This is a genomic window from Methylocaldum sp. GT1BB (genome assembly GCF_051027545.1).
Lineage (GTDB): Bacteria > Pseudomonadota > Gammaproteobacteria > Methylococcales > Methylococcaceae > Methylocaldum.
Genome location: NZ_CP194902.1, coordinates 519,922 through 635,264, shown reverse-complemented (window position 1 = coordinate 635,264; position 115,343 = coordinate 519,922). Strand labels below are relative to the sequence as shown.

Here is a 115,343-nt window from a genome sequence, read left to right as displayed (position 1 = left end):
GGCTGGTGAAGATGTAGGCGGTGAATCCGCCCAGGGTGTTGACCGCCGCAAAGCCGAGGCCGATCGCCAGAATCGTGAACAGCGACCGGCGCCGATTGCGGAAGAGATTTCTTAAGGCGAGCTTGATCCAGGTCATCATAAGCCCACCGATCGGTCTAGCCGCATGGCCGGCTGCTCCGGCGACCTGTCATCGATGATCTCGCCGTCGCGCATCTGAATCTGACGCTCCACACGTTCCAGCAGGCGCTGGTCGTGCGTGGAGAACACGAAGGTCGTGCCGTTGTTGCTGTTGAGTCGTCGCATGAGCTCGGTAATCCTCAAGGCGTTTTCGGAATCCAGATTGGCCGTGGGCTCGTCGGCGATCACCAGTGCCGGATCGGTAACCAGGGCCCGCGCGATCGCGACGCGCTGCTGCTGTCCGCCGGAAAGCTTGGCGGGACGATGCGCCGCGTGGTCGTCCAGCCCCACTTCGGCCAGACGCTTGCGCGCCGCTCGCCTTGCCTGTGCCGTGGAAACTCCGGAGATCTGCAGCGGAAGCATGACGTTTTCCAGAGCCGAGAGTACCGGAATCAGATTGAAGCTCTGGAAGACGAATCCGATTCCGCGGTTTCGAAGCTCGCTGCGCTGGTCGTCCGACAGCGCGGCCACATCCTGGCCTTCGAAACGCACCGTACCCGAAGAGCATACGTCGAGCAGCCCGATAAGATTGCAGAGGGTAGACTTGCCGGAACCCGACGGACCCCAGACGGCCACGAATTCGCCCCTATGAATAGACAGATTCACTGTCTTGAGAGCCGTTATACGGCTTTCGCCGAGGTGATAAACCTTCCCGACCTGGCGAAGCTCTACCAGCAGCGGCGGACCAATCCTGCTCATTATTCAATCCTTTGTGTGTTGATGGCGTTTAGGCTTGCCCCGCTTCCGTCTCCGCAGTCGCGGCGCCGGCATAGGCAATGACGAACTCTTCCAGGCGTACCGTCCGTACCATAATCGTTCGGCCGCTGTCTCGATGGACGATGTGGATCAGACCGTCCTCGCCTATGGCCTGCGCCTCGTAGGCTTTCGGCGAGCCGTTCATGCCGAGACCCAGCAACTTGGCGGCGACCTCCTTGGCGCACCACAGGCGGGTGGCCCATTCGTCGGGGTCGCCGCTCGTGTCACGGAGAAGCGAGCGTTCCGATTCGCCGGCCATGGTCTCCACGAAGCTCGGCTGGCGCGGGCGGATCGGTTCGATATCCACGCCCACGGGTCCCGCATGGGCGATGGCGATAGCGCGATGTTCGCTATGGCTGATGCTGAGCTGCGGCAACCGGTTCGCCTCGGGGACCGGCGCCACCTCGGGCTGGCCCTGGTCGTTGTTGCGAATGATCAGGGCGGCCGGGTGCAGCATTTCTTCCGTCCCGGCTTGCCGCGCCAGCCAGTCGCGCACGGCATCCTTGGCTGCGATGCGCCCCAGCAGCCAATGCTGCAGGCCCGGAGCATGCGAGCGCATGTCGGAAAACGTCTCCATCTCGTCCAGATGAAGGCAGAAGCGAGCGAGGAGCGTACTGTCGAAGCCGGCGATGTCTTCGCCTGAGATCATGCGGCAGCTGGCGGAAGGCGGGAGTGCCGGCAGGTCGAGCGCATGGCTCAGCAAATAGCGGGTCGGCAGGCGGCGAAAATTAAGTAGCCGCTTCTCCCAGCGGAACTTCCAGTCCGTCCAGTCCCTGATCCGCATCCAAACGGCGCCCGCGCCGTCCTGAATCTCGATGTCGGCGGAAAGGAGCTTGCCTTCGTCGCGGGTGATTTCGATTCGCACCGGGCATCGTGTTCCCGGCGTCGGGGTAGGCCGGTATAGCTCGAGCTTGCCGATGCCGACGGGAAAGACGTAGCGCTCTTTTTCCATGGCCCAGATTCCGATCAATTGTCCGACCGCATCGAGCAACGCCGGCTCGGTCAGAAACTGGGGCTTGCGTATGGATCGGAACATGATCTCGGGCGCTTTGACCACCAACTCGCCGGCGGCGCCCCGATCGCCCAGCACGATCTCCCCGACCAGGCATTGATACACGGGTCCGTGGAATAAGTGGCGGCCCCGGTAAATTTCCTCGGCGCTTTTGGGATAGAGACGGGCATTGGCGAACTCCGTGAAGCTGAGCTCGAGATCGAGACGATAGTAGGGCGCGAACAGGACGCGAGCCTGGATCGCCGGAGTCGCTTGGTCTTCGATATGGATGGCGGCGGCGATATGGCAAGTGTTCCGTTCGGCATCCCATTGCTCGAAACGGGCCGAAATCCGGAGACACAGGCGGTCGGTGTCGGCCAGTTCGATCCAGCGCGTGGCCTTCACGTCCTCGAAGCCGATCAGCCCGTAGCCGGGTGCGAGGCAGGCAGCCGTTTCCGCCAGGATCTCCAGGCTTAGGGTCATGGGAACTACCGGCAGACAGGCGAATAGCGGTTTCACCCCGGGCGCATGGACGAAGGCGTGATCCGCGAGATGCAGATCCTCGTCCAGGGTCAACTCGCGCTCCACGGTAATCGACCGGCCGGGCACATGATCGAGAATGCGCCCGATGAAGGGCAAAACGGGCTCGTCGCCGCGTTCCGCATTTTGCCTGGTCCAGTCCTGTGCCGCCGATGCCGGGTCGAACGCATCCCTCGGCTCGTCGGTTGTCGCCGTCGATTCGGCTGGGGAAGGTTCTGGAGTTTCGAGCTCCCTCAGTGACTCCACCTCGTATACCCGCCCGATCAAGGGCGGAAGATCGCTTTCCGTTGCGCGGCTCGATAGTTCCTTCATGATCAGACCTTTTCCAAAACGAGACCCGTAATCGTGAGTCCCGGTCCAAAACCCAGGCAGACGACGCGTCTCCCGCGGGGAATCGACTTGTCGTCCAGGATCGTTTTCAGGATATGAGGCACGGTCGCCGAAGACATGTTGCCGTTCTCGCGGAACACCTCCTTGCTGACCTCCACCTGATCTTCCCGCAGACCCAGTTCGTCCTGAATGTGTTCCACGATCTTCGGCCCGCCCGGATGAATGGCAAAGGTCAGCTCATCCTTTTGCGCGTCGAAATCGATCTCTACCCGCCGCAATAACGACTGGACGAAAGACCGGATGTGCTTCTTGAGGACCACGGGCACCATGACCGACAGGGTCATGTGGAATTGATGAGACCCCGGCACCCAGGTCATGTCCTCGGCGGAATCGGGCAGGAGATGTTCGTTGAACGCCAGGACCTTGAGGCCGGGAATTTTTCTCTCACGCGCCACCGGTTCCGGATACATCGAGTAGCGGATGAATCCGTCCGCGAACAAGGTCATGGTGATGATGTTCTCGGCACGGAAGTCCTCGATGTTGTTGTGGATCGACAGCAGTTCGGTGTGGATGATGTCCACCCGCTCTTTGGGCGGAGTCACCAAGCATTGCGAGGACGACAGAAAACCGTGCGCCATCTTGATGGCGGGGAAGGCGCCGTAGCAGCCCATGTGATAGCTGTGTGTGACCGTGGTGTCGAACCATTCCTTCCGTGCGACCATGCGCTCGACGGGGCTCGGCGCCAGGTAACCGGAGCAGGTCACGTGAATGACGTCGTCCGGCGCTTTGGCCCCGTCGTCGTACATCTGGTTCAGACATCCGTCGACCACCTTGCCGTAGCTCTCGTGCCGGGCTTTGAGGTCCACGCCCTTCGGATCGTTCTTGTCCTTGAACAACTGCAAGTACTCATACTCGGGCTCCGCCAACGTGAACTCGCCGTCCGAGAAGCGGATATCGGTGAGGCGGGGAAAGAACACCAATTGCCGGCGCTTGATATGGGAAGGCGAGAGCGCGTACTTGTCCAGCTTCTCTTTCACTTCCCTGTGAACCCGGCGGAAGCCTTCCGTGTCGCAGATGTCATTGTTCAGGCAATAAGCCTTGGCGAAACCGAAGGCCGCCAGTTCGAGAGTGATGCGCTGCGGGACGGGTTTCGATACCCTCACCGGGGTGAAGTCCGCCAGTACCGCACTGTGTAGATTTGCCATATCCATATGCTCCGTTTACTCCTTGTCGGGTTCACTTAGGGGATTTGGTCGAGCGGTCGCGAGGCATCACGCCACCGCCGGTGTCAAAACGGTCGAATCGACCGCGCGCCGCGTGGTTTCATCGCGCGCCGAGGAGCGTCCGAGTCCGGCGGCGATCGCCTCGATGCTCGCTGCGATCACGAGTTCAGGCTCCTGCCGGTCGCGGCGTTCCAATACTTCCAGGCAATGCCGAACCCCGATTTCTACCGGGATCGGGCGGATGTTCCGGGAAGCATAGAGCTTGCGCAGTTCGTCGTTCACCATGCCGGAGTCCCAAGGACCCCAATTGATCGAGACGGTGTGGACGTTCGGCCACTCCACTGTCAGTCGGTCGGCCAGCTTGTTCAACACCTCGTTGGCCGCGCTGTAGTCGCATTGGCCTACGTTGCCGAACCGGCCGGCCACCGAGGAAAAGAGCACCAGGAACTTCAGCTTTGACGGGTCCAGCTTCCGGGCCATGGTCAGCGCCGGAATGACCTTGGTGTCATAAACCGCGTCGAAGGATTCCGGCGTCTTGGCGCGGATCAGCTTATCGTCGATGACGCCTGCGCCGTGGAGCACGCCGTCGATTCGTCCCCAGCGCGCATAGATGTCGTCGATCAATTGTCCGAAAGCAGCGCTATCGCGCACGTCCAAAGCATGGTAATCGACTTCTGAACCGGATTCCTTGAGGGCGGCCAGGTTGGCGCGGATCTGTCGTTCCTTGAGAACTCGTCTGAGTGCGGCCTCGACCTCGGCCGGTTTGACCTTACCGCTCTCGCGCCTCATCTCTCCGATCAGAAATTGCCGCAAGGCATCCGGATCGGCGATATTTCGGGTGGATGCCGATTCAGGCTCGGGCATCGGACTCCGTCCCACCAGCACCAGCCGCAGGCGCCGATTTCGCGTCAAGCCTTTGGCGATATCGGCGGTGATGCCATACGCTCCGCCCGTGACCAGAACCACGGCGCCGGAGTCCAGCTCCAGTTCCGGCCTGATGGTGCCATGGTCCGGGCGCTGTTGCAGATCGAGCCGCCAGCGTCCCTCCCTGGTGTGGCCTATTTCCAAGGTTTGATCGTCCGGGCGCAACTCCATCAAGACCCGTTCGATCGACTGGCTGGTCCCCAGGTTCGGATCAAGATCGATGCACTTTACCTTTAAATGCGGCCATTCGAGGGCGGCGCACTTGGCAACCCCGAGGGTGCCCGCTCGCTCTGCCTCGAACAGCCGAGACCGTTTCAGGCCGAATTGTCCGTCCAATGCGGTCAGATTGATCAGCCAGCCGCCCCCGGCCCGAACGTTCTCCTTGAAGTCCTGTTCCAGAGCTTTCAAGGTCAGGAACAGTGCCCGCGCCTCCGAGGGCCGATAGTCCTCGCTGCCTTCTGGCGTCTCCGCGCTCAATAGATTGATCAGCCCGCCCAGCGGTTTCCCGCCGGCTTTAAGGAAATCGCGCAAGCCGCCCAAGCCTTTGGGCGAGGACAAATCGACTTCCAAGCGATCACCGTCCAGGGCGCGGGTTTCGCGACCCGGGACAAGCTGCCGCGTGACATAGCCGATGCTGTTCAGCGCGTTACGAAGCGCCTCGCTGAGCTCGGAGGCATGCCCCAGCAACAGCATCATGGATGGCGTGCCCGGATTGATGACCGTTCCCCCTTCGAGCGGAGCGGGAGCGGGCTTCACGACGTAACAGGCCACGCAGTCCGGTTGTTTGGCACCAGCGGTAGACTCCACCATCTCAACCGGCGAGATCGATGGTGGAGTCTGCAATTTTTTTGGCGAATCGGCGCCTCCCTGCGCTGGTTTCGGTTCCCGCAGCCGGTCGTACCAGGCGATGATCTCGTTCAAGGTCTTGAGACCCGACAGCTCTTCGAGCACCGTTTCCTCGTCACGTCCTTCCAGCAGGTTATGGTGGTCTTTCAGGGCACTGAAAACTTCGATCCGTTTGATGGAGTCGATGCCGAGATCGGCTTCCATGTGGGCATTGAGATCGAGCATGTCTTCCGGATAACCGGTGCGCTCCGATACCGAGCGGAGCAGATCGGCCTTGAACTGCTCGGTGGGCGCGAGCCCGGTGCCGCCGGCTGCCGGCGCCTTCACCGCCACAAGCGGTGCGGTGTCGCCACCGCCGGTGGGTTTGGCGGAGACCGGTCCGCCGCTACGGACGGCGGGCGTCGGAATGACGGACAACGGCCGTTCCCCTGCCGCTTCGGCGGGACCCGCGGTACGAAGCTGAAGCGGCAAAACGGGTGCCGGCGGCACGCCGTTCAGAACCGCTCCGCCGGACGCGGCCGCTGTCGCGACCGGTTGCGCTTGTGCCATCGAGGAGATTTCGGGCGATGCGACCGTCCACTGCTGCGCCGACAACGATGCGCCCGCCAGGTTGGCGTGCAGAAAATCCAGGAAGGAGCACAAGGTTCTTTGTTGCTCGCGCTGCAGATCGATGAGCTGGGCGACGCAGTTCTGGATCAACGAGAATCTCGGATCTGATCCTGCCGGGATTCCCTCTGCTGGCGGCCCCATCGCCGGCTTCGCGGAGTTGGATGCTTCATGGTTCATCACGGAATACCTCCTTGTGTTGGTTGGAAGATCTTGCACCACGGCCAAGGATGGGCGCGCGCCCGCGGCCTGAGTTGGCGCCATGTCGGTGGAAGCCGCCGGGGACTTCAATCCTGTCGGCAACGGCACGACATTCTTGGATGTGTCCGCAGAATCGTGCCAGGGTACCGCCCGGCCGCCGTTGACCCGCCAAATCAGCGGTCCCGGATTGGCTTTCGCCCGAGCCTGGGCGAACAGCTCCGGCAGCGGACGGTCCGTCAGCCCGCGGTGTCTGAACCAGGTTTCGAAGCGTACCGGAACGCCCAGCGCGAACAGTTGAGTCAGAAGGTGGGAGAGCTGGAGCCAGCCGGGGCGCCCCGGGGCGTCGAGACCCAGGGCGGTGTGCGGCCGATCGGCCAGGATGCGGTCGACGAGTCCGCTCAGCACCAGACCGGGACCGATCTCCAGAAAAATCCGGGCTCCCGCGTCGTAGAGACGGTTCACCTCCTCGACGAAGCGCACCGGCTCGGCCAGATGGCGGGCAAGCAGTGCCCGGATTTCGGCAGGCTCGTCCGGATAACGGTCGGCCGTGGTATTGCTGAAGATCGGGAACTCGGGAGAGCGGAAGTCGATCTTGGCCAATTCGGCGGCGAGTACGGCGCTGGCATCGGCCATGGCGGCGCAATGGAACGCGCCTCTGACCGCCAGTTTGGTTACTCGTAGAGAGTTCTTGGCCAATACCGCCGCCGCCTCTTCGATGGCTTCAGCCGGGCCGGCGATGATGGTCTGGTCCGGAGCGTTCAAATTGGCGACGCTGACGGCAAGTCCGTGCTCGGCGATCAGCTTTTCGAGCCGAGCGCCATCCGCGTCCACGGCGGCCATTGCCCCTCGGGAACTTTGTCCCGCTTCGGCGGCGATGCGTCCGCGAACTTCCGAGAGCCGGATCAGGTCGTCGCGATCGAGAGCGCCGGCGGCGCACAGGGCGACGTATTCCCCGTAGCTGTGGCCAGCCGTGAAATCGGGATGGACGCCATAGTTCTTGAGCAGTTCGAACGCTGCCAGCTCGACCGCGCCAAGCGCGGGTTGCGCGATCTGCGTTGCATTCAATGCACTCTGTTGCCGTTCCCGTTCCTCGTCGCTGAACGCCGGTAGCGGATAAATGAATCGGGACAGCGGCCGAGGCAGGCGCTCGGCGAGGAGAGTATCTGCCCGCTCGAAGAAGCCGTGCAGTTCGGGCTGCGTTGCGACCAGATCGCGCAGCATGTTGATCTTCTGCGATCCCTGGCCCGGGAAGATAAAGCATAAGCCACCTGCGGCATCGGACTCCCGATAATAAATGCCTTGAGGATGCCTGATCTCCGCTTTGTCATTATCGCGCAACTCGCGAAGAGCTAAATCGAGCTTTTGCCTGAGATCCGCAACCGACGTGGCGACCATGGCCAGCCGGCAGGCGCGGACGCCCGCGCCGGTTCCCGTTTTGACTTGCTCCGATTGCAGCGAATACGCCAATTGGGCGAGATCGAGATGTTCGGGATACTCGAGTCCCTGCTGCAGGCGTTCCACCGCGTGAACGATGTGAGAACGATTCGGTCCAAAAAAAATGAAGGGTTCGGCATCGCGGGGATTTAAATCGATTGCATCGGTGTCCCGGTAGTCGCCGCCGTATTCTTCCAGTACGGCATGGAAGTTGGTACCTCCGAAACCGAAGGCGCTCACCCCGCAGCGCCGTGGATGTCCGTCAGGGTGAGCGAACCAAGGCCGAGTTTCGGTATTGATATAAAAAGGACTGTTTGTGAAATCCACGCGCGAATTGGGCGTTTCGACACCCAAAGTCGGTGGCAGAACGCGATGTTTCAGCGCCAAGGACGCCTTGATCAGCCCGGCAAGACCGGCGCTGACCTTGGTGTGGCCGATCATCGATTTCACCGAGCCGATGGCGCAGGACTGGGGCGCCGGATTGCATTCGCCGAAGGCAGTGTTGATGGATTCGATCTCCGACTTGTCGCCTACGGCGGTACCCGTGCCATGAGCCTCGATCAAACCGACCGTCGACGGATTCACCCCGGCGTCCTCGTAGGCGCGGCACAATGCACGCACCTGGCCTTGCGGATGAGGCGCGGTAAGGCTGCGATTGCGTCCATCGCTGGAAGCGCCGATCCCCTTGATGACGGAGTAGATTCGATCGCCGTCCCGTTCGGCGTCGCTCAGGCGCTTGAGCACCAGTGCCGCGACGCCCTCGCCGATAGCGATGCCGTCCGCACTGTCGTCGAACGGCCGGCATCGCCCGCGGGGCGAAAGGGCATGAGTTTGGGCGAACGCCATGAAAGCCACGGCATTATTGGTGCCGTCGATGGAACCCACCAGGGCCACGTCGGCGTCGCCATTTCGCAATTGCTTGATTGCCACGTCCAGCGCTGCGAGCGACGAGGCGCAGGCGGCGTCGACCGCGAAGTTGGTTCCTCCGAGATCCAAGCGGTTAGCCACCCGGCCGGCCACTACATTGCCGAGGAAGCCGGGGAACGAATCCTCGGTCCAGTTGGGAAGCTCGCGCTCGTAAAGAGTTTGCATGATGTGCTTCCGGGTCGCCTCGGGCAGCCCCGGAACCTTGGGCAGATAATGGGCCAGCAAGGTGCGGAAGATATAAATCGTGCCGAGGTCGTTCATTCCCCCGGAAGCGAATATGGCCGAGGTCCGCTCCTTGGGGAACGGGCGGCGGTCGAGCCCGGCGTCTTCCAGGGCGCGCTTCGCCACGTACAGAGCCAGGAGCTGCATCGGTTCGATGGAGCGCAGAGCGGCCGGGGGAATACCGAACACCGTGGGGTCGAATTGGACGTCGTCGAGGAAACCGCCCCATTTCGAGTAGCTCTTGTCCGGCGTTCCGCGCTTGGGGTCGAAGAAATCGGCCGGACGCCAGCGGTCGTCGCTGACCTCCCGGATGGTGTCCACCCGCCGGAGGATGTTCTGCCAGTACTGGCGCACGTCGCCCGCCTTGGGCAGCAGGCAGGCCATACCGATGATGGCGATATCATCCCGGTTCTGTCGCCGCGTCCAGCGTTTCGCCTCGGGCTCGTGCGCTGCGCCGGCAAGCAGTTCCTGGCTGCCCGTGGCGACCGCAGTGTGAAGCTCGGCGATCGTAAGGGTATTGTTCCTCAGCCGCGCGACTTCGCCCAGCATGTACATGCCCTCGCGCCGTTGCGTCTGGACATTTACCTTGACATACCGGTCGTCCGGGGCTGTTGCCGCGGACTGGCTCTTATGAGCGATACCCTTGGATGCGATGCGCAGTCGGCCGATGTTGAGCAGTTCGAGCACCTTCAGCGTGCGCTCTTCGGATTCCAAAGCCATTTGCAGTTCGCGCCGCGTCCGGTTGAACTCGTCGCAGAATTCCGTCTTGGCGCAACGGGTATAGATTCCGACGCCGGATTGGAGCAAGGCGGTTTCTCGGCAGGCGATCGCCTGGGCCTGAAACTCGTTCACGATCGCGCCGGTGTGGACGATTTCTTCGGTGAAGAGGTATGCCGTGCCCATGACGACCCCGATACTCATGCCGCGGGCGACGAGCGGCGCCGCCAGGACCGAAAGCATCGCAGCCGAAAGCTCGTCGTGGATTCCGCCGGCGAACAGCACCTGAACCGACTCGGGATCCTCCAGCTCTGCCGCAGTCAGGACTTCGATGGCCGATTCCCAGAGGATGAAGCTGGTGCGCGGACCGGTGTGTCCGCCGCATTCGCTGCCCTCGAAAATAAATTTGCGGGCGCCTTCCTTGATGAAGCTGTTAAGCAGCCCCGGCGAAGGTACGTGCAGATAGGTCATTATCGAGAGCGCTTCCAGTTCGCGCGCCTGACTCGGCCTTCCGCCGGCGACGATGGCGAAGGGGGGCTTGATTTCGCGGATGACATCGAGCTGTTCCTGACGCAGTTCCAGCGGCATGAAGCCGAGCAGCCCCACACCCCAGGGGAGATCGCCCATGAGTTTACGGGTGCTGCTCAACAATGTTTGGATTTGCGGTTTGCGCATGACGGACAGGGCGAGAAACGGAAGCCCTCCGGCGTCCGCCACCGCCTTCGCGAACTGGGCGGTATCGCTGACCCGCGTCATCGGACCCTGAACGATAGGAAACCGGGTGCCGTGTTTGCGCGCCAGAGGCGAGTCGGCGGACAAGGCCTGGTGCGAGCGCGCTTGCTCGATCAGCGAATCCATGCTTTCTTTCACAGCGGTGAGGATGCGGCCTACGGTGCCGTAGCGCTTGGCCAAAGGAGCTGCGAACGCGATATCCTGCCCGAGAGGCAGCAACGCGTCTTCGGTTTCTCCGAGGCGCTGTACCAGCTGGTCCCGCCAGGGTTCACCGCGAACCACCCGTTGCTCCAATTCCTGGAGCTTATCGCGGCCGGAGCGTGCGAACAGCCGAAACGGGGCTTCTTCCGGTGCGAGCAGAATCGTTTCGCTGCCGTCCAACTGGCTCCACATGCCGCGCAGATTTGAATGAGCGAGCGGGCTTTCGTCGGTCAGCCACAGTTGTTCGCACAATACGACGCCGTTCGCGCCGGCGAGCGCCGCCGCTGCAGCGCTGCGCAGCCCGATTCCGCCTTGAATCCAGTAGGGAATGTTCAGCCGTCCCTTGAGCTCCTGCAGCAGAATGAAAGTCGAGTGGCGACTAACCGATCCGCCCGCTTCATGGCCTTTGACGATCAGTCCGTCGCAGCCGGCGGCGATGGCGGCCTGGGCCGACGGGAAATCATGGACTTCGACGAAAACTCGGCGGGCGATGGATTTGACTCGCTTCCGCAGAGCAGTCAGTTCGGCCGGTGTCGAACCGGCGAGGACAAGGATGGGAACTTGGTATGGTAGGAGTTCGGAAAGTCGGTTGAGGTCTCGGGCTGCCAATCCGAGTACGTCCCAGCGGACCCCCCACTGCGCCGATTGGCTGGCGGCGGACGCCAGGCTGTCAAGCGCCGACGACAATGCATCTGGCATCTCCCGGTAGCCTAGATCCAAGATCCCGATTCCGTGGGCTCTTACGGCCGCGATGGCAATCTGCGGATCAAGACAGTGTGCCGGCGTGATAGCAATAAGCGTTTCCATCCGTTCACCTCCTATGTGATGGATACTTTCCCTAGCTGGAATTCAGATCCTGAAGCTTAGGCGAGCAGGATTTTCCTGAACCCCAGGCATTGCACGCAAAGATAACTTAGAAGAAGCGAGCTAAATCAGTTGCGTGAATTTATGTAAAAACAAGGGGCTAAAAGCCCAATTGTTTCTCAATCCAGTCATTGCGAGCTGATCATACCCAAATTCTCAAAAAAGCAAAAGTACATTTTGCCGTTGACAAGTGCGCCTTAAATTTGTGATTGTGGACTCCGCTAGAAACGGAGCGCGATTATGGACAATCGAATCTCGATTGAGAAACTCATGGAATATGTCGTTCCTGTGACCGAGTCCGGGTGCTGGATATGGATTGGGTCAATGCAGGAGGACAGTAGGCGCATGAACGCAGAGTGGGAAAACGTGCATCCGGACGAGTACTTCTGGGAAGTCCATTTCGGACACATCCCGACTGGACAGTGCGTTTGCCACAAATGCAACGTTCAATGTTGTGTCAACCCTAGCCACCTGTGTCTCAAGGCCACGGAAGGGGTATCCGGCGAGACAGCTTAATCCATTCGAGCCATCACCGACCCGGGCACCGCCCGGATCAGCGGCGGCTTGGCTTAATTCTACCTGGCGGCTTTTTGAATGAGCCCCCGTTCGTAATGCTGCTTGATATCTACGTTGTAGCTTCCGTTTTTCAGCATCGTCTTGACTCGATAGGGTTGCCCACAGGGATCCAGGTCGATTTTCGCCAGATCGACGATGCGATGGGGCTGCGGATTTTTTTCCGAATCGAGCAGCATGATGACTTTCGGTTTGAGTTTTTGCCGAGGGTTGACTTCGATAACGAGGGCTACTTCCTCGTTGCTCATTTCGACGAGGCTTCCGGCCGGGTAGATGCCGAGGCATTCGATGAATTTCGATGCTAGTTCGGCATCAAGATGCTTTCCGCTCTCTTTGTAGAGAATCGCGATCGCCTCCATGTGAGTACGCCCCGATTGATACACGCGATCGCTGGTGACGGCGTCGTAGGTATCGGCAACGGCGACGATCCGGGTAAAAGAGGGGATTTCGGTATCGGTGAGGCCGGTGGGATAACCGGTTCCGTCGAGGTTTTCGTGATGCTGGTAAGCGACCTCGATGGCACCGGGATAGATGCCGTGGGAGGACATGAGTATTTCTCGGCCGTGCACGGTATGCGCCTTTACCAGAGTCATTTCTTCATCGGAGAGCCGCCCCGGTTTGTTGAGGACCTCCAGGGGGACTCTCATCTTGCCCATGTCGTGCATGAGCCCGGACAAGCCGAGATTCCGTAGCTCGTCGACGGACATGCCCAAGTGGCGGCCGAGCACGATCGAGAAGATACAGACGTTCATGGAGTGTTGGGACGTGTACTCGTCCCGATTCTTGAGCTGGGTCAAAAGCAGCATAGCGTCGGGATTCTTGTAGACGCTGTCCACGCATTCGGAAACGGCCTCTTTTGCAAGCTGAATATCGAGGCCGCGACCGAAGCGGATTTCGTCCATGAATGTCTTGACCAGCTTGCTTGTCTGCTTATGCGTGTTTTCGGCGTTGTCGATCTCTTGTTCGACAGATAGGTGCTTTTCGGGCGGGGCGGCGGTCCACGATATGGACGAGGATTTGGCGGGCTGCTGCGTGTGCTCCGTTTCCGGATATTTTGTTTGGTAGGAATCGATGTAGACGTAATCGCAGACCTTCCGAACGGCTTCGATGTCCGCTTGTGTCGCGAGCATGAATCCTTGAAACAGAAACGGTGAATCCAGCCAAGGACGATCGAGTTCGCATACATACATCCCGATCTTCAGATCGCCGACGGGCACCTTGACCTTACCCAGGGTGGTTATTCCGTGAGAATCAAAAGACTTGTCCATAGGAGGCATTCCAAAAACAATCCGAAAGGCACGATTATTAATCAGGCCCGTAAATACCCTCCTGGTATTTCGGGCCGCCGCCCAGGCCGGTACACGCCCGGCCTGCGCTCACGCGGCTTGTCGCCGCGCCGGGGCATCCCTGCCCCGGATTAACCCGGCCTATATTTATAGGCCGGGTTAATAACAAGTATAGTTGGTGTGATTTTTGAGAATCGTGCTTAAGCCGGTTGGTGCCGATGTCGCTACTTGTTTTGGAGTATTGCGAATGATCTTGAATTTGTTTGGCCGGGCTTGCGGTTATTCAACAAAAAGGGCCTTGGGCGCCTCGCCCAAGGCCCTTTTTTGTTTTTCCGACAAAACCAGATCAACGAAACGCTGAACAACTTTGATGTCGTTCATTCTCTTCGTCCGGACCGAGGAGAATCTTCGACAGGCTCACCACGAATGGAATCAGAGCTTACGGTTCGTCGAAGGGCCTGAAGAGCTTTCCGAACATGGCCGACAGAATTGCGGCATATAGGACTTGGTGTAGCGCGCCGGGCTTTTTCGGCGCTATGGGCTCAGTTTTACCGTTCGCCCGTTAGCCGCGGACTCCAAAGCGGCGACGATGATCCGGCAATTGTCCTTTGCGTCGTCCAGCGAAAGCTGGGGCGCTTTTCCGGTCAGCGCGCATTCGCTGAAATGCTCGATTTCCAGTGTGAAATGGTTGGCCGCGGGCAGACGTTCTTCACACTGCCGCCCGTCTTCGGTCCACCACGAAAGCACCGGGATATCGCCCGGAAGCTGCCAGACGGTATGGCATTTCAAGCCGCCCTTGGTGCCTATGATTTCGTATTCCGAGCGCCGCGCCCGTTCGAAGCTGAAATCGAAATGGGCATGTTTGCCGTCTCCGAAATCGATGATGCCGCTGGTCGTGATATCCGCGCCGCTCTCGACGTATTTCGCAATGGCGGTGACGGCGACGGGCGGCTCGCCGAAAAACATGCGGGCCGAATGGATCGCATAGCAACCGATGTCCCACATGGCGCCGCCGCCGCGCTCGACACTTTCCGCGAGGCGATACAAGCGTGCCGGCCGCATCATGAACGAGTAGGTGGCGCGGACGGAGCGTATGTCTCCGACGAGGCCGGAGCGGATTAGCTCCCGCACGCGCGCATGCTGCGGGTGGAAGCGGTACATGAAGCCTTCCATCACGGTCACCTTGTGCTGGCGTGCCGCGGCTTCGATTGCTTCGATATCGGCGACGGTCAGCGCCATCGGTTTCTCGCACAGTACGTGCTTGCCGTGCTGTATGGCGCGCAACGCCCATTCGGCGTGTTCGTGGTTGGCGAGAGGCAGGTAAACGGCTTCCACTTGGGCATCGTCGAGCAGCGCGTCGAGCTTGTCATAAGTCCGGACTCCCTGTTGTTGCGGCGCGTATTTCGCCAGCGTCTCGGCGGCTGCTCCGGGACGGCGGCTGGCAATGGCGACCAGTTCGGCATTCGAGGCATCGACGATGGCGGGCATCAGGCGTTCGTTAACGCGCGCGGCACCAAGTATGCCCCAACGGAGTTTTCGGTCAGTCATGATTCATCCTTTTTGCGAATTAACGTGCACATCATAGTGTCGCAGGAATCGGTGATCGTCTCCACCGCAAGGGCTTTGACAGCATCGACCGATCCGCCCCGTCCGCCCGACTCTCGCACTTGACACCGGTTCAGCGCGAGCGCATGGTTGCTGAATGGAGAGCACATGGGGAGTGCTTTGAATTTCTTTACTAACGTTGCGCTTTTGTCTTGGCCGACAAGTCAAAAGAGCAATGTATTGGGTTTTAACACCCCGCAAGGAGTTCATCATGTCACTAAGATCTTTGATTTCCACCGGCACCAAACTCTGGCTCGATTCCATCGATCCCGAACTGGTCGAAAGAGACCGCGCTCTCGGGGCCACCGGCGCGACCTCCAATCCCATCATCATCGCCGACATCCTCAACACGGGCCGCTTCGACGATCATATGCGCGCCTTGCTCGATGAAGGCATGGACAATTCGGCCATCGCCTGGGAGATGACCGATTACCTGGTGCGCAACGCTCAGGAGGTGTTCTTGCCCGTTTGGGAAGAAACCCGCGGCAACGACGGCTACGTCAGTTTCGAACTCGATCCGCTCCTCGAAGACCGCGAGCTGAATCTGCCTCACGCCAAACGCGTCAAGGAGTACATCGAGCTCGGCAAGCATTGGGGCAGCGGGCACGTCAACCGCCTGATCAAGGTTCCCGCAACCCCGGCCGGGCTGGATTCGCTGGAGGAATTGGCCGCTGCCGGAATCAATCTCAACGTCACCCTCATTTTCTCCGAGCGCCAGTACAAGCTCGCCCGTGAGGCCGTTTGGCGCGGTGCGCAGCGGCGCTCGAGCCTCACTCATTTCAAGAGTGTGTACAGCATCTTCGTCTCGCGTGTGGACGTATACACGGAAAAGCAGATTCCGGAGCTCAGTCCCGACGCCCAGGGACAGGTCGGCATCGTTAACGTCAAGCGTCTCTGGCAGCTTAATCAGTCCTTCTGGAAGGACAAGAATCTGCCACTCCAGCAGGAAATCGTTTTCGCCAGCACCGGCACCAAGAGACCCGGCGATCCGCCCGACAAATACGTGGAAGCCTTGGCCGGCAGCGACATCCAGACTAATCCGCCCGCCACCAACGACGCTGTCGAGGGGCTCAACAAGCAATACACGCGCAAGGTCGATCAACTGCCGACCCAAGCCGTCCTAGACGAGATCGACGCCAAGGTGGACGTGGCGAAGATGGAGCAGGTCCTGATGGATGAAGGGACGGCAAAGTTCGCCGATCCGCACAAGGCGCTGTTGAAACTCATCGCGGAAAAGCACGAGGCCCTTGCGTCGACGTGATTTAGTTCGCCTATCCGTTCTAACTGCAACCACCTAAGGAGATGCCATGACCATCAAAGTTGGAGATCGCCTGCCCGAGGGCAAGCTGTACGAGTCTACCGAGTTCGACCCGGCTATCGGCTGTCCGATGAAGCCGCAACCGTTGAATGTCGGCGATCTCGTCAAGGGTAAAAAAATCGTGATTTTCGGCCTTCCGGGCGCGTATACGCCGACCTGCTCCGCGCAACATCTGCCCGGTTACGTCACGAACTTCGACAAGCTGAAAGCCAAGGATGTCGACGAAATCTGGTGCATGGCCGTCAACGATGCTTTCGTGATGGCTTCATGGGGCCGGGATCAGAAGGCCGGCGGCAAGGTGCGCATGATGGCCGACGGCAGCGCCGAATACACCCGGAAACTCGGACTCGAACTCGATTTGACCGAAAAAGGCATGGGTGTACGCTGCCAGCGCTTCGCGATGGTCGTCGACGATGGCGTCGTGAAGCATCTGGCCGTCGAGGCGCCTGGCAAATTCGAAGTCTCGAGCGCCGAGGCGATGCTCGCCCACTTATAAGAACGCCTTACTGTCTCCGGAGCCGCGGAAATCGTCACGCTGCGGCTCTTTCGCCGTCTGATGTAGAATGGCCGGCCTGTTTTCTTAACGGCACGGAACAATGCAATCAACCGATCCTTCGCTTACCGACATCCTTGGTGCCGCCGTCACGATCGCCCGTGGCGCAGGGGCCATTCTTCGAGAGGGATTCGAAACCCGTCGCGGCACTGCGGTGCAGTTCAAGACCAGCGATATCGACCCGGTCACCGAATACGACATCCGCAGCGAACAGTTCATCGTCGGCGAACTGCGCAAGCTTTTCCCTTCTCACCAAATTGTCGGCGAAGAGGGCGGAGCTTATCGCGCCGAGGAATCTCGCCCGCCTGCGCGGAATTACCTCTGGCACATCGATCCGCTCGACGGTACCGTGAACTTCGCGCACGGGTTTCCGATGTTCTGCGTATCGATGGGTTTGCTGATCGACGGCGTGCCTTCGCTCGGCGTGGTGTATAACCCCGCCACAGACGAGACATTCGCCGCCGCGCTCGGTTTGGGTGCCACGCGCAACGACCGGCCGATTCACGTGTCCGCGACGCTGGTGCTGAATCGTGCTCTGGTGATTACCGGTTTCTCTTACGATACCCATACCAGCGACAGCAATATGAAGAATTTCCTCGGCTTTCAGCGCAGCGCGCAAGCCACGCGGCGTATTGGTTCGGCCGCGCTCAACCTGTGCTATACGGCCACGGGACAGTTGGACGGACATTGGGAGATGAAGGTCAAGCCGCACGACATTGCGGCCGGCATCGTGCTGGTGCGCGAGGCGGGCGGTACCGTTACCGATTTCGACGGCGGCGACGAGATCTTGAGTACCGGCCGCATCGTTTCCAGCAACGGTCTGATTCATCGCGAGATGCTGGACGTCTTGAAAGCCGCCGACGATCGCGGTTGATGGAGGAGCTTCTCCCGCGGTTATACTTTTTCGCCCGCTGTCCCGGTGAAGGACGCGGGTGTCCGCCTACCTTAAATCAATAAGGAGTCATCATGAAAATCGGCATCGCTTCTGATCACGCGGGATTCGCCTACAAGGAAGAACTGCGTACTTGGCTAAGTTCTCTTGGCCATGAGGTCGTCGACTACGGCTGTTTCAGCGACGAACGAACCGATTATCCCACGTGGATTCGCCCGTGCGCCGTGGCTGTCGCCAACGGCGAAGTCGAGCGTGGCATCGTGCTGGGCGGCAGCGGGAACGGCGAGGCCATCGTTGCCAACCGAGTCAAGGGCTGCCGCTGCGGCTATTGCTTCAACGAGGAAACCGCCTATCTCACCCGGTTGCACAACGATGCCAACTGTATCGCCATGGGCCAGCGGATCATCAGTCTCGAAATGGCAAAGAAGATCGTCGAAACCTTCCTGTCCACCGAATTCGAAGGCGGCCGGCACGTGCCGAGGATCAAGGCGATCGATGAGTGATTCGGGATGCGGCGATGTCCCCGATAAGATGCCGCTAACCGAGAGCCGTAGGATGGGCAAAGGCCAACAGGCCGTGCCCATGTTTTCAGATGTTGGCAAAGGATTGCCGACCTCCGACTTTTTTCCGTCCCATTCGGTGGGTTACGGTGCGCGTCTAGCCATGCGGCCAAATCCGGTTTCTCGCTGGCGCACCTAACCCACCCTACCATCTGCGACAGCTCAGGGCGTAGGATGTGCTGAGGGACGAAGCGCCCTTCGACTAGGCTCAGGACAAGCATCAATCGCGAACCATGCGGTTCATGCCGGACCATCCCTGTCCGGCACCGTCCGGGCGATGCTGCCGCGCAAACCGGCCTTGCCACGCTACGCTTCGTTCAGCACGTCCTATGATCTGTTCGTAGGTCGGCAATCCTTTGCCGACAACGCCGCTAAAGCCACTGTCTGCGATTGGAAGGTCGCGACTAAAATGATTCTTCCGAACGGGCCAATCAGTCCTTTGTAATTACGGCTTGAGTGCCGAGGCTTCGCGAGCCAAGCGCGTGATTTCAGCCCAATTGCCGCTGGCGACCAAGTCTTTGGGGGTGAGCCAGGAGCCGCCCACGGCGACGACATTGGGAAGCTTGAAGAAATCCGGCGCGTTCTGCACGTTGATCCCGCCGGTCGGACAGAAACGCACGTTCGGAAACGGACCTCTGAACGAGTCGAGCATCTTGATGCCGCCCGCAGCCACGGCCGGGAAAAATTTCATGACGTCGAGGCCGGCTTCCAAGGCTTGCATCACTTCGGACATGGTGGCAACGCCCGGGAAAAACGGCAGCTTGCTGTCTACGATCGCCTTCAGCAGGGTGGGCGTCGTGCCCGGCGAAACGCCGAATTGCGCACCGGCGGAAATCGCGGCATCGAGCTGAGCCGGCGTGGCGATGGTGCCGACGCCGACGATCGCGTCCGGGATTTCTTGCTTGATCACCCGTACGGCGTCCAGGCCGGCGGCGGTACGCAAGGTGATTTCTAATACGCGAATGCCGCCTTCCACCAAGGCGCGGGACAGCGGTACCGCGTCTTCCACGCGGTCCACCACCATCACGGGCATGACACTGGTCGCGGCAATGATCTGGTCAAGGTTCATAACAGGAATCTCTTCGTCGGTTGCAAAAAAGGAGAGCCGTGTCAGTCGTCGAACTGGAAAGTGGCGCCGCCGCGTTCCGCGGTGTCGGCCAGTTGGCGCAAGCCGGTGAACAGCTCCCGTCCGCAGCCGAACTGGTTGCGCGACAGGTCGGCCGTGGCGAGCTCGCGGCTGTTCCATTCGGCGGCCGGGACCTCGGCCTCCAGGCGGCCTTCCACCGCATCGAGCACCAGCATGTCGCCATCGCGCACCTTGGCGAGCGGGCCGCCCATCACGCACTCGGGCGAAATGTGAATCGCGGCTGGAACTTTTCCTGAGGCGCCGGACATGCGGCCGTCCGTAACCAGGGCCACCTTGAATCCGCGCTCCTGGAGGACCGCGAGCGAGGGGGTGAGCTGATGCAGTTCCGGCATGCCGTTAGCGCGCGGCCCCTGGAAACGGACTACGGCGATGAAGTCCCGTTCCAGTTCGCCGCGTTTGAAGGCGGCAATCAAGTCTTCCTGGTCGTCGAATACGATGGCGGGGGCGCGCACCACCCGGTTTTCGGGTGCGACAGCCGAGACCTTAATCACCCCGCGGCCGAGATTGCCGGTAACCAGGCGCAATCCGCCGTCCGAGCTGAACGGTTCGCCGGCCGGTGCCAGTACCGCGGTATCGAGGCTCTTCTCGCTGGCGGGGCGAAAGGCCAGTTGACCATTGTCGAGCCAGGGTTCTTCCGCCCAGCGGCGCAGACCCAGCCCCAGGACGGTCTGGACGTCTTCATGCAGAAGCCCTGCATCCAGCAGTTCGCGAATCAAAAAGCCCATACCGCCGGCGGCGTGGAAATGGTTGACATCCGCTTTGCCGTTGGGATAGACGCGGGCCAGCAGCGGAACGACCGCCGACAGATCGTTGAAGTCGTCCCAGTTGATTTCTATCCCGGCGGCTCGCGCGATGGCGATCAGGTGAATCGTGTGGTTGGTCGAGCCGCCCGTCGCCAGCAGGCCGACGATTCCGTTGACCACGGCGCGTTCGTCCACGACGTCGCACAGGCTCGGGGAGGATTTGTCCTGGGCGAGTCGTACTGCTTGCCGTGTGGCGGCGCGGGTCAATGCTTCGCGAAGTTCGGTGCCCGGGCTCACGAAGGCCGACCCGGGCAATTGCAGGCCCATGATTTCCATCAGCATCTGGTTGCTGTTGGCGGTGCCGTAGAACGTGCAGGTTCCGGCGCTGTGATAGGACGCCATCTCGGATTCGAGCAGGGCTTCTCGGCCGACCTTGCCTTCGGCGAACAGCTGTCTGACTTTGGCTTTCTCGGCGTTCGACACCCCCGAGGCCATTGGACCGGCGGGCACGAAAATGGCGGGCAGATGCCCGAAACGCAGCGCTCCGATCAAAAGGCCCGGAACGATCTTGTCGCAGACGCCGAGGAACAGATTGGCATCGAACACGCGGTGGGCAAGCGCCACAGCGGTAGACATCGCGATCACGTCGCGCGAGAACAAGGAGAGTTCCATGCCGCTTTGGCCCTGAGTCACGCCGTCGCACATCGCCGGGACGCCGCCGGCAACCTGCGCGGTCGCCCCCGCTGCCCGCGCCTCGGCTTTAATCACCGCCGGGTATTGTTCGTACGGTTGATGCGCCGAGAGCATGTCGTTATACGCCGTCACGATGCCGATGTTCGGGACTGTGGCGGCTTTCAACACCAGTTTGTCATTGGTCGGCATCGCGGCGTAGGCATGCGCCACGTTGGTGCAGGCGATGCGATTGCGCTCGACGCCTTTCTGACGGGCGCGTTTCATGCGCTCCAGATAGGCCTGACGCTTGGTTTGGCTGCGGGCGCGAATGCGCTCGGTGACGGCGAGCAATGTGGGATGTAGGGACATATGTTTCCGGCTGAAGTGGCGTCTTGTTCGGGTTGCGTCGGCGATGGGCAAGAGCATGCCCTGCAACGGGGCGCAGGCGCCACATTTAATCCAAGCCGCAAAAGCGTGTCAAGAAACGTGGCCGTTCGGCCCAGGGGCGGCTGGACAGTGGGAGGGGCGGCGAGTAGTATTGCAAGGTTTTTTCATCCGGGTTTTCCGGGTCTGCCTTTATACAACATGAGCTCGGCCGAGCCATAATCGGCACGATCTTTAACAAGAGGTTTCTGCGGTGAGTCAGCTCCCATTTCCCCAATCGTTCAACCTGGTTTTTTTTGGCGGTGCCGGTGATCTGGTCACGCGCAAATTATTGCCGGCGATGTACCAGTGCCATAAGACCGGCCGGCTGGTGGAGTCGGGCCGCATCCTCTGTCTCGATCTGCTGGACCTGACGCAAGAGGCTTTCCTCGCCATGGTGGATGACAAGGTCAGGCAATTCGTGCCCAAGGCCGATTGGGACGATGCGGTGTGGGCGACGTTTCTCTCGCGCCTGACCTACCTGAAACTCGATGCCACCCAGCAGGAGCAATACGTGGCATTAAAAACCTTGCTGAAGCAGTCCCCTGCCGAGGTAACCGTATTCTATCTGTCCACCGCACCGTTCCTGTTTGCGACGATTTGCAGCAATCTCACCCGACAAGGCCTTAATGGTCCGAATAGCCGCGTCGTGCTGGAGAAGCCGCTGGGGCACGATCTGGCATCGAGCAATGCGATCACCGCGGATGTGGATCGGTTCTTCTACGAAAAACAAGTCTATCGAATCGATCATTACCTGGGTAAGGAGTCGGTACAGAACCTGATGGCGCTGCGCTTCGGCAACTCGTTGTTCGAACCGCTGTGGCGCCGAATGTGGATCAGCAACGTTCAGATCACGATTGCCGAAGATGTCGGAATCGGCAGCCGCGGAGGGTTCTACGACAAAACCGGCGCATTGCGCGACATGGTGCAAAACCATTTGCTGCAACTGTTGTGTTTTGTCGCGATGGAGCCGCCGGCCAGCCTCGATTCCGACGCGATCCGCAACGAAAAGCTCAAGGTGCTCGAGTGTCTGGTGCCGTTCACTCGGGAAGATGTTTTGACCAAGACCGTACGCGGGCAATACCGCGCGGGTGTTTCGGGCGGCCGTCAGGTGAAGGGATATTTGGAAGAGGACAATATCCCGGCCGGCAGCAAGACGGAAACCTTCGTGGCCATCAAGGCGGAGATCGCCAATTGGCGTTGGGCCGGAGTGCCGTTTTATCTGTTCACCGGTAAACGCTTGCCGACTCGGTTGGCTGAAATCGTTGTCCATTTCCATGATGTGCCGCATCATATCTTTCCTCTGCCGAGCAGCGGTTCGCGCGCGCCGTCCAAGCTGGTCATCCGCCTGCAGCCGGACGAATACATTCGTTTGTACCTCAACGCCAAGGCACCGGGCGATTCGATGGAGCTTCAGCCGGTGTCGCTCGATCTCGACTTCTCGGGAAAATTCAAGGGCCGCCGGGCCGAGGCATACGAACGCCTGCTGCTCGATACCATCCGTGGCAACCAGGCGCTGTTCGTGCGCCAGGACGAGCTGGAGCTGGCCTGGCGCTGGGTCGAGCCGATTCTGAACACGTGGGCCGCCGATCCGAGCGGTCCGAAACCTTATGCGGCAGGAACCTGGGGGCCGTCCGCATCTTCCGAGCTGCTGTCGCGCGACGGTTTTGGCTGGCATGACGAGGGTTAAGACATGGTAGACATTCGATGGTTTGACGATAACGCAAGCCTCGCACCGGCACTCGCCGCCGCGGTGGCTGCCGACTTGCGCGCGGTGTTGCAGACCGAGCCTCGGGCCGCGTTGGCCGTATCGGGCGGCCGGTCGCCGGTGCCCGTGTTCGAAGCTTTGCGCGACGAAGACTTGGACTGGGCACGCGTGGTCGTCACGCTAGTGGACGAGCGATGGGTGCCTGAAACCGATCCGGCCAGCAATGCCGCCCTGGTCAAGACTCATCTGCTGCAAGGTCGCGCGGCGGCGGCTCGTTTCGTGCCGCTCTATACCGGCAATGCGTCCGCCGAAGACGCCGAGGCGATCTTGGCGGCCACTTTCGAAAGCCTGCCCCTGCCATTCGCGGCGCTGATTCTCGGCATGGGAGACGACGGTCACACCGCCTCGCTATTCCCAGCCAGTCCCAATTTAGACGCCGGTTTGGCTCTGGGAGGTTCGGTCGCGGATACGCCGCCCTGTCTCGCTCAAGTGGGCGCAGTCGCGCCAACCGAACGCATGAGTATGACCTTGCCTTGGATTTTGCACGCCCGACGAGTCTATCTACAGTTCGGCGGCGCCAATAAGGCGGAGGTGTTCACTGCCGCGCTGGCTGAGCCGAACCGTCAATACCCCGTGAGCTTCGTGCTCACGCAAACGCAGACGCCCGTGGTGGTGTTCGCTGCAAGAAGCTGAGTCAAAAAACTACGGCGCATCGGCCGATCGTGCGGCGCGTCGTCTTTTAACGTGCACGAAGGTCATTGAAGGCTCGTTTCTACGGGGGATTCAAGCCCGAGGACGGAAAGGTCGACATATCTCTGAGGGGCGGATTAAAGCTCGAGGACGGAAATTCTCTCAGCGGCGGATTGAAACCGCTCGGCTGCGAGATCACGGTTACGGGCGATTCGGTCACGATTCTGACGACGGTGCCGGATTCTCCGCCGATCTGCAAGGGCACTCGGGCGACGGAATCGGGCGTTCCGGTCAGCGACAATAAGATCAAATCACCCGAGCTTACCTGTGCCTGCCCCCGGATTTCTCCTTCCGGAAATGCGGCCGAGCTGACATTCACGAAGATGTTGCCGTCTCTCATGGCCGCAGCCAAATCCGGAAGCGTGGCTATGTTTCTTCCGATCGTGGAAACGCAATCTACCCCTTGAATGATATTGGCTCCGGTTATGGTCGATTGTACTTGCAGTGTGCCGTCCCAGCTGCCCTGAATCGCATTCAGAAGCGGAACGATTGCGGGCCCGGGCGCGCCTACTGGACCGCAATGCAGCTGGATTCCGGTGACGTTTACCCCATTGGTGAGAGCCAAGATGAACGACATCACGGTTTCGTCCGGATTGAATTCGAAACCCGCTTGGCCCGACATCGAGGTGGTCACTGGTGCGGGTATTTCCTCGGAACCGCTGAGAACAGCGTCGAACCGAAGGGGCAAGGTGTTTCCGTTGCTTCCATGAGCCATGCCCGCGGCAATAATCGAACAGAGCAGTATCGGTACAGTGCGGCGGTTCACGTCTGATCTCCTTAGTCGTATCTATCCACCGGAAACATCGAGCGAACGCGAATCTCCCACGTTACCAGCGACGTCGATGACTTTTCCCGGCAATCCAAGTGCACTGTCGGTTTTCTCTAGGATAAGGCTTTAACCTGAGACAAATACTTTTCCGGAGATGTTCCGAGTGATGTCGGGGCGGGTCGCCCCAATCGAACGTTTGTAGTGTTGATCGTCGAAGGCCCGGAAGTGTAAACAGTCGTACCCGATGCGCTATAGTTGCTCCTTCGAATGTTTTCGCAGAATGGCCTTAAGAAGATGGAGACAAGGGCTGCCAGACGTGTCCGCTTATACGGGACGTTGCGGTTTCGCCGGACTCGTCAGGCCCGATACACGCTACCGGAGGGTTTAATGAAGAAATGCTTGTCCTTCGTTGTTCTGTGCTTTGTCGTCGCTTTCGGTTCCGCGAGTAAAGCCGAGGTATATAAGGTAACGGGTCCCGACGGAAAAGTGACGTACACCGATAGTCGTGCGGAAGGCGGCAACAGTGCCAAAGTCGAACTCGTCGAGATCGACTCTTACTCGGGCTCGCCCGAAGTTTCATCGGTTGAAGACGCCGCGGTATCCCAGAAAGTGACGATTTTTACCACCGAATGGTGCGGCGTGTGCCGGAAGGCGAAATCGTATATGGCAAGCCACGGTATTGCCTACGATGAATTCGATATCGAGAAATCTCGGTCCGCCAAGACTCGATTCGATCAGCTCGGTGGCAGGGCCGTTCCGGTCATCCTGGTCGGAAATGAAAAAATGACCGGATTTTCCCCGACCAAGCTTGAGACCATGCTGAAGGACGCTGGCATTTGATTTTCGAATCCGCCGTAGTATCCGATCGTGTAGAGATGCCGCAGGGACATCTACCGGGGAGAAGGTCGGCGTTTACGGAATCCAAGAGTTCATTTGACTTATGCAAGGGATGAGAAGATATGCAGCCGGAGAAGCAGAGAGTTTCGATTGTTCGATGGGCCCGGTGGGCCATAGTCATTGCTGTCGCGTTGGTCGTATTGATCGTGGCCGCCTTGTTTATCGTGGGCAGAAAACCGCCTACCGAAGAGGTTATCCCGCCGGTTCCGCCGGCGCCTCAGGAGCCCGGTAGAGCACCGATTCCGGAGCCGCAAGTAGAGGTTCCGGCTGCGGTCGAAATTTCCATCGCGGGACAGGGCGGGCCTGGTTGCGAAGCCGAGAAGAATGCACACGAAGTGATCGTCAAGGAAATGGGCGGGAAGGATATTTTCGACGCTTACGAAAAAGGCGTGTTGCTGACCGACGAGGAAGGCGTGACGAATAAGTATTACTTGGATGTCGATGGCGTGCCGGAAGACAAGAAGTCCCAACTGCCGGTCCTGTTCGCAACGGGAAACCATCTGAAAGTGCGATATGTGATTTGCGGGAGCGGAGGACTTCGGTTTCTGACGTCCGTACAGGCGCAGCCGAACGGTTGATGGAAGAAGGCTTGTTTCAGTTTGCGCTAACGGCTTTTCTGACTTTGGCCGTGGTCGTTGATCCGCCCGGCGCGGCACCGATGTTTATCGCTTTGACCCGCGGACTGGGAAAAAGCGAGCGGCGCAAGACCTTGAGCCGCGCTTTGCTCATCGCTTTCGGCGTAACGGTTTTTTTTCTGCTGGCCGGCAAATATCTGCTCGCGCATCTCGGGGTTACCGTGCACGCGTTCGCGATCAGCGGAGGCATTCTCCTTTTCGTGACCGCAATGCCCATGCTGTTCGGGCAGCGTGCCGGCCTTCAGGCGCCTAAAGTCGAGGAAAAGCGCACGGCAGGCGAAGACATCGCGATTTTCCCGCTCGCAATACCCTTGCTTTCCGGGCCCGGCACCATTACCGCCGTTCTGCTGCTAGCCAATAGAGCCGGTACGGATACCCGTCGCATGAGCGTGCTTGCCGGCGTCATCGCCGCAATTTATCTGATCACGTGGTTGCTGTTGTACGTCAGCGAAATCGTTACGGGATACCTCGGCGAAAGCAAGGTGCATATCATTACCCGCGTCCTTGGCATCGTGCTTGCGGCGCTTGCGGCGCAATTCGTTCTCAACGGCATCGCGGGTTTTTACCATTCTTTGATCCATCCTTTAAATCAACTGCAATAAAACCATGAAAGTACTGATAGTCGGCGGCGGCGGACGTGAGCACGCTTTAGCCTGGAAAGCAGCGCAGTCTCCCAAAGTGGAGACGGTTTTCGTCGCACCCGGCAATGCCGGAACGCTTGCCGAACCGAAAGTGGAGAATCGTCCGATTGCGGCCGAGGATATTCCGGGCTTGTTGGCATTCGCTAAGGAGCGGGCCATCGATCTTACGATCGTCGGTCCCGAAGCTCCGTTGGTGGCCGGCATCGTGGACGAATTCCGCGCGGCGGGGCTCAAGTGCTTCGGCCCCACTCGGCTTGCCGCGCAGCTTGAGGGCTCCAAGGCATTCTGTAAGGATTTTCTGGCTCGCCACGGTATTCCGACCGCCGAATACCAAACGTTTACGGCGGTCGACGAGGCGGTCGCCTATATCCGGCGAAAAGGTGCGCCGATCGTGATCAAGGCGGACGGATTGGCCGCCGGCAAGGGTGTGGTCATCGCTCAGTCGGAACACGAGGCGGTAGATGCCGTAACCGACATGTTGTCGGGCAATGCCTTCGGTTCTGCGGGCCATAGAGTCGTGGTCGAGGAATTCCTGAGGGGCGAGGAAGCCAGCTTCATCGTCATGGCCAACGGGCTGGACGTCCTGCCCATGGCGACGTCCCAGGATCACAAGGCGCGGGACGACGGAGACAAAGGCCCCAATACCGGCGGTATGGGCGCTTATTCGCCGGCCCCGGTGGTGACGCCGGAAATCCATGATCGCATCATGAAGGAAGTGATCGAGCCCACGCTGCGCGGAATGGCGGCGGACGGCATCCCTTACTCCGGCTTTCTTTATGCCGGGGTGATGATCACGCCGGACGGCACGCCCAAGGTGCTCGAGTTCAACTGCCGTTTCGGCGACCCCGAAACCCAGCCGATCATGATGCGGCTCAAGAGCAATCTGGTCGATCTGTGTCTTGGCGCAGTGGAAGGACGCTTGAGCCGGGTTAGTGCCGAATGGGACGAGCGCGCCTCGTTGGGCGTCGTATTGGCGGCGGGCGGATACCCCTTCGACTATGCCAAGGGCGACGAAATCCAAGGTTTGCCGGAGAAGGCGAGTGCGGATACCAAAGTCTTTCATGCCGGTACGGCGCGGTCGGACGGCAAGATCGTTACGGCCGGAGGACGCGTGCTCTGTGTGTGCGCCTTGGGCGAATCCGTTCTGGAAGCTCAGCGGAAAGCGTATGAACAGGTGCGAGAAATCCGCTGGGAAAACATGTATTACCGCACCGACATCGGCTACCGGGCTATAGGCCGCTGACCGGGCTGAAGATGGGCGATCAGCGCGGCGCGGTTTTTAGCGGCAGGTTCACGACCTGCGGATAACCGTCGAGTTCGAGCCCGATGCGCAGGATTTTGGCGCTTCGGGCTTCTTCTTTTCCGGGAAAAAACAGATAGCCGTAAGCCAGTTCCCCTGGTCGTAATCGCTGGTTGCGCAGCGATTTTCCGATCAAATCCCGGCGTATGCGGTCTTCCAGGTCTTGCGAGTCTTGTCCTCCGCCGACGATTGCTCCGACACCGGCGCCCGCGGCGGCGTGTTCGGGCAGATTGTTGCTGAGTCCGTCGCCAAACCCGCCGTACAAGATCATCCCGATAGCGAACGAGGTCAGCGCACCGGCACCGGCGCCCCATGCGGCGCCTCGCGCCGCATTGCCCATCAGGGTGCCGAACTGCATGGCACTCGCCACGCGGTTATGGGCTTGCTCGCCGGTCAGCAGCGGCCACGCCTGGGCATCCTGATCGATCAGAAACGTTTGCTGCGGGTTGACCCTGACGACGCTCGCGCTTTGATTATCGATGAGGAGACGTACCGGGAGTAGTCCGGCTTTGCGTATGTCGAATCCGAACGCTTGCTCTGCCTGTTCGGGATCAGCGTAAGCTTCTGCCGCCACACGAGCGCCCTCCACGTCCACGTGATCGCGGTTCGACGAGGGCAGCGGCACGGGAGGAATGCGGTTCTCATAGGTCATACAGGAAACCAGCAGGGCGCACATCAATAAAAGCGCGCGTCGGCCGGCCGGGAGGAAAATCGGTAGTGTCGGAGATTGTTTCATTTTCTGAGAGGCCGGATCGGAGCAATCCGCGCGCTGCGGGACGATGACTTCAATTATAATCCATCGTTTTGAAGCGCCTGCGAATCGACTCACTCAAGAGGGATATACGTTACTCATGTTTCAAGAGAACGAAATTTCCGAAAGGACTTTATCGCCCGCTCAACAGGATGTGCAACGGCTCTTCCAGTTTGTGGCGGCCCAGGTAATCGGACAGGATACTCTGATCGAGCGGATGCTGATCGCGCTGCTCGCGGATGGGCACATTCTCGTGGAAGGTGCGCCCGGCCTTGCCAAGACTCGGGCGATCAACGTGCTGAGCCGGGCCGTCGAGGGCGATTTTCACCGCATTCAATTTACCCCGGACTTGCTGCCGGCCGATCTGACCGGCACCGAGATCTATCGTCCTCAGGACGGTTCGTTCCATTTTCAGCCCGGACCGTTGTTCCATAATTTGGTGCTGGCCGACGAGATCAACCGTTCGCCGGCCAAGGTGCAGTCGTCCCTGCTCGAAGCGATGGCGGAACGCCAGATTACCGTCGGTCGCGTGACCTACAAGCTGCCGGATCTGTTCATGGTGATGGCGACACAAAATCCCATCGAACAGGAAGGAACGTATCCGCTGCCCGAGGCGCAGTTGGACCGTTTCATGCTGTATATCCGGATCGGTTATCCCGAAGCCCAGTACGAGCGCGCGATTCTGCGGCTGGTGCGGGAAGAATCCCGGCGCGGACGTGCCGCCTCGGAGGCGGAGTTCAAGTCCGTCAGCCAAGAGACCTTGTTTACGGCGCGGCAAGAAGTGCTCGATCTCTATATGGCCGATACCCTGGAGGAATATCTGCTGCAACTGGTGCTGAGTACCCGCAACCCCGGAGCTTACGGCAAGGAACTCGAACGCTGGCTGCAATACGGCGCGAGTCCCCGCGCCAGCATAGCCCTGGACCGGTGCGCCCGTGCCCGAGCCTGGCTGTACGGACGCGATTACGTGACGCCCGAGGACATTCAATCCATTGCTCCGGACGTGCTGCGCCATCGCTTGATCTTGAGCTATGAGGCGGAAGCGGAAGGCGTGTCGTCGGACCGCGTTGTCCAGGAGCTGCTTCGCCGGGTAGCCGTGCCTTAACCGGGCCGCTTGCGCCGATGTGCTAAAGTTCAATAAGCACATCAGACCCTTTTCGTCGGCGAAGCGGTGCGAAATCATCGTCGCTACTCGCTCGCCGGCGGCTTTAGAAAACGAGATTACAGAGATATAGCCCGATACATGCAGCCATTCCAAGCGGAATTTATCGAATACGCACTCCAATGCGGCGTCTTGCGCTTCGGTGATTTCACCCTGAAGTCCGGTCGGCACAGTCCGTATTTCTTCAATACCGGGCTCTTTGATACCGGAGCCCGTCTGGCAAAGCTCGGCGAGTTCTATGCTAAGACCATGTTGCACGAGGGCATCAAGGCCGATGTCTTGTACGGCCCGGCTTATAAAGGTATCCCCCTGGTTTGCGCCGCGGCCATGGCCCTGGCCCGGGAAACCGGGGAGGAAGTCCCGTTCGCCTTCAATCGCAAGGAGGCCAAGGATCACGGCGAGGGCGGTTCGCTCGTGGGAGCGCCGCTTACAGGTTCGGTGCTGATCGTCGACGACGTGATTACGGCTGGTACCTCGGTGAGGGAGTCGGTGGACATCATCCGGGCTGCCGGGGCGGTACCAAGCGGCGTTCTGATCACCCTGGATCGGCAGGAAAAGGGACGGGGCGAGCTTTCCGCGGTGCAGGAAGTCGCCAATCAGTTTCAGTTGCCGGTTTATTCCATCGTCACGCTGCGCAATATTCTCGAATTTCTTCAGAAGGCCAATCGTCGCACGGACGTTGAAGCGATTCGGGAATACCAGTCCCGATTCGGCGTGTTATGACACCTCTAACCGGTTTTCGCGTTGCCTGGATCACGTTTGCCGTCGCCGTTTATGGGGCGGGCAGCGATGCCGCGACTTACCGGTGGGTCGACGAAAAAGGCGCCGTGCATTACTCCGACCGGGTTCCGCCCGAGGAGGCCAAGCACCGCCGCTCCAAGCTCGATGCCCAAGGGCATGAGGTGGAAGTGCTCGAGGGGGCCAAGTCGCCGGAGCAAATCGAGGGCGAAAACCGACTCAAGCAGTTGCGTCTCGACCAGGAGCGGATTTTGGCCGGGCAACGCGATCGAGACTTGGCGCTGCTCAGAACCTACCGCAGCGAGGAAGAGATCAACCTGGCCTTGCAAGGAAAATTGAACATGCTGGATTCCTTGATCAAGGTGACCGAAGCCAATAAACAGCGCCAACAGGCGTTATTGGACGGACAGGAAAAGCGCGCCGCAGATCTGGAGAAAAAAGGTCAGGCGATTCCGAAAAATCTACGCGACACAATGGAAGCGGCACGACGACAGATCGCCGGTCACGAGGCGAAAATAAAGCGCATCGAAGCCGAAAAAGCCTCAATTTCGGATAGCTTTGCCAAGGACATCGCCCGCTTCAAAGCGATCAACGACCCGAAGCGCGGCTTGAGATGGCATCAAACCTGGATCGAGTCGCCGAATAGCGCGGATAAGTCCGATACCGGGAACATCATCGTCAGCGCTGTTTCCTGCTCAGCGGGAGCGATGTGCGACAAGGCGTGGAGCCTTGCGCGAGCTTACCTGCTCGAACATACCGATACGCCGTTATCCATCGATAACGACAAAATCCTGCAAACGGCGGCTCCCCGTGACGAGCGGGAGTTCACTACAACCGTTACCCGCATCACCCGCAAAACCGAGAACGTCATTTTTCTCGACATACGGTGCCGGCCGTCGACAGTCGGCGAAACGCTTTGCGCAAGCCCCGAAGTTCGCCAGATCCGTGCCGGTTTCAAGCCTTACGTAGAGGCCGGTTTGGCCGGTCCTGGGTGAGTTTCGTGAGCGGGCACCTCGAAAAACTTCGAGGTGCTCGTACGGGGCAGTGATGCCCCGTCGTTTTCGGCCGCGTAAGCGGCTGAAAACGTAAGCCAAGCCGAAACCGCGTTTGGGCTTGGCGAAGAGAAAAACCGCCGGGAAGGCGGTTTTTCGAGGTTTCAAGCGCCGGTTCCGTTAGCGACGCATCAGGAGCGTGCCGATCCCCTGATCGGTGAAAAGCTCCAACAGCACGGCGTGGTCGATCCGTCCGTCGATGATGTGAACGCTGGCGACGCCGCCTTTGAGAGCGTCCGTGGCGCAGCGCACCTTCGGGATCATGCCGGAGGTAATGGTGCCGTCCGAGATCAAATCATCCACTTCGGACAGGGATAGCCCGGTCAATAGACTTCCTTCCTTGTCCAGAATGCCCTTGGTGTTGGTTAAAAGTATCAGCTTTTCGGCTTTCAAGACCTCCGCCATTTTGCCCGCCACCAAGTCGGCATTGATGTTGTAGGAAAAACCGTCGGCACCGACGCCGATCGGTGCGATGACCGGGATGAAATCGCCCTGTACCAGCATGTCCACCACGGACGGGTCGATGCTCTCGACCTCGCCGACATGGCCCAGATCGATGATCTCGGGTTCCTCGGTTTCCTCGGTTTCCGGAGAACGTTGCTTGACCACGATCTTGCGGGCACGCACTAAGTCGCCGTCCTTGCCGCTCAGTCCGACCGCCGAACCGCCATGCCGGTTGATCAAATTGACGATTTCCTTGTTGACCAGGCCGCCGAGCACCATTTCGACTACATCCATGGTTTCGGCATCGGTCACCCGCATGCCTTGCACGAATTCGCTGGTCTTGCCCAAACGTTGCAGCAGATTGCCGATTTGGGGGCCGCCGCCGTGGACGACGACCGGATTGATGCCGACGAGCTTCAGCAACACGATGTCCCGGGCGAAGCTGTTCTTGAGCCGTTCCTCGGTCATGGCATTGCCGCCGTACTTGACGACTACGGTCTTGCCTTTGAAGTGCCGGATGTAAGGCAGCGCTTCGATCAGGACGTGCGCGATGTGGGTTGCGGAGTTGATTTCGATGGACTCTTGCTTTTTCACGGATGACTCCAGGAGAGTGGGGCGGAAGCACGCTGTTCCGCCGGATGTCTGAATCCTATTGATGCCCCGTATGTCCGAAGCCCCCAGCGCCTCTTCGGCTGGTTTCGAAGTCATCGACCCGTTCGAATTCCACCTGCACTACCGGCACGAACACCATCTGCGCAACACGGTCGCCGATCTGGATTTCGAAGGATTCGGTTCCCCGGTTCCAGCAGGAGACGAAAACCTGGCCCTGGTAATCGGAATCGATCAGGCCGACCAAATTGCCGAGCACGATGCCGTGCTTGTGTCCGAGTCCCGAGCGCGGCAACAGTACGGCGGCGAGATTGGGGTCTTCGATGTGGATGGCGAGCCCCGTCGGAATCAGTTTGGATTCGCCCGGTTCGAGCCGTAGCGGTTCGTCGAGGCAGGCCCTAAGATCCAGCCCGGCCGCGCCGGAGGTGGCGTAATGGGGCAGGGGAATCTCGCTCCCGAGGCGCTTATCGAGAATCTTTAACTGAATTTTGCGCATGATAACGTTCGGCAATGAGTCGTATGAGTTGTTCGGCAATGGTTTTCTTCGGAGCTAGCGGCAAATAGGTATGACCGCCGTTCCAGCAAACGAAGAGCGCGTTGTCGTCGTTTTCGAATCCGCCTTTGTCACGCCCGACCCAGTTGGCGGCCACCATGTCCAGCGATTTGGCCGCCAGCTTGTGCCGGGCATAGTCTTCGAGTTTATCGGTCTCGGCGGCGAAGCCCACGGTGAACGGGCGTTTCGGCGAGGCGCTGACGGCGCTCAGTATGTCCTGGGTCTTGCGCAGTGTCAGAACCATCTCCGACTGGTTTTTCTTGATTTTTTGGTTCGCTGTGGTTTCCGGGGAATAGTCAGCCACCGCCGCGGCGCCGATATAGATATTGGCGGACGGGACCTTGTCCATGACGCAGCGGTACATGTCCGCGGCGCTCTCGACCCATGAGACCTCGTGTACGTTCGGGACCTTCAGGGCCGTGGGGCCGGTCACCAGACTGACCTTCGCGCCAGCCCGCCCGGCGGCCTCCGCAAGCGCGTAGCCCATCTTGCCCGAGCTTCGGTTGCTGATGTAACGCACCGGATCAATCGGTTCGCGGGTAGGGCCAGCGCTGATCAGGACCGACAGTCCGGCCAGAACCCCGCCTCCGAAGAAGCTTTCCAACTCCTCCAAAATCCGTTGCGGTTCTAAGAGCCGGCCCATGCCGACCTCGCCGCAGGCCTGATCGCCTTCCGCCGGCCCGAGTATTCGAACGCCCCGGTCGGACAGGCGGCGGACGTTCTCTTGGGTCGCCGGGTTGTCCCACATGGCCTGGTTCATGGCGGGGGCGAAGGCGATCGGGGCGCGGGTTGCCAGGCACACCGTCGACAAAAGATCGTCGCCGAGTCCGATCCGGAGCTTGGCAATGAAATCGGCCGTGGCCGGCGCGATCAGCACCAGATCCGCCCACCGGGCCAGGCTGATATGCCCCATGGCCGATTCCTCGCCGGTATCGAGCAACTCGGTATGCACCGGATTGCCAGAAAGCGCCTGAAACGTCAGCGGAGAGACGAAAGCCGTCGCTGCATGGGTCATGACGACCCGTACCGAGGCGCCGGCATTACGCAAAAGTCTGGTCAGTTCGGCAGCTTTGTAGGCGGCGATACCGCCCGTAACACCCAAAACGATGTTTTTACCGGTGAGATAGGTCAATGTTGGCTGGTTTCGATAAGAGGTTGAGCCGCCGCATTATGGCAAGTTTGCGTTACGGCTTCTATGCTTTGCTGCGATTCGGTTTGAAACACTTTATTGGACGGGGGGAGCTATGCCCATCACGGATTGGCCCGACGACGAAAGACCGCGGGAAAAGCTGCTTCAAAAAGGACCGCTGGCGTTGTCGGATGCGGAGCTGCTGGCGATTTTCCTGCGCACGGGGGTCAAAGGCAAGACTGCGGTGGATCTGTCTCGCGAACTGCTCAACGAGTTCGGCTCGCTGAGGGCATTGCTGGAAAGCGACTTCGAACGGTTCAGCCGCAGCCGCGGGCTCGGGACGGCCAAATATGCCTTGCTTCAGGCCGTGCTCGAAATGGCCCGAAGACATCTCAAGGAGACGCTCCGGCGCGGAAGCGCGCTAACCAGTCCCGACCTGACCCGCCGCTATCTCGCCGCGCAGTTGCGCAGCCATCCTCACGAGGTATTCGCGGCTCTCTTTCTCGACAATCAGCACCGGATCATCGAATTTGAAGAACTGTTCCGGGGCACCATAGATGGAGCCAGCGTCTATCCTAGGGAAGTGGTTAAAAAGGCCTTGTCCTTCAATGCCGCGGCCGTGATATTCGCCCACAACCATCCTTCGGGCATCGCCGAACCCAGCGAGGCCGACAAGCACATCACGCACAGGCTCAAGCAAGCCTTGTCGCTCATCGATATACGCGTGCTCGATCATTTCATCGTTGGTGACGGGGAAGCCTATTCTTTCGCTGAGCACGGGTTGATATAGTGCGTTGCTAAGCGATCTTGTCGATGGAGCCGAACATGCAGCGTGTACCCGAGCCGGAATTGATGGACGAGGAAGATCAGGCCCGTGCCTATGCGGAAGCGGATTTTTCCGAGCCGCACGATCATTTCGTCTCCCTGTTTCGATCCGCGTTTCCGGACGACACGCTGGCCGGCGCAGTTCTCGACTTAGGCTGCGGTTCGGCCGACGTAACCGTGCGTTTCGCCCGCGCCTTTCCGAATTGCCGGATCGACGGCGTGGACGGCGCCGAAGCCATGCTCGAGTTCGGCCGTAAAGCCGTTCGCTCGGCAGGCTTGGAGCAGCGTATCCGGCTGATCAGAGCCTATCTTCCCGATGCCACCTTACCGCTGACGTCTTACGATGCGGTGATCTCGAATTCGCTGCTCCATCACCTGGCCGATCCCATGGTGTTATGGGCGTCCGTGAAGCGGTGGGGAAAATCCGGCGCGCCGATTTTTATTATGGACCTGCTGCGGCCCGAGAGCGAAGAGCAGCTAAACGAACTGGTCCGGCAGTATGCGGCCGACGCGCCGGAGGTGCTGAAACGGGATTTCTCGAACTCCCTTCGTGCGGCTTACCGGCCGGATGAAATCCGCGCGCAATTGGAGAAAGCCGGCCTAGCCGATTTTGCCGTCACTATCGTCAGCGATCGTCATCTCGTCGTGTCGGGCCGACTTTCTTTGCTGGAAACCCAGCGTTAAGCGGGTGACCGAGGCCGCTTTCATGGCCGAATAGAGTCAGTTCTTGCACGACGCATTTGTCGCGTTGACTCGAGGACCGCCGCCGATTCTGTCGTTGCTCCGGACTCCGGGCAAGACGCTCAGCACATTGTCGCCCGTGCCGCCTTAATGGCTCGGCGACACGGATCACCCTTATGCCGCATCTGTGTAAACATCTCAGACGCGGCGAATCGTCCCGGCGCATTGCTCGGCGTGTCACGGGAGGAGGCGCAGTAGAAAGGCTAAAGACAACATCGGACGCTGTGGAAAACAATCATCGTATCTGGCTGTCAATTCCAATATAGCCGTATGGTGCAAATACCCTTGGCGGTTAGCCTAAGCGCCTTGTACTGCAAGGGTAATTGTTCTAATGTAGGCTTTTTATTAGGACTTTAGAACGATAAAGGGCGGCCATGGCCATTCGGAATGCATTTTATGCCCAATCCGGCGGTGTAACCGCCGTCATTAACGCATCGGCATGCGGTGTGATCGAAACCGCGCGGCGGCACCGTAATCATATTGGTAGTGTTTATGCCGGGCGGAATGGCATTATCGGTGCGTTGACCGAAGATCTTATCGACACGGCTCAGGAATCCGATCAAGCCATTGCCGGGCTGCGGCACACGCCGGGCGGCGCTTTCGGCTCCTGCCGCTACAAGCTGAAGGGACTCGAGGAGAGCAAGGCGCAATACGAACGGCTGATTGAAGTCTTCAAGGCCCACGACATCGGCTATTTCTTCTACAACGGCGGCGGCGATTCGGCCGATACCTGTCTGAAAGTGTCTCAGCTTTCGGAGAAGATGGGTTATCCATTGTGCGCCATTCATATTCCCAAGACAGTCGATAACGACCTGCCCATTACCGACAACTGTCCCGGTTTCGGTTCCGTAGCCAAGTACATTGCGGTTTCCACCCGTGAAGCGAGCTTCGACGTGGCCTCGATGGCGGCCACTTCAACCAAGATATTCGTGATCGAGGTCATGGGGCGCCATGCTGGCTGGATCGCTGCCGCCGGAGGATTGGCGGCCGATGCGGAACACGATATCCCGCTGGTGATCCTGTTTCCCGAAATTCCCTTCGATCAAACCGAGTTTCTGGCCGCGGTCGACGAGAGGGTCAAGCGTTACGGCTATTGCTCGGTAGTGGTCTCGGAAGGCGTAAAGGGGGCGGACGGCAAGTTTCTCGCCGATGCCGGTATCAAAGACGTTTTCGGCCACACCCAGCTTGGCGGTGTCGCCCCGGTCATTGCCGCTCTGATCAAGAGCTCGCTGGGCCACAGGTATCACTGGGCCGTGGCCGATTATCTGCAGCGCGCCGCCCGGCACATTGCTTCCAGAACCGATGTCGAACAGGCTTACGGCCTCGGTAAGGCCGCCGTCGAACTGGCTTTGGATGGCCGGAATGCGGTCATGCCCACGATCGATCGTATTTCCGATTCGCCCTATCGGTGGAAGATCGGTCACGCCGACTTGTCGGACGTGGCCAATGTGGAAAAGAAGATGCCGCGGGAATTCATTTCTCCAGACGGCTTTGGCATTACCGATGCTTGTCGCGCCTATTTGCTCCCTTTGATAGAGGGCGAAGATTACCCGCCGTACAAAGATGGCTTGCCGAATTACGTCGTGTTGAAAAATGCGTCGGTTCCCAAGAAGCTGACCAGCCAATTTGCAGTTTGATTTCCGAGTTCATGCCCCATGTGACGTAAAAACAAGAAAGCAAAAAAGAGGAGGAGAAAATGGCTTATTTACTCGTCGCCCGCGCGCAAGAGGGCGTCCGGTTAGTGCTGAATGACCGTCGCTGTAAAATGATCGCCGGTTTGGGACTCATCGAGTTCCTATACATCGGTTTCACAATCGGCTGGGGAGTGGCTTTCGCGTTCACGGCTGCGGTTGCCGCCCTGATCTACGGAATCCTTTCCATTGCCTGGATTAATATTCAATCGCCGGGCAATGAGCGCATGGTGGAAATTGCCTCCGCCATTCAGCAAGGCGCCAAAGCTTATCTGAACCGCCAGTACAAGACGATCGGTCTGGTCGGCGGGGTTCTCTTCCTCGTTATCGGTGTCGCCCTCGGGTGGGCTGTCGCCATCGGCTTTGCCGTCGGTGCGGTGCTGTCCGGCGTTGCCGGTTACATCGGCATGAACATCTCGGTGCGCTCCAATTCCCGCACTGCACAGGCCGCATATCAAGGCATGAATGCCGCTTTCACCGTGGCTTTCCGGGGCGGTGCCATCACCGGCCTGTTGGTGGTCGGATTGGGCCTTTTGGGTGTCGCCGGTTACTATGTGATCCTGAAAGCCTCCGGCGTCGACGATCCGTTGCACGCACTGGTGGGACTCGCCTTCGGTGGTTCTTTGATTTCCATCTTCGCCCGTTTGGGCGGCGGCATCTTTACCAAGGGCGCCGACGTGGGCGCCGATTTGGTGGGCAAGGTCGAGGCCGGGATTCCCGAGGACGATCCCCGAAATCCTGCGGTCATCGCCGACAACGTGGGCGACAACGTGGGCGATTGTGCCGGCATGGCCGCCGACTTGTTCGAGACCTACGCGGTGACGATCGTCGCCACCATGCTGCTGGCCAGCCTGCTCACCGCCGGGTCGGAGAACGCCATCGCTTATCCCTTGGTGCTCGGCGGAATTTCCATCATTGCATCCATTATCGGCACTTCTTTCGTGGAGGTTGCCGAGGGACGCAAGATCATGAGCGGCCTCTACAAAGGCGTCATCGTCTCCGGCGGCTTGTCCGCCCTGGCGTTCTATCCGGTCACTCTGGCATTGTTCGGTGGCGATGTTTCGTTTGCGGGCGAATCGATTTCGGCCCACAGCATCTATTTCTCCGCCCTCATCGGTCTTGTTCTTACAGGGGTGATGGTCGCCATCACCGAATACTACACGGCAACCGAATTCAAGCCGGTTCAGCATATCGCATCGGCGTCGACCACCGGGCACGCTACCAACATCATCGCGGGGCTTGGCATCTCCATGAAGTCGACGGCGGGCCCCGTTGTTGCCGTATGTGCCAGCATCTGGGGAGCCTACGAGCTGGCCGGTTTGTTCGGAATCGCCGTGGCGGCCACGGCAATGCTGTCCATGACCGGCATGATCGTGGCGCTGGACGCCTACGGTCCCATTACGGACAACGCCGGGGGCATCGCTGAGATGGCCGATTTGCCCGCCGAAATCCGTAACATCACCGATCCTCTCGATGCCGTCGGCAATACCACCAAAGCGGTAACCAAGGGGTACGCCATCGGCTCCGCAGGGCTTGCCGCGCTCGTGCTGTTCGCCGACTACACCCATAATTTGGGCGGCGGCATTACCTTCGACTTGTCGAACCACATGGTGGTCATCGGGCTTTTCATCGGCGGCTTGGTGCCTTATCTGTTCGGTGCTTTGGCCATGGAGGCCGTGGGCCGTGCCGCAGGCGGAATCGTTAACGAGGTTCGGCGGCAGTTCCGCGAGATTCCCGGCATCATGGACTATACAGCCAAGCCCGATTATTCGAAGGCGGTGGACATGCTGACCGTGGCCGCGATCAAGGAGATGATCGTGCCATCCCTGTTGCCCGTGGCGATACCCATTCTGGTGGGGTTGCTGCTCGGTAAGGAGGCATTGGGCGGCGTACTCATCGGTTCGATCATTACCGGGCTGTTCGTGGCCATTTCCATGACCACCGGAGGCGGTGCCTGGGATAACGCGAAAAAATATATAGAGGACGGCCATCACGGCGGCAAGGGGTCCGAAGCCCATAAGGCGGCGGTGACCGGCGATACCGTCGGCGACCCGTACAAGGACACGGCGGGCCCGGCCGTCAATCCGATGATCAAGATCATCAATATCGTGGCTCTTTTGATCATTCCGTTACTGTAAGTGACGCGACGATCCAGTTAAAGAGGCCGGCTTTGCCGGCCTCTTTGTTTCATGCATTTTTGATTCCTTTGTCTAGTCGGAATAGGCGAGCGATTAGGTCTAACCGAATATTCATTCGTTAATATCAGGTTTGAACCCATGGTGCGCAAAACAATCTTGAATGAGATCCACCGGCAGGCCGGCGGACGCATGGTGGAGTTCGCGGGTTGGGAGTTGCCGCTTCATTATGGTTCGCAACTGGAGGAGCATCACGCCGTGCGCCGGGATGCCGGTGTTTTCGATGTGTCGCACATGACCGTCATAGATCTCGACGGCGCGGATTGCGGGCGGTTTCTGAGAATGCTCCTGGCGAACGATGTCGATCGATTGAGCGGTCCCGGCAAGGCTCTGTATAGCTGCGTGCTTAACGAGAGCGGCGGGATACTGGATGACTTGACCGTTTTCCGCAGGGCAGGGGATCGGTTTCGGATTGTGAGCAATGCCGCTACTCGCGACAAGGTCATCTCTTGGATACAGCGGCAGGTCTCTGGATTCTCCGTGGGCGTCCTGCCCAGGCAGGATCTCGCGATTATCGCGGCGCAAGGGCCGGAAACGAGGCGCAAAGCGCGTGATGGCCTGCCTTCCGAATTGCATGTGGCCGTTATGTCCTTGGCGCCGTTCGAATTTGCCGAGGCTGGCGATTGGTTCATATCTTGCAGCGGATATACCGGCGAAGACGGTTTGGAAATCATCTTGCCTCAGGCCGATGCTGCTGCCCTGTGGGCAGTACTGATCGCTAACGGTTTTAGACCCTGCGGGCTTGGGGCGAGGGATACCTTGCGTCTTGAAGCCGGAATGCGGCTTTATGGATTGGACATGGACGAGACCGTAAGCCCTTTGGAATCCGGACTGGGTTGGACCGTGGCCTGGGAGCCGGTCGAGCGGCAGTTTATCGGTCGCAAGGCCTTGGAGGAGCAGCGGAAAATCGGGCAACTGCGCCGTTTTGTGGGACTCGTGTTGAACGATAAAGGCGTGCTGCGCCATGGGCAGAAGGTCGTCGTTCCGCCGTTTGGTGAAGGTGTTGTCACGAGCGGGATTTTCTCGCCTACACTGAATCGCTCGGTCGGCTTTGCTCGTCTGCCTCCCGGCAGCTATGAGCGTGCCTGGGTAGAGATTCGCGGCCAATCGAAAGAGGCGTGGATTACGCCGCCACGTTTTGTCAGGCAGGGGCACGCGGCTTTCGGCTTGGATCGAATTTAGCAGCTATTAAGCTAGTATTTATAGGGTGGTTAGCATGGGCTCGCCGAGTTGTATGTGAGGCGTGTCACATAAACGAAAATAATATTCCGCCTTGGAGTGTGAGCGGCTATAGATGAATACCCTCGTATTGGCAATCGGTATCCTCAGTCTCGGTGTGGCGGGCTGGCTCGGCTTCAAGTTGGTCGCCGCTAAAAGGACCGCTGCTCGTTCCGATATTCAGGATCCTTCGGATTCGTTTCTGTTGGACTCGCCCAGTGTCGAGCCCACGCTCATCCGAACCGAGCCGGTTCCTCCCGAAATTCTTAAGCGTTTGGCGCCGCTGGCAACACTGAGCGAGGAGGAACTGATCGCCTTCGCTTCCGGGCGCCTAATGGAGTTCTATCCGGCAGGTTCGACCGTGCTTCGTGGCTCTGAAATGCCCGAGACGGCAGTGTTTCTGCTTAAAGGCACGGTTATGGTCGGGCCGGAACGTGGCGGCAAGACGAAGGTGGATTCGGATAGCGATGCCGCACGCTTCCCGCTGAATCGCGACGGGCTGAGTTCGATTGCGGCGAATGCCTGGACGGACGTTTGGGTGCTGCGCGTGCCCGCAGTGATCTTGCGACAGTATGCGGAGAGATCGAGCGCCCGGACGATAGTTCCGCCCGATTTGACTCGATCGCCGCTTCCTCGTGAACTGGGTGGGAGCAATTTGTTTTATGTCTTCTGCCGTACCTTTCATAAAGGCAAGCTCGACTTGCCGGCTTTTCCGTCCGTGGCCTTCAAATTAAGGCAGGCCATGCGCGAGGAGATCGACTTCGTAAAGGCGACAAAAATCGTGCAGATGGATCCCGTACTTGCGACTAAGTTGGTGCAAGTGGCCAATTCTCCTCTCTATCTCACGGCCGAGCCGGTCAAGACGTGTCAGAGCGCCATTGCTCGGCTAGGTCTGGTGGCGACCCGCAACCTCATTTTCACCATGAGTATGAAAGGTCTCTTCAACGCGGGTAGTCCGCAGATCAGAAAACTCATGTTGGACGTGTGGAAGAGCAGCCTTCAACTGTCGGTGATTTCTTCCGTGCTGGCGGCGAGAACCGGTCAGGTCGATCCCGATAAAGCGCTGTTGGGCGGATTGATCGTTCGCATCGGCGCCATTCCTTTTCTGTCTTTTGCCGAAAAATTTCGGTCTGAGTATCACGGCTCGGCGGAACTCGAGGCAGCCCTGCCGATTATTCAAGGGCCGGTCGGCCAATATTTGCTCGCTAAGTGGGAGTTTGCCGACGAATATCTCGATCTTCCGATCATTGCCGAGCAATGGAACTACTCGTCGGGTACGGATCGGCTGGGTTTGGCCGATATCGTCCGGCTAGCGGCCTGGCACAGTTATGTCGGAACGCCCAAGATGGGAGATTTGCCCCCGATCACCGAATTACCCGCATACGCTAAGCTCAAAGATGCCACGCTGACTCCGGAGCAGTCGCTCAAGGTATTGTACGATGCCAAGGAGCAGATTGCCGAAACCTTGAGGGTATTCGGTCAGTAATGTATGTAACAGTTTTCGACAGTGTCCTGTGATAGAGTTGAGAAATGAGCTTGCTGACACGAATTTTCGGTTCTAGGAGGCAAACAGCCAGCCTCAAGACGCAAACACCGGTCGAGGACGGGGCGGACGCTTATCCGCAAGCTGCGAAAATCGTTCCTTCGTCACGGGAGGGGATGTCCATCAACTTGGACATCCTGAAAGAATTGTTTCCGATCCGCACCCTCAGCGAAGACGAATTGGACGCATTCGTTTTGGAGAGAAAGGCCGAGGTTTATGGACCCGGCACGATTCTGTTCAAGGCCGGGGAACCGATCGAATCGATTCATTACCTCTTGGGAGGGACGGTTCTGATGGATCTCGGTGACGGGAAAACTTACGAGATCAGTGCAAATACTGCCAAAGCGAGGTTTCCCTTGTGCTGCGGCAAGCAGTACAGCGCCACGGCGTACGCGCAGACCGAAATTCAGATATTGCGCGTCGCCAGCAAGATCATGAGTCGAGGCGTGGTCAGGTACGAATCGGCGCAAACTCTAATAGACTCCAACGATGAGCGGATTCCGGAAGCTGTTCGGGGAGGCCGGCTGTTTCAGGCTTTCGCCCAGTCTTACGGCGAGGAAGAACTGCGAATCCCCTCTTTGCCGGACGTGGCTTTCAAGCTAAGGCAGGCCATACAACACGATGTCGACATCCGTGAAGTCGTCAACATCGTTCAACTCGATCCCGCCGTTGCCGCCAAACTCGTTCACGTCGCCAATAGCCCTCTGTACTTGCCTGTTCGTCCGATCAATAATTGCCACGATGCAGTTTTGCGTTTGGGGCTGGCGGCGACCCGGAACCTGGTGACCAGCTTTTGTCTGAGGCAGGTTTTCCGTGGTCAAGACCCTTACATCAATCAAGCCCTTCACAGGCAGTGGGAAACGAGCATCAAGCTATCCAGCCTCTGTTATGTTTTAGCCGCCGAGAACGAAGGAGTGAGTGAAGAGGAAGCCTTGTTAGCCGGATTGGTTGCCGATATCGGCGTAGTGCCGTTTCTCTATTTTGCCGAAAAGTTTCCTCGCGAGTACTGGAGTCCGGACGAGATCGAGTCGGCGATGCCTCATATTCGGGGTCCGGTAGGGGCTTTCTTGCTGAAAAAGTGGGATTTTCCGGCCGATTTGATCGAAATCCCGATGCTGGCTGAAGAATGGTATCACGACAGCGGCAATGCCCTTGCTCTCAGCGATATCGTGATCTTATCCAGGCTGCATAGCTATATCGGTACGCGTCGCATGGCGGAGCTGCCGGCAATCAATTCCATTCCGGCATGCGCCAAACTCAAGGATAGTCGGTTGTCGCCGACCCATACCCTTAACGTCCTGCATGAAGCCAAGGAGAGGATCGATCGGACTATGAAGTTTTTCAAAACCTGACGTGGCCGTATTCCGTCCAACGTATATTTCCATTTGGTTTTTTTGAGTTTATGAGCAACCCATTACTTGATATGGATGGTCTTCCGCCGTTTTCGCGTATCAAAGCGGAGCATGTCGTGCCGGCTGTCGAACGGATATTGGAAGAAAACCGTGCTGCTATCGCGAAATTGCTTGAACATGGAAAAACAGATACCTGGGAACACCTGGTAGAGCCGTTGGAAGACTTGGATGACCGGCTAAACAAAGCCTGGTCTCCGGTAAGCCACATGAATGCCGTGGTGAACAGCGACGAGCTTAGAGAGGCCTACAACGCGTGTCTGCCGCTGTTGAGCGAATACGGGACGGAAATCGGCCAAAACGAGGAATTGTACGCGGCTTACCGCGGGCTTGCCGAAAGCCCGGGTGCAACCGAATTGGATACCGCGCAAAAGAAGATCCTTGAAAATGCGCTCAGGGATTTTCGTCTGTCCGGCGTTGAATTGACTCCGGAGAAAAAGTCCCGCTTCAAGGCCATTGCCCAAGAACTCTCCAAACTCGCCAGTCAATTTCAGGATAACGTGCTCGACGCGACGCATGCCTGGAGCAAGCACATCGAGGATGAAAAGCTGCTGAGCGGATTACCCGAGTCGGCGGTTGCGATGGCGCGCCAAGCAGCTGCGGCGCAGGGTAAGAGAGGTTGGCTGTTCAGTCTGGAATTCCCGTCTTATATTGCCGTGATGACTTATGCGGACGATCGGGATTTGCGCCGCGAGTTCTACACCGCCTACAACACTCGCGCGTCCGATCAAGGTCCTGATGCCGGACGCTGGGACAACTCCGAAGTCATGGAGAGGATTCTCGCCTTGCGCCATGAAGAGGCGCGGCTTCTCGGATTCTCGAACTATGCGGAATTGTCGCTTGCCACCAAAATGGCGCCCTCGACCGATGAGGTGATGCATTTTCTGAACGATCTGGCGCGCCGCAGCTTGCCTCAGGCGAGACGAGATCTCGAAGAGCTGAAAAACTTCGCAAGCCAAGAGCATGGTCAAGAAACGCTGGAATCTTGGGATCTGACTTATTATTCAGAGAAGCTTAGGCAGCATAAATTCGCCTTGTCCGAAGAAGAGATTCGAACCTATTTCCCCGTCAATCGGGTTGTTCCCGGGATGTTCGGCGTGGTCGAACGCTTGTACGGGCTTCAAATCCGGGAAAAATCCGGGGTGGATGTTTGGCATCCGGACGTCAGGTTTTATGAAATCCTTGGCCGCTCGGGCGATTTGTTGGGCGGTTTCTATCTGGATCTTTATGCGCGGCCGAAGAAACGTGGCGGAGCCTGGATGGACGAATGCGTCACCCGGCGCAGAATCGGCCAAAAGATACAGCACCCGATCGCGTATCTGACTTGTAATTTCACGCCTCCGACCAATGGCGAGCCGTCCTTGTTGCGGCATGACGAGGTGTTGACCTTATTCCATGAATTCGGTCATGGCTTGCACCATATGCTGACCAAGGTCGATTACCTGGGTGTTTCCGGCATCCACGGCGTGGAATGGGACGCCGTGGAACTGCCGAGCCAGTTCATGGAAAACTTTTGCTGGGAACCCGATGCGCTGGGACTCATATCGGGCCACTATCGGACCGGCGAGCCTTTGCCGGAAGATTTGCTTGACAAGATGATCGCAGCCCGCAATTTCCAGTCGGGCATGCAGATGGTCCGCCAGCTCGAATTCAGTGTGTTCGATTTCCGCATTCATTTGGAATACGATCCGAGCCGGGGTGGCCGGATTTATCCGATACTCGACGACGTCAGAAAGCAGGTGGCGGTATTTGTCCCGCCGCCTTTCAACCGGTTCCCGCACAGTTTCTCGCACATCTTCGGTGGGGGCTATGCGGCGGGCTATTACAGCTACAAATGGGCGGAAGTCTTGTCCAGCGACGCTTTCTCGCTGTTCGAGGAAGAAGGCATTTTTGCGCCGGACGTAGGCCGCTCGTTCTTGGAAAATATCCTCGAGCAAGGCGGCAGCCGCAAGGCCATGGAGCTTTTCACCGCCTTCCGCGGCCGCGAGCCGACGATCGATGCCCTGCTAAGGCACAACGGCATCGTTGAAGCGGCTTAGCGAATATACAAATCCTTATAATGAAGGCAGGGCGAGGGCGACGTAAGTTGCCCCGCTCGTTGTTTTGTCTTTTAACCGATATCCGCAGCTTGCCGTAGAGTAGGATGAACAGGCTCAGGCGCCGGTGCTTTGGGGGCGCCGGTTTTTCGTAACGAAAGTGAATCCATAACAACGACGTCTATGCCATACCGGCCGTTTGCCAGGGATTACGTCCTTCTCTGGTGCGTTCTCGTTTTCTCTGGCCTTGCCTTTAGGCCTCTTATACCCGTCGATGAAACCCGCGCCGTATCGGTAGCCTGGGAGATGTGGCTGCGAGGCGATTTCCTCGTACCTTCCCTGAACGGCGAACCGTACAGTCACAAGCCGCCTCTTTTCCAATGGATCATCCATTTGAGCTGGCTCATCTTCGGCGTCAACGACTGGACGCCGCGGTTGGTAGGTCCCTTGTTCGGCTTGGCCAATCTGATTCTGACCGAGCGTTTGGCGCGCCGGCTGTGGCCCGAGTTGGAGTCGGTATCCCGCCTGGCTCCTTTGATTTTGCTCGGTCTTGCGGTCTGGTCCATGTGGACCACCTTGACCCTCTACGACATGCTGGTGGCCTTTTTTGCCTTGCTGGGCGTGTTGGGTATTCTGCGCGCGGCTCAAGAACCTTCCTATCTCGGCTGGTTGATGACGGCTGTCGGGATCGGTGGAGGGGTACTGTCCAAAGGGCCCATCATCTTGCTGCTCATACTGCCGGTCGGTCTGCTGGCACCTTGGTGGATGGGGCGCGTTCCGCGTTCGGGCTGGGGCGGATGGTACGCCGGTATTCTGGCGGCTACCGTCTTGGGCGCGGCCATTGCCTTGGCATGGGCTATTCCCGCCGGCATGTCCGGGGGCGAAGAGTACGCCCAAGCCATCTTTTGGGGGCAGTCGGCTGGCCGCATCGCCAATTCCTTCGCTCATAAGCGATCATGGTGGTGGTATGCGGCCATATTGCCGATTTTTTTGTTTCCATGGATTCTTTGGCCGGGTCTTTGGCGCAAGCTGATCGAGCTAAAGGCGGATCTGAAATTGCGCTTCTGCATTCTTCACGTTGCAGCCGTATTGATACTGTTATCGGCTGTCAGCGCCAAACAGATTCATTATCTGCTTCCTTCTCTGCCCATCTGGGCACTGATCTTCGCCCGGGTATTCGGCGATCCGTCGATTCAGGTCGGGCGCTTTGGTCAACGGGCATTCGGAACGGTCGTATTGGGCTTGGGGCTGGCGTTGGCTTTGCTTCCGGGTATCGCCGGTGTTCTCGGCTTTCCGAAAGCCGATAGCACAGTCGTGGCCGTCGCCGAAGCATCGCCCTTGATCGCGAGAGCGCTGATCATCGGACTGGGTGCTTTTCTACTGCTATGGCGGCCCGGTGACTCGGCAACGATGGTGCGGGCAGTCGTGGGAGCGATGATCGGCGTGGTGCTGGCCGCGCATCTCATTTATATCGAGGCAGGGCGATCTCACCACGACATGCGGCCTATGGGAACTCGTCTTGCCCAGTTGCAAGCGCTGGGAGCATCGATTGCGCATTGGGAAAAATACAGCGGGGATTTTCAATTCGTCGGGAGGCTGAAAGAACCGCTCAAGGTGCTCCACACGCGTAAGGCGCTGTCCGAATGGTTGGCCGCACACCCCGATGGTTATGTTGTCATCGTGTATCGCGGTAGCAAGAAGGCATTTGAGGAGAGTGCCGAATTTTCCCAGCCTTATCGGGGCAATCGCCGTATCGGATTATGGAAAGCGTCTGCTCTACTTGCGCGGCCGGATGTGGTTGCCCGACTGACAGGCTGAGCGGGCTAAACCTTGGCCATCTTTCCGAGCGCAGGCTGTGGCTTAACGAGTCCCATAGACGACGATCGTCTTGCCTTTGGCCGAAAGGAGTCCCTGTTCTTCGAGGTTTTTCAGAACCCTTCCCGCAACCTCCCTGGAGCAGCCTACGATGCGGCCCAGTTCCTGCCGGGTGATGCGGATTTGCATGCCGTCGGGGTGCGTCAGTGCTTCAGGCTGCTTGCATAGCTCTATGAGGGTGTGCGCGATACGACCGGAAACATCGAGGAATGCGAGGTTGCCGACCTTGCGGCTGGTGTGTAAAAGCCGCCGGGACAGCTGACGCCCTAGGAGATTCAAAATGCCTACGGCATGTTCGGCGAGTTCGCCGTTGAGCAATTGAGAAAATCGAGCATAACCTATCTCGGCAAGTTGGCTCGGTTCACGGGTCGTGACCGTCACATCCCGAAGCATGGAGCCCATGAATACTCCGATTTCGCCGATAAACTCTCCCTTGTTCAGATAAGCGAGTACGATATCGTCACCGCTCGGCTTGTGCGCCAGACTGACCGTAACCGCGCCTTCGATGATGTAATAGAGCGTGTCTCCTGCATCTCCGGGCCGAATAATGTGCGTTTTGTTGGGATAACGACGGCGATGGCAATACGGCAGGAGATTTGCCAGAGCCTCGTCCGGTTTCGAGAGAGAATGCATAGGCGTTGCGGGTCTCGTGAATGGAAAGCGATCTATCAAGTTTAGCAGCGATTAATTTCGCTTGGCCCGGCGGGGAATTGTGATAAAGTATGCGGCTATTTTTACTCGGGGGTCTTCGATGAAGGCGCGCGTCAAGTGGGTAGAAAATGCGCTGTTCCTGGCTGAATCCGGCAGCGGTCACACGGTAGTCATGGATGGGCCGCCGGAATCGGGCGGCCGGAATCTCGGTGTGCGTCCGATGGAAACCTTGCTGATAGGGATGGGGGGATGTACGGCGTTCGACGTAGTACATATTCTCCGCAAAGGGCGGCACGATGTGCGGGATTGCGAGCTACAGCTCGAAGCTGAACGGGCGGAAACCGATCCCAAGGTTTTTACTCGGATCCACGTGCATTTCGTCGTTAAAGGCAAAGGACTGAGCGACGCAGTGGTCAACCGAGCGGTTCAACTCTCCGCGGAGAAATATTGTTCCGCATCGATTATGCTCGGGAAAACGGCCCAGATTACGCACGACTATGAAATCATCGAAGTCGAGTGAACGATGGACAGGTTTCTCGGTCTCATGAACTTTTGGCACCGGCCCTGCACTTTATTCGTGAGCGCGTGCGGTCAAGGGGCAGTTACAACCGACTACGGGGGTAATCGTTAGATCGATGGAAAAATTGCAGTTACACGGTTTCAATAACCTCACCAAATCGTTGAGCTTCAATATTTACGACATCTGCTATGCCAAATCGGGCCAGCAGCAGCGTCGTTACATCGAGTACATCGACGAGATGTACAACGCCAAACGCTTGACGCAGATATTGACCGATGTGAATGCGATCATCGGCGCCGAAATTTTGAACATAGCGCGTCAGGATTACGAGCCTCAGGGCGCCAGCGTGACCATGCTCATCTCGGAAGGGCACGTGCCGGATACCATCACCAATATCGAGGCGCCGGGTCCCGCGCCGGAATCCGTGGTGGCGCATCTGAACAAAAGCCACATCACGGTGCACACTTATCCGGAAAGTCACCCCTATGGCGGCATTAGCACCTTTCGGGCCGATATCGACGTATCCACCTGCGGCCGGATTTCGCCGCTAAAGGCGCTCAATTATCTGATCCACAGCTTCGAGTCCGATATCGTGATCATGGATTACCGCGTGCGCGGCTTCACGCGCGATATCAGCGGCCAGAAGCATTATAACGATCACGAGATCACGTCCATTCAGAACTACATTTCGGATGCGATGGCGGAGCGGTATCAGATGATCGACGTGAACGTCTATCAGGAGAAAATTTTCCACACCAAGATGATCCTGAAAGACTTCCATCTCGACAATTATCTGTTCGAGACCGACAAAGATGCGCTGACCGACGAGGAGCGTATCGCCATCCAGAAGCAGCTCAAGCAGGAAATGGCGGAAATCTTCTACGGCCGAAATTACAAACTGCGGCGATGAGGATCACGGTCTCTAGCACGACTCCGTAAACCCCATAACTCTAAAAAGCCGGCGCTGAGCCGGCTTTTTTTATCGAACGAGCTGCCGCGCGAGTAGCGTGACCGGATGCAGTACTTCGATATGGCCCAGCCCTCTCTGCTTAAAGCCGGCTCTTAAATGCACTGCGCAACCCGGATTGGATGTCGCCAGGAAATCAGGTTTGATAGCCGTCACCGATTCGAGTACATCGTCCCGCAGGTCTTTAGCCATTTCAGGGTGTTCCAGCATATAACTGCCCGCGGCACCGCAGCAGCGCTGGGAGTTGGGTAGGGATGCTACGTCGAGGGACGGTATGCGGTGGAGCAGGTCGGCGCCGTGACGTTCCGCCCGCAACACGTTCTTCAGGGTGCACGGGGTATGCACGCAAACCTTGGCGGCCAGGGGTTTGAACTCGATGTTGTCGGGCCAGGAGAGTTCTGCAAGGAACTGGCTGATGTCCTTGACGCGCTTGGCAAGATCGGCTGTGGCTTCCAATTGCCGATAGTCGCGCAGCATCGCACCGCAGCCGCTCGCGATGGTGATGATGGTGTCCGCGTCGGACAAATTAAAAGCGGCCAGATTGCGATCCATGAGCTTTCGCGCTGAAGCCTGATCGCCGGCATGATGATGCAGCGCCCCGCAACATACCTGCGTGTCCGGCACCCGAACGCCGACGCCGAGCCGGTTCAGTACAAGCAGAGTTGAAGAGACGGTCTCGGCATCCAGAAGGTTTGCCGTACAGCCGAGAAACAGGGCGACCCGGCCACGCTCGTTCTGGCCTTGTGCGGGATAAAAGTCGTTCCAGCGTACCGAAGTGGATATATCCGGAAGTCCCGCGTCGAATTGGGACAGTCCCAGTGCTTTCAGCAAGCCCGTCTTTTGTAGCAGTCCTTTGCTCTCGCGTCCCGATTTTTCTACCAGGCGTTCCACCCAGCGGGAAGCGCGCTTATTGGTCAGCGCAATCTTGATCCCGGCGGACTTGATGCGAGCCGATGTGGTTTTTCCCACCTCGCCGGTTTCGCCGCGAAACCGATCGACGAGGCTGCCGTACGGAACATAGGCCGGACAGACCGCCTCGCAGGATCGGCACAAGAGGCAATTATCGATGTGACTTACCAATTCCGGCGTCGCAGCGAGTGATCCTTGTGCCCAGCCCTGGATCAGGGCGATGCGTCCGCGCGGGGATTCGTTCTCGTCCAGAGTTTTGTTGTAGGTAGGGCAATGGGGCAGGCACAGCCCGCATTTGACGCAGAGGTCGGTGTCGGAAAACCGTTCGGATCGATTCAAAGAAGTTCGAGAAAAACTGTAACTGGTTAGTGGCGAAAATGCCGCGTGCCGGTAAAGACCATGGCCATGCCGTGTTCGTCGGCGGCCGCGATCACTTCCGGGTCGCGTATCGAGCCGCCCGGCTGAATGACGGCGGTGATCCCGGCCGCGGCGGCCGAATCCACCCCGTCGCGGAACGGGAAGTAAGCGTCCGAAGCCATAACCGAGCCTTGAACGGCAAGTCCTTCGTCCGCGGCCTTGATCGCCGCGATGCGCGCCGAATAGACGCGGCTCATTTGTCCCGCACCTATGCCGATGGTTTGGCGGTTCTTGCAATACACGATGGCGTTGGACTTGACGTACTTGACCACTTTCCAAGCAAACAAGAGATCGGCCATTTCGTCTTCGGTTGGGGCGCGCTGGGTGACGATACGCAAATCTTCCCGAGCAACAACGCCCAGGTCGCGGTCTTGTACCAGGAGACCACCGGATACGCGTTTGAAATCCCATTCCGGCGCGGGAGCGCTAGCCCAAGGACCGGATTCCAAAACCCGTACGTTGGCTTTTCCGCTGAGCACTTGAAGCGTACCCTCGCCCAGCCGGGGAGCGATGATCACTTCCACGAACTGTCTTTCGATGATGGCGCGGGCGGTTTGCACATCCAGCGCTTGATTAAAGGCGATGATGCCGCCGAACGCGGAGGTTGGGTCGGTGGCGTAGGCGCGGTCGTAAGCCTCCATCAGTGTCTTGCCCTGCGCGACGCCGCATGGATTGGCATGCTTGACGATGACGCAGGCAGGCGAGTCGTCGAAAGTCTTGACGCATTCGAGCGCCGCATCCGCGTCGGCGATATTGTTGTAGGACAGTTCCTTGCCCTGAAGCTGTTTCGCCGCAGCGACGGTGCCGCTGGGCACGCCGGGTACAACGTAGAATGCCGCTTTTTGGTGCGGATTTTCCCCGTAGCGCATCGCTTGGGCTTTGCGGAAACGCATCACGAGCGGGTCCGGGAATGTGTCCGAGTCTTCGGCCTTACCGAGATAAGCCGCAATGGCGCTATCATAGGCAGCGGTATGCCGGAAACTTTTGATCGCCAGCTTGAATCGCATGTCATCGGACAGACAGCCGGCTTGCGCTTGAAGTTCCCCGAGAACCTCGGGGTAATCGGTCGGGTCGACGATTACGCCCACCGATTCATGATTCTTGGCGGCCGCACGAATCATGGCGGGACCGCCGATGTCGATGTTTTCGATGGCGTCGGCGAGTTCGCAGCCCGGTTTGGCAATGGTTTGCTCAAAGGGATAAAGATTGACGACCACCAAATCGATGGCGGAAACGCCGTGTTGCGCCATCACATTCTCGTCGATCCCGCGGCGCCCGAGAATACCGCCATGGATCTTGGGGTGCAGGGTCTTGATTCGTCCTCCCATCATTTCGGGAAAGCCGGTGTAATCGGATACTTCCACTGCCGCGATGCCGTTTTCGCGCAAAAGCGCGGCTGTCCCGCCCGATGACAGGATCTCGATTCCAAGGTCAGCCAGTCCTCGGCAGAATTCCACAAGTCCGGATTTGTCTGACACGCTAACGAGTGCTCGGGAGACTTTGATTTTCATGAAAAGATGACGCGGGCAGCTGAAAATTAAAAAAGATTACTCGATGCCGTACTGAAGCATCTTCTTGCGTAAGGTGCTGCGGCTAACGCCGAGTACCAGCGCCGCCTTACTCTGGTTATGACCGCATTGCTCCAATACGGTTTCGATCAAGGGCTTTTCCACTTCGCTGATGACCATGGCGTAGAGATCCGTTGCCTCATGCCCGTCGAGCTGAGCAAAGTAGCGCGTCAGGGTCATGCGTACGTGGTCGCTCAAGAGCAATGTGGCATCGGTTTTGAACTCGACGGCATTGGGCATTGCCTCGATATTCCTTGCTTGTGCTTTCATGCAGCCAATTTCCGACTTTCTTCGTTAAACAATTGGTTTATTAAATCCAGTTGCTGATTGGCACCGTCTTGAATGTTGAACAGCGGGCCGAAATCCGGCGGGCAGGAAAGATGGCTCAGGTACCAACCGACGTGCTTGCGCGCGATCCGCACTCCGAGATGTTCGCCGTAGAATGCATAAAGTCCGTTCAGATGTTCCAAAATGACATCCCGCGTTTCCTCCGCTCCGGGCAGTCCGGACTCGACGCTTCCGCTAAGAAAATGGTCGATGCGACGAAACAGCCAAGGGTTTCCGAGGGCGGCTCGACCGATCATGACAGCATCGGCACCGGTGAGTTCGAGGACGGCCGCTGCTTTTTCCGGCGAATCGACGTCGCCGTTGGCGATCACCGGGATGCCTACAGTTTGCTTGACCTGGTGAATTGTAAGGTATTCGGCTTGCCCGGAAAAGCCGCAGGCTCGGGTGCGACCATGAATCGTGATGGCGCGAATGCCCGCATTCTCGGCGATTTTCGCAACGGTGACCGCGTTGCGGTGGTTGGGGTCCCAGCCGGTGCGTATTTTTAGCGTGACCGGTACCTCCACCGCTCCGACAACCGCTTCCAAAATCCGCGCGACCAGGCGTTCGTCTCTGAGAAGCGCCGATCCGGCGGCTTTGTGGCACACTTTCTTGGCGGGACAGCCCATGTTGATATCGATGATCTGTGCGCCTCGATCGGCGTTGATTCTGGCGGCTTCGGCCATGGCGGCCGGATCGTTGCCGAGAATCTGTACGGCACGGGGTTCCGGCTCTCCGGCGTGATCGCTCCGTCGCAGGGTCTTGCGATCATGGCGCAAGGCGGGATTGGCGGACACCATTTCCGATATGGCGAGAGCTGCGCCGTAACGACGGCATAGCATTCGGAAGGGGCGGTCAGTTACGCCGGCCATAGGAGCCAGAATCAAGTGGTTAGCCAGTCGATACGGGCCGATATACATAGTGATGAGTCTATTGCGGGCGCAAAAGTCTAGCCGGATCAGGGTATGGACGCAAAAATTTTTCCTGCCATTTGTCCATGTTTTTAAGCCGCTGCAAGTCTTCAGGACGGTCGATATCCCACAACGGGGAGAGTTCCGCCCACCGCCAGCGCAGCTTTTCAAGCCGTTGCCGCGTCTCGTTCAGCACCTCCGCTCCGCCCCATGGCATGTTTCGGAACAGTTCGTCGTCGGTCCGGGTCAGCCCGAGCAAGCAGTAACCGCCATCTTCGGCCGGACCGACGACCGCATCGTTTCCGTTCATCAATGCGATGATCGCATTTTCCACATAAAGGGGATCGAGCGCCGGACAATCGGTGCCGATAATGATGATCTGGTTCGCCTTCTCGAGAGACTCGCGGGCAGCGTAGGCCATGCGCGCTCCGAGGTCGCCCCGGCATTGCGTTTTCAGGGCTGCTCCCAATAATTCCAAGCCGACAAATTCGGGGTGGCCGGTATCGGGAGAGCACCAAAGCTGTACCGGGCACAGGTTTGCGTGCAGCATCTCCCGGCCCGTTTTGCGGAGTAGAGCAGTATGCAACCGTGCCGCCGCTTCCGCGCTCAGAGCGGGAATCAATCGGGTTTTTACTTGCCCCGGAATCGGCGCCTTCGCCATGATGGCCAGGGTGGCAAGCGGAAAACGGTAGTCCGACATACTTCAACGGAACGGCAAAATCAGCAGCCGCGAAAAGTCTAGCAGTTTTGGATCGCGTTGGTCTTTGAGGCCGATTTCCATGCCTTCTTGGCCCAGGAGCGGCGTTGCGCAATAAGTGCCGCACAGCTTGTCCCAGAACGGCACGGAAAATCCGAAATTGCTGTCCATTTCCGGCTTGTAGGTCGAATGATGGATGCGGTGCATGTCCGGGGTGATGAGAAACAGTCGGAGTCTCCTTTCCCACGGAGCCGGGATGCGCGCATTTCCGTGATTGAACAAAGCACAGGCGTTCAAAAGTATCTCGAAGACCAGAATGGCCGTCGGCAATATTCCGAAAGCGATGGCTAAAGCCATTTTGTAGTAGGTCGACAGGACGATTTCCAAGGGATGAAAACGGATGGCCGTGGTCGTGTCGAAACCGAGGTCGAGATGGTGAATCTTATGCAATCGCCAGAACAGCGGAACCCGATGAAAGGCGATGTGCTGGAGGTAGATGGCGAAGTCGAGCAGGAGTAAGCCAGCTGCGAAGGATAAACTGTAAGTCAGGGCGAGTTGGTTGAACAGGCCCCAGTGGCTTTCGAGTGCGAACTCTGCGGCGAAATATGCGCCTCCGCCGCTTAAGATGCGTGCGACGGCGGAGTTGAGGGTCATCAGGCCGAGGTGCCGCGCAAGCCGGCGTATCTTGCCTTCGGGAAACGTCCGGAATGGACTACGCCACTCCCATAACAGCATCATGCCAAGCACGCCGAGAAAGAAAACAAGACGGAGGATAGATTCAGTCATGGCGGTAATATGCGGCGGCTAACTTGGCCGGATTGGTCCCGAGAAAATAGAGCAGTCGCAGTTTCCACATGAGGAGGATAGTACGCACCGTTCCGTTTTGTTCCCATCGCCGGCTGGACGTTATCACCCGCTCCAGAAGGCAGGCGGGGCTAGCGATGCGTTTTAGCCGCTCGCTCAGCGCTATGTCCTCCATGAGTGGGATCTCCGGAAAGCCGCCTATGCGCTCGAAGATGTCTCGCCGCACGAATATGGCCTGGTCGCCCGTCGCGATGCCGGTCAAGCGAGAGCGCCAGTTCATCAGGGTTTCGACGATCCGCAACAACGGACGATTCCCGGACAGCCGCACGTCGAAGCGTCCCCATGCGGTCTGGGATTCGAAAACTTTTGTTAACGCGAGGAGTGCGTTCTCCGGCAATCGGGTGTCGATATGGAGAAATAACAGGTAGCCGCCCGTCGCTACGCTTGCGCCGGCATTCATCTGCGCGGCTCGCCCCTTGGGCGCGCGTACGATCGACGACACGAATTCACGGGCCAGGTTCGGACTACCGTCCGTGCTTCCGCCGTCGGCAACGACGATTTCGATTCCCTGACTTCTTAACGGCTGCAGCCGGGATAGCGCCTCCCGGATTATGTCCGCCTCGTTCAAAACCGGAATGATGACAGACCAACGAACGTTTGCGGGCATGTCGCGACACGAGTCGCGGGACGGTTCGGCGGCCGGCCTCTCAGCTAAGCCGTTCGATCTGTTTGTCATGCCGCCGACTCAACAGTGCAAGCGATATCAAAGCTCCGGTCAAGGCAAAAGCCATGTCCGATTGCGCATCCCACAGATCGCCTTGCATCGCCAGAAAATCCTCGGCCCCGTCTCTCAAGGCCACCGCAACGGCCCATTCAACGAGCTCGTAGGCGGCACTGAGCGCGAGGCACAGGGCCGCCACAATCGCGGCCAGCCAGCGTCGATCCCGAAAAACGCCGGAACGAATGAAAATTTCTCGAAAAACAACCGCGGGCGAAAACCCTTGAAAAAAATGAGCCAGCTTGTCGAAGTTGTTTCGCTGACTCCCGAATAGCGGTTTCAGCCAATCGAAAAAAGGAACTTTGCCGAACGAGTAATGCGCGCCGACGAGGATCAGCAGGCATAAAGCCAGGATCAGGCTATAGGCCAGAGGAGTCAGAGGAAAGAGACGATGCGTGGCGATTACTGCGACGAACGCGGCCATGGCGGGTATTGCATCCAAAAGCCAGACGCTATAGCTGTACGGCTGAACGACCGACCACGCCAGCACGGAAACAAATGCAAAAATAAAGATGTTGAACAATGATCTGATATCTCCAGCGGTTTCCATTAAACATTGACTAATTACGGCTCCATGAGTAGCCTTTACGCCAGCTTACGAGATTACTCTAAGTCGTCCGAACCACACTTCGCAAAATGGCCGTGCAACGTTACGGCCGTATCGAGTTCAAGGAGGGAGCATAGTGTACGTTAAGCCTTCAATCCGGTCGCATCGGGTGTTCAAGGCGACAGCGCTGCACGCAAAGGACGGCACTTTGCCGAATTTCAATCCATCGCCCTTGTTTTCTTCGCGGCATCGATCCGTTTTCGACAAGCCGCGGCGCGCCTCCTATGAAATCACTCGTCTGAAGAGTCAATCTTTCAAAACCTTGGCTTGTCGGAGGCAATCGAATCGTGGCTGAGGTGTTACTCATAAGCCGGTGCTGGCGCGCCGAATGTTTCGATCAGTTCTATTCGGTGTTGTTCCATCAACGTGTCCCGCCGATTTAGCGGTCGGCGGCAGGCAAGGAAGTGATAATGATAAAAAAATGCATGGTCTTCATTTGTGGGGCATTTTTGCTTGCGCTCGTAGATAGCGGTGTTTCCCACGCCCGTACGAAGGCGGGAGCGACGAAATCAGCGGTAGAGGATACCGTTCCTCGGAGTGAATACGAGAAACTGAAACAAGAAGTCGAGGCGCTGAAGGCGCAGGTCCAGATTCTCATCGAAAACGAAACTTGGGAGCGAGAGTCCTTGCCGCAGGCGCAGGCACAGAAAACCCAAGAAGCGGCGGCAGAGACATCCGAGCAAGGGGAGAAGACGGCGACGGCACGAGCCGAAACGGCTCCCGCCGCGCCCAAAAAAGTATCTCCGGAAATGGGGTTGAAGGAGGGGGACCGAGAAAAAGAGGCGGAGGAGGCCAAGATAGAACTCGATCAATTCCTGAGATCGCAAAAGGTCTTGTTCAAGAGAGGCGATCTGCAGGTCGAGTTCATCGCGAGTTACGCTCAAGATACATCCGAAATATCGCCATATAAAGTGAGGGCTAGAGCGGCAAGCGCTGGTGTTTTGTTTCGCTACGGCTTGATCGACGATCTCGAGCTGGATATATCCGTTCCATTTAATTTCCAAGAGCTAGAACTAGATACAATTCAGCCGTTTTTTGCTCGCGAAGGCTTTAGGCGGCAGGATGGTTCCGGACTGGGTGACGTCAGTGGCAGTCTGCGATGGGGCGCCTTGCACGAAGAGGGCCTCGTTCCGGAAACAACGTTGAGCCTGAACGTCAAATCCGATACCGGACGGGAGGGGCGCGGCCTTACGAGTGTTTTAGGGCCCAGCGTAGGGTCCAATTTACTGATCGTAGATCCCAGTTTAGGCACAGGCTTTTGGAATGTCGGCGGTTCCGTATCGCTCGTCAAGACGGTGGATCCGGTAGTCCTCTTCGGTTCTCTGGGCTACAACGCGGTCCTCGAAGACGGCAGAATCGACCCGGGCGATCAAATTCCTTATTCCCTCGGTATGGGCTTCTCGTTGAATGATCGGGTAAGTTTCTCCACAGCCTTGAACGGTGCCGCGATACTGCGAGACAAGATCGATGGTCGAGAAATTATGGGTTCCGGCAGGGATATTCACTCGCTCAACTTGGCCGTTACCGTACAGGTGGCTAAGGGCTTATTTGTGGAACCCTTCGTAAATTTCGGCTTGACCGAAGAGGCCACGGATTTTTTCGCGGGCGTCAACGTTCCGTACCGGTTTGATCGACAGTATCCCCTGCCTTTTTTCCGATGAGCAGAGCGTCTATCTAACTAAAGGAGATTAAATGCTATGAGTAGCTGTTTTATTCAAGGTTTCATTCTCCCGGTTGGAGAAGAGAGTGGGGTGGCTCATTTTCGACTCCTTTAACGTAGTTGATCAGTAAAACATGGTGTTGGTAATAAGCCGGAGGTGTTTGCAAACTGCATAAGAAAGTTTTTGCATTGGATGCGGCTGCCTAAACGATATGACCTAGTTCGCGAAACAATTGACCCAGGCTAGGCAGGCTGACCGGCACCCTATTATCGGTTTCGACGTTTTTTCTTAGCCAAAACTTGCACGGATCGCAAGGTTGGGAAGATTACATGGAAAGTATCAACGTTCTTTACCTCGCCCTCAAACCAGAGGCAGATGATGCCGTTTCATCGATAAGAAATGCGGTGGGACGCAATATTCATGTTACGTGTGATCCCGCACAAGCTCGGAATCTTTTGAGTAGTGGCGATTTTCATGTCGGGCTCATTCAATTCGAGCCATTCGACGAAAACTTTTTCCAGCGCGTTATCGGCGACATTTTTTATTATCCGGAAGGGTCATCCATGCAGTGGGTGGCTTTGGTATCTTCGTCGTCTATGGAAAACGAGGCGGTCTGCCGGCTTATCGCAGAGTATTTCTACGATTATCACACGTTGCCTTTCGATATCGACCGCCTAAGGATTACACTCGGTCATGCATCCGGTATGGCGGGAGTTAGAAGGAAGGTATTTCCGCGTACAAGCGAATGGCTCAATAAAAGCGAGTTGATCGGATCAAGCCCGGCCATGAGGCGGGTACTTCACAGTATCGACAAAGTTTTATCTTACGACTTGCCAGTTTTGATCACGGGAGAAAGCGGCACCGGCAAGGAATTGGCCGCGTTAGCCATTCACAATCATTCACCACGTTCCGAAGGACCTTTTGTTGCCGTCAACTGCGCCGCTTTGCCGTCCAATCTGATTCAGTCGGAACTTTTCGGTTACGAGAAAGGCGCTTTCACCGGCGCTCATCAGCGAAAACTGGGATTAATCGAAAAAGCCGGAGGGGGTACTCTTTTTCTGGATGAAACCGGTGAATTACCGCTTGATTTGCAAGCCAATCTTCTTCGCTTTCTCCAGCAGAAAACCATTTATCGAGTCGGCGGCCACGAAGAGATTGCCGTCGACGTCAGAATCATTTCGGCAACCCATGTCGACCTAGAGGAAGCTGTCCGCAAAGGGCGTTTCAGGGAAGATCTCTATTATCGACTTAATGTCTTGAGGGTTACCATGCCGCCTTTGCGTGACCGGGGTTACGATATTGAATTACTGGCGGAGTACTTTCTAAATAGTTTCAAGAAACAAAATGTCTGTAAGGCAAGGCAGTTCAGTCGGCGTGCGTTGAAGGTGATGCGGCACTACAGTTGGCCTGGAAACGTGCGCGAATTGAAAAACCGCGTAGAGCGCGCGCTGGTCATGTGCGACGACGCGTATATTTCGCCGGCGGATTTGGGTTTGGAGGAATATTCGCCGCAGCCTCTCGCGCTAAACCTGAAGGCTGTCAAGGATCAGGCAGAGAAGGACATACTCCACCGGGTATTAGATCAGGCGGGCGACAGCGTAGTGACGGCTGCTCAAATATTGGGGGTATCCCATGTTACGCTTTACCGGTTGATCAAGAAGCACGATATTAAACTTCAAAAATAATTTTTTCCATTTAAAAAACCTGTCGTTACGGTTGAGCTAGCGAAGCAGTAAAATCCTTTTACCCGTTTGACCGACGCACGTCTGGCTGCCTCGGAGAGAATTTGCAGCGATGGTGATATGCCTGCGCGCCTGCAAATTACCTCTGATACTCTCTTGGTTATGCTTTTCGGTTTTCGCGGCATTGGCTCAACGAAGGGCCATGATTGCTCGTTGCACGGGAGTGTCTTTAAGGATTTGTTAGTCGGCTTTTTTCAAAAAGTTAAATTCACCGAAAATCTCAATCATTCAATATAATCAGTCACTTAGGGTTGCTGGCGGTACGGCGGAAGGACGGGAATAACAAAATTGTAAAAGTGGGCCGGTGTTTCGGGAGCCGCCTGGTTGGCGCGAGGCACTCGGACCGGAAGCCAAGGACGCGGCGGGGCCGCTTCGAGGAATCTCAGCTTTGGGGCAGGGGGTAACCGTTTTGTTATACCGAATTCACCGCGATAAAGTCCTGTGATATGACCGGGTTATTCACCCTATTACAGCCGTGTAACACGGGTGGCGGTTATGGCCGGAGCGCTGACGTACCTTAACGGGAATGGGGCGGTTTTAGATCGGCTTGTTTCGTCTGGCTTACGCCCTTTAAACCCGGAAATAAAGGCGTGGCTCAATACCTCAGGGAAAGCGGCGTGTTTACCTTTTTCAAAAACGTACATTTTCAAGCTGGAAAGCGGGCGGTGGAGGTATGTCATGCCGGCGGAATCTGGGGCGGCGGCAGGGGCGGCGCATATGGAAAATAAAAAACTCGTTTTAAAACAATTGAAAATGGCTGGTCGGGATTCTGGTGGTCAAAGGTGGCACGAGGTCTGCAATATGGTTATCGGTCGCAAGGATGCGACTCGAACAAAAGGGAATTTGATAACTGTGATCTTGCTGCGCACTGTTCTGAGGAACGGGTGCGATGGTAAGGGATGAATTCATTAGGCAAGACCTAGAAAGGAGTTCGATTATGAAATCGTATGCATTGGCTGCTGTGTTGTCTTCGGTGATGGTTGCCGGTCCGGCGTTGGCCGACAACGATTTTCGTGCTTTGGGGCAGGTGTCCAATCTGACGCCGATGACGGAAACGCAGCTCGCGGCCGTCGAGGGCGGCCAGTCTTGCTCGGGTGGTTTATTCAATCTTGCGAACACCTGTCTTAACGTAGCCGTACCTACCGTAGTTGCAATTAACCTGGGCATTTTGGGGAGTCCCAGCCAGTATATTAAGCAAATCACGTCACAGTATATTCAATAACAGCGAACTCGGAGTCCCGATGGCATCCTGATCGGGACCGGGGAATCAGGCGGGGGGCGATCATCAGTCGGCCCTCGCCTTTTTGATGAGAGCCTGGCGAGAGCCGAATGGGTTGAAAGTATCGGCTTGAAAGGTTGTTTTTATACGGAAAATGGGTATCGATGCGAATTCAGCACGATATCCCCAGAACGCAAGAGTCTATATCGTAAAGCAATCCATTTTCTGTTTTTAGCATTATTTCGTTCCCCAAATCTTCGGGTATTCCCTGTTGTGTTTTATCAGTTGATCAATAAGCACGATATCAAACTTCAAAAATAACTCTCCTCATTTACAAAAGCCTGCCATCGTGGCCGAGATTGCGGAGCGGAATACCGGCTGTTGTCGGTACTGCCTCGAACGTCCGTAAGCGCTGTTGATATTCCCTACATTAACCCCGGTACGTCCAAATCGGTATCTTGCTGTTCTTTCTTCGCCGTGTCGGCGAAGAAGAGCGCCCCGACTGCCCGCTGACTGGAGTGGATCTAAACGCCCGGCAGCTCGGCAATATCAAGAAGTTAAATTCACTGAAAATATTAGTCACTCAATATAATCAGTCACTTAGAGTTGCTGGCGGTATAACTGAAGGATGGGAATAACAAAATTGTAAAAGTGGGCCGGTGTTTCGGGAGCCGCCTGGTTGGCGCGAGGCACTCGGGCCGGAAGCCAAGGACGCGGCGGGGCCGCTTCGAGGAATCTCAGCTTTGGGGCAGGGGGTAACCGTTTTGTTATACCGAATTCACCGCGATAAAGTCCTGTGATATGACCGGGTTATTCACCCTATTACAGCCGTGTAACACGGGTGGCGGTTATGGCCGGAGCGCTGACGTACCTTAACGGGAATGGGGCGGTTTTAGATCGGCTTGTTTCGTCTGGCTTACGCCATTTAAACCCGGAAATAAAGGCGTGGCTCAATACCTCAGGCAACGCGGTGCGTTTACCTTTTTCAAAAACGTACATTTTCAAGCTGGAAAGCGGGCGGTGGAGGTATGTCATGCCGGCGGAATCTGGAGCGGCGGCAGGGGCGGCGCATATGGAAAATAAAAAACTCGTTTTAAAACAATTGAAAATGGCTGGTCGGGATTCTGGTGGTCAAAGGTGGCACGAGGTCTGCAATATGGTTATCGGTCGCAAGGATGCGACTCGAACAAAAGGGAATTTGATAACTGTGATCTTGCTGCGCACTGTTCTGAGGAACGGGTGCGATGGTAAGGGATGAATGCATTAGGCAAGACCTAGATAAGGAGTTCGATTATGAAATCGTATGCATTGGCTGCTGTGTTGTCTTCGGTGATGGTTGCCGGTCCGGCGTTGGCCGACAACGATTTTCGTGCTTTGGGGCAGGTGTCCAATCTGACGCCGATGACTGAAACGCAGCTCGCGGCCGTCGAGGGCGGTCAGTCTTGCTCTGGTCTTCTGAGTTTCGCGAACACCTGTCTTAACGTAGCCGTACCTACGATCACCGCGTACAACGTGAGTTTTCTCGGGCTACTTGGAGCTACCACCCAGAGCATTAAGCAAGTTACAAACCAGTATATTCAATAACGGCGAACTCGGAATCCCGATGGCATCCTGATCGGGACCGGGGAATCAGGCGGGGGGCGATGATCAGTCGGCCCTCGCCTTTGTGATAAGTCGGCGGCATACCTCGTTTGAACTCGGGGCTAATGTGTCGTCAAAATCGAATTGTTCATGCAGGAAAAGGAGTTCGATCATGAAAGCATATGCATTGGTTGCTGTGTTGTCTTCGGTGATGGTTGCCGGCCCGGCGTTGGCCGACAACGATTTTCGTGCCTTGGGGCAGGTGTCCAATCTGACGCCGATGACTGAAACGCAGCTCGCGGCCGTCGAGGGCGGTCAGTCTTGCTCTGGTTTTTTTAGTATTGGAAACACATGCCTCAATGTAGCCGTACCTACGATAACTGCGGTTAATCTGAGCCTCTTCGGACGAGGCTTCCAGGATATCGTACAGGTCACGAACCAGAGTATCCACTAACGGCAAACTCGGGGTCCCGACGGCATCCTGATCGGGGCCGGGAAATCAGGCGGGGGCGGTCAGTCCGTCCCCGCCTTTTTGCTGAAGACGAGGTGACAAACGAACGGGCACTAAGGATTGGCTCGCGAGCTTTTTTCCGGCACACCGTCTGAGGTGTTGACGCAAGCCTATCTGGCGCAGGCGGCGCTTCAAAACGCCATGAACACGTCAGCAGCCGATGGCGGCATTACGCAAAATCAGGTGGACAGGACAACATCGCTACGTCAGGCTTGCGAATCACAAGCATGCACTCAAAGTGCGAACCTAACGACTAATTCGCGGATTTAGTGGTATAAGGAAACATTGTCCATCGCTGTCTGGTTTAGGGAAAGGGAATGACAAAGATAAGCGGCTTAATTGTGTGGGGGGTGTTGCTGTGCGCTGCCATGGCACACACGGTTGTGGCCGAGCCGAGAACGGCGCCCGCGATAACGCGGCATACCTTGATCGAGCTCCGGGATCGGGCGGTCGTCAAGCAGCGTCTCGATTATTCCTGTGGTGCCGCGGCATTGGCGACCCTGCTGCGGTACTACTATGGCGAGGATACCTCCGAGCAAGATATTCTGAATCGCCTTAATGCAATTTTGGTCAATTTGACCAAGGAGCAATGGGCACACAAGAAGCGGATCGGTTTTTCGCTGCTCGATCTCAAGAAGGTGGCTCAGCAAAAAGGCTACCGGGCAGCAGGCTTCGAATTGACGATCGATCAGCTAAAACAGCTGATAGCGCCCGTCCTGGTCTACGTGCATCCTTTCGGATATCACCATTTCGCCGTACTGAGAGGAATTGCTGGTGACCGGGTCTACCTTGCCGATCCCGGGCGCGGCAACCTGCGAATGAGTCTATCGCGCTTTCAAGACGAGTACGGCGGCGTCATCTTCGTGCTGGGAAAGCCGGGGGAAGAAAACATCGTGTCCTATCCACTGGCGCTGGGAAGGCCTTCCGACTACCCGGAAGTGCGGTTGCGGGATTTCGCCGAGCGAGCCGACATTCTGACCAGTTCCGCGACCAATCTGAATGTCAGGATACACCCACCGCGTTAGCTTAAACCCTATTGTCCGGGGCGGGTGCGGGAGATGGTCAAGGGTGCTGTTTGGGAGAGTCGAAGAAAACCAGACGGCCGCTCCCGTGCATGACGTATGCCCAGGCATCGACCGGGAACTTGATCGCAGCGATTCCGCAGGTCGGAAGAGTGCCGAGACTTTCGCCGGTCAGCCGAGTGACCAGTTCGCTGAGATCGGGGTTGTGGCCGATTAGGTAGACTCTGTTATGGATATTCTCTAGGGACCGAATCAATTCGAGGAGAGCCGGTGTCCCTTGCAGGTAAATGCTGTCACGTACCGCGATTGCCCGGCTGTCGTAGCCGACCGCTTCCGCGATCAGTTCGGCGGTTTCGAGAGCGCGTTTTGCCGGGCTCGTTACGATTAGATCCGGTTCCTGTCCGCGAAACTTCAATACATCGCCCATGACCGGCGCATCGCGTTTGCCGCGGTTGTTCAAGGGACGGTCGATATCCGCCAGAAACGGTTGATCCCGGTCGGATTTGGCGTGACGGATGACGATTAGGCTTTTCATGGCGGCGACCGCGCGCTGTTTCCAATTTGATCACGGCATTTTCATGAAACGATCTTTCCTGTACAAGAGGGGGAAGCTGGACGCGCTTTCGATGGAAGAGCTCGGACAGTACCTCGACGGAATGATTTTTCGTTATGCACCGGCAGGTTATACTATGCCCAAATGGCGTGTTTCCGCCGCGTTCTCATCCTCTTTCGTGGTCCTAAGATTCCGACTGAGTCGTATTTGAAGCAGTTCGTTCTTTTTAATACACCCGTTTTGCAAGCAAAGTCCGTAATACTCGATCACGACAGTGATCAGTCGAGTATTCTTGGCGTGCTTGTCGTTTAGTAATGCCTTGACAATATTGTGGGTTTTGCTATTTAGGGCTAATTTGCCCCGGCTTTTGAGCTCGGGCAAGGAAAAATGCATGTGAACGTAAGAGATCTGAGCCTGGTCCGCAGCACAAGATTTGGTTACTGAGTTTCCGAGGAAAAACACACTGTGAGCTTTCGAAGCTGGATTGTCGTCTTTTTGTGTCCTTTATTTTTCAATGATGCCTTGGCCGAGCCCGGCAAGCCGGCGCCGCCGCCACCCCAAGTTCCAGCTCCGAGCGCACCCGTTACACCTCCGGCCGACAAAGCGCCGGCCAAGCCTTTCGAGTTTTCGGATGTGGAGCAGAAGGCAAAGGAATTAGCCCGCAAGCCTTATGTGCGCGACGAAGCCGGGATGCCCGAGTTTCTGACCAAGCTGGATTACGATCAATACCGCGATATTCGGTATAAACCGGAAAAAGCCCTCTGGCGCGATGAGAACCTGCCCTTTCAAATTCAGGCGTTCCATCGCGGTTTTATGTTCAAGGACCGCGTGATCATCAATATCGTGGACCACGGAAATGCGACGCGGCTCGCGTATTCGCCGGAACTATTCGACTTCGGCAAGAATCAATTTCCCAATCCACTTCCCGCGGATCTAGGATTTGCCGGTATACGCTTCCATCATCCGCTGCGGAAAGACGACGTCTCCGACGAAATCGCCGTTTTTCTAGGCGCCAGTTATTTTCGGGCGGTCGGATTGGGACAGTTGTACGGCTTGTCCGCGCGCGGGCTGGCGATCGATACCGGTTTGCCTAAGGCGGAGGAGTTCCCGATCTTCAAAGAGTTCTGGATTGAAAAGCCGGCGAAGGACGCGAGTTCGCTCACGGTGCACGCTTTACTGGATAGCCAAAGGGTAACCGGCGCTTATCGCTTCGTCATTCACCCCGGCCTTGATTTGACCATGGATGTGACGAGTCACCTTTATTTTCGCCAGAGCATCGAACGGATTGGAATTGCGCCGCTAACCAGCATGTTCTTTCACGGCGAGAACACCGATCGTTTCATGGACGACTTCCGGCCGGAGGTGCACGATTCCGATGGCTTATTGATCGGGAGAAGCACCGGCGAATGGGTATGGCGTCCGTTGAACAACCCGCGCCAGCTTCGCATCAGCGTCTTCAGAGATGAGAAGCCCGTGGGTTTCGGCTTGATGCAAAGAGACCGCAATTTCGATCATTACCAAGACTTGGAAGCCAGCTATAACCGCCGTCCCAGCGCCTGGATCGAAGCTTTGGGCGATTGGGGGCCGGGCGCGGTTTACCTGATTGAAATTCCGAGCGACGCGGAGAAATACGACAATATCGTCGCTTTTTGGGTGCCCGATCAGCCAACCGGAGAAGGCAAGGAATATACGTACAGCTATCGTCTCCATTTCGAATTGGACGAATTCACCGCGCCTGGCGGCGGAAAAGTCGCGGCCACCCGTATCGGCGCGACCATTCCGGATAGTCCTAATCGCAAATTCGTCGTCGAGTTCGCCAGTCCTACGCTCAAGCTGCTCAGCGACAAGGCCTCGGTCGAAGCCGAGGTAAGTGCTTCCGCCGGTAAGATTACCAATACCGTGGTTCAGAAAAACAGTGAAAATGATCAGTGGCGTTTGAGCTTTGATTTAGAACCCGAAAAAGATAAAGACCCGGTCGAGTTGCGTGCGATGTTGAAATCCGGCAAGGATGCGCTTACCGAAACGTGGGTTTATCAGTGGAACCGTCGATGAATCAAGTACGGATTTTAGAAGAGATGATAACGTCCGGCGATGCGGACTCCGCTCCTCAATCATGGCTTCCCGGGATCAAGGAGCGGGTCGTCGCCTACCTGCAGAGCCTCGGCTTGTCTCGGCAGGATTTGATCGAGAACTTAGCCGACGACTGTCTGAACCGTGCCCGCCGCCGGGTCGGACGCGGGGCTGGAGACGAATTGCTCAAGCGTGCGATAGAAGAGGCCCAGCGGCGTTTCGACCACGCCTTGGCGCGAGCCATGCGCTTGTCTCCGTCCAAGGATCCTCATCCCATAGCTGCGGCCCGCGCCGCCTTGCTGCTGACCGGTTGCCCGTCGGCCAGCGACGCTCTGTTCGGAAATCCGGATCCGCCGTCTGAGACGGGTGAAATGCTAAGAGAAATTCTGCCCCGACCCACTCCGCCCGAGGACTCCGTTCCTATGGCCGAACAGCCGCTGAGATTCTGGCTGTTCAAATCGACTCATCAAAGCAGCTAACCCTTTTTCAAATATGTCTTCCAATGCCAGCGCTCTGCCGGGCTATGTCCGCACTTTAAGGCGAACGTTTTTCTTCACTCTGGTAACCCTGACGGCCTTCGCGGCGCTTGCCATGATAACGAGCGCTTTCCTGCAGAACGGAATAACGCCGCAGGAGATCGTGCTGCTCATACTTTATACCTTGCTGATTCTGTGGATCAGCACCTCGTTTTGGACCGCTACGCTCGGATTCTGGTGCTTGCTTCGGGGTGGCGACAAGCGCTCGATTTCGAGACTGGTCCCGAATCCGGACATGACGTCCGACCAGGAGCCGGCGCTCACGGCGCTGGTGATGCCGATCTACAACGAGGATCCGGTGCGGGTATTCGCGGGACTGCGGGCGATTTATCAGTCGCTCCGCGAAACCGGGCGCGCGGACGAGTTCGAACTGTTCATCCTCAGCGATACGCGCGATCCCGATACCTGGATGCAGGAGGAGGTAAACTGGTATCGCATGTGCCGCGACTTCAATGCGCACGGCAAAATCTTTTACCGCAATCGCGAGAAGAACATCGCCCGCAAGAGCGGCAACATCGAGGATTTTTGCCGTCGCTGGGGCGGCCGTTACCGCTACATGATCGTCCTCGATGCTGACAGCCTCATGGCCGGTGAGACGCTGACGAAAATGGTGGATCTGATGGAGGCTCATCCCCGCGTCGCACTGATTCAATCACCGCCGCTGCCGGTAAATCATAAATCCTTGTTCGCCCGTATCCTCCAGTTCGCCAGCAGTTTGTACAGCGACATCTTCATTGCCGGGATCAATTTCTGGCAGCTCTCGGGTAGCAATTATTGGGGGCACAACGCGATTATCCGCATGCAGCCCTTCGTTCGGCATTGCGGTTTGCCGAAGTTGCCGGGGCGGGAGCCATTCGGCGGCGAGATCTTGAGCCACGACTTCGTCGAGGCGACTTTGTTGCGCGAGGCCGGATGGGAAGTGTGGCTGGCGGCCGATCTCAAGGGCAGCTACGAGGAGCTGCCGCCGACGCTGATCGACTACGCCAAGCGCGATCGGCGTTGGTGCCAGGGGAATTTGCAACATTTGCGCATGGTGTTCGCCCGCGGCTTTTCTGGACTCAGCCGTTTGTATTTTCTGATGGGCATCATGTCCTATCTGTCCTCGCCGTTATGGTTGCTGTTTCTGGTTTTAACCGGCTTTGAGGCGTATGTGCAGAGCCAAACCATGCCGGTTTATTTTTTCGGCGACAATATTTTTCCGGTCTGGCCCGAGTCTTATGCGGTCGAGATGACGACGGTCTTGCTGGTGACGCTGGCCATGCTGTTTCTGCCGAAATTCTGGAGCTTTTTGCTGCTCCTGATGCGTCCCAGAATAATCAAGGGCTATGGCGGCGTGATACGCGCCGCTTTCAGCGTCTTTTTCGAAAGCGCATTTTCAGTGCTGACGGCGCCTGTGCTCATGCTGTATCAGAGCAAATTCGTCGTCGCCATTTTGCTGCGTCGCAGCGTCGGCTGGCCTCCGCAAAATCGCGGCGATCACCGTTTGAGCCTCAAGGAAGCCACTCTGGCTCACGGCGGGCAGACGCTGACCGGGTTGGGTGCCGGATGGCTGAGCTACGAGTATGTGCCTGACTTTTTCCTGTGGCTGATTCCCGTTCTGGCCGGGTTGGTCCTTGCCATACCCGTTTCGATCCTTTCCAGCAGCACGTCGGTGGGTTCGCTCGCCCGTAAACTCGGATTTTTCCTGACTCCGGAAGAGTATAAGGCGCCGCGTGTCGTCGAACTGCTCCACGAAAATCTTGCCCGTACCGAGCAAGCGGGTGCGCAAAATGAAGGCGAGTTGAACGTTGCCGATCCGGGAACGTATTCCCTCCACTTCGCTCTTTTGCCCGATCGTCCGGTGAAAAAGCGCCAGCGCCACCAGTTGCGCGCTTTGGTGTACCAATTGGTGGAAGAGGGGCCGGAAACGCTGTCCGCCGCCGACAAGCGTGCCTTGATTTCCGATCCGGAGACGCTGACTCGGTTGCACACCTTGGCTTGGAGCCGGAAGGACAAGGACACCCCTCAATTGTCCTGAGGAGCGACCGCCCATGAACGAGCGGTTGCGCTCATTGATCCTCCACCAAGAGGCCTTGAAGAACTGCGTGCGTTGCGCCGGGATGATCGGTCCGGTGGTGATGGGGCGCGCCGTGTTGTCGCCCGTGATCCTCATCGGCCAGGCGCCGGGCGGCAAGGAAGGGCAATTCGGAAAGCCGTTTGCGTGGACAGCGGGAAAAACCCTTTTCAAATGGTTTGCCGAGATAGGCATATCCGAAGACAATTTTCGCCGCAACGTCTACATGGCGGCCGTATGCCGCTGCTTTCCCGGCAAGAACCCGAAAGGCGGCGATCGGGTTCCGTCTCCGGAGGAGATCGATCGTTGCGCCGATTGGCTGAATGCCGAAATTCGGCTTATAAGACCCAAGCTCATTATTCCGGTCGGCAAGCTGGCGATCCGTCAAATTCTCGTCGCCGATAGACTGGATCAGGTGATCGGGCTTAGGCACGAGCTTTGTCGAGAAAGTCTAGAGATAGACGTAATACCCTTGCCTCACCCGTCCGGGGCCTCCACCTGGCACCGCCGAGAACCCGGCAAAACCCTGCTGCATAATGCGTTAAGGCTAATTCGCGAGCATCCCGCTTGGGGTGAGGTCTGTCACGGCTCGAGCGACGGCGTTTTGACATAGCGCAAAAGTTATGCACAACGGATGAGTTGTTTTTCAGTGCTTTCGGTGTACCGGCGTCAGGTTTTTGACGTTTTTGGCAAGTTTTTGATTATTTGCATGTTTTGGCCCAAGAATAAAAATCGTCAAATTAAGGAAAGATCAGGACCGGCGGGGTTTCAAAAGTGTTTTAAGACTGCATTCCACAAACTTATCCACAGGTTCTGGGAAGTTCTTCTTTTTAAGGAGTGCGACAGAATGCTTATCAATAATCAATGGAAGATCTAACAAAGGAATTCCGATGCAAACAATCAACGCTCAGGTAAGGCCGGAAGGCACTCTGGAGGTTTTGTCCAAGCTGGAAGTGGCGAAGCTGCTCGATACCAGCCAGGGCGGTCTTCACGAGCTCTTCCGGCGTTGTTCGCTGGCGGTCCTGAATTGCGGCAGCGCTGTCGATGACACCAAGCTGGTGCTCGAGCAACATAAAGACTTTGACATTCGCGTATTGCAACAGCAGCGCGGTATCAAGCTGGAGGTGCTGAACGCGCCGGCCTCGGCTTTCGTCGACGGCGAGATGATCAAAGGCATACGGGAGCATCTGTTTTCGGTGCTTAGGGATATCGTTTTCACCGGATCGGAGATCGTATCGAATTCGGCGTTCAATCTGGGCAAGTCGGAAGATATCACCAGCGCCGTTTTTCACATTCTGCGCAACGCGGGCAGCCTGATCACGAATACCTCTCCGAACTTGGTCGTATGCTGGGGAGGCCATTCGATCAGCCGGGAAGAATACGATTACACCAAGGAGGTCGGCCATGAGCTGGGGTTGCGGGGGCTCAACGTCTGTACCGGCTGCGGCCCTGGAGCCATGAAGGGGCCGATGAAAGGCGCCACGATCGGCCATTCAAAACAACGTATCTACGAGGCCCGCTACGTGGGCATTTCGGAGCCGGGAATCATCGCCGCGGAGCCTCCGAATCCCATCGTCAACGAGCTGGTCATCATGCCTGATATCGAAAAACGCCTCGAAGCGTTCGTAAGGCTCGGGCATGGCATCGTCGTCTTCCCGGGCGGGGTCGGCACGGCCGAGGAGATTCTCCACCTCTTAGGGATTCTGCTTCACCCCGACAACAAGAATTTGCCTTTTCCGGTCATTTTGACGGGGCCTGCGGAGTGCGCCGGCTATTTCGAGCTTATCGACCGGTTTATGGTTTCGACGATCGGTCGAGACGTGCGCCGATGTTATCGGATCATCGTCGACGATCCCGCCGGCGTTGCCCGGGAAATGAAAGAGGGGATCAGCCTGGTGCGGGAATTCCGGAAACAGAACGGTGACGCCTACTATTTCAACTGGCTGCTGAAGATAGAGCAGCAGTTCCAGATCCCTTTCGTACCCTCGCATCAGAATATGGCTTCATTGGAATTGCATCGACAGCAGGAGCCTCACCATCTGGCAGCCAACCTGCGCCGAGCCTTTTCCGGAATCGTGGCTGGAAACGTGAAGGCGGAAGGCATACGAACCATCGAGGAGCATGGGCCTTTCGAGCTGCGGGGGGACGCGGAGGTCTTGAAGCCTCTGGATGAGTTGTTGGCGGCGTTCGTCGCACAGGGCCGCATGAAGCTTCCGGGCGTGCGTTACGAGCCGTGTTACCGGCTGGTAGCGTAAATTTTGAGGAAAAAACGATTTAAGAGGAGTTCGAGATGTTCATTGCCATGAATCGATTCAAGATTGCTTTAGGGAAAGAGAGCGAATTCATTGCAATCTGGCGGAATCGTGAAACCTACTTGCATGAAGTTCCGGGATTCCGTGAATTTCATCTGCTTCAAGGTCCGAGCAATGAGGACTTCACGCTGTTCGCTTCCCATTCGACGTGGGAGTCGAAAGAGGCTTTCGAAGCCTGGACGCGTTCGGAGGCATTTCGCAACGCTCATGCCAGCGCGGGCGGAAGCAAGGGGCTCTACCTCGGACCGCCTCAGTTCGAGGGTTTCGAGGTCGTCCTTTAAGCGATCGGTCGAGCCCTCATGGGATCTCTAGAGCATTTTCCTGTTCGGCGTAGCGCTCCCAAGCTGCAGTAGGTCGGCAATCCTTTGCCGACACACGCGGTAGACGAGGGGCTTTGTCGGCAAAGGATTGCCGACCTACAAATTATTTTGGCCCGCATTTTGAGCAATCGGATCGCCGGATAATCCGGTACGGTGGGGCAAAGGAGTTATTTCGCCGCTTTCTGCACGATGCTGTCGATGCCTTTCTTGCGCAGGTAGGCCCTGATCTTGTCGGCATCGGCCAGAGTGGCGTACGGGCCGATTTTGACGCGGTACCAGGCCGAATTATCGATCTCGATCATTTCGATCTTGGCCTTGATCTTGATCTTGGCCAGGTCGCCCTTCAGTTGCTCGGCATTCTGTAGATTGTCGAAAGATCCTGCCTGCACCAGATAAAGCGCTGCGGTGGGTTTGCTTCCCTGGCTTTCTTCCCGCTTGATCGTTTTAATCTCGCTTTCAGGAATGATGACTTCCTTTTCGGGGAGGATCTTATAAAAAGTAAACCGGGGCTCGCGCGACTTAATCGGCTGCGGTTTCTGCTCGGGTTTTTGGGCGGCTGTTTTCTTGCCCTCGGTGTTTTGTTTCCTTTCCTGCTGGGGCTGACTCTTTTTTTCGGCTTCCGGAACCGCAGCAGCGGCTTGAGGCGCCGGCGCGGGTATGGACACGGGTTCCGGGGCCTTTGGAGGGGCCTCGCTATCGGCACCTGAGAAAACGTACACAACGAGCCCGATCGCACCAGCAATGCCGACCGCCGCTAGGCCCCAACGTCTCGGAATTTGGAGCTGGCGTTTTCGGTATCCCGGAATCCGGTGCTTATAGTCCTTGGACATGCCTTTACATTGCTTCGGGTGCGGAAACGTCCAGCAGGCTTAAACCGTTGCCGATCACCTGTCTCACCGCGGCAATCAAATTGAGCCGGGCATCCCGTAACGCGGCATCCTCCACCAGGAACTGGTGGGCGTTGTAATAAGTGTGGAATTCGTACGCCAGCTCGCGCAGATAATGCACCAGATGATGAGGCTCGTGCTGAACGGCCGATTGTTCCACAACCTCGGTATAGCGGGACAGCGTGTTGATTAATGCCAACTCGTGCGTTTCCGTCAATAGGTCCAGACGATTCATGCCGCCGGCGAGGTCGCGTTTCCAGCCTTTTTCGTCCAACTGCCTAAACACGCTGCAAATCCGCGCGTGAGCGTATTGCACGTAATAAACCGGATTTTCGTTGGTCCTCGAGGTGGCCAGCTTCAGGTCGAAATCCATATGCTGGTCGGATTTTCGCATGACATAGAAGAACCGGGCCGCGTCTTTGCCCACTTCGTTGCGAAGCTGCCGGAGCGTTACGAATTCTCCGGAGCGGGTGGACATCTGGACTTTTTCTTCCCCGCGATATAACACCGCGAACTGGACCAGCAGCACGTGGAGCCGTTCCGGGGCGCCCCCCAATGCCTTGATGGCGGCCTTGACGCGGGGAATGTAGCCGTGATGATCGGCGCCCCAGATGTTGATGATTTGATCGAAGCCGCGCTCCAGCTTGTTCAAATGATAAGCGATGTCGGATGCGAAATAGGTCATCTGACCGTTTTCTCGAACCACCACCCGGTCCTTTTCGTCCCCCAGCCGGCTCGAAGCGAACCAGGTTGCCCCGTCTTTTTCGTAGAGATAGCCCGCTTCTTGAAGCTTTTCCAGCGCACGCTCGATGGCGCCGGTATCGGCCAGGCTGCGTTCCGAAAACCACTCGTCGTAATGAACCCCGAACTCCTCCAGATCCTGGCGAATGTCGTCGAGGATGCTGTCGAGGCCGGCGTCGAACACGATTCGGTAATCGTCGGCGCCGAGCAGCGACTTGGCCCTTGCCACCAGCGCATCGATATGAACTTCCTTATCGCCGCCCTGGGGCTCGTCCGGTGGAATGTCCGCCATGACTTCGGCGGTCGGGCGCCGGTATTTCTCCCCGACTCGCTTGTGCAGATCCCAGGCAATCGTCCGAACGTATTCGCCGCGATAACCGTTGCTCGGGAAGGTCAGCACCTCGCCGCATTCTTCCAGGTAGCGGAGCCACACGCTGGCGGCCAGAATATCCATCTGCCGGCCGGCATCATTGACGTAGTACTCCCGGTGTACCTCGAATCCGGCGGCAGCAAGCAGGTTCGCCACCACGGCGCCGTAGGCCGCGCCGCGCCCGTGTCCCACATGCAAGGGGCCGGTCGGATTGGCCGAGACGAATTCCACCTGAACTTTGCGGCCGGCGCCGACGGCGGTCTTGCCGAACTCGTGCCCGGCTTCGTGAATATCGGCGACGATTCGATGTTGAGCCTTGGGATCGATGAAGAAATTGATGAATCCGGGGCCTGCGACCTCCAGCTTGGCGACGATGCCGTCATGGGGCAGTGCCGCCACGATTTTTTCCGCCAACTGTCGGGGATTGCATTTGGCGGCCTTTGCCAGGGTCATTGCGAGATTGGAGGCGAAATCGCCGTGCTGCGCATCGCGCGCACGCTCCACCATAATGGTCGGATCGATATCGGGAGGTAGCTCGCCATTCGCTTTCAATGCGGAAACGGCGCCATGCAGCAGATTCTCCAGACGTTTTTTCATGCGGGGAATGGTTAGGACGGGAAAAATGAGCGGCTATTATCCTAAAATCGCGGACGTGCTTGCAACGCAGCGACTGCCAAGGGCCTGTGAATGCCGCATGGTCGCCTTCCTGTCGCTCGTCTTCCTGGCTCAGCCCCAAACGCCGTTCGTCCCGAATGGTTTTTCGGAACTATGTATTTCTACTTATAGGCCGGTTGCGGCCGGTCCGATTAATCTGCGGGCAAGTTGATCGCCCTTGCAGTCCGCTGCAGCACATCCGGAGGAGTGGCATGAATGCCGATCTGGTGCAGGCATCGAATCTTTGGCCGTTCATCGCTTATATCGCGGCGATCATGGTCGTAATCGCGGCGATGTTGGTGATCCCCCGTTTTCTTGCCCGGCCCAGTCGCGGACGCGCGACCGGCGAGCCTTTTGAATCCGGCGTCGTGCCAGTAGGCGATATTCATGTGCGCCTCACCATACGGTTTTATCCGGTCGCCATCTTTTTCGTGATCTTCGACCTGGAAGCCGTTTTTATCCTCGCTTGGGCCGTCGCCTTTCGCGAGGCCGGGTGGATCGGGTACATCGAAATGCTGGTGTTCATCGGCATTTTGCTGGCCGCTCTGGTTTATCTCTGGCGGATCGGCGCTCTGGATTGGCGTGCCGAGCGGCAGAAATTGCAGGATGCCCGACTACAAATTTAAGGGGAGTACGGGATGGAGTGGACTCTTACCAAAGCCGATTCCGACCCAGCGCCCCGCCCCGGCGAGCGCGTCAGCGAGGAAGCCATGCGCCGCAACCTGCTCATGGCGAAGTTGGAGGACCTGATCGCCTGGGGTCGAGCGAATTCCGTCTGGCCTTTCAATTTCGGGCTTTCCTGTTGCTACGTCGAAATGGCCACCGCTTTCACGAGCCGTTACGATATCGCCCGCTTCGGTTCCGAGGTGATCCGGGCAAGCCCGCGGCAAGCGGACCTGATCGTGATTTCCGGCACGGTCTTCATGAAAATGGCTCCGGTCATCAAGCGTCTCTACGAGCAGTTGCTGGAGCCGCGCTGGGTGATTTCCATGGGGTCGTGCGCCAATTCGGGCGGGATGTACGATGTTTACAGTGTGGTTCAGGGTGTGGACAAATTTTTGCCGGTCGACGTGTATGTGCCGGGCTGCCCGCCGCGTCCGGACGCCTTGCTCGAAGGTCTGATCCTGCTGCAGGAGTCGATCGGAAAAGAGAGACGGCCCCTAGGCTGGACGGTCGGCGAAGGCGGTGTTCAGAAAGCGCCGATCAAAAGCTTCCGAGACCTCAAGACTCCGGAGCGCATGAGGGCCACCGAGTTGCGCAGTCCGGATCGCCTTTAAGGTATTTAGGATGACTTTTACCACGACGGCAGGCAGCGCGACAACGACGGAAAGGCCGAAGACCGGCGCTATCGTCGGCGAACTCCGGCGCCGTTTCGGGGATGACGAATTTACCGTTCAATCCACCTATGACGGCATTCCAACCCTTTGGGTAAGCAAGGACCGTTTCGTCGATTGTCTGACTTATCTGAAGCGCGAGACCGAGCGGCCATACCCCATGCTGTTCGATCTCACCGCGGTGGACGAGCGCCTGCGCCAATACCGGGATGGGCTCCCGGCCAGCGAATTCACGCTGGTCTATCATCTTTTGTCTTTCGATCGGAACGAGGATATCCGTCTCAAGGTCGCCTTGGCCAATGGCGGTTTGAGCGTGCCGAGCATCGCCTCGCTTTGGCCCAACGCCAACTGGTACGAGCGCGAAGTCTACGACATGTTCGGGATTCGCTTCGAAGGCCATCCGAATCTCCGCCGTATCCTGATGCCGCCCACCTGGAAAGGGTATCCGCTGCGCAAGGACCATCCGGCGCGGGCCACCGAGATGGGGCGGTTCTCGTTGCCCGAGCAAAAGCAGGAGGCGGAGCAGGAGGCCTTGCGGTTTGTGCCCGAGGAATGGGGCATGAAACGGCAGAAGAACAGCAGCGATTTTCTGTTTCTCAATCTCGGCCCTAACCACCCCAGCGTGCACGGGGTATTCCGCATCGCCCTGCAGCTCGACGGCGAGGAAATAGTCGATGCCGTGCCGGATATCGGCTATCACCATCGTGCCGCGGAAAAGATGGGCGAACGCCAGTCCTGGCATACCTACATCCCTTATACCGACCGGGTGGATTATCTCGGCGGCTCGCTGAACAACCTGCCTTACGTCATGGCGCTGGAACAAATGGCCGGCATCGAGGTGCCGCCCAGGGCGCAGACAATCCGGGTGATGATCTCGGAGTTTTACCGGATCAACAATCACCTCTTGTTTTACGGCACCTTCGCACAGGACGTCGGACAACTATCGCCGGTTTTCTACATGTTCGTCGATCGCGAGAGGGTCTTCGAAATCATCGAAGCCATTACCGGTGGGCGCATGCACTCCAGCTTTTTTCGCATCGGCGGCACGGCGATGGATTTGCCCGAGGGCTGGGACAAGAAGGTGCGGGAATTCGTCGACTATTTTCCGAAACGGCTGGCGCACTACGACAAGATGGTGCTGGCGAACAGCATCCTCAAGCGGCGCACCCAGGGCATCGGCGTTTACGACACGAAAGAGGCGATCGACTGGGGCGCTACCGGACCGGGGTTAAGGGCCACAGGTCTCGCCTGGGACTACCGCAAGGCGCGTCCCTATTCCGGCTACGAAAATTTCGAATTCGAGGTCCCGTCGGGGAAAAACGGGGACTGCTACGACCGGTGCCTGGTGCGGGTCGAAGAAATGCGGCAGAGCTTAAGAATAATCGAGCAATGCCTGAACAACATGCCATCGGGCCCCTACAAGGCGTTTCATCCGTTGACGACTCCACCGCCGAAAGCGCGGACCATGCACGACATCGAGACGCTGATCCAGCACTTTCTGAACGTCAGCTGGGGGCCGGTAATCCCGGCCGGGGAGGGCTCCGCCTGCGTGGAAGGGACCAAGGGGCTGTATCGCTATTACCTGACGAGCGACGGCAACACGACGTCCTACCGTACCCGCGTCCGTACCGCCTCGTTCCCCCATCTTCAGATGATTCCACTGATGTCGCGCGGCCTCATGATCGCCGATCTCATCGCGATCCTGGGGAGCATCGATTTCGTGATGTCGGATGTGGATAGGTGAGGGGGATATGACGTTTCTAAATGGCTTGTTTGCGGAGGTTGAGGATGTCGGTCTAGCCAGCGGGTTTGGGGTAGTGGCAGCTGGTGCTGCCGGTGATTTTAGATGCGGGTCTCGCCCCGCGGGCGAGTTACTTTTGCAAACCCCATCCATGGGGTTTGCCCTTTGGGCCCGCCTTCGGCGGTCCAAACTCGCTCCCGGCGAGTTTGTCTTTGCTTGCCCAAAGACAAATTTGTCGGGAACAAATTTGGACGCGCGAAGTGCGCCCGAAGGATTTGCGCCAGGACAGGCGCAAATCCAAAGTAACCAAAAGAAACGGCGCCCGAGCGGCATGCTTTTCCTGCGCTTCTCGCTTTGGCGCTGGGGCGACAGAAGGAGCTTCCCTGCTCCTCTGTCGCCGCGCGTCTTCCTGACGCGCCCCTTCGGGCATTCCAGCGCCAAAGCTTGCGATGCTCGGGCATGCCGCACGGGACAAAAATAGCAATATCCCGTATGACGCACCTGAGCATCGCAGTCCTGGACCGGAAAAGCCCGAAGGGGTGCGCAAAGGATTGCGCACGTGTCCCGAGGGACATGGAAGTCCCTTCGGGACGCCCCGCGGCCAGGACGAGAAGCGCAGGAAAAGTGCGTCATCCGGGCGGCGTTTTCTTTGGTTACTTTCTTTTGGCCGAACAAAAGAAAGTAACCCGCGTGCGGGGCGGTTCCCCGCATCAAAAAATGATTTTTCGGGTTCTCTTATGAACGAAGCCCGCATCTTGAGCGAACAGGAAACCGCCGAAATCCTCGCGGCCGCGGGTCATTATCCCGATAAATCCGCCGCTTCCGTCGAGGCGCTCAAGATCGTGCAGAAATATCGCGGCTGGGTGTCGGATGAAGCGTTGAAAACCGTTGCCGGGCTCTTGGAGATGTCGCCGGACGAACTGGATGGGGTGGCGACGTTTTACAACCTGATCTTTCGAAGGCCGGTCGGCGAAAACGTCATTCTTTGTTGCGACAGCGTGAGCTGCTGGATGCTGGGGGCCGATAGAATCCGTGGGCATCTATCCGAAAGGCTGGGCATCGGCTTGGGCGAAACCACGACGGACGGACGTTACACGCTGCTGCCGATCGTCTGTCTCGGCGCATGCGATCGCGCGCCGGTGCTGATGGTCGGCGAAGAGCTTTACGAAGACGTGGACGAATCGAAAATCGATGAGCTATTAAAAAGGAACGGCCAGACATGGACAGACCGCTGACGCAGAACATCAAGCCCGATCTCTCGCCGGTGACGCTGGACGATTACCGCCGCGCCGGTGGCTATGAGGGCTTGGCCAAAGCCTTGAAAGAAATGGCGCCTGCGGACGTGATCGGGGCGGTCAAGGATTCCGGGTTGCGCGGGCGCGGCGGTGCCGGGTTTCCCACCGGCGTCAAGTGGAGCCTGGTGCCGCAGGGCGAGTCGGCGGAGCAGAAATATGTGGTGGTGAACGCCGACGAAATGGAGCCGGGCACTTTCAAGGATCGCCTGCTGATGGAGGCCGACCCGCACCAGCTCATAGAAGGCGTGGTCATCGCCGCCTATGCCGTGCAGGCCGATACGGCCTATATCTTTCTCCGGGGCGAATACCATCTTTCCGCGAGCCGGCTTGAGCAAGCCTTGGGGGAAGCGCGTAGCGCCGGCTATCTCGGCAAAAACATTCTGGGCTCGGACTTCGATCTGGAGATACATCTTCATACCAGCGCGGGGCGCTACATCTGCGGCGAAGAGACCGCGCTCCTGAATTCGCTCGAAGGCAAGCGCGCAATACCGCGCGCCAAGCCGCCGTTTCCCCAGATCAGCGGACTGTGGGGCCGTCCGACGGTCGTCAACAATGTCGAGACCTTTTGCAACGTGCCCCATATCATCCGCAACGGCGTGGATTGGTACCGGGGATTGGGCCGGGGCGAGGATGCCGGCACCAAGCTGTTCGGCGCGAGCGGTCGGGTCAAGAAGCCGGGGTTGTGGGAACTGCCCATGGGCACGCCGATCCGGGTACTGATCGAGGAGTGCGCCGGCGGCATGCAGGAGGGGTATACGCTGCGAGGGTTCCTGCCCGGCGGCGCATCCACGGATTTTCTGCTGCCCGAGCACTTGGATCTGCCCATGGATTTCGACGCGATGATGAAAGCCGGCAGCCGGCTCGGCACCGGCACCATGATCGTGCTGGACGATCAGACCTGTCCGGTGCGAATGGTGCTCAACCTGGAGCGGTTTTTCGCGCAGGAATCCTGCGGTTGGTGTACCCCCTGTCGGGATGGGCTGCCTTGGGTCGTCGAACTCCTCGAAGGCCTTTTGGCCGGACGTGGCCGGCCGGAGGACCTGGACCAACTCGAACAGCTCGCGCGCCTGATGGGACCCGGCAATACCTTTTGCGCGCTCGCGCCCGGGGCCGCCGAGCCGTTACAGAGCGCATTGAAATATTTCCGGGCCGATTTCGAACGCTATTTGAAACCGGCATCGACTGCAAGGGTGGCCTGATAGGATTCAATCCATGGCAAAAATCACGGTAGAAGGCCAGACCTACGACGTAAAAGCGGGAGACAATCTGCTCAAGACCTGCTTGTCGTTGGGGCTAGATTTGCCGTACTTCTGCTGGCATCCGGCCCTCGGGTCCGTGGGCGCCTGCCGGCAATGCGCGGTCGTGCAGTACAAGGACGAGAGCGACGCCCAGGGGCGGCTGGTCATGGCCTGCATGACCCCGGTGACCGAGGGCCTCCGCGTGTCCCTCGAAGCTCCTCAGGCACGGGAGTTCCGCGCCGGAGTCATCGAGTTCCTGATGACCAATCATCCTCACGATTGTCCGGTGTGCGAGGAGGGCGGCGAGTGCCATCTCCAGGACATGACGGTCATGACCGGGCATACCTTTCGTCGCTATCGCGGCTTGAAGCGCACACACCGAAACCAGTATCTGGGACCGTTCATCAATCACGAGATGAACCGCTGCATCGCCTGTTACCGCTGCGTTAGGGTTTACCGCGACTACGCCGGAGGCAAGGACCTCGACGTGTTTGCATCCCGCAACAACGTCTATTTCGGGCGCTTCGAGAACGGCGTTCTGGAAAACGAGTTCAGCGGCAATCTGGTCGAGGTCTGTCCCACCGGAGTTTTCACCGATCGGACGTTCAGCCAGCATTACGTCCGGAAGTGGGATCTACAGCATGCGCCCTCGATTTGCGTGCACTGCGGGGTGGGATGCAATACCAGCCCCGGCGAACGCTACGGAACGCTTAGGCGCATCGTCAATCGCTATAACGGAGAGGTGAACGGCTATTTTCTCTGCGATCGGGGCCGCTTCGGCTATGGATTCGTCAATAGCGAGCGGCGCATACGCCAGCCGATGCTTCGCGGAGAGCCGGTCTCCGGGGAGACCGCGCTGGCCCATTTTCAAGGCTTGCTGGGCGGTCACACGATCGGAATCGGCTCTCCCCGCGCCTCGTTGGAAGTCAACTTCGCCCTGCGGGAACTGGTCGGCGCCGAGCATTTTTACGCCGGTTTTGCCCAGGGGGAGGCATCGCTGGCAGCGGCCATACTGGACGTGCTGAGACATTGGCCGGTCCATAATCCGTCGCTGCGGGAGGTGGAGCAGGCGGACGCCGTCTTGATCCTGGGCGAAGACGTGGCGAATACCGCGCCGCGTGTGGCGCTCGCGTTGCGCCAGGCGGTTCGGAACCGCGCTTTCGAACGCGCCGACCGGCTCAAGATACCGCGCTGGCAAGATGCCGCCGTAAGAGAGGCGGCTCAAGGCGAGAAGAGCCCGCTGTTCGTCGTAGCGCCTAACGCTACCCGGCTGGACGACATAGCGGAAGCGATCTGCCGGGGAACGCCGGAAGACATCGCGCGGCTGGGCCTGGCTATCGCCAACCGGATCGATGCCAGCGCGCCGGCGGTGGCCGACCTTTCCCAAGAGGACGAACATCTGGCGGAACTCATCGGCGATACCCTCACTGCCGCGGCGCATCCGCTCATCGTCTCGGGCACCGGTTGCGGCAGTCTCTCCGTGGTCCGGGCGGCGGCCAATATCGCCTTAGCCTTGAGCAACCGGCGAGAAGGAAGGGCTGTCGATCTGTGCTATGTCGTGCCGGAATGCAATACGCTCGGATTGGCGATGATGGACGAGCGCAGCGTCAAGGACGCCTTCGCCGCGGCGAAGACCCGAGACTTGAACACCGTGATCGTGCTGGAGAACGATCTTTACCGGCGGGCGGACGCCGGGGCCGTGGACAGCTTTTTCAACGGCACGCGGCATGTGGTGGTGATCGATCATATTCGCCACGGCACCGCGGCCAAGGCCCAATTGCTTCTTCCGGGAAGCACGTTTGCGGAAACCGAGGGCACTCTGGTCAGCCTCGAGGGGCGGGCGCAACGTTTTTATTCCGTCATGCCGGGCAGCGGCGAAATCCGCGACAGCTGGCGCTGGCTGGCCGATGCCGCAGCGAAACGCTGGTCGAACATCGATGCGCTTACCGCCGCTTGTGCCGCGGCTCTGCCGGAATTCGGGCCGATCCGGAACGCCGCTCCGCCGGCGGGTTTTCGTGTCGAGGGCGAAAAGGTCCCGCGCGAACCCCATCGCTATAGCGGACGGACCGCGATGTTTGCAAACCGGGAAATCCATGAACCCAAGCCGCCCGACGACCCCGATTCGGCTTTGGCGTTTTCCATGGAAGGCGCAAGTGTCGACGTGCCGCCGGCATTATTGCCATTCGTCTGGGCGCCAGGTTGGAATTCGCATCAGCAGGCCGTCAACAAATTTCAGGACGAGGTGGGCGGGGCTTTGCGAGGCGGCGATCCCGGGGTGAGGCTTTTCGAGTCGCCGGAAACGGCGGAGCCCCGCTGGTTCGACGAAGTGCCCTACCGTCTACGCGACGAAGCCCGTTGGCGGGCCATCCCGCTTTACCACGTTTTCGGCAGCGAGGAGCTGAGCGCGCTATCGCCGCCATTGGCGGAGCGGGTGCCGGCAGCCTATGCCGCGCTGCACCCGGAGGATGCGGAAAAATTGGGCGTCGGCGAGACCCTGGCGGTGCGGCTGAACGAGCGCGTCGTGCGTTTGCCGCTGAGGCTGGAATCGTCCTTACCGAGAGGCGCCGTGGGCATCTCCGCCGGCCTTGCCGGTCTGTTCCGTAGCGATCTTCCGGCATGGATCGCCATCGAAAAAGAAGGGGAGAGGCCATGACGCTGGGGTCGCCGTTCGATATCGCCGGCATTCTCGGGGCGTTGATCACCGTGGCGGCGCTCTTGATCTGGGTCGAACGCCGGCTGCTCGCCATCTGGCAAGACCGTCTGGGCCCCAATCGCGTGGGACCTCTGGGACTGTTCCAGGTCGTCGCCGATATGCTCAAGATCCTGAGCAAGGAAGACTGGATTCCGCCCTTCGCCGACAAGCCGGTATTCGTGCTCGCTCCGGTCGTGATCATGGGATGCATGCTGGCCGCTTTCGCGGTGATTCCGATCGCGCCGGACATCGGAATCATCGATTTCGACTTCGATTTGCTTTATGTGCTGGCGGTCCTGGCGCTGTCGGTGTACAGCGTGGTTCTGGCCGGTTATGCGTCCAACAGCAAATACTCGCTGATCGGTTCCCTGAGGGCTACGGCGCAGGCCATCAGTTACGAGGTATTTCTGGCGATGTCCGCGTTGGGGGTCGTCATGCTGGCCGGAACCTTCGATTTGCGCGCCATCGTGGAAGCGCAAAGGGACGGATGGTTCGTGGTGCCGCAATTTCTGGGATTCATCCTGTTCTTTATCGGGGTTCTCGCGGAAACTCACCGCACCCCGTTCGATCTGCCGGAAGCGGAAAACGAGCTGGTGGCCGGCTATCACACCGAATATTCCGGCATGAAGTTCGGCATGTTCTTCGTCGGCGAGTACATCGGCGTTACCCTCGGGGCGGCCCTGATCGTCACTCTGTTCTTCGGCGGCTGGTTGGGGCCGGTCTTGCCGCCCCTGGCTTGGTTCACGATCAAGACCGCCGTCTTTATCCTGCTGTTCATTCTGGTGCGCGGTTCCCTGCCGAGACCGCGCTATGACCAGCTCATGTCGTTCGGGTGGCTGGTGATGCTGCCGCTGTCGTTCCTGAATTTACTGGTTACCGGAGCCGTCATCCTATGGCGATAGGGCATCGGAGGAACGAAAAGCTGGCTTCGCCTGTATCACCCATGGCTGTGGGTGAGCCGTCATGTTGAAGGACTTCTTGACTCAGTTCCAGACGCTATGGACTGTGTTCCAGCATACGTTCACCAAGGCGGACACCGTGCAATATCCCGAGGAGAAGCCGGCCCTGGCCCCGCGCTATCGCGGACGAATCGTGCTGACCCGCGACCCCGACGGGGAGGAACGCTGCGTGGCCTGCAACCTGTGTGCGGTGGCATGTCCCGTGGACTGCATCGCCCTGCAGAAGACCCAGGACGAATACGGCCGCTGGTATCCGGAGTTCTTCCGCATCAACTTTTCCCGCTGTATCTACTGCGGGTTTTGCGAGGAGGCCTGTCCGACCTACGCCATTCAATTGACGCCGGACATGGAGATGAGCGAGTACGACCGCCGCAACATGGTTTATGAGAAGGAGCATCTTTTGATCGACGGGACCGGCAAATATCACGATTACAACTTCTACCGCGTCGCCGGGAAAAGCGTGGCCGGAAAAGATAAGGGCGAGGCCGAGAACGAGGCGCCGCCGGTGGACGTCCGGAGTCTGTTGCCTTAGGAGAACGACCCCATGCTGTATGTCCTGTTTTATTCCTCCGCCTTGATCAGCGTGATTTCCACGCTGCTGGTGATCGTTTCGCTCAACGCGGTGCACGCCCTGTTGTACGTGATTTTGTCCCTGCTGGCTTCGGGCGTCGTGTTCTTTCTCATGGGGGCGTACTATGGAGCGATGCTCCAGATCATCGTTCACATCGGGGCGATCATGATGCTGTTCCTGTTCGTGGTGATGATGCTGAATCTGGGGCGGCGAACCCTGGAGCAGGAGAGAAAGTGGCTGCCGCCTGCCGCGTGGCGGTGGCCGTCCGCGATGGCGGCGGTGCTACTGACCGAGCTGATCTTCGTCCTGATGCAGGAAGAGCGGGCCGCGCTCGGCCATATCGTCGCATCCAAGGAGGTGGGCATTCGGCTGCTCGGACCTTATGTGCTGGCAGTGGAATTGGCGTCCATGCTTCTCCTGGCCGGATTGGTCGGGGCTTATCACTTGACCCGGCAGGAGGTGAAGAAATGAACGGAACCATTCCCGAGGCACACGGACTGCTGTTGGCGGCCGTCCTTTTCGCGCTGGGGCTCACCGGCGTTCTGGTGCGGCGCAACCTGATCTTCATGCTGATCTCCCTGGAAATCATGCTGAATTCGACGGGGCTCGCTTTCATCGTCGCCGGCTCGCGCTGGAATCAGGCGGACGGGCAAATCATGTTCCTGCTGGTGCTTGCGATGGCGGCGGCGGAAGTAGGCGTGGCCATGGGCTTGGTGACGCAGATTTATCATCGGTTCGAGACCTTGGATGTGGACGCTTTGAGCCGGATGAAAGGTTGAGTGCCGCTGCCGTGAAACCGATCGGCTGGATGGATCAAAAACATCGACGCCGTGAAGGGGTCGGATTTTAGAAGATTTTTCACCGCCATCTTGCGACATGGTATAGGAAACGCCGCCCTACACCCCGCAAAATGGAGGCCGAAAGAGTTGTAGGTCGGCAATCCTTTGCCGACAAATCCTGCGTCGGCAAAGGATTGCCGACCTACAGCAGCTTCGGGCGTACACCACATTGGTACATGCGCTCGCAAGGAAACCGAGGGACGGGGGCATTCCCCTGAAAAGCGATAGAAGCAGGACAACCCTTTAACTAACAAGGAGAAATACGGGTGCTGAACTACTTGGGTCTTATTCCGCTTTTCCCATTGATCGGTTTTCTGATTCTGGTGGCGAGTCAGGGGAATATGCCGAGGCGCTGGGTGCCCTGGATCGGCGCCGGATCCGTCGGGTTGTCGGCGGTGCTCGCGGCGCTGGTCGGCATCGAGTTCTTGAGCGGCTCGCTCGAACCCTACCGTCAGACGCTGTGGACCTGGATGCGAGTGGGCCATTTCGCATCCGGCTTCTCGCTTTATCTCGACGCCTTGTCGCTGAACATGATGTTCGTGGTGACCGGCGTCGGATTTCTCATCCATGTCTACTCGGTCGGCTTCATGGCGGACGATGCCGGCTACGCCCGTTTCTTCGCGTACATGAATCTTTTCGTATTCGCCATGCTAGTCCTGGTTTTGGCGGACAACCTGGTGCTGTTGTACCTGGGCTGGGAGGGCGTCGGTCTGTGCAGCTATCTTCTGATCGGCTTCTGGTACGAGAATCCGGAGAACGGCGCGGCGGCCCGGAAGGCTTTCGTGATGACGAGGGTAGGCGATACGGCGATGGCGATAGGCCTGTTTCTTCTGTTCGCGCGGCTCGGCACCCTGGATATTCAAGCACTCTTGAACAGAGCCTCCGCGGCCTGGCCGGTCGGCTCCGGTATGGCCGCGCTCGCCGCCCTGCTGCTATTGGGCGGCGCGGTCGGCAAGTCGGCCCAATTGCCGCTGCAAACCTGGCTGCCCGACGCCATGGCCGGTCCGACGCCGATCAGCGCCCTGATCCACGCCGCGACCATGGTGACCGCCGGGGTTTATCTGATCGCCCGCACCCACACCCTGTTCGAACTGGCGCCCGCAGTGCTGCAATTGGTCGCCGCGGTCGGTGCCGTCACCCTGCTGATCGCGGGTTTCACCGCGCTGACCCAGCGCGATATCAAGCGGATTCTGGCGTACTCCACCATCAGCCAGATCGGTTACATGTTTCTGGCGCTGGGGGTGACCGCGTTCTCGTCGGCGATTTTTCATCTGACGACCCACGCCTATTTCAAGGCGCTCCTGTTCCTCGCCGCCGGAGCGGTGATTCACAGCTATCACCACGAACACGACATCTTCCGCATGGGAGGACTCAGAAAACGGCTGCCGATCGCGTTTTGGAGCTTCGTCATCGGCAGCGCCGCCCTGACCGCTCTGCCGTTCACCTCGGGCTATTTCAGCAAGCACGAGATCCTGGCTTCCGCCTTCCATGCGGAGAACGGCTTCTGGTTCTGGGCTGCCGGAACGCTAGGGGCGCTGTTGACCGGCATCTACAGCTTTCGGCTGGTGTTCATCGCCTTTTTCGGCCCGGAAAACGAGCGGGCTTCGGAGCATCTCGGGTTCGCCATGAGTGTCCCGCTCATCCTGCTGGGCGCACTGGCCTTGCTGGGCGGATTTGTTTCCATGCCGCTGGGTTCGGTGTTTCCGAGATCCGAACCGGGCGAGTTGGGATTGATCGCCGGCATCTTCACCGATCTGGCGCCGCTCGTCGGTGTGGGTATCGCGGTTCTCCTCTATCTGCTCCGAACCTACCCGGTCGAAGCCCTGACGGAAACCCGATGGGGCGATATGCTGCACCGCTTCTGGTTTAGCGGCTGGGGATTCGATTGGCTGTACGGAAAGCTGCTGGTCAACCCGTTCCGCTGGCTGGCCGCCGTCAATAGCAGCGATATCGCGGACGATATCTACCGGGGGATCGCGGCCGCCAGCCAGTATGCGCATCGCGCGTTCGCCGCCACCCAAACCGGACAATTGCGCTGGTATGTCGCCGCTTTCACGGGGGGAACCGTGTTGGCCATCGCGCTGGGGATTTTGTCGTGATGCTCGCAGCGCTGATTCTGGTGCTGGCGGTCGGCGGCCTGCTCGCCTGGCAGGCGGAGCGCTACGGTGCGAACGCCCCCCGCTGGATCGCCCTCATGACGTTGATAGTGGACGGGGCGTTGCTGATCCCTTATTTCGCCGGCGGCTTTCCCGAAGCCGGCGTTTGGCTGGACGATATCCGCCTGCACTGGATACCCCGCTTCGGCATCAGCTTTCATCTCGGACTGGACGGCGTCAGTCTGTTGCTGGTCGCCTTGACGGTTTTTCTCGGTCTCATGGCCGTGGCGGCGTCCTGGACCGAGATCAGGGAGCGGGTGGGGTTTTTCCACTTCAATCTCCTGTGGACGCTGGCCGGCGTGCTAGGCGTGTTCCTCGCGCTGGATCTGTTTCTATTCTTCGTGTTCTGGGAAATCATGATCGTACCCATGTATTTCCTGATCGCGCTGTGGGGACACGAGAACCGGGCTTACGCGGCGATCAAGTTCTTTTTGTTCACCCAGGTCTCGGGACTCTTGATGTTGCTGGCCATGGTGGTTCTGGTGATCATCCATCAACGAGATGCCGGCGTTTATACCTTCGACTACTTCGACCTCTTGCAGACGAGTCTCGAGCTCAATACCGCCTGGTGGCTGATGCTGGGATTCTTCATCGCCTTCACCGTAAAACTGCCGGGCGTGCCGTTCCATACCTGGCTGCCGGACGCGCACACCCAGGCGCCGACCGGGGGCAGCGTCATTCTGGCGGGGGTGATGCTGAAAACCGGCGCCTACGGCTTGCTGCGTTTCGTGATCCCGCTGTTTCCCGAAACCGTTGCCGATTTTTCCCCCATCGCGATGGGATTGGGCGTGGCCGGCATTCTTTATGGCGGCATGCTCGCTTTCGCGCAGTCGGACATGAAGCGACTGGTCGCTTACAGCAGCGTCAGCCACATGGGATTCGTGCTGGTCGGGCTGTTTGCCTGGAATGCGCTGGCGCTGCAAGGAGTGGTGATTACCTTGCTGGCCCACGGCATTTCGTCGGCCGCCCTGTTCGTCCTGGCCGGCGCGGTGCAGGAGCGCGTCCATACCCGCGACATGAATCGGATGGGCGGGTTATGGACCGACGTGCCGCGCATGGCGGCCATCGGATTGTTCTTTTCCGTGGCTGCGCTCGGCATGCCGGGGCTCGGCAATTTCATCGGCGAGTTCCTGGTGCTGCTGGGCGCTTACCGGGTGGATGCCGCCATGACGGCAGCCGCGGCCTTGGGTTTGATCATAGCGCCGGTTTATTCGCTGATCCTGATTCAACGGGCTTTCCACGGCGAAACGCGGGAGATTCATCGAATCCGCGATTTCGGCGCGCGCGAATTGGCCCTGATGGGTTTTCTGATCGTGGCGACGGTTTGGATCGGGATGTATCCGCAGTCCATGCTGGACGTCTCCGATACGTGGCTGAAGAATAGTTTGAGAGGCTGGGGAGAGGGCGTCGCCCAACAGAATGATTCGCAACCGCCGGGCGAGCGTTTGGCGGATCGGGGAGAGCCATGATCACCGCAACCGATCTTCTCGCGCTTTTGCCTTTGATCGCGCTGTCGGCCGTGGCGGTGATCGTGATGCTGGCCATCGCCGTACACCGCAATCATCGTCTCGCCTTCCTCCTGACGGTCGCCGGCATTCTGATCTCGCTGATCACGGTCCCGCTGGTTTCGGATCTCGTGCCGAGGCTGATCACGCCGCTCGTGCTGGTGGATCGCTACGCCCTGGTCTTTACCGTCATGGCCTACGCCGCGGGCCTGGTCGCGGCGGTGCTGTGCTGGGAGTATTTCCGCGTTCGCGAGGGCCACCAGGAAGAAGTATATCTGCTGATTCTGACGGCGCTGCTGGGTGCCGGAGTTCTGGCGGCCGCCCATCATTTTGCGTCGTTCTTCCTGGGGCTCGAGATCCTCAGCGTGTCGCTGTTCGCGCTCATCGCCTATCCGCTGCGCGAAAACCGGGCGTTGGAAGCGGGCATCAAATATCTCGTGCTGTCCGGCGTAGCCTCGGCCTTCCTGCTGTTCGGCATGGCCTTGGTCTACGCCGAGACGGGCACCATGGAGTTCGCGGTCTTGGGCGGGAGGCCCGGAACCTTTCCTTCCGTCATCGGAACTATCCTGATCCTGGTGGCCGTGGGTTTCAAACTATCGCTGGTGCCCTTTCATCTGTGGACCGCCGACGTCTATCAAGGGGCGCCGGCGCCGATCACGGCCCTGCTCGCCACGGTTTCCAAGGGCTCGGTTTTTATCCTGCTGCTGCGCTACGGACTGGAAAGCGGCGTTTTTCGCGTTCCGGTGGTGGGCGTACTTCTGGCCTTGATCGCCGTGGTTTCCATGCTGGTGGGCAATTTTCTCGCCTTGCGGCAGAACAATGTCAAGCGCATTCTGGCCTATTCCTCGATAGGTCACATGGGCTATCTGCTGGTGGCGCCGGTCGCGGCGAACGTCGTTGGCGGAAACTTGGCGGCCGAGGCGCTGCTGGTTTATCTCGCCGCTTATTTCGCCATGACGCTGGCGGCATTCGGCGTGGTGACGGTGATGAGTCCGGCCGATCGCGAAGCGGAGGAATTGGACGATTATACCGGCCTGTTCTGGACTCGTCCCTGGCTCGCGACCGTGTTCAGCGTGGCGCTCCTCTCTCTGGCCGGCATACCGCTGACCGCCGGATTCATCGGCAAGTTCTATTTGTTCACCGCCGGAAGTCATGGGGCGCTCTGGATGTTGCTGGGCGCGCTCATCATCGGCAGTGGACTGGGGCTCTACTATTACATCCGCATCGTCTTTCAAATGGCCCAAGCGCCCGCCGCGCTGCAAGCGAGACCGAAGGCCCGGCCGGTCGGGGCGCATCTGGTATTGGCGATATTGCTTCTCCTGATCTTCGGCCTGGGCGTTTATCCGGCCCCCTTCATCGATCTGCTGCATCCGGAGATCAACGTTCCGAAGCAAAGCGCCGCGCAGCAGTAGGTCGGCAATCCTTTTCCAATCGCAAACGGGCGTTTAGAGCGTTTTCCGAATCGGTGTAAGGGATTCGGATATGTAGGTCGGCAATCCCTTGCCGACGTATCGGCTCGGCGAAGGGCTTTGTCGGCAAGGGATTGCCGACCTACGTTCTCCCCTCCCGGAACGAATCTGTACACCGGGATGGAAAACGCTTTAATCGGCCCCTTCCAATCGCAAACGGTCGCTTTAGTCGCGACCCTTCCAATCGCAAACGGCGTCTCCGGGAGCGCCAGAGCTGCCCTTCCGACAAAGCCCTTCGCCAACTCGGTGTGTCGGCAAAGGATTGCCGACCTACGAATTTCCCGATCCTCGCCGCTGAACGGCGGTGAAAAACACTCTAACAGGCCATTTGCAGTCAATCCTTCCGTGCGAGTGGAAACTGCTCCAAGAACCCTTCGCCAAAAATAATCCAATCCTCATCTGATTTTAATTTTTCCCTCGGCAGTTCGCTCATCTTGCTCCCGTAGGCTAATGCTCGAAGGCTGTCTCTGTCTCCGTACTCGGCAGCCTTCTCGATGTCGCGAGGAATAACAAGAGGTTCACGAACATGCCACTCGGTTTTGGAATCGTATTCAGAGGACTTTACAAACAGTATGGGCACACAGTGATCGTGTTGTTGAGATTTCTGGACATCGCGATGCTGCTGGCCGCTGCTTGGGTCGCCTTTTATTTCTGGCATCAGAAGCCGGTCATCGATCAGGACCATAGGGTCGTGATCGCTCTCGGCATTCTGGGAGCCATCATTTTCTTCGAGATCGGGCAGATTTATCGCCCGTGGCGTAACGATGCGATGCGGGGGGAACTGGTCCGCATCCTGCGAGCCTGGCTATTCACCTTGATCTCGGTCGTATCCATCGTCGCCCTGGTCCGCTTGCATGTGTGGCTTGGTTCCAGCTATCGCTGGATCGCGACCTGGGGCGTGCTGGGCTTTCTGTTCGTCGTTCTCTCGCGAGCGGTGCTTTCGCGCGTGCTCCGGATATTGCGCGCCCGCGGCTGGCAGCAAGGCCGGATCGTGATGGTCGGGCTGAACGAGATGGCGATCGCCGCGAGCCGGCAGTTGAACGAATCGCCGTGGGCCGGTTTGCAGGTGATCGGTTATGTCGACGACCGCGCCAATCCCAGAGGGCTGGCCGGAGATGTTTCCCTGCCTCGGCTCGGCGGGCTCAAGGATCTGGCGTCCCTGGTGACGCGCGAAGCCATCGACGAAGTCTGGGTTGCGTTTCCGTTCAAGGGCGAGTCGCGCGCGGAGCAGGTGCTTCACGAACTGCGTCATTTGCCGGTCAGCATCCGGCTGGTGATCGACTGCTTCGCTTTCAAGATGAGCAAGTTCCTGAATCTGAACGAAGTCGCCGGCATCCCGACGCTCGATATTTCGGTGTCGCCGTTGCACGGCATCAACCGCTACATCAAGGAAATCGAAGACCGTCTGTTGGCACTCGTTCTCCTGATCCTGGCAAGCCCGGTGATGCTGTTCATCGCCGTCGGGGTAAAACTCAGCTCGCCGGGGCCGGTGTTCTATCGACAGGAGCGGGTAGGTTGGAACAATCGCTCGTTCGTTATGCTCAAGTTCCGGTCCATGCCGATGAACGCGGAGTCGAAAACCGGTCCGGTCTGGGCGAAGCCCGGCGAAAACCGCGCCACGCCGTTCGGGGCCTTCCTGCGCAAGAGCAGCCTGGACGAACTGCCGCAGCTCATCAACGTACTCATGGGCGACATGTCGCTGGTGGGTCCGCGGCCCGAGCGCCCGGATTTCGTGGAAGTGTTCAAGGATCAGGTGCCGAACTACATGAAGAAGCACATGGTGAAGGCCGGCATCACCGGCTGGGCGCAAGTGAACGGCTGGCGCGGCGACACCGACCTGAACAAGCGCATCGAGCACGATCTTTATTACATCCAGAACTGGTCGGTCTGGTTCGATCTGGAGATCGCCATGAGAACCGTCGTGTCCGGCTTCGTCAACAAGAACGCCTATTGATGTGGGCCTTGCGGGAAAGGGGTAAGCATCCATGATTGCATCGTCATTTTCGAATTCGTTGGTCGGGAAGCCGGGGGCGCTGGCCGGGATTCTGGTGCTGTGGCTGTCCGTTTTTCTCCCCGGCTGTTCGCTGACCCCCGGCATGGATATGAAGCGGGGCAGCGATATCTCGGACGCGACCGTGCCGGTCATGAAGGACGGCAAGCTGGTCAAGGAGAAGGTCAAGATCGTGCCGATCACCGCCGATTTGATCATCGAGCGGGAAAACGCAAGACTGCAAGACGCCAGTAAGCTCACCCTGCCGAGCTCGGAAGCGGGGGCGGGGCCGTACCGGGTCGGGCCGCACGACCGGTTGCAGATCACGGTTTGGGATCACCCCGAGCTCAACGATCCGGGCGGAGAGAAGATTCTGCCCGAACTGGCGGGCAAGGTCGTTCAAGATGACGGCACGATCTTCTATCCCTATGTCGGCACCGTTCACGTGGCGGACAAAACCGTGTCCGAAATCAGGGATCTGTTGAGCGAGGGGCTTTCCAAATATTTCAAGAAGGTCAAGCTCGATGTCCGCGTGCTCTCGTTCGAGGCCCACAAAGTTGCCGTGGTCGGCGAGGTGAAACATCCGGGGGTCCAGTCGATGGTGGATACGCCGCTCAATGTCGCGGAAGCCATCAGTCGCGCGGGCGGCGTGACGGCGGAGGCGGATTTGAGTCACGTGACCTTGTCGCGCGGGGAAAAGCTCTATCCGATCAACCTCCAAGCCCTTTATGAACAGGGCAATAACGGCCAGAACTTGCAGCTGATGGACGGCGACGTGCTGAACGTACCCGATCGCTACCACAGCAAGGTCTTCGTCACCGGCGAAGTGGGGCGGCAGCAGGCGCTGCAAATCCACAAGGGCAAAATGACGCTCGCCCAGGCTTTGTCGGAATCCAACGGAGTCGACTTCAATACCTCCAACACGGAGGAGATTTACGTCATTCGGGCCGGACAGACCAAGCCGGAAATTTTTCAGCTCGACGGAGAATCGCCCGATGCCATGATTCTGGCCGAACAATTTTCGCTGCAGCCGCACGACATCGTTTTCGTGGGTACGGCGGGTGTCACTCAATGGTCGAGGGTACTCAACCAGTTGCTGCCGTCGTCCTTTAGCCAGGTCATGACCCGAGGGGCGTTTTATGGGTTCTAGCCCGGTCGCCGGAAGCGCTTCGTCTTTCGACTTCTCTCCCGAAGCAGAACCCGCAGTAGGTCGGGAATCCTTTCCCGACGCTAATGGATACTACCGGCACCTTCGTCGGCAAAGGGTTGCCGACCTACAACTGACGGTTCGTCCGAGATAAGCCTGGCCGGCGTGAAATCGAAGGGGCGTTTGTTGTTCCCGGCAAATGGCTTCGAAGATACGAATGGACTTCAGTCTCTTTCAACCGAATCGATATGTGGATTGAGTCATGAATATGCACGGACATAACGAGATTAGCCTGCTCCCGCCGCCGAACCTGTCGCGGATCGAGGAGCCGAGCGTCAGCATCAGGGACTATGTCGATCTGTTGCTCGAAGGCAAGAAAACCATCCTTCTGACATTGCTTTCGATATTGACGGTGACGGTGGTCTATCTGATCTTCGCGCCCCGCACGTACAAGGCGGATGCCCTGTTGCGGATCGACAAGAACAAGGCACTGCTCACGGCCCCGCTCCGCAGCGAGGCCAGCAAGTCTCCGGCCGAGGCCGAAAATCCGAGGGCGCAGCGGGAGGTCGAAATCCTGAGATCCCGTTCGGTTCTCGGCAAGGTCGTCGACGGTCTGAATCTGACGGTGGAGGTCACGCCCAGGTATCTTCCTCTGATCGGCGAGACGCTCGCGCGCTGGCACGATCCGCATGACGGCGTGGCCGGCGCCTGGTGGGGCTTCAACCGCTGGGCCTTCGGCGGCGAGAGGATCAAGGTCGCCGAGTTCACCGTTCCCGATCGGTATCTGGGAAAAGACTTCACCCTGATCGCTCTGGACGGCGGGCGCTTTCAACTGCTCGACCCCAAGGGAGAACCGGTGGGCGAGGGACGGGTAGGCGACAGCGTCGAGATCGATGTGGGCGAAGCCGTACCGGTCGTGATCAAGGTTTCGGAACTCAAGGCCCATCCCGGCACTTATTTCGATCTGACCCGGGAAAGCCGACTGACGGCCATCGAAAAACTGAAGAAGGCGTTCACCGTCAAGGAAGCCTCCAAGGATACGGATATTCTCAACGTCGAACTCAAGGGGCGCGAGCCTGAGCAGCTCGCCAAATCGGTCAACGACATCGCCACGACCTATGTAAATGCGACGGTGAACTGGGAATCGGCGGAAGCCGGGCAAAAATTGGCCTTCCTCGAAAGCCAGTTGCCTGTCGTGAAGGAGCGTCTGGAACGGGCGGAGCAGGCATTGAGCGCATACCGGCAGCAACACGGCGCGGTCGACATCTCCGCCGAGGCCGAGGTGCTCTTGAAGCAGGCGGCGGAAATGGAAACCCTGGGCATCCAGCTCAGACAAAAGTACGAGGAACAGACCCAGCGCCTTACGGACGCGCACCCCGACATGATGGCGACCAAGGCCCAGATCGGCCGGGTCGAGCGCAAGCTGGCGGACCTCAACAAGCGGATCAAGGAGCTGCCGCGCACGCAGCAAAACATGGTGAGCCTGTCGCGCGACGTGCAGGTCAATACCGAGCTGTATACCTCGCTGCTGAACAGTGCCCAGGAACAGCGCGTGGCCGCCGCGGGATCGATCGGCAATTCCCGTATCGTCGATTTTGCCGTTATCCCGGAAAAACCGCACTGGCCTAAGCCGATGCTCCTTATCGCCATAGCCACGGTGCTGGGCATGACCTTGGGGGCGGCGATCGTATTCCTGCGCAATTCGCTGCAGCGTCACGACAATTACCCGGCACTGCTGGAATACCGGGTCGGGATTCCCCTTTACGCGGCGATACCGCACAGCAAGAAGCAAAAGCGTCTGGCGAGATTGGTCGATCAGGATCAACCGGCGGTGCTGGCCAGCCAGGCGCCCCACGACATTTCGGTCGAATCGCTGCGCGCCCTGCGGACGACTTTGGAAGCCACGCTCGCCAGCGGCGAAAGCAAGATCATCATGATCAGCAGTCCCGCGCCCGGCATGGGTAAGTCTTTCGTCAGTTCGAATCTGGCTGCGCTGTTGGCCAGCATCCGGAAGCGGGTGCTGATCATCGACGCCGACCTCCGCAACGGTCGGCTGCATGAAGCCTTTTCCGTTCAGAAAGAGCAGGGGCTCTCGGATCTCCTTGCCGGTACGGCTTCTCTGGCCGAGACGATCACCAGCCTTCCCGAGGTGGGAGTGGATTTCATCTCGAAGGGGCGGAACGTGTCGAACCCCGCGGAATTGCTGGTGCTCGGCGGCCTGGACGCGATCCTGGAGGACCTGAAAGCCTTCTACAACCACATCGTGATCGACTCGCCGCCGATCCTGGGTGCCACCGACGCCGCCATCATCGGCAAACACGCCGACGCCACCTTCCTGGTGGTCAAGGAAGGACGCTACACCGCGCAGGAACTGGAGGTCAGCTTCCGTCGCTTCCAGCACGTGGGCATCAAGCCGAACGGCTTCATCATGAACGACATGAAAGAAGGGTCGTCGTATTACCCGTATTACGGGTATGCGTATCCGAAGGCGGTTTAAAAGGATTTTGGTTTTTTCTAGTGTGAGGAAGCTGGTTGATGTTGGGCAAGCACGTAGATGTTCGCCTTCGGCGGGGATTTGTTTTAAAGCGGGGTGTCGCCCCGCACGCGGACTACGCTGCGAAGTCCGTCCGTGGACTTCGCCCTTCGGGCCAGCGTTCCGCTGTCCCAATTCGCTCCTGGCGAATTGGTCTTTTGCTCGGCCAAAAGAAAGTAGCCAAAGAAAAGGCCGCCCGGTTGCCGCTTGAATCCTGTGCTCCTCGCTTTCGGCGAGAGGCGATCGAAGGGCCATCCTTGGCCCTCGATCGCCGCGCAGAATCCATTCTGCGCCCCTTACGGGTTATTCCCGCCGAAAGCTCCGGTGCTCGGCGCGGCAAACGGGAGGAAAACACACGTCTTTGTCCGCTTAAACAACTCTATCCACACTCCACTGGCGAGATCGGCAATCGCCTCACAGTAGTCTGTTTCGGGATTGACCATTGTTCGATAAAAAGGATTTCGGTCTCCTTCCCGTATGGCGACCCCGAGCATCGGAGCCTCGGACCGGAACAGCCTGAAAGGGCGCGCGAGGGATCGCGCGCGGCGACCGAGGGACAGGGATGGCCCTTCGGTCGCCCCCGGTCCGAGGCGAGAAGCGCAGGATTAAGGGCGCCATTCGGGCGGCCTTTCTTTTGGGTACTTTTCTTTGGCCGCACAAAGAAAGGTATCTCGCCGGCGGGGCGAGACCCGCATCCAAATAACCCGCCGCATTAGCGGCACCATTAAAGAGAGCTTTGGTTGGCACTGCAAACAGCCAAGAAACTTTATAAACGATGAAAATCCGACTCGAAAAAGACCTACCCGTACTTCTGATCGCTCTGGTGAGCGTGTCGGCTCTTGCCTCGCTGCCTCAGGTCGAATCGGCGTGGAACGGGGTCAAGGAGGTTTACGGAGAGCAGGATTTCGGGTTGCGCATCTTGCGCGAAGTGATGCTGGTGGTCGTGGTCGGCTATGCGGCGCTGGAACGGCGGTTCTGGAACGGCGCGGCGACCGGTTCGATGTTCGCTTTTCTCGCGGTGGTCGCGAGTTATGCGCTGTTCGAGGTCGCCTACGCGCTGTTTCTGGATTTGCCGCTGGTGGTGCCGATGTCGGGGCTTCGCGTGTTCGAATACCTGCCGCTGGCGCTGATCGGCTTCATGACGGCGCGGCTGGGCGCGGCCGAGACGGTTATTCTGAAGTTCACGTCTTACCTTCGTTATTACATCGTCCTGCAAGGCGTGTTGGCCATTGCCCAGGCGCTGTGGGCGCCGCCTCTGGTCGGCGTGTCGATTCTGGGCGGCGGCCGTCCGTTCGGCACTTTCGTCAGTCCCAATCTGTTCGGCGCGGCGATGTCGACCTGCACACTTTTCTTTGCGCTGGCCGAAGCCCCAAACGTCCGGAAATGGATGTACGCGACCACCTTCCTGGCCTTGCTGAGCGGCTCTCGGACGGCGCTGCTCAGTTCCTTCCTGGTTCTTTTCTTTCAGTTCTTTTCGAAGGTCCGTCCCCGCGACCGCTGGGCCCTGGTTCTGCCCGCGCCGGCGCTCGCGGTTGGTGCACTGCTGTTGGCTTCGAGTCCGCTGCTGAGCGGCCGGGACGATGCCGATCCCACGCAGGACGGCCGCATCGCGCTGTGGCAAAGAATGCTGAGCAACAATATCAATGACATGCCGGATCTTCTGTTCGGCTGGGGGCTCGGGCTAGGTTCCAATACCATCAACGTTTTGTTCGGCGCCGAACATTTTCCGGGGCAGTTCGATTCTGACAGCCTGTATCTTTTTCTGCTCAACGGGTACGGCTTGATCGGCCTCTTGGCTTATCTGGTGTTCGTCTGGATGTCCGCCAAAATGTCCGGTTATCCGCAAAAGGGATTGGCGATGACCTTCATTGTCGTGGCGGGTTTGCCATTCAATCTTTGGGAGTATTTTCCCCAGAATGCGATGCTGATGTTCCTGTGGGGCGCGGTCGTGGGAACCGCGCGTGCGCCGAATTTACAGCCGTCGCGGGCGACGGCGGCGAGTTACCGCGGCTATGGCGAACAAATCCGTTAAACCCTCGTCGGGACGGCGAATCTTCGGAGACGCCTCTTGGGCATTGCTCGGCCAGGTTGGGTCGGGCGTGGTGCTTCTTTTGGGCACCCGGATCATCACCGAATTGGTTTCGCCCGAGGTTTACGGCCAGGTCGCCTTGCTGACCGGCATCGTGGCGCTCGGCGTCGGCATTTTTGCCTATCCGTTTATCTGTGCGGGAATGCGTCTGCTGCCGGAGTGTCTGGAACCGGGCAAGCGGTCGGCGTTGCACCGGGTCGTCCGCGGTCTGGCCGCGCGTTCAAGCACAGTCGCCGTGTTTTTTCTGGCGTTCGGAGGGGCGGCGTACAGCCAGATGACCGGGTTGGATCCCTGGTTGTTCGGGGTCGCTGCCCTGCTTTTTTTAGCTACCGTGCGCCGGGAAATAGGATTCCAATTGTTGATCGGCGAACGCCGGCAGCGCGAAGCCAGCCTTTGGCAGACCAGCGACGGCATTCTGCGGCCGCTGTTCGCCATTCTGCTGGTGTGGTACTGGGGGCCGAACGCCGCCTGGGTGCTTTTGGGTTATGCCTTTGCCAGTATCGCCTCAAATACGGTCTGGTCGTTCGTTCACAGGCCCAAACGGAGCAAAAGGATCCGGCATCGTCCGGCAGTTCTGCGGAACCTAAAACGGGACGTCAGGGCTTATGCGGTGCCGCTGATTCCGATGGAACTCTTGTCCTGGTTCAGCGGCCTGGGCGACCGGTATATCGTCGGCTATTTGATGACGGCGGCGGATGTCGGCATCTACGCGGCCGCATACACCCTGACCAACGAGGCGTTCAACCGTAGCGCCATCGTGCTGTTGCGCACTTTTCAGCCGGTGTACTTTCAGCATTTCTCGGCGGGCCGGAAAGAGCAGGCGTTCAAGATCTTCTGGATTTGGCTGGGTTGCGTCGCCGCCATGGGCATAGCGGGCGTCGTGGCCCTGGTGGTGCTGAAAGACTGGGTGGCCGGCTTGCTGCTGGCGGGGAGCTATCACTCCGCGGCCGTACTGATGCCCATCATCGGGGCCGGTTGCGCGCTGCAAGCCTTGGGTATGGTGGCCTCGCAACCTCTGCTGGCGGTCAAGCGGACGCGGCCCTTGCTGGTCGGCCGTTTGTGCGGGGCCATCGCCGCCGCCGTCGCCATACCCTTAATGATTCAGAAATACGGCCTGATTGGCGCGGCCATGGCCGCTCCCGTTTATTTCGGCATCGAGGCCTTCGTCATGGCCATGCTGGCGAGGCCTTGGCGGATGATGGGCGCGGCTCGGCGGGAGGGCTTGTATCCGGAGCCCGAGGCTACAAGTTGTTGAACGGAGCGGATGATCCGAATCTGGAAGATTCGCCTTTCGAAATTGATTTCAACCCAGAAGTTGTGAAAAACCGTAGCGAGCGGCCCGCCTCCGCGCCGACAAATCGGCACGACAGCCGATTTGCACGGCAGTGCCGCCCCCGGAGGGTGCCGCACAGGGAACGTGCGGCATGACAAGCGCAGGCGTACATTGGAGTACGTTGAGCATCGCAGGAGTGGAGGCGGGCCGCGCAGTAGGTTTCTTCACAACCTCGTATTCCATAGGAGTTAGGTAAATGCCCGTACCTCTGTATTTTTTCTCTGATATCGCCTGGGACGAGAGCGATGCGGTGCTGGCATCGACGGGTTCCGCCATATACGGAGACATTCTGCGGGAATGCGTTGCCTGCGGCAGCGAGAATCTACGCTTTTGGCGAAGGAAGCGTTACCAGTACACCCTGGACAGCAGCGTCGAGACCTTTCATATCTGGCGCTGCTCCGATTGCGGTACCGGTTTTCTGAATCGGCCGCCTCATGCGGATTGGCTGAAAACCATTTACCAATACTCGGGCCAAGCGCTTACCGAACCGGTGACGGTCGCGGACATCCTCGCGCGCGAAGCGAAATTCCCCAACATCACGGTCGACGCCGCACGCATGGCGCGCGATGCGGATCGGTATAACGGTTCGGGAAACAAACGAGCGCTGGATATCGGTTCGGGTTTCGGATTCTACACGCAGGCCCTCAGAAGAGAAGGTTATCGCACCGTCAGCATCAATCCCGGCAGATATGAAAATGCCGTTTTCAAGGAGCTCAACGGGGACGAGCCGATACCTCTCATGTTCGACTCCTTTCAGGATTCAGAACCTTATGGGGTAGTCATGATGTCGCAGGTGCTGGAGCACCTTTTGGGACCGGAACAGGCGATCAGGAAAGTATCCGGACTATTGGCACCGGGCGGCGTTCTGGCTTGTGCCGTGCCCAATTTCGAATCGTTTAACGTGAAACTGCTCGGTACTCAGGATAATGCCTGTTTATGGGTGCCGGAACATGTCAATTACTTTACGGAAAAAGGTTTGAGATTACTGCTCGAACATAACGGACTTAAGGTGGTGAAAATGGAACAGACAACCAGAATTCAACCGAAGGCACTGGCAAAACGCATCAAAGCCGGACAGATGTTGTCGTCTTTTCTGGAATCCCTGGTGATAAACCTGCAAAAGCCGTTTTCGCAAGTTGTCAATTCGCTGGGAATGGGCACGTATATCAGCGTATACGCCGTCAAATCGTAGCTGGTTCAACGGAAGAGATGAAATGAATAATCGTATGCTGACCATCGTGATTTTGACCAAGAACGAGGAAGACAATCTCCCCCGTTGCCTGGACGGGATACCCAACCGATACCCCGTCGTGATCGTGGACTCCGGGAGTACCGACCGGACGATTTCGATCGCGAAAGAGCGCGGCTGCACGGTTTACGAAAATCCCTGGCCGGGCTTCGCGGAGCAGCGCAACTTCGCGCTGCAGCGCTGCAATATCCGAAGCCGCTGGGTTTTATTCGTCGACGCGGACGAGATTTATCCGGTTAGATTCTATAACTGGTTCGAATCGCAGATCGCCGCCTCGGATTCGATCGATGTCGTGATGGCGCCGTCGATTCTTTATCTGCGCGGGAAACGGCTCGATTACGCTCCGGGTTACCCGATTTATCATCCGAGACTGGTGCGCAGGGATACCGCAAAATTCGTTACCAATCATACCGGTCATGGCGAGGCCGTGCTCGATACTTGCCGTATTTCGTATTCGCCCATTCCTTACGACCATTATTTCTATCACGGCGAAATCATCGAATGGATGCACAAGCATGTCGGCAAAGCGGCGCAGGAAGTGAGGCTGCATCCCACCGCGGGAGCCGTGATGACGGCGCGCGGCCGCTTGAGCGTTTGGCTCGGGCGCTCGGTATTCAGGATATTCGCCAGATTTCTGTATCACTTCGTACTGCGGCGGGGTTTTTTGGACGGCGCCGCAGGGCTGGAGTTCGCTCTGATGTTCACCTGGTATGAGGCCACCATATACCTGCAAGCAAAGGCGGACGCCAATCGGAAACCGGTTTCTTCGGAGGGCGTGACGCCTTGCTCGAAAGTCATCCTTGAATAAAGGAGGAGGTATTTGCTATGAAGTGCTCACTTATTCTAGCGACGCTTGGAAGGGATATAGAACTGATTTATTTCTTGAATTCATTGCAGAATCAGACTTATCGAGATTTCGAGCTGATTGTCATCGACCAAAACAGAGACGGAAAAATAGATTCCGTCATCGCATCCTGCAAGACCCGCTTTCCGGTAAATCACATAAAAGTGGACTTCAAGGGAAATTCGAGAGCCAGAGATTACGGCATCCGCTTTGCGCAAGGGGATATCATCGCATTTCCCGACGACGATTGCGTTTACGAAAAAGACGTTCTGAAAAAAGTGGTCGAGGAATTCCGGGATAAACCGAACATCGCCATTTTATCGGCCGGTTCTTACGATTTTTCGGAAACCCGGTTCAGTATAGGCGTCAATTCGAAATGGCCCAGATATTTCTCCCAGTTCTATATGATGGGCGTCGAGTTTACCCACTTTTTCAACCTGAAAAGGATGGATCGGAGCGAGTTTTATCTGGATCACGAGTTCGGAATAGGGGGCAAATATCCGGGCGCCGAAGGATTCGAGTTGCTTTACCGGTTGCTGCGCGCCGGAAACAAGGCTTTTTATGACCCGGACATAAAGATATATCATGCCGATAAGGACAATTATAAAGTCGGCACGGACAGGATGCTTTTGTATTCCGCAGGGGTCGGCGCCTATATCCGGAAGTTCACGAACGAATATGATTTGTCGATGCTGTATTACATTGCGAGAAAAATGTTTGTCGCACCCGTGATAAAAATGATGGTGGCCGCGGTATTGATGAATCGGAAAAGGTTCGTTTATTCCTATAACAATTTGATCGGCGTATGGCGGGGCTTTTGCGCATATGGGAGATACGGCCATGGATAATGTGATGGATGTAGGGGTCGTTTCGACGCACATTCCTCCCGCCAAAGGTTATGGCGGCGTATCGGTAACGGCCGCGGTCTTGACCAAGGCATGGGCGGAGTCGGGGCTCAAGATTTCGCTGGTATCCTCCAGCGAATCGATCGACCGCCGGCTGGAACCGTCGGACGTGCGATTGGGCGATACGGTGGAGGTCGGTCTGTACCGGTCTTATGGGTTCAAGCGCTGGGGGTTCGGGCTCGGGGCCATCCCCAAGCTGTTCGGATTGTGCGTCAAGGCGCCGGTCGTCTATATCCATGGCATCGCCACCTGGCCGTCCACGCTTGCGGCCATCTTCTGCGTGCTGCTTAGACGCCGTTTCATGGTTGCGGTGCACGGCGGTCTGATGCCCGAGCACGTCGCCCTGATCCGCCGGCGGAAACCGCACAAGTGGCTGTTCTATAGATGGCTCACGTTTCCCACGTTACGGCGAGCGATCGCCATTCATTGCACCAGCGAGACCGAAGCGGAAGGGGTCAGGAATGTCCTCGGCGAGGATGCCCGCATCCTGCTGGTTCCGAACGGCATCGACAGCCGGGGCGTGACGGTTGCGGATTATCCCGAGGGAGAAGGCATACAGATCTGTTTTCTCGGCCACATTCAGCAGGAAAAAGGCATCAACGCGTTCATCCGAGCCTGGCTCAGGACCCGGCGCGAAGCCGACCGCCTGGTGGTCGCCGGACGCAGCGTGGACGGGGCTTATTTCAAGGAATTTCAGGCTCTGGTCGAGCAGGCCGGCGGGGCCATCCGTTATCGAGGTTATCTCGGACAGGCCGAGGTCGCGGCGCTGCTGGCGGACAGCCATTATCTCGCGCTTCCGTCCGGCCTCGAGGAAACCGGCGGCATGCGCGAGAACTTCGGCAACGTGGTGGCCGAAGCCATGGCCGCTGGACGGCCGGTCCTGGTCGCCAGAGGCTTGGCTTGGGATCATGTCGAAGCCATGGCCGCCGGCTTCATCTTCGACCGCAGCGAAGATTCGGCATGCGAAATCCTGCGCCGGGCGCAGTCGTTGAGCCGAACGGACTGGGAACGGATGTCGGAAAACGCTAGACGGTACGTCGAGACGCATCTCGATCCGGTAAGGCTTGGCGAGCAGGTCTGGCGGGTGCTGAAGGGCTCCAATACGACCGCTTCGTCTCAGGAAATAGCCCTTTGCAGGCCGGAATAAGCTCTTCGACAAGCTCAGGATAGACCCTTCGACGAGCTCAGGACAGGCATCCCGTACCCGGCCGTTTCCCCGGCACAAGACCGTATTCACTCGCATTACTCGGAGTTTTCGCATGACCAAGATCGGCCTGATTGTTCCAACCCTGAATGCAGGCGGCCTCTGGAAAACCTGGCTCGCCGCGTTCGATCGACAAACCCGAAAGCCGGATTGCCGCCTGGTCATAGACTCTTCGTCCAGCGACGACACGGCTGTCCTGGCGCGTTCCCACGGTTTCGCCGTGCATGTCATCGCCAAGGCGGATTTCAACCATGGCGGAACCCGCCAGTTCGGGATCGGCCTTTTGCCGGAAGCCGAGATCATCGTCTTCCTGACCCAGGATGCCTTGCTCGCCGGCCCCGATGCCATCGAGCGCCTTCTGGAAGCGTTTGCGGACGAGCGGGTCGGGGCTGCATACGGACGGCAGCTTCCTCATCGGGACGCCAGGCCGATCGGCGCCCATGCTCGTCTTTTCAATTACCCACCGCAGAGCCAGGTGCGAAGCTTCGATGATCGCCGCCGGCTCGGCATCAAGACCGCGTTCATATCCAATTCGTTTGCCGCTTACCGGCGCAGTGCTCTATTCGCGGTGGGCGGGTTTCCCACCGACACCGTCATGAACGAAGACACCTTCGTCGCCGGAAAAATGCTGCTGTCGGGCTGGAAAATCGCCTACCGCGCGGATGCCCAAGTCCACCATTCGCACGACTATTCTTACGCGGACGAATTCAAGCGCTATTTCGATATCGGCGTGTTTCACGCCCGCACCCCTTGGTTGCAGCAAACCTTCGGAAAAGCGGCCGGCGAAGGTCGGCGCTACGTCCTGTCGGAACTTCGCTATCTCGTGAAAAACGCGCCTTGGCTGATTCCGTCCGCCCTGCTGCGGACCGGCCTCAAGTGGCTGGGCTTCAAAATGGGAAGTTCCTTGCACCGGAAGCTGCCCTTGTTTCTCAACCGGCGTCTCAGCCTGCACCGAGCCTACTGGCGTCGGGCTTTGCCATAACTCCGTTTTCCGGTGGAGACATGAGCGCGGCACAAGGAATAGTTCGGCTGACGTTGCTCTTCTGGGGGCTCGTTTCCGCCGGGATGGCGGCGGAGGATTCCCATCCCGTGGGCGCTTTGATCGATGCCGCCAAAAAGGACAATTCGGTCGTCCGCCGCGAGGCCGTAGAGAAGCTGGGCGAAACGGGCGATCCGCGGGTCTTCGATTCGGTCGTCGCCGCCTTGCGCGACGATAACCCGGAGGTTCGGCGGAAAGCCGCGGAGGCATTGGGCGAGCTCAAAGATCCGAGGGCGGTCGAGCCGCTGATCGGCAGCTTGAGGGACGACGACTCGGCGGTTCGATGGGCGGTTGCCGTGGCGCTGGGAGAGATGGACGAGGCGGCCGTCGAGCTTCTCGTCAATGCTCTCAAGGACAGCGAGCCTTCGGTCCGATGGGGAGCGGCGAAGGCGCTCGGAGAAATTAAAAATCCTTCGGCGGTGGAACCGCTGATCGGCGCCTTGTTCGACAGCGACGCGCTGGTTCGCCGCGAAGCCGTGGAATCGCTCGGGAATCTTCGCGACCCCCGCGCGGTGGAACCGCTGGCGGAAGCCTTGAAAGACGCCGAACCCTCGGTCCAGTGGGATGCCGCGGTCGCGCTCGGACGCTTGAACGACGCTCGGGCAGTCGAATCCTTGATCGCAGCGCTCAAGGACAGCGAAGTGGGGTTCCGGGCAAAGCTTACGGAAGCGCTGGCGGCGATCGGTCCGTCCGCAGCGGAGGCTCTGGTAGCGGCGCTGCGGAACAACGATCCGGGCGTCCGGTCCGGGGTGACGGACGCCCTGGCAAACATCGGCCGGCCGGCTGTCGACTCCCTGATAGCGGGATTTACGGACGACGACAGCGAGTTTCGGCGGGCGGTCAGGGAAGCGTTGCTGACGATAGGGCCCGGTGCGACCGTCCCCTTGATAGCCGCATTGGAAAATCCGGATTGGCGAATTCGCCACGGAGCCGCAGCAGCGCTCCGGAAGGCCAAGGACTCGCGCGCGGCGGATGCGATCTCCGCAAGAATCAAGGGTGTCGCTTCGCTGGCCGAAACCTACGGCGAACAGATCGAAAAAGGCGAGTCCGGAACCGAGGACCGGCTTATCGATGCTTTGAGCTTGCTGGGGAATCCGCGGATGGCCGCGGATTTCGTCCACTGCGGAAATCCGATGCTGGAAGCGGCCGGGCGCCGATGGTCCGAGGATCACGGCCGCCCGGTCCCGAATTTATCGGAGAAGAGGAAAGGACCCCGCTGGGGCGAGCAGCAAACCGTCCTCTAATTGCGTAGCTCCGACGCTGCCTTTCTTCTTCCATTCGGCATTCGAGGCCTGGAGCCTACGACTTATAGGATGCGCTGACGAAGGAAGCGCATCAATCGCGAACGATGCACTTCCAATCGCAAATGGTATCTCTGGGAGCATCAGAGCTGCCCTTCCAATCGCAAACGGACCTTTAGTCGGTCCCTTCCAATCGCAAACGGCATCTCCGGGAGCACCGGAGCCGCCCTTCCAATCGCAAACGGTTGCTTTAGTCGCAACCCTTCCAATCGCAAACGGTCGCTTTAGTCGCAACCCTTCCAATCGCAAACGGTCGCTTTAGTCGCAACCCTTCCTTCGTCAGCGCATCCTATGTAATGGCGCCCTAACCGTTGCCTTTCCTTAATCGTGCGCTGCCAGCGGATGATGCGCCACTTCCTCCTGTGCGATGACTTCGGCCGGCGTGGGCGATCCTTCGATGGCGCGCTTGATCGACAGCTTGGTCGCCTCGTAATTCCAGTCCTGAATCTTGTCGTCGTCGTCGGCTTCCCAATGGATGAAGACGCCGACACAGATGAACGTGTTCTCGGCTTCATCCATCGGGATGATGCCGTCCCTGACGCTGTCCACCACGGCCTTGGCAATGCCGCGCTGCGCCGGCCCGAACATCTGGGTCGCCTGCTTCTCGTTCTTGATTTCGACTTTGTTGAACAACACCGTGTGGGGTTTTGCCATGAGATTGGGAGCGACCAGCGCCAGCAGCGCATTGTCGCCCCGCTTCTGGTTCGTCAAAGCGATGCAGAATGCGGTCTCCGCATTACTGCCACGCGGTCCCATTATCAGATCGATATGCGCGACCTCTTTGCCTTCTCCCACCAAGGCTTCGCCCACCAGCACTCGATCGATTTTCGGCACTTGCATTTGCATGGTAATCCCTCCTTTGAATGCGCTTATCGGCGGAACAAACGTCCGGTTCCGAGCGCAAAGTCGCCGAAGCGTCTGCACCCGGTTTGTCACCCTTAGATCACGAGTCGGGCGGAATCGTTGCAGGTTCTTATTGAAATGGCGGCAAGCCGGGAAGGCTGTGTTCTACCCATCCTGCGCGGTTCTTAATCGCTCAAGATGCCCTCGACGCGTCTCCCGTGAGCGTACGTTTGGTAGTCCCGGAGACGGAATCCCCGCCGATGATCACCGGCCTCGAGATAAGAAAGTCGTACTCACCGATTCGGCATTGCTTCCGCCGTCTGTAAGGCCGTCATCGAGTGGCGTTTCCTCGGGTTCTACACAGTCGGCCAGGAATATTTCATCGAAGTTGTCGCTATTGCCCCCGGTCAGGTCGGACCTCGACACGAAGGCGATGCGTCTCCCGTCGAAACTGATCGAAGGACTGATACTGCTGCCCGCCGCGGCATCGGTGACCGGCGTAAAGGCGCCGGTAGTGATATCGAATAAGACGATTTCGAGACTGCCGTCGGGGTTGGTCCCGGTTAAATCCCGGCCGGACACAAAGGCGATACGGGCGCCGTCGCCACTAATCGATGCGGAGTAGTTCTCGAGGAGAGGGTCGCCCTCGGTGGAATAGGTGATCTGCGTGAGTACGCCTGCGGTCGCGTCGAACAGGAAGATCTCGTCGTTGCCGTCGGTGTTGCCGCCCGTCAGGTCCTGGTTGGAGTGAAAGGCAATGCGGGTACCGTCGGCATTGATGGATGGAGCGAAGTTGCCGATTCCGGCCGCGCTTGCGATGGAGTTGGTGAGCTGCGTCGTGGCGTTGGTCGCTGTGTCGAACAGGAATATCTCCCGGTTGAAGTCGGGATTCCCGCCGGTCAGGTCCTCATCGGATTCGAAGGCGATGCGGGTGCCGTTTGCGCTGATCGACGCATTGAAGCTGCCGGCCCTGGCGGGGGAATTGGTGATCTGAGTGGTGCTATTGGCCGCCGTGTCGACCAGGTCTATTTCGAAGTTGCCGTTGGGGTTCTGACCGGTTGGATTCGCATTGGATTCGAAGGCGATACGGGTGCCGTCGGCGTTGATCGATGGCAGGTAGGCCTGGCCGACCCCGGCGTTTTCGGTGAGCTGCGTGAAGGCGCCCGCCGTGGCGTCGAACACAAAGATCTCTCTGTTCAGCTCCGGGTTCTGCCCGGTCAAATCCGCGGTCGACTCGAAGGCGATGCGGGTACCGTCCGCGTTCAGAGAGGGAGCATGGTTGGCCGGCGCTGATCCGCTCGTCGTATTGGTAATCTGGGTGATGGTGTTCGTATTCGTATCGAACAGGAAGAGCTCGAAATTGCGGTCAGCATTGCCTCCCGTCAGGTCCGCGTCGAGATGAAAGGCGATGCGGCTGCCGTCGGCGCTGATGGATGCATTGTTTTGTTGGATGATGGCTCCGAATGTGTTCCCGTCGGTGAGCTGCGTGATGCCGCAGGTCAATTGGGCGAGCGCCGTCTGCGACCAGATCCCCATCAACGGCAGGGCGACCGACAAGCCTGCACGGAGATGTTTCTTCGCTCTGCCCGTTCCCTGCTCGTTATTCCTTAACGCCTTCATGATTCCCTCCTTCCTCAAAGGTGAATCCTTTCAATTCGAGAACAATTTATTTACGGTAGTTCCTCATTTTTGTGACAAGTTTGGGGCTGGGGTAAGCAAAAGGCGGTTGTCGCTCTCATTGACACGCGGGGACATCCGGCGAGATCGCGTAGGATGGGTAGAGCGTAGCGAAACCCATCATTCCAGAATTGTGATACACCATAGACGATTCTAAAGACTCCGAGTAAACCATGACCGACTATCGCCGTTTCCGTGTCGAGGGAGGTACATATTTCTTTACGGTTAACCTCGCAGAGCGGCATCGCAAGCTGTTGACGGACCATATTGGTGCCTTGCGCGAAGCTTTTCGTGTGGTCAAAGGAGCGCATCCATTCACGATCGACGCGGTAGTGATTTTGCCGGACCACCTCCATACGATTTGGACCCTGCCAAAGAGCGAACAGGATTTCAGCCTACGCTGGCGGCAACTTAAATCAGCCCTTTCCAGAGAGATTGAAAAGGGAGAACGCATTTCCAAAAGTCGTTCCCGTAAGGGTGAACGCGGAGTATGGCAACGCCGATTTTGGGAACACGTCATCCGCGACGAAGAAGATTTCGCGTGGCACGTCGATTACATTCACCATAATCCCGTGAAACACGGATATGTAAAGGCAGTGTCAAACTGGCCGTATTCTTCATTTCATCGGTATGTCCGATTGGGTATTTACTCGAAGGATTGGGCGGGTCCGGAAATGGGGGATCTGGATTTCGAATAGGCTCTGGGATGATGGGTTTCGCTTCGCTCTACCCATCCTACGAGGGCTATGGGCTACAAGTTGTATTCGCGTAATCAATTAGCTCGGCAATTACGTAGGACTTCCAAACAATGCCAAGATCGGACTCTGGATTTATACGGCCACTATAGATGCCTAACAGCTGACAAACCGGACTGATGACACTGGTAGAGTTCTCGTGGGTAATAATCCCGCCGCCATTCCGATAAAGAATGACAGGAGAACCAGATTGGCCTTTCCGAGTTCGGCAGTCAATTAGAAAGACCGGTAAACCGTTATGATTGATTTCTGGCTCTGATGCGACAAAGCCCGTAGCCCATACTGCGAATGAAGGTCCTGTCCGCATGCCAAAGGGAAAACCTACAACACTGACCATTTGTGCTGGCTCAATATCTAAGTGAGTCTCATAACGCGTTTTATACGGATACAACGCTACGCCGTCTGATTCGGATACCGGAAGGGCAACGACGTCAGCTTTAGCGCCTAGAGTTGGATGTTCGATCCAACGCGGAGTATCGCCATTGTAGAGCGGTTCTTTTACCTTTACGAATTCGCCCAAGCCGGATTTGGAATTGTGTGAGATGACGAGAGTATCAGGTATAGCACCTGTGGTTGAAAGAAGTTCTCCGGAATCTTGGTTTCGGCCTGTGACGTTGTGACGATTCGTAATGAGGAATGGCACTCCAGCAGCACCTATGACTACGAAGCTGCTACCCGATGCAATGGTATTGCCAAGTACCTGCATTTCAATATACAGCGACTGAAACGATGGCTGTGAAATACGGAAAGGCATACTGCATCTTATTTCAAGTTAAGCCCATGTAGGATGGGTAGAGCGAAGCGAAACCCATCAACCAGCTACCGCCCCCGCATCAACCTTTCATAATCCCCCTTGCTCAAAACATACAACGGACTCGCCGACACCCTGACAGCCGCCTTGCCGTCCTTATCGACCGCAAGATTTTCAGCATGTCCCACCACGTCTACCACAACCCAAGCCTTGCCCGGATCGAGCTTTAGCGGCCAATCGCTCGCCTGCTCGTCCGTCCGCCAGATCATGAAGGTTTCGCCGAAATAGGCGGCCTGGATGTTGGCGTCTTGGGTGTCCACGGCCTTGTAGGGCAAGCCGTCGATCAGGGCGCCGGCGGTGTAGAGAGCCGCCTCGGCGGGTTTGTGACCCATGGAGTAGTCCCAGAGGCGGCCGTAGCCCCAGTCGTATTCGTGGCCGAGGCAGAAGGCCAGCCCCAAGTAGTCGCTGCGGCTGTTGGCCCAGGCGATCATCTTCGCGGCCTGTTCCGCCTGCCAGCGGCGGCCGGTGAAACCATGGGCGGTCTTGGCGCCGGCTTCGCCCAGCCAGAACGGCAGGGTGTTCTTGCGTCCGAGACTTTCGTAAGCCGAGAGAACGCCGCGTTCGTCTTCGGTGGAGCCGTTGCCGATAGGATGGCCGAAGCGGGGCGGGCGTTGCGGATAGGCGTGGACGTCCCAGGCGTCCTGGTACTTGTCGAGGCCGAGCTTGAGCACTTCGGCGAACCACTTTCCCGAACTCAAGCCCCCGGCATAGCCTCCGTCATCCGTCGTATCGCCGGGGCGCACCAGGCTGCCGCCGACGTAATGGCCGTCCTTCCGGGGCCCGTGTACCGCTTCGTACTCCCACTTAGCCCGCTCGACCCAATGGGCGGGGGCGCGCAGTTTTTGCCATTCCCCTTCGCGGCGGATGTCGATTTCGTTGGTCGCTTTGAAGAAGCGGGTATAGGCCGAGGCCTTTTCGATGAAGGCGCGCCCGTCTTCCGGTTTGTCGTTGAGCCAGTGGCTGTCGCCCGAGGTGTCGCCGAAGAAGACCAGTCCGCGCGACTTGGCGCGCTCCCACTTCGCCTGGTGTTCCGGCGGGAATCCGGGATAGGAGCCGTAGCTCTTGTAGATGCCCGTGCGCTCCAGCCAGGCGAAGTATCCGCCCTCCTGGCGGAAGCCTTTGTCGCCGTCGAAGAAGGCGTAATAGTCGTTGTTCCAGAGCTTTTTCTTGTCCAGCCGTTCCTTTTGGGCGGCGTTTCCGCGAACCACGGTGAAGCCGTCGGCGGGATAGGCCATGATGAGCCTGCCGTCGGGCGTGTGCAGGGAGGGGTAGACGGCGTAATAACCCGTTTTGGGCGTTTTTCCGAAATCGAGCGTGGCCTCGCCGGGGAAGAGACCATCGATCTCTTTCACGGCGACCTCGTTGCCCCGGTAATCCGTCATCCTGAGGCGCAGCTTGGCGCGGAAGCGGGGCAGGGGGGCCGATAGATCACTTTCCTCCAGAATCGGATGCCAGCGGATATCGGCGCGCAGCTTGAGCGGTTCGCCCGGGCGGGGCAGATTGGCAGGCGCGTCGGCGTAGACGAGCGGCCTGAGTTTCGCGGCTATCGTATTGAGCGCCAAATCGGCGTTCGGATCGGCGAGCTGCGTCTTGATCGAATCGAGCGGACTTCCGGACTCATCGGTAAATCGAGCGGCAAAGAAGAAGCTTTCGCCTTTATCGTGCTGCATCGCCAGCTTGACCAACAGACGATGCCACCCCGGCGCAAGCGCCAAGGGCGCGGCCTGTGAAGGCTCGGCGCGTTCCGGCAGGGCAGTGACCGCAAGACCCTCGGTGGTGAATCCCTGTAGCGCATTCTTGGCGGGTTCGCCCGGAACCGGGAAGTCGGCCGGCGGGTTCGGATCGTCGGCGAAGGAGAGGGGCTGCCCGTCCAGCCATCCGGCGGTTCTGATCCCGGACTGGCGCAATTTCAGCAGCGCCTGGGTCGGCTGGTCGACGTGAAGATAGAGCTGAGCGTAGCCGGTTCCGCGCGACCAGCCGTAGGAGTGATCGGTGGCGGGCTCGATGACGGTGACGCCATTGGCTGCGGCCGGAGCCTTTTGCCAGGTCTTTATCTTGCCGCCCATCATGGCGGTGCTGAGGTAGGGCTGGCCGGGATTCGGACGCAGCACGGTTTCGCTATCGAGGCCGTAAATCGAAACGCCCGCAAGGCCATCCTGCAATCCGCCCACCAGCCAGGCTTCGGGCACGCCGTTATGGAGCGTGGTAGGCGCGTCTGATGTGACGGCCGGGATTGTGAGCATCGTGCCCGCGTGTTCCGGATCGGCGAGAAATTTCGCCACGGCCGCTTCGTTTTTCGGCGAGGCGAGGGCGCCGAGCACGGTGTAGTTGTTGTCGGTTACGAGCGCGGCGGGCAGCGCGGGCAGATTGAGGCGCCGTGCCATGTCCTCGGCTTCGGGCCCGATCGAATAGTTCACCCGGAGCTTTTGAACCCGCTGGCGTGCGGCATCGGCCGCCAATCCCCGGAACAAAATTTCGCCATGATCGCCCTTGCCGTCGAGCACGTAGAGCTGTCCGCTAGGATCGGACACACTCTTCGTCCGCGCCAGAAAGCGGTTTCGGGCTTCCGCCGCCGAGGCGCTCATCCAGTCGCCGAGCGGCGTTTCCATCTTGAGGAGAAAGGCATCGAAAACCTTCGCGCCGTCGGCTTTACCCGCGTTTTCTATTTGCAGCACCTTGTCGCCCGGCAAGATGGCCACGGTGGCAGCGCCTTTCACCCACTGGTATTCCCAGGGCGAGGTGTTGGTCACTACGAATTCGCCGCGAGCGGCCAGTGCATTCGGATCGGCGCCGGCTTTTACGGTGAAGGTCTGGGCGACCTGCGACACTTCGCCGCCGCTCTTGTACCTTGCGAAGAAGCGATAGAGGCCGGGCGGAACGGCGGGATCGAGGCTGAACCTAAAGCTCGCGCCCCAAGCGCCGAAGCCTTGATGAAAAACCTGGACTTCGTCTTTTTCGGTCAGGATCGAGCCCGCGCCTTCGAGTCCCGCAGCGGTTCCGGGATGGACCCGAATCGCGGGATCTTTGCCCGCCGACATCCAAAGCGGCGTTTTGCCCAATTCCAGAAGAACCGCCGGAAGTTCGTTAGTGCCTTGTTCCGGAAGCGCCGTCGGCGACTCTGGGCCGCCGAGCAGAAAAGCGTCGAAAATCTTGGCGTCGTGGCCGGCTCCGCTGTCGCGGATTTCGATTACGGTATCGTCGGCCTTGAGCGTCAGCGGGGTTTCCGCGCCGATCCAGGCGTATTCCCAGCCCTTGGGTTTCAGCTTCACGACCGCGCGTTGTTCGAGCTTCGAGGCATCGGGTCCCGCCCAAATCTCGAAGGTCTGCACGCAAACCTCCGGTTCGCCGCCTTGCCGCCAGCGCGCCCAAAAGGTGTAGGGGCTCGCGTTCGCCCGGGGTTCCAGTTTGAATCGGAAAGCGACACTCCACGAGCCGAATCCCGGATGCAGCGAACTGATATCATCCGGACCGGTTTGAATCGAGGCGTCTCCTTCGTGCGCACTGACATCGCCCTTATAAACACGCGTCGCATTGTCCTGGGCTGCGGCCGACGGCGGCTGGCTGCCGAGTTCGAGCAGCAGAGCAGGATTCTCGGCGCTGCCCGGAACCGGCAATCCCGAGAGTTCGGCGCCGGTAGCCAAAGTCAGCCAGGTTGCCGCCGCAATGGCAAATCCGCCCTTCGAAAAAAAATGCTTTGTCATTCGATTCACCTTGCAGAATACGCCGCTGCGCAGGAAGTCGCTCGTGGGGCGAACACGCCATTCAACACGACCGGACGATAAATCCCTATCATAAGGGAGGTCACAAGAGTGTTACGGCATCGTCGAGGTCGGTTTGCGAACCCAACGATGCGGCAATGATTGATTTGAAGCGGATGAGATTCGAAAAGTTATTCTCGCTGAAATACCTGATCCCCATAGGGTTCGTGGTCGTTCTGGTTCCCTTGCTGTTTGCCGTGATGTATGCGGCCTTCGCCATGCGCGACATCGCGCGGCTGGAGCAAAGAACCTTTTATCAGATCGTCGAGCAGGTGAAAACCGCCCGCTCGGCGCTACAAATGGTTTCCGATATCGAGCGAAAAGCCAAGCTCTTCGTCATTTTGGCGCATCCGGCCTTGCGCCAGCCCTATGAGCGGCAGTCTTACGAAACCGTTCGGAACTCCCTGAGGGAGGCCTTGGGCGAACTGCTGAAAATGGGCGTGGACGAAAAAGTCGCGCTTTCGATCAACCGGTTGTCGGAGCAAGAGCGCTTGGTTTACGAGCAAATCATCAGCTCCGACACCGGCGATCGCGTCGCCCTGCC

The 115,343-nt window shown here is 58.3% G+C and carries 95 protein-coding genes (2 of these 95 only partly in view); 65 read left to right on the top strand and 30 right to left on the bottom strand.

Annotated features, from left to right (window positions below):
• The 5 genes from ACR2TX_RS04080 to ACR2TX_RS04060 form a co-directional block, all read right to left on the bottom strand.
• Nucleotides 1-139, bottom strand: partial view of an ABC transporter permease gene (locus ACR2TX_RS04080; RefSeq protein ID WP_077730258.1) — the 5' end (the start) only. The gene continues 1,112 nt to the left of window position 1, outside the view; only the first 139 of its 1,251 coding nucleotides appear in the window; its start codon is at nt 137-139; its stop codon lies off the left edge, out of view.
• Entirely contained in the window at nt 136-876 is a 741-nt protein-coding gene (locus ACR2TX_RS04075) for an ABC transporter ATP-binding protein (RefSeq protein ID WP_077730259.1), read from the bottom strand. Before ACR2TX_RS04075 ends, ACR2TX_RS04080 begins: the two co-directional genes overlap by 4 nt.
• Nucleotides 877-904: 28 nt before the next feature.
• Entirely contained in the window at nt 905-2,776 is a 1,872-nt protein-coding gene (locus ACR2TX_RS04070; protein WP_077730260.1) for a polyketide synthase dehydratase domain-containing protein, read from the bottom strand.
• A gap of 2 nt (nt 2,777-2,778) precedes the next feature.
• Nucleotides 2,779-3,999 (bottom strand): type III polyketide synthase, encoded by a 1,221-nt coding sequence (locus ACR2TX_RS04065; RefSeq protein WP_434131281.1) that lies wholly within the window; start codon nt 3,997-3,999, stop codon nt 2,779-2,781.
• A 66-nt stretch (nt 4,000-4,065) separates the two neighbouring features.
• Nucleotides 4,066-11,634 (bottom strand): SDR family NAD(P)-dependent oxidoreductase, encoded by a 7,569-nt coding sequence (locus ACR2TX_RS04060; protein WP_434131278.1) that lies wholly within the window; start codon nt 11,632-11,634, stop codon nt 4,066-4,068.
• A gap of 297 nt (nt 11,635-11,931) precedes the next feature.
• Between ACR2TX_RS04060 and ACR2TX_RS04055 the strand changes: the two genes are divergently transcribed.
• On the top strand, nt 11,932-12,207 hold the full coding sequence (locus ACR2TX_RS04055) for an HNH endonuclease (RefSeq protein ID WP_077730262.1): 276 nt from the start codon (nt 11,932-11,934) through the stop codon (nt 12,205-12,207).
• A 59-nt stretch (nt 12,208-12,266) separates the two neighbouring features.
• Here ACR2TX_RS04055 and ACR2TX_RS04050 read toward each other — a convergent pair whose 3' ends face one another.
• Nucleotides 12,267-13,532: an HD-GYP domain-containing protein gene (locus ACR2TX_RS04050; protein WP_434131275.1), complete on the bottom strand. Its 1,266-nt coding sequence runs from the start codon at nt 13,530-13,532 to the stop codon at nt 12,267-12,269.
• A gap of 552 nt (nt 13,533-14,084) precedes the next feature.
• Nucleotides 14,085-15,098, bottom strand: a complete 1,014-nt coding sequence (locus ACR2TX_RS04045; RefSeq protein ID WP_156880093.1) for a Gfo/Idh/MocA family protein — start codon at nt 15,096-15,098, stop codon at nt 14,085-14,087.
• Nucleotides 15,099-15,366: 268 nt separating this feature from the next.
• On the opposite strand from ACR2TX_RS04045, the gene ACR2TX_RS04040 reads away from it, so the two are divergent.
• From ACR2TX_RS04040 to rpiB, 4 genes are all read left to right on the top strand, one after another.
• On the top strand, nt 15,367-16,416 hold the full coding sequence (locus ACR2TX_RS04040; RefSeq protein WP_434131273.1) for a transaldolase family protein: 1,050 nt from the start codon (nt 15,367-15,369) through the stop codon (nt 16,414-16,416).
• Nucleotides 16,417-16,462: 46 nt separating this feature from the next.
• Entirely contained in the window at nt 16,463-16,969 is a 507-nt protein-coding gene (locus tag ACR2TX_RS04035; RefSeq protein WP_077730266.1) for a peroxiredoxin, read from the top strand.
• 100 nt (nt 16,970-17,069) lie between these two features.
• On the top strand, nt 17,070-17,900 hold the full coding sequence (locus tag ACR2TX_RS04030; protein WP_210023718.1) for an inositol monophosphatase family protein: 831 nt from the start codon (nt 17,070-17,072) through the stop codon (nt 17,898-17,900).
• Between the two features lie 92 nt (nt 17,901-17,992).
• Complete coding sequence (gene rpiB / locus ACR2TX_RS04025; protein ID WP_077730268.1) at nt 17,993-18,421, top strand: ribose 5-phosphate isomerase B; 429 nt, start codon at nt 17,993-17,995, stop codon at nt 18,419-18,421.
• Nucleotides 18,422-18,923: 502 nt separating this feature from the next.
• Here rpiB and ACR2TX_RS04020 read toward each other — a convergent pair.
• The gene (locus tag ACR2TX_RS04020) at nt 18,924-19,547 is read right to left on the bottom strand and encodes a bifunctional 4-hydroxy-2-oxoglutarate aldolase/2-dehydro-3-deoxy-phosphogluconate aldolase (RefSeq protein ID WP_434131272.1); all 624 of its coding nucleotides are present in this window, start codon (nt 19,545-19,547) and stop codon (nt 18,924-18,926) included.
• Nucleotides 19,548-19,588: 41 nt separating this feature from the next.
• Nucleotides 19,589-21,409: a phosphogluconate dehydratase gene (gene edd / locus ACR2TX_RS04015; RefSeq protein ID WP_086133176.1), complete on the bottom strand. Its 1,821-nt coding sequence runs from the start codon at nt 21,407-21,409 to the stop codon at nt 19,589-19,591.
• A 268-nt stretch (nt 21,410-21,677) separates the two neighbouring features.
• On the opposite strand from edd, the gene zwf reads away from it, so the two are divergent.
• A complete protein-coding gene (gene zwf, locus ACR2TX_RS04010) occupies nt 21,678-23,153 on the top strand; it encodes a glucose-6-phosphate dehydrogenase (protein WP_166642659.1) in 1,476 nt (491 codons plus the stop codon).
• A gap of 3 nt (nt 23,154-23,156) precedes the next feature.
• Nucleotides 23,157-23,864 (top strand): 6-phosphogluconolactonase, encoded by a 708-nt coding sequence (pgl, locus tag ACR2TX_RS04005; RefSeq protein WP_086133175.1) that lies wholly within the window; start codon nt 23,157-23,159, stop codon nt 23,862-23,864.
• A 79-nt stretch (nt 23,865-23,943) separates the two neighbouring features.
• Here pgl and ACR2TX_RS04000 read toward each other — a convergent pair whose 3' ends face one another.
• Nucleotides 23,944-24,687, bottom strand: a complete 744-nt coding sequence (locus tag ACR2TX_RS04000) for a CHRD domain-containing protein (RefSeq protein ID WP_086133174.1) — start codon at nt 24,685-24,687, stop codon at nt 23,944-23,946.
• A 390-nt stretch (nt 24,688-25,077) separates the two neighbouring features.
• Here ACR2TX_RS04000 and ACR2TX_RS03995 point away from each other — a divergent pair, with 390 nt between their 5' ends.
• The 4 genes from ACR2TX_RS03995 (at nt 25,078) to purD (ending at nt 28,106) form a co-directional block, all read left to right on the top strand.
• Nucleotides 25,078-25,530 (top strand): glutaredoxin domain-containing protein, encoded by a 453-nt coding sequence (locus tag ACR2TX_RS03995; protein ID WP_166642658.1) that lies wholly within the window; start codon nt 25,078-25,080, stop codon nt 25,528-25,530.
• Nucleotides 25,531-25,649: 119 nt separating this feature from the next.
• The gene (locus ACR2TX_RS03990) at nt 25,650-26,165 is read left to right on the top strand and encodes a hypothetical protein (RefSeq protein ID WP_077730274.1); all 516 of its coding nucleotides are present in this window, start codon (nt 25,650-25,652) and stop codon (nt 26,163-26,165) included.
• Entirely contained in the window at nt 26,165-26,824 is a 660-nt protein-coding gene (locus tag ACR2TX_RS03985) for a MarC family protein (RefSeq protein ID WP_077730275.1), read from the top strand. The genes ACR2TX_RS03990 and ACR2TX_RS03985 overlap by 1 nt, the downstream gene beginning before the upstream one ends.
• Before the next feature lie 4 nt (nt 26,825-26,828).
• Nucleotides 26,829-28,106 (top strand): phosphoribosylamine--glycine ligase, encoded by a 1,278-nt coding sequence (gene purD, locus ACR2TX_RS03980; RefSeq protein WP_434131270.1) that lies wholly within the window; start codon nt 26,829-26,831, stop codon nt 28,104-28,106.
• Between the two features lie 19 nt (nt 28,107-28,125).
• Here the strand turns inward: purD and ACR2TX_RS03975 are convergent, their stop codons facing one another.
• Nucleotides 28,126-28,815 (bottom strand): hypothetical protein, encoded by a 690-nt coding sequence (locus ACR2TX_RS03975; RefSeq protein WP_240502504.1) that lies wholly within the window; start codon nt 28,813-28,815, stop codon nt 28,126-28,128.
• A 199-nt stretch (nt 28,816-29,014) separates the two neighbouring features.
• Between ACR2TX_RS03975 and ACR2TX_RS03970 the strand changes: the two genes are divergently transcribed.
• The 3 genes from ACR2TX_RS03970 (at nt 29,015) to ACR2TX_RS03960 (ending at nt 31,809) form a co-directional block, all read left to right on the top strand.
• On the top strand, nt 29,015-30,019 hold the full coding sequence (locus ACR2TX_RS03970; RefSeq protein ID WP_077730278.1) for an AAA family ATPase: 1,005 nt from the start codon (nt 29,015-29,017) through the stop codon (nt 30,017-30,019).
• Nucleotides 30,020-30,157: 138 nt separating this feature from the next.
• Nucleotides 30,158-30,799: an orotate phosphoribosyltransferase gene (gene pyrE / locus ACR2TX_RS03965; protein WP_077730279.1), complete on the top strand. Its 642-nt coding sequence runs from the start codon at nt 30,158-30,160 to the stop codon at nt 30,797-30,799.
• Nucleotides 30,796-31,809 (top strand): DUF4124 domain-containing protein, encoded by a 1,014-nt coding sequence (locus ACR2TX_RS03960; RefSeq protein WP_077730280.1) that lies wholly within the window; start codon nt 30,796-30,798, stop codon nt 31,807-31,809. The genes pyrE and ACR2TX_RS03960 overlap by 4 nt, the downstream gene beginning before the upstream one ends.
• A 177-nt stretch (nt 31,810-31,986) precedes the next feature.
• Here the strand turns inward: ACR2TX_RS03960 and argB are convergent, their stop codons facing one another.
• From argB to coaBC, 3 genes are read right to left on the bottom strand one after another with little or no spacing between them, the layout of a single operon-like run.
• Nucleotides 31,987-32,904, bottom strand: a complete 918-nt coding sequence (gene argB / locus ACR2TX_RS03955; RefSeq protein WP_434131266.1) for an acetylglutamate kinase — start codon at nt 32,902-32,904, stop codon at nt 31,987-31,989.
• Nucleotides 32,905-32,959: 55 nt separating this feature from the next.
• Nucleotides 32,960-33,415 carry a dUTP diphosphatase gene (gene dut, locus ACR2TX_RS03950; protein WP_077730282.1) on the bottom strand — a complete coding sequence of 152 codons (456 nt, stop codon included), beginning with the start codon at nt 33,413-33,415 and terminating at the stop codon, nt 32,960-32,962.
• A complete protein-coding gene (gene coaBC / locus ACR2TX_RS03945) occupies nt 33,384-34,604 on the bottom strand; it encodes a bifunctional phosphopantothenoylcysteine decarboxylase/phosphopantothenate--cysteine ligase CoaBC (protein WP_077730283.1) in 1,221 nt (406 codons plus the stop codon). Before coaBC ends, dut begins: the two co-directional genes overlap by 32 nt.
• Nucleotides 34,605-34,716: 112 nt before the next feature.
• Here coaBC and radC point away from each other — a divergent pair, with 112 nt between their 5' ends.
• The 9 genes from radC to ACR2TX_RS03900 all read left to right on the top strand — a co-directional run bounded on the left by radC (nt 34,717) and on the right by ACR2TX_RS03900 (nt 48,077).
• Nucleotides 34,717-35,391, top strand: a complete 675-nt coding sequence (gene radC / locus ACR2TX_RS03940; protein WP_077730284.1) for a RadC family protein — start codon at nt 34,717-34,719, stop codon at nt 35,389-35,391.
• A 35-nt stretch (nt 35,392-35,426) separates the two neighbouring features.
• Complete coding sequence (locus ACR2TX_RS03935; RefSeq protein ID WP_077730310.1) at nt 35,427-36,110, top strand: class I SAM-dependent methyltransferase; 684 nt, start codon at nt 35,427-35,429, stop codon at nt 36,108-36,110.
• Between the two features lie 431 nt (nt 36,111-36,541).
• Nucleotides 36,542-37,804 carry a 6-phosphofructokinase gene (locus tag ACR2TX_RS03930; protein ID WP_086133165.1) on the top strand — a complete coding sequence of 421 codons (1,263 nt, stop codon included), beginning with the start codon at nt 36,542-36,544 and terminating at the stop codon, nt 37,802-37,804.
• A gap of 59 nt (nt 37,805-37,863) precedes the next feature.
• Nucleotides 37,864-39,996 (top strand): sodium-translocating pyrophosphatase, encoded by a 2,133-nt coding sequence (locus tag ACR2TX_RS03925; protein WP_347257493.1) that lies wholly within the window; start codon nt 37,864-37,866, stop codon nt 39,994-39,996.
• A 138-nt stretch (nt 39,997-40,134) separates the two neighbouring features.
• Complete coding sequence (gene gcvT / locus ACR2TX_RS03920) at nt 40,135-41,235, top strand: glycine cleavage system aminomethyltransferase GcvT (RefSeq protein WP_077730286.1); 1,101 nt, start codon at nt 40,135-40,137, stop codon at nt 41,233-41,235.
• A 112-nt stretch (nt 41,236-41,347) separates the two neighbouring features.
• The gene (locus tag ACR2TX_RS03915) at nt 41,348-42,757 is read left to right on the top strand and encodes an HDOD domain-containing protein (protein ID WP_077730287.1); all 1,410 of its coding nucleotides are present in this window, start codon (nt 41,348-41,350) and stop codon (nt 42,755-42,757) included.
• Nucleotides 42,758-42,801: 44 nt separating this feature from the next.
• On the top strand, nt 42,802-44,166 hold the full coding sequence (locus ACR2TX_RS03910; RefSeq protein WP_077730288.1) for an HDOD domain-containing protein: 1,365 nt from the start codon (nt 42,802-42,804) through the stop codon (nt 44,164-44,166).
• A 50-nt stretch (nt 44,167-44,216) separates the two neighbouring features.
• A complete protein-coding gene (prlC, locus tag ACR2TX_RS03905) occupies nt 44,217-46,262 on the top strand; it encodes an oligopeptidase A (protein WP_077730289.1) in 2,046 nt (681 codons plus the stop codon).
• Nucleotides 46,263-46,565: 303 nt separating this feature from the next.
• Nucleotides 46,566-48,077: an ArnT family glycosyltransferase gene (locus ACR2TX_RS03900; protein ID WP_434131262.1), complete on the top strand. Its 1,512-nt coding sequence runs from the start codon at nt 46,566-46,568 to the stop codon at nt 48,075-48,077.
• Nucleotides 48,078-48,119: 42 nt separating this feature from the next.
• Here ACR2TX_RS03900 and crp read toward each other — a convergent pair whose 3' ends face one another.
• Nucleotides 48,120-48,767: a cAMP-activated global transcriptional regulator CRP gene (gene crp / locus ACR2TX_RS03895; protein ID WP_077730291.1), complete on the bottom strand. Its 648-nt coding sequence runs from the start codon at nt 48,765-48,767 to the stop codon at nt 48,120-48,122.
• 118 nt (nt 48,768-48,885) lie between these two features.
• Here crp and ACR2TX_RS03890 point away from each other — a divergent pair, with 118 nt between their 5' ends.
• Nucleotides 48,886-49,305, top strand: coding sequence for an OsmC family protein (locus tag ACR2TX_RS03890; RefSeq protein WP_077730292.1), 420 nt, complete (start codon nt 48,886-48,888; stop codon nt 49,303-49,305).
• A 115-nt stretch (nt 49,306-49,420) separates the two neighbouring features.
• Nucleotides 49,421-50,215: an adenosylmethionine decarboxylase gene (gene speD, locus ACR2TX_RS03885; RefSeq protein ID WP_077730293.1), complete on the top strand. Its 795-nt coding sequence runs from the start codon at nt 49,421-49,423 to the stop codon at nt 50,213-50,215.
• A gap of 69 nt (nt 50,216-50,284) precedes the next feature.
• On the opposite strand, the gene ACR2TX_RS03880 is transcribed toward speD, so the two are convergent.
• From ACR2TX_RS03880 to ACR2TX_RS03845, 8 genes are read right to left on the bottom strand one after another with little or no spacing between them, the layout of a single operon-like run.
• The gene (locus ACR2TX_RS03880) at nt 50,285-51,520 is read right to left on the bottom strand and encodes a (Fe-S)-binding protein (RefSeq protein WP_086133161.1); all 1,236 of its coding nucleotides are present in this window, start codon (nt 51,518-51,520) and stop codon (nt 50,285-50,287) included.
• A gap of 26 nt (nt 51,521-51,546) precedes the next feature.
• Nucleotides 51,547-53,109 carry a bifunctional phosphoribosylaminoimidazolecarboxamide formyltransferase/IMP cyclohydrolase gene (gene purH / locus ACR2TX_RS03875; protein WP_434131260.1) on the bottom strand — a complete coding sequence of 521 codons (1,563 nt, stop codon included), beginning with the start codon at nt 53,107-53,109 and terminating at the stop codon, nt 51,547-51,549.
• Between the two features lie 36 nt (nt 53,110-53,145).
• The gene (locus ACR2TX_RS03870) at nt 53,146-53,436 is read right to left on the bottom strand and encodes a helix-turn-helix domain-containing protein (RefSeq protein WP_077730296.1); all 291 of its coding nucleotides are present in this window, start codon (nt 53,434-53,436) and stop codon (nt 53,146-53,148) included.
• Nucleotides 53,433-54,413, bottom strand: coding sequence for a tRNA dihydrouridine synthase DusB (gene dusB, locus ACR2TX_RS03865; protein WP_434131259.1), 981 nt, complete (start codon nt 54,411-54,413; stop codon nt 53,433-53,435). Before dusB ends, ACR2TX_RS03870 begins: the two co-directional genes overlap by 4 nt.
• 10 nt (nt 54,414-54,423) lie before the next feature.
• Nucleotides 54,424-55,104 carry a TIGR04282 family arsenosugar biosynthesis glycosyltransferase gene (locus tag ACR2TX_RS03860; RefSeq protein WP_156880078.1) on the bottom strand — a complete coding sequence of 227 codons (681 nt, stop codon included), beginning with the start codon at nt 55,102-55,104 and terminating at the stop codon, nt 54,424-54,426.
• Between the two features lie 3 nt (nt 55,105-55,107).
• The gene (locus ACR2TX_RS03855) at nt 55,108-55,887 is read right to left on the bottom strand and encodes a sterol desaturase family protein (RefSeq protein ID WP_077730299.1); all 780 of its coding nucleotides are present in this window, start codon (nt 55,885-55,887) and stop codon (nt 55,108-55,110) included.
• Nucleotides 55,880-56,572 (bottom strand): TIGR04283 family arsenosugar biosynthesis glycosyltransferase, encoded by a 693-nt coding sequence (locus ACR2TX_RS03850; RefSeq protein ID WP_077730300.1) that lies wholly within the window; start codon nt 56,570-56,572, stop codon nt 55,880-55,882. The genes ACR2TX_RS03855 and ACR2TX_RS03850 overlap by 8 nt, the downstream gene beginning before the upstream one ends.
• A 40-nt stretch (nt 56,573-56,612) precedes the next feature.
• On the bottom strand, nt 56,613-57,206 hold the full coding sequence (locus ACR2TX_RS03845) for a DUF2238 domain-containing protein (RefSeq protein WP_086133190.1): 594 nt from the start codon (nt 57,204-57,206) through the stop codon (nt 56,613-56,615).
• Between the two features lie 494 nt (nt 57,207-57,700).
• On the opposite strand from ACR2TX_RS03845, the gene ACR2TX_RS03840 reads away from it, so the two are divergent.
• The 8 genes from ACR2TX_RS03840 to ACR2TX_RS03805 all read left to right on the top strand — a co-directional run bounded on the left by ACR2TX_RS03840 (nt 57,701) and on the right by ACR2TX_RS03805 (nt 65,029).
• Nucleotides 57,701-58,951 (top strand): transporter, encoded by a 1,251-nt coding sequence (locus tag ACR2TX_RS03840; protein ID WP_434131258.1) that lies wholly within the window; start codon nt 57,701-57,703, stop codon nt 58,949-58,951.
• A gap of 329 nt (nt 58,952-59,280) precedes the next feature.
• Entirely contained in the window at nt 59,281-60,636 is a 1,356-nt protein-coding gene (locus ACR2TX_RS03835) for a sigma-54 dependent transcriptional regulator (protein WP_077731759.1), read from the top strand.
• 552 nt (nt 60,637-61,188) lie between these two features.
• Nucleotides 61,189-61,596 carry a hypothetical protein gene (locus tag ACR2TX_RS03830; protein ID WP_434110329.1) on the top strand — a complete coding sequence of 136 codons (408 nt, stop codon included), beginning with the start codon at nt 61,189-61,191 and terminating at the stop codon, nt 61,594-61,596.
• 34 nt (nt 61,597-61,630) lie between these two features.
• Complete coding sequence (locus ACR2TX_RS03825; RefSeq protein WP_077731757.1) at nt 61,631-61,915, top strand: hypothetical protein; 285 nt, start codon at nt 61,631-61,633, stop codon at nt 61,913-61,915.
• Between the two features lie 847 nt (nt 61,916-62,762).
• The gene (locus ACR2TX_RS03820) at nt 62,763-63,170 is read left to right on the top strand and encodes a hypothetical protein (protein WP_434131255.1); all 408 of its coding nucleotides are present in this window, start codon (nt 62,763-62,765) and stop codon (nt 63,168-63,170) included.
• A gap of 35 nt (nt 63,171-63,205) precedes the next feature.
• Nucleotides 63,206-63,496, top strand: coding sequence for a hypothetical protein (locus ACR2TX_RS03815; RefSeq protein WP_077731755.1), 291 nt, complete (start codon nt 63,206-63,208; stop codon nt 63,494-63,496).
• Between the two features lie 169 nt (nt 63,497-63,665).
• Nucleotides 63,666-63,947, top strand: a complete 282-nt coding sequence (locus ACR2TX_RS03810; protein WP_086133662.1) for a hypothetical protein — start codon at nt 63,666-63,668, stop codon at nt 63,945-63,947.
• A 374-nt stretch (nt 63,948-64,321) separates the two neighbouring features.
• The gene (locus ACR2TX_RS03805; RefSeq protein ID WP_086133661.1) at nt 64,322-65,029 is read left to right on the top strand and encodes a C39 family peptidase; all 708 of its coding nucleotides are present in this window, start codon (nt 64,322-64,324) and stop codon (nt 65,027-65,029) included.
• Nucleotides 65,030-65,066: 37 nt separating this feature from the next.
• Here the strand turns inward: ACR2TX_RS03805 and ACR2TX_RS03800 are convergent, their stop codons facing one another.
• A complete protein-coding gene (locus ACR2TX_RS03800) occupies nt 65,067-65,561 on the bottom strand; it encodes a SixA phosphatase family protein (protein ID WP_077731751.1) in 495 nt (164 codons plus the stop codon).
• A gap of 483 nt (nt 65,562-66,044) precedes the next feature.
• Here ACR2TX_RS03800 and ACR2TX_RS03795 point away from each other — a divergent pair, with 483 nt between their 5' ends.
• The 6 genes from ACR2TX_RS03795 (at nt 66,045) to ACR2TX_RS03770 (ending at nt 72,831) form a co-directional block, all read left to right on the top strand.
• Nucleotides 66,045-67,631: a glucan biosynthesis protein gene (locus ACR2TX_RS03795; RefSeq protein WP_240506858.1), complete on the top strand. Its 1,587-nt coding sequence runs from the start codon at nt 66,045-66,047 to the stop codon at nt 67,629-67,631.
• Complete coding sequence (locus ACR2TX_RS03790; RefSeq protein ID WP_077731749.1) at nt 67,628-68,128, top strand: hypothetical protein; 501 nt, start codon at nt 67,628-67,630, stop codon at nt 68,126-68,128. The genes ACR2TX_RS03795 and ACR2TX_RS03790 overlap by 4 nt, the downstream gene beginning before the upstream one ends.
• 13 nt (nt 68,129-68,141) lie before the next feature.
• Entirely contained in the window at nt 68,142-70,202 is a 2,061-nt protein-coding gene (gene mdoH, locus ACR2TX_RS03785) for a glucans biosynthesis glucosyltransferase MdoH (RefSeq protein ID WP_086133658.1), read from the top strand.
• A gap of 13 nt (nt 70,203-70,215) precedes the next feature.
• Nucleotides 70,216-70,851, top strand: coding sequence for a uracil-DNA glycosylase family protein (locus tag ACR2TX_RS03780; RefSeq protein WP_240506855.1), 636 nt, complete (start codon nt 70,216-70,218; stop codon nt 70,849-70,851).
• Between the two features lie 277 nt (nt 70,852-71,128).
• The gene (ppnN, locus tag ACR2TX_RS03775; RefSeq protein WP_086133656.1) at nt 71,129-72,493 is read left to right on the top strand and encodes a nucleotide 5'-monophosphate nucleosidase PpnN; all 1,365 of its coding nucleotides are present in this window, start codon (nt 71,129-71,131) and stop codon (nt 72,491-72,493) included.
• 35 nt (nt 72,494-72,528) lie between these two features.
• On the top strand, nt 72,529-72,831 hold the full coding sequence (locus tag ACR2TX_RS03770) for an antibiotic biosynthesis monooxygenase family protein (RefSeq protein ID WP_086133655.1): 303 nt from the start codon (nt 72,529-72,531) through the stop codon (nt 72,829-72,831).
• A 206-nt stretch (nt 72,832-73,037) separates the two neighbouring features.
• On the opposite strand, the gene ACR2TX_RS03765 is transcribed toward ACR2TX_RS03770, so the two are convergent.
• Both ACR2TX_RS03765 and argS read right to left on the bottom strand, forming a co-directional pair.
• A complete protein-coding gene (locus tag ACR2TX_RS03765; protein ID WP_240502602.1) occupies nt 73,038-73,535 on the bottom strand; it encodes an SPOR domain-containing protein in 498 nt (165 codons plus the stop codon).
• Between the two features lie 169 nt (nt 73,536-73,704).
• Complete coding sequence (gene argS, locus ACR2TX_RS03760; protein WP_086133654.1) at nt 73,705-75,465, bottom strand: arginine--tRNA ligase; 1,761 nt, start codon at nt 75,463-75,465, stop codon at nt 73,705-73,707.
• A 269-nt stretch (nt 75,466-75,734) separates the two neighbouring features.
• Here argS and ndhC point away from each other — a divergent pair, with 269 nt between their 5' ends.
• From ndhC to ACR2TX_RS03640, 24 genes are all read left to right on the top strand, one after another.
• Nucleotides 75,735-76,148: an NADH-quinone oxidoreductase subunit A gene (ndhC, locus tag ACR2TX_RS03755; protein WP_434131253.1), complete on the top strand. Its 414-nt coding sequence runs from the start codon at nt 75,735-75,737 to the stop codon at nt 76,146-76,148.
• Nucleotides 76,149-76,160: 12 nt separating this feature from the next.
• Nucleotides 76,161-76,799, top strand: a complete 639-nt coding sequence (locus tag ACR2TX_RS03750; protein WP_077731741.1) for an NADH-quinone oxidoreductase subunit B — start codon at nt 76,161-76,163, stop codon at nt 76,797-76,799.
• A gap of 10 nt (nt 76,800-76,809) precedes the next feature.
• Nucleotides 76,810-78,600 (top strand): NADH-quinone oxidoreductase subunit C/D, encoded by a 1,791-nt coding sequence (gene nuoC, locus ACR2TX_RS03745; RefSeq protein ID WP_086133653.1) that lies wholly within the window; start codon nt 76,810-76,812, stop codon nt 78,598-78,600.
• Between the two features lie 734 nt (nt 78,601-79,334).
• Nucleotides 79,335-79,832, top strand: a complete 498-nt coding sequence (gene nuoE, locus ACR2TX_RS03740; RefSeq protein WP_086133652.1) for an NADH-quinone oxidoreductase subunit NuoE — start codon at nt 79,335-79,337, stop codon at nt 79,830-79,832.
• On the top strand, nt 79,817-81,091 hold the full coding sequence (gene nuoF, locus ACR2TX_RS03735) for an NADH-quinone oxidoreductase subunit NuoF (RefSeq protein WP_434131250.1): 1,275 nt from the start codon (nt 79,817-79,819) through the stop codon (nt 81,089-81,091). Before nuoE ends, nuoF begins: the two co-directional genes overlap by 16 nt.
• 13 nt (nt 81,092-81,104) lie before the next feature.
• Nucleotides 81,105-83,783, top strand: coding sequence for an NADH-quinone oxidoreductase subunit NuoG (nuoG, locus tag ACR2TX_RS03730; protein WP_434131248.1), 2,679 nt, complete (start codon nt 81,105-81,107; stop codon nt 83,781-83,783).
• Nucleotides 83,780-84,724, top strand: coding sequence for an NADH-quinone oxidoreductase subunit NuoH (gene nuoH / locus ACR2TX_RS03725; RefSeq protein WP_077731735.1), 945 nt, complete (start codon nt 83,780-83,782; stop codon nt 84,722-84,724). The genes nuoG and nuoH overlap by 4 nt, the downstream gene beginning before the upstream one ends.
• Nucleotides 84,725-84,785: 61 nt before the next feature.
• The gene (gene nuoI / locus ACR2TX_RS03720; RefSeq protein WP_077731734.1) at nt 84,786-85,313 is read left to right on the top strand and encodes an NADH-quinone oxidoreductase subunit NuoI; all 528 of its coding nucleotides are present in this window, start codon (nt 84,786-84,788) and stop codon (nt 85,311-85,313) included.
• Between the two features lie 12 nt (nt 85,314-85,325).
• Nucleotides 85,326-85,823 (top strand): NADH-quinone oxidoreductase subunit J, encoded by a 498-nt coding sequence (nuoJ, locus tag ACR2TX_RS03715; protein WP_077731733.1) that lies wholly within the window; start codon nt 85,326-85,328, stop codon nt 85,821-85,823.
• Complete coding sequence (nuoK, locus tag ACR2TX_RS03710; protein ID WP_077731732.1) at nt 85,820-86,131, top strand: NADH-quinone oxidoreductase subunit NuoK; 312 nt, start codon at nt 85,820-85,822, stop codon at nt 86,129-86,131. Before nuoJ ends, nuoK begins: the two co-directional genes overlap by 4 nt.
• A gap of 326 nt (nt 86,132-86,457) precedes the next feature.
• Nucleotides 86,458-88,290, top strand: a complete 1,833-nt coding sequence (gene nuoL / locus ACR2TX_RS03705) for an NADH-quinone oxidoreductase subunit L (RefSeq protein WP_077731731.1) — start codon at nt 86,458-86,460, stop codon at nt 88,288-88,290.
• Complete coding sequence (nuoM, locus tag ACR2TX_RS03700; protein WP_434131245.1) at nt 88,287-89,816, top strand: NADH-quinone oxidoreductase subunit M; 1,530 nt, start codon at nt 88,287-88,289, stop codon at nt 89,814-89,816. The genes nuoL and nuoM overlap by 4 nt, the downstream gene beginning before the upstream one ends.
• Nucleotides 89,816-91,264: an NADH-quinone oxidoreductase subunit N gene (locus ACR2TX_RS03695; RefSeq protein WP_434132401.1), complete on the top strand. Its 1,449-nt coding sequence runs from the start codon at nt 89,816-89,818 to the stop codon at nt 91,262-91,264. Before nuoM ends, ACR2TX_RS03695 begins: the two co-directional genes overlap by 1 nt.
• A 583-nt stretch (nt 91,265-91,847) precedes the next feature.
• Nucleotides 91,848-93,275 carry an undecaprenyl-phosphate glucose phosphotransferase gene (locus ACR2TX_RS03690; RefSeq protein ID WP_156880785.1) on the top strand — a complete coding sequence of 476 codons (1,428 nt, stop codon included), beginning with the start codon at nt 91,848-91,850 and terminating at the stop codon, nt 93,273-93,275.
• Nucleotides 93,276-93,306: 31 nt separating this feature from the next.
• Nucleotides 93,307-94,461 (top strand): polysaccharide biosynthesis/export family protein, encoded by a 1,155-nt coding sequence (locus ACR2TX_RS03685; RefSeq protein WP_434131242.1) that lies wholly within the window; start codon nt 93,307-93,309, stop codon nt 94,459-94,461.
• Nucleotides 94,462-94,720: 259 nt separating this feature from the next.
• The gene (locus ACR2TX_RS03680; RefSeq protein ID WP_347258247.1) at nt 94,721-96,955 is read left to right on the top strand and encodes a polysaccharide biosynthesis tyrosine autokinase; all 2,235 of its coding nucleotides are present in this window, start codon (nt 94,721-94,723) and stop codon (nt 96,953-96,955) included.
• Nucleotides 96,956-97,766: 811 nt separating this feature from the next.
• Nucleotides 97,767-99,023, top strand: coding sequence for an O-antigen ligase family protein (locus ACR2TX_RS03675; RefSeq protein ID WP_086133647.1), 1,257 nt, complete (start codon nt 97,767-97,769; stop codon nt 99,021-99,023).
• On the top strand, nt 99,004-100,335 hold the full coding sequence (locus ACR2TX_RS03670) for a lipopolysaccharide biosynthesis protein (RefSeq protein WP_434131240.1): 1,332 nt from the start codon (nt 99,004-99,006) through the stop codon (nt 100,333-100,335). Before ACR2TX_RS03675 ends, ACR2TX_RS03670 begins: the two co-directional genes overlap by 20 nt.
• Nucleotides 100,336-100,609: 274 nt before the next feature.
• Nucleotides 100,610-101,605, top strand: a complete 996-nt coding sequence (locus tag ACR2TX_RS03665; protein WP_156880787.1) for a methyltransferase domain-containing protein — start codon at nt 100,610-100,612, stop codon at nt 101,603-101,605.
• Nucleotides 101,606-101,627: 22 nt separating this feature from the next.
• A complete protein-coding gene (locus ACR2TX_RS03660; protein ID WP_347258251.1) occupies nt 101,628-102,470 on the top strand; it encodes a glycosyltransferase family 2 protein in 843 nt (280 codons plus the stop codon).
• A 17-nt stretch (nt 102,471-102,487) separates the two neighbouring features.
• The gene (locus ACR2TX_RS03655) at nt 102,488-103,354 is read left to right on the top strand and encodes a glycosyltransferase family A protein (RefSeq protein WP_086133646.1); all 867 of its coding nucleotides are present in this window, start codon (nt 102,488-102,490) and stop codon (nt 103,352-103,354) included.
• On the top strand, nt 103,347-104,558 hold the full coding sequence (locus tag ACR2TX_RS03650; RefSeq protein ID WP_434110314.1) for a glycosyltransferase family 4 protein: 1,212 nt from the start codon (nt 103,347-103,349) through the stop codon (nt 104,556-104,558). The genes ACR2TX_RS03655 and ACR2TX_RS03650 overlap by 8 nt, the downstream gene beginning before the upstream one ends.
• 112 nt (nt 104,559-104,670) lie before the next feature.
• Nucleotides 104,671-105,597: a glycosyltransferase gene (locus ACR2TX_RS03645; protein ID WP_156880788.1), complete on the top strand. Its 927-nt coding sequence runs from the start codon at nt 104,671-104,673 to the stop codon at nt 105,595-105,597.
• 20 nt (nt 105,598-105,617) lie between these two features.
• On the top strand, nt 105,618-106,898 hold the full coding sequence (locus ACR2TX_RS03640) for a HEAT repeat domain-containing protein (RefSeq protein WP_434110312.1): 1,281 nt from the start codon (nt 105,618-105,620) through the stop codon (nt 106,896-106,898).
• 378 nt (nt 106,899-107,276) lie between these two features.
• Here ACR2TX_RS03640 and fae read toward each other — a convergent pair whose 3' ends face one another.
• Nucleotides 107,277-107,795, bottom strand: coding sequence for a formaldehyde-activating enzyme (gene fae, locus ACR2TX_RS03635; RefSeq protein WP_077731765.1), 519 nt, complete (start codon nt 107,793-107,795; stop codon nt 107,277-107,279).
• Nucleotides 107,796-108,062: 267 nt separating this feature from the next.
• Nucleotides 108,063-109,418 carry a TolB family protein gene (locus ACR2TX_RS03630; protein WP_434110310.1) on the bottom strand — a complete coding sequence of 452 codons (1,356 nt, stop codon included), beginning with the start codon at nt 109,416-109,418 and terminating at the stop codon, nt 108,063-108,065.
• Nucleotides 109,419-109,648: 230 nt separating this feature from the next.
• Between ACR2TX_RS03630 and ACR2TX_RS03625 the strand changes: the two genes are divergently transcribed.
• Entirely contained in the window at nt 109,649-110,173 is a 525-nt protein-coding gene (locus ACR2TX_RS03625) for an REP-associated tyrosine transposase (protein WP_434110308.1), read from the top strand.
• Between the two features lie 46 nt (nt 110,174-110,219).
• On the opposite strand, the gene ACR2TX_RS03620 is transcribed toward ACR2TX_RS03625, so the two are convergent.
• Both ACR2TX_RS03620 and ACR2TX_RS03615 read right to left on the bottom strand, forming a co-directional pair.
• Complete coding sequence (locus tag ACR2TX_RS03620) at nt 110,220-110,984, bottom strand: trypsin-like peptidase domain-containing protein (protein WP_133717850.1); 765 nt, start codon at nt 110,982-110,984, stop codon at nt 110,220-110,222.
• 65 nt (nt 110,985-111,049) lie between these two features.
• Nucleotides 111,050-114,742: a hypothetical protein gene (locus ACR2TX_RS03615; RefSeq protein ID WP_434131238.1), complete on the bottom strand. Its 3,693-nt coding sequence runs from the start codon at nt 114,740-114,742 to the stop codon at nt 111,050-111,052.
• Nucleotides 114,743-114,897: 155 nt separating this feature from the next.
• Between ACR2TX_RS03615 and ACR2TX_RS03610 the strand changes: the two genes are divergently transcribed.
• Nucleotides 114,898-115,343, top strand: the beginning of a protein-coding gene (locus tag ACR2TX_RS03610; protein ID WP_240506846.1) for a sensor histidine kinase. It continues 1,027 nt past the right edge of the window; only the first 446 of its 1,473 coding nucleotides appear in the window; its start codon is at nt 114,898-114,900; its stop codon lies beyond the right edge, outside the window.

Excerpts from the sequence above, each read along its gene's own strand:
- ACR2TX_RS04075 (WP_077730259.1), bottom strand. The coding sequence starts at position 876 with ATGAGCAGGATTGGTCCGCCGCTGCTGGTAGAGCTTCGCCAGGTCGGG.
- ACR2TX_RS04070 (WP_077730260.1), bottom strand. The coding sequence starts at position 2,776 with ATGAAGGAACTATCGAGCCGCGCAACGGAAAGCGATCTTCCGCCCTTG.
- ACR2TX_RS04065 (WP_434131281.1), bottom strand. The coding sequence starts at position 3,999 with ATGGCAAATCTACACAGTGCGGTACTGGCGGACTTCACCCCGGTGAGG.
- ACR2TX_RS04060 (WP_434131278.1), bottom strand. The coding sequence starts at position 11,634 with ATGGAAACGCTTATTGCTATCACGCCGGCACACTGTCTTGATCCGCAG.
- ACR2TX_RS04055 (WP_077730262.1), top strand. The coding sequence starts at position 11,932 with ATGGACAATCGAATCTCGATTGAGAAACTCATGGAATATGTCGTTCCT.
- ACR2TX_RS04050 (WP_434131275.1), bottom strand. The coding sequence starts at position 13,532 with ATGGACAAGTCTTTTGATTCTCACGGAATAACCACCCTGGGTAAGGTC.
- ACR2TX_RS04045 (WP_156880093.1), bottom strand. The coding sequence starts at position 15,098 with ATGACTGACCGAAAACTCCGTTGGGGCATACTTGGTGCCGCGCGCGTT.
- ACR2TX_RS04040 (WP_434131273.1), top strand. The coding sequence starts at position 15,367 with ATGTCACTAAGATCTTTGATTTCCACCGGCACCAAACTCTGGCTCGAT.
- ACR2TX_RS04035 (WP_077730266.1), top strand. The coding sequence starts at position 16,463 with ATGACCATCAAAGTTGGAGATCGCCTGCCCGAGGGCAAGCTGTACGAG.
- ACR2TX_RS04030 (WP_210023718.1), top strand. The coding sequence starts at position 17,070 with ATGCAATCAACCGATCCTTCGCTTACCGACATCCTTGGTGCCGCCGTC.
- rpiB (WP_077730268.1), top strand. The coding sequence starts at position 17,993 with ATGAAAATCGGCATCGCTTCTGATCACGCGGGATTCGCCTACAAGGAA.
- ACR2TX_RS04020 (WP_434131272.1), bottom strand. The coding sequence starts at position 19,547 with ATGAACCTTGACCAGATCATTGCCGCGACCAGTGTCATGCCCGTGATG.
- edd (WP_086133176.1), bottom strand. The coding sequence starts at position 21,409 with ATGTCCCTACATCCCACATTGCTCGCCGTCACCGAGCGCATTCGCGCC.
- pgl (WP_086133175.1), top strand. The coding sequence starts at position 23,157 with ATGGTAGACATTCGATGGTTTGACGATAACGCAAGCCTCGCACCGGCA.
- ACR2TX_RS03995 (WP_166642658.1), top strand. The coding sequence starts at position 25,078 with ATGAAGAAATGCTTGTCCTTCGTTGTTCTGTGCTTTGTCGTCGCTTTC.
- ACR2TX_RS03990 (WP_077730274.1), top strand. The coding sequence starts at position 25,650 with ATGCAGCCGGAGAAGCAGAGAGTTTCGATTGTTCGATGGGCCCGGTGG.
- ACR2TX_RS03985 (WP_077730275.1), top strand. The coding sequence starts at position 26,165 with ATGGAAGAAGGCTTGTTTCAGTTTGCGCTAACGGCTTTTCTGACTTTG.
- purD (WP_434131270.1), top strand. The coding sequence starts at position 26,829 with ATGAAAGTACTGATAGTCGGCGGCGGCGGACGTGAGCACGCTTTAGCC.
- ACR2TX_RS03975 (WP_240502504.1), bottom strand. The coding sequence starts at position 28,815 with ATGACCTATGAGAACCGCATTCCTCCCGTGCCGCTGCCCTCGTCGAAC.
- ACR2TX_RS03970 (WP_077730278.1), top strand. The coding sequence starts at position 29,015 with ATGTTTCAAGAGAACGAAATTTCCGAAAGGACTTTATCGCCCGCTCAA.
- pyrE (WP_077730279.1), top strand. The coding sequence starts at position 30,158 with ATGCAGCCATTCCAAGCGGAATTTATCGAATACGCACTCCAATGCGGC.
- ACR2TX_RS03960 (WP_077730280.1), top strand. The coding sequence starts at position 30,796 with ATGACACCTCTAACCGGTTTTCGCGTTGCCTGGATCACGTTTGCCGTC.
- dut (WP_077730282.1), bottom strand. The coding sequence starts at position 33,415 with ATGCGCAAAATTCAGTTAAAGATTCTCGATAAGCGCCTCGGGAGCGAG.
- radC (WP_077730284.1), top strand. The coding sequence starts at position 34,717 with ATGCCCATCACGGATTGGCCCGACGACGAAAGACCGCGGGAAAAGCTG.
- ACR2TX_RS03935 (WP_077730310.1), top strand. The coding sequence starts at position 35,427 with ATGCAGCGTGTACCCGAGCCGGAATTGATGGACGAGGAAGATCAGGCC.
- ACR2TX_RS03930 (WP_086133165.1), top strand. The coding sequence starts at position 36,542 with ATGGCCATTCGGAATGCATTTTATGCCCAATCCGGCGGTGTAACCGCC.
- ACR2TX_RS03925 (WP_347257493.1), top strand. The coding sequence starts at position 37,864 with ATGGCTTATTTACTCGTCGCCCGCGCGCAAGAGGGCGTCCGGTTAGTG.
- gcvT (WP_077730286.1), top strand. The coding sequence starts at position 40,135 with ATGGTGCGCAAAACAATCTTGAATGAGATCCACCGGCAGGCCGGCGGA.
- ACR2TX_RS03915 (WP_077730287.1), top strand. The coding sequence starts at position 41,348 with ATGAATACCCTCGTATTGGCAATCGGTATCCTCAGTCTCGGTGTGGCG.
- ACR2TX_RS03910 (WP_077730288.1), top strand. The coding sequence starts at position 42,802 with ATGAGCTTGCTGACACGAATTTTCGGTTCTAGGAGGCAAACAGCCAGC.
- prlC (WP_077730289.1), top strand. The coding sequence starts at position 44,217 with ATGAGCAACCCATTACTTGATATGGATGGTCTTCCGCCGTTTTCGCGT.
- ACR2TX_RS03900 (WP_434131262.1), top strand. The coding sequence starts at position 46,566 with ATGTGGCTGCGAGGCGATTTCCTCGTACCTTCCCTGAACGGCGAACCG.
- crp (WP_077730291.1), bottom strand. The coding sequence starts at position 48,767 with ATGCATTCTCTCTCGAAACCGGACGAGGCTCTGGCAAATCTCCTGCCG.
- ACR2TX_RS03890 (WP_077730292.1), top strand. The coding sequence starts at position 48,886 with ATGAAGGCGCGCGTCAAGTGGGTAGAAAATGCGCTGTTCCTGGCTGAA.
- speD (WP_077730293.1), top strand. The coding sequence starts at position 49,421 with ATGGAAAAATTGCAGTTACACGGTTTCAATAACCTCACCAAATCGTTG.
- purH (WP_434131260.1), bottom strand. The coding sequence starts at position 53,109 with ATGAAAATCAAAGTCTCCCGAGCACTCGTTAGCGTGTCAGACAAATCC.
- ACR2TX_RS03870 (WP_077730296.1), bottom strand. The coding sequence starts at position 53,436 with ATGAAAGCACAAGCAAGGAATATCGAGGCAATGCCCAATGCCGTCGAG.
- dusB (WP_434131259.1), bottom strand. The coding sequence starts at position 54,413 with ATGTATATCGGCCCGTATCGACTGGCTAACCACTTGATTCTGGCTCCT.
- ACR2TX_RS03860 (WP_156880078.1), bottom strand. The coding sequence starts at position 55,104 with ATGTCGGACTACCGTTTTCCGCTTGCCACCCTGGCCATCATGGCGAAG.
- ACR2TX_RS03855 (WP_077730299.1), bottom strand. The coding sequence starts at position 55,887 with ATGACTGAATCTATCCTCCGTCTTGTTTTCTTTCTCGGCGTGCTTGGC.
- ACR2TX_RS03850 (WP_077730300.1), bottom strand. The coding sequence starts at position 56,572 with ATGCCCGCAAACGTTCGTTGGTCTGTCATCATTCCGGTTTTGAACGAG.
- ACR2TX_RS03840 (WP_434131258.1), top strand. The coding sequence starts at position 57,701 with ATGATAAAAAAATGCATGGTCTTCATTTGTGGGGCATTTTTGCTTGCG.
- ACR2TX_RS03835 (WP_077731759.1), top strand. The coding sequence starts at position 59,281 with ATGGAAAGTATCAACGTTCTTTACCTCGCCCTCAAACCAGAGGCAGAT.
- ACR2TX_RS03830 (WP_434110329.1), top strand. The coding sequence starts at position 61,189 with ATGGCCGGAGCGCTGACGTACCTTAACGGGAATGGGGCGGTTTTAGAT.
- ACR2TX_RS03825 (WP_077731757.1), top strand. The coding sequence starts at position 61,631 with ATGAAATCGTATGCATTGGCTGCTGTGTTGTCTTCGGTGATGGTTGCC.
- ACR2TX_RS03820 (WP_434131255.1), top strand. The coding sequence starts at position 62,763 with ATGGCCGGAGCGCTGACGTACCTTAACGGGAATGGGGCGGTTTTAGAT.
- ACR2TX_RS03815 (WP_077731755.1), top strand. The coding sequence starts at position 63,206 with ATGAAATCGTATGCATTGGCTGCTGTGTTGTCTTCGGTGATGGTTGCC.
- ACR2TX_RS03810 (WP_086133662.1), top strand. The coding sequence starts at position 63,666 with ATGAAAGCATATGCATTGGTTGCTGTGTTGTCTTCGGTGATGGTTGCC.
- ACR2TX_RS03805 (WP_086133661.1), top strand. The coding sequence starts at position 64,322 with ATGACAAAGATAAGCGGCTTAATTGTGTGGGGGGTGTTGCTGTGCGCT.
- ACR2TX_RS03800 (WP_077731751.1), bottom strand. The coding sequence starts at position 65,561 with ATGAAAAGCCTAATCGTCATCCGTCACGCCAAATCCGACCGGGATCAA.
- ACR2TX_RS03790 (WP_077731749.1), top strand. The coding sequence starts at position 67,628 with ATGAATCAAGTACGGATTTTAGAAGAGATGATAACGTCCGGCGATGCG.
- mdoH (WP_086133658.1), top strand. The coding sequence starts at position 68,142 with ATGTCTTCCAATGCCAGCGCTCTGCCGGGCTATGTCCGCACTTTAAGG.
- ACR2TX_RS03780 (WP_240506855.1), top strand. The coding sequence starts at position 70,216 with ATGAACGAGCGGTTGCGCTCATTGATCCTCCACCAAGAGGCCTTGAAG.
- ppnN (WP_086133656.1), top strand. The coding sequence starts at position 71,129 with ATGCAAACAATCAACGCTCAGGTAAGGCCGGAAGGCACTCTGGAGGTT.
- ACR2TX_RS03770 (WP_086133655.1), top strand. The coding sequence starts at position 72,529 with ATGTTCATTGCCATGAATCGATTCAAGATTGCTTTAGGGAAAGAGAGC.
- argS (WP_086133654.1), bottom strand. The coding sequence starts at position 75,465 with ATGAAAAAACGTCTGGAGAATCTGCTGCATGGCGCCGTTTCCGCATTG.
- ndhC (WP_434131253.1), top strand. The coding sequence starts at position 75,735 with ATGAATGCCGATCTGGTGCAGGCATCGAATCTTTGGCCGTTCATCGCT.
- ACR2TX_RS03750 (WP_077731741.1), top strand. The coding sequence starts at position 76,161 with ATGGAGTGGACTCTTACCAAAGCCGATTCCGACCCAGCGCCCCGCCCC.
- nuoC (WP_086133653.1), top strand. The coding sequence starts at position 76,810 with ATGACTTTTACCACGACGGCAGGCAGCGCGACAACGACGGAAAGGCCG.
- nuoE (WP_086133652.1), top strand. The coding sequence starts at position 79,335 with ATGAACGAAGCCCGCATCTTGAGCGAACAGGAAACCGCCGAAATCCTC.
- nuoF (WP_434131250.1), top strand. The coding sequence starts at position 79,817 with ATGGACAGACCGCTGACGCAGAACATCAAGCCCGATCTCTCGCCGGTG.
- nuoG (WP_434131248.1), top strand. The coding sequence starts at position 81,105 with ATGGCAAAAATCACGGTAGAAGGCCAGACCTACGACGTAAAAGCGGGA.
- nuoH (WP_077731735.1), top strand. The coding sequence starts at position 83,780 with ATGACGCTGGGGTCGCCGTTCGATATCGCCGGCATTCTCGGGGCGTTG.
- nuoI (WP_077731734.1), top strand. The coding sequence starts at position 84,786 with ATGTTGAAGGACTTCTTGACTCAGTTCCAGACGCTATGGACTGTGTTC.
- nuoJ (WP_077731733.1), top strand. The coding sequence starts at position 85,326 with ATGCTGTATGTCCTGTTTTATTCCTCCGCCTTGATCAGCGTGATTTCC.
- nuoK (WP_077731732.1), top strand. The coding sequence starts at position 85,820 with ATGAACGGAACCATTCCCGAGGCACACGGACTGCTGTTGGCGGCCGTC.
- ACR2TX_RS03690 (WP_156880785.1), top strand. The coding sequence starts at position 91,848 with ATGCCACTCGGTTTTGGAATCGTATTCAGAGGACTTTACAAACAGTAT.
- ACR2TX_RS03685 (WP_434131242.1), top strand. The coding sequence starts at position 93,307 with ATGATTGCATCGTCATTTTCGAATTCGTTGGTCGGGAAGCCGGGGGCG.
- ACR2TX_RS03680 (WP_347258247.1), top strand. The coding sequence starts at position 94,721 with ATGAATATGCACGGACATAACGAGATTAGCCTGCTCCCGCCGCCGAAC.
- ACR2TX_RS03675 (WP_086133647.1), top strand. The coding sequence starts at position 97,767 with ATGAAAATCCGACTCGAAAAAGACCTACCCGTACTTCTGATCGCTCTG.
- ACR2TX_RS03670 (WP_434131240.1), top strand. The coding sequence starts at position 99,004 with ATGGCGAACAAATCCGTTAAACCCTCGTCGGGACGGCGAATCTTCGGA.
- ACR2TX_RS03665 (WP_156880787.1), top strand. The coding sequence starts at position 100,610 with ATGCCCGTACCTCTGTATTTTTTCTCTGATATCGCCTGGGACGAGAGC.
- ACR2TX_RS03660 (WP_347258251.1), top strand. The coding sequence starts at position 101,628 with ATGAATAATCGTATGCTGACCATCGTGATTTTGACCAAGAACGAGGAA.
- ACR2TX_RS03655 (WP_086133646.1), top strand. The coding sequence starts at position 102,488 with ATGAAGTGCTCACTTATTCTAGCGACGCTTGGAAGGGATATAGAACTG.
- ACR2TX_RS03650 (WP_434110314.1), top strand. The coding sequence starts at position 103,347 with ATGGATAATGTGATGGATGTAGGGGTCGTTTCGACGCACATTCCTCCC.
- ACR2TX_RS03645 (WP_156880788.1), top strand. The coding sequence starts at position 104,671 with ATGACCAAGATCGGCCTGATTGTTCCAACCCTGAATGCAGGCGGCCTC.
- ACR2TX_RS03640 (WP_434110312.1), top strand. The coding sequence starts at position 105,618 with ATGAGCGCGGCACAAGGAATAGTTCGGCTGACGTTGCTCTTCTGGGGG.
- fae (WP_077731765.1), bottom strand. The coding sequence starts at position 107,795 with ATGCAAGTGCCGAAAATCGATCGAGTGCTGGTGGGCGAAGCCTTGGTG.
- ACR2TX_RS03630 (WP_434110310.1), bottom strand. The coding sequence starts at position 109,418 with ATGAAGGCGTTAAGGAATAACGAGCAGGGAACGGGCAGAGCGAAGAAA.
- ACR2TX_RS03625 (WP_434110308.1), top strand. The coding sequence starts at position 109,649 with ATGACCGACTATCGCCGTTTCCGTGTCGAGGGAGGTACATATTTCTTT.
- ACR2TX_RS03620 (WP_133717850.1), bottom strand. The coding sequence starts at position 110,984 with ATGCCTTTCCGTATTTCACAGCCATCGTTTCAGTCGCTGTATATTGAA.
- ACR2TX_RS03615 (WP_434131238.1), bottom strand. The coding sequence starts at position 114,742 with ATGACAAAGCATTTTTTTTCGAAGGGCGGATTTGCCATTGCGGCGGCA.